This is a genomic window from Psychrobacillus sp. 05T411 (assembly GCF_056396485.1).
Genome location: NZ_JBFTLO010000013.1, coordinates 1 through 115,343 on the forward strand (window position 1 = coordinate 1; position 115,343 = coordinate 115,343).

Here is a 115,343-nt window from a genome sequence, read left to right on the forward strand (position 1 = left end):
ACAGTATTGTTACTGGTGCCAGGCACCAGTAACAATACTGTAACAATTCTTCTGCAATCCCTTAATCAAAAAATCCAGCAACGCCTGCGCTGCTGGATTAGGTTTTATTTATTTTTTCGGCTTTTTTCTTCCTGTTCCCATCTTTTCAATGAAGGAAATGGGTCGTATGCCCATTCGACTCGACCATTGTATTTGTACATGCCGTAATGCAAATGCGGTGGGAACTTCCCAGACGTTCCTTTTTTCCCGTATCCCGAACTTCCGACGTATCCAATTATTGTACCTGGCTCGAGTATATCTCCTTCTTTCAAATCCTTGGTAAATCCAGATAAGTGGGCATAATAATGATAGGTGTTATTTACGTCTCTAATGCCGATTCGCCAGCCACCATAGTCATTCCAGCCCATGACTTCCACTTTGCCAAAGGTAGTGGATTTTACGGGAACGCTATAAGAAGCAAACAAGTCAGTACCTTCATGCATTCGTCTACCGCCCCACCCTCTTGAGTCACCCCATGTACTGCGGTAACTATAATTGTGATTGATGCCAAGCGGAAAGGCACGAGCATCTAAATTTAGTGTTTCAAATTCCTTGTAAATTTCGGCGTTGGTCATTATTTGGTTTACGGTTTCGTCGCGTTGATAATATTCCTTCAATGCTTTTTCAAAACCTTTTTCCATAACCCCGAACTGCATTAAATATTCAGTTAATGCACTCATGACATCCTCATCATTTTCCCGGTCAGCGATTCCGTCTTTATTGCCATCTAATCCACGACCATTAAAAAAAGCAATCGAAGTTAAGTTTGTATCATCGCGCAAAGGATTCAGTACACCTGTCCAATACTCGTCGGAAAACTGAATAGCAACGACACCTTCACGCTTTGGAATATCGTTCCTAACTTCCTGGATATTGCGTTCAAACTGATCGATTGCAGCCAAATAATACCATGGCAACACATCACTCGAATATTTTATATAGTATTCCATTCGCTTTTCTAAAATTTGCTCCCTCGATGGTTCTTCAGCAGCAAAAACAGCCGTGGAAAAAAGAAAGACAAAAACACATGTAGAAAACGTCAGTTTCATCCAGCTAATCAAACAAAATACCTCCTTTTTCTATACAGTGTAGCTTTCCCCGCAGACCCTTTTTCATGAATAAATAACATATGTATTTCTAACAAAAACTCGGTTACATTAAAAAAACGACTGCTATAAAACAGTCGCTTCATCCAATAAATTTACTTCGAACAAGCACCAATAAAACATCTAAAAATCGTAGAAGAAATCAAATCATCTTTCAACAATAAGCTCTCCGGATGCCACTGTATCCCCATAACAAACGAATGATTTTCGCTTTCAAAAGCTTCAATAATACCATCACTTGCAACTCCACTTACCAAAAATCCAGACGGAATATTGCGGACTGCTTGATGATGAAAACTATTCACTTTAAACTTTTCCACTCCGGTTATACTACTTAAAATGGTTCCTTTCGTCACATGCACAAAATGAGAAGCATGCCAATTTGGAGCTTGTTGATCATGCTGCAAAAGTTCCCCCGTCGATTGTGCAAAAATATCCTGATACATATCTCCACCAGCAGCAATACTTAAAATTTGAGCACCTCGACAAATTCCTAAAATCGGCTTATTCTTCTGCAACATTTTTTGAACAAGTTGTATTTCAAACGCATCCCGTTCTGGGACAATACTTCCCAATCGAGGATGTGGCTCCTCCCCAAACAATGTCGGATCAATATCCCCACCGCCTGTTAAAAAAAGCCCGTCAATCATATTCGCAACTTCTTCCACACCAGCCTCTTGCAAATTGGGAAGTACAATGGGCAGTCCATTAAAACGTGTGACTGCATGAATATTAGCTGTAGAAACGGAGAGCACCTCTCCATTTAAATTCGATGATATTCCTATAACTGGATTCAAATAAATCCTCCTAAACGACTTATTCTATACGGTAACACTGGATTCTGTACATTTGCCCATTACGTCAAAGTCAAAACCAAATTCTTTTAGAATAGCTTCTGTATGTTCTCCAACATCCGGAATAGGATTCATAACAGTTCCTATTTCATCAAATGTAGCTGGTGGTAGCAATGCCTTTATGTTGCCAACTGGAGACTTCACTTCCGTCCAACGATTCCGAGCTTGTAGTTGAGGATGGTCCATTAATTCACTTACTGTATTCAGTCTTGCATTTGCTATTTTTGCTTCTTCGAGAAGTGCAATTATTTGAGCGGAATCCATCTTTTCAAGGGCTTTTTCAATAATGGACTTCAACAATTCTTTATTGGCTACTCGATTGGAATTATTGTTAAAACGGCTATCACTGGCTAGCTCGTTATCTTTTAGTACATCTGCACAAAAACGAGACCATTCCCGTTCATTTTGAATGCCAAGAAAAACTTGCTTTTGATCTCCTGCCATAAAAGGTCCATATGGATAGATAGTAGCGTGGCTGGCACCTGTCCTTTTTGGTTCAACCTCACCATACCCAGAATAATATAAAGGATATCCCATCCATTCTGCTAACGCCTCCAACATGGAGACTTCCAAAATGGCACCTTTCCCAGTTTTACTCCGAGCTATAATGGCAGTTAAAATTCCCGTATAGGCATACATCCCTGCAGCAATGTCTGCAATAGATATACCTGACTTAGAAGGTGTGTCTTCTGTTCCGGTTACAGAAACTAAACCTGCTTCACACTGAATTAGTAAATCATACGCTTTCTTATCCATATAAGGTCCAGAAGAACCATAACCCGAAATCCCACAAATGATTAAGTGCGGATACTTTTCTTTTAATTCGACCGCACTAAACCCAAGTCGATCAACCGCCCCAGGAGCCAAGTTTTGTATGAACACATCTGCCTTAGACAACAATTTATCTAAAACCTCTTTTGCTTCAGCTTGTTTTAGATCAAGCGTAATGGACTCCTTTGAACGATTGATCCAAACGAAATGACTGGCCATTCCTTTGACAGTCTTATCGTAATTGCGTGCGAAATCCCCAGTTTCCGGTCTTTCCACTTTAATAACACGTGCTCCTAAATCTGCAAGTTGTCTAGTAGCAAAAGGCGCTGCCACAGCTTGCTCCAGTGATACAACTGTAATCCCCTCTAAAGGTAACATACGATTTCCTCCCTACTCTTATACTCAATTACGCCTCCGAGTAATTGCGTCCAAATTTTGAATTGCTTTAGACAATTAACTCCCTTCAAAATCTGTGACATCCGCTGGAGGCTTAGGCCAATAGGATGTTGGTCACTCAGGCGTTGCCGCAAGACGCGGCGATCTTAGCCAAAGTTCCTCTACCCAGCAGTTTTTTTGTTGAGTCAAGTCAAGTCAAGTTAAATTAAACCAATCCATCTCCACCAAGTAGATGCAACAACTACTGTCGCGATTATTGCGATGATTGTCGCATAAAATCCAGGCTTTAAAAAATCTCTCTGTTCAATCATCCCAGTACTATGAACAAGTAAATTGGACATGGATTCCACTACGAACATAAATCCAAAAACACATGTTAATCCAGTAGCAAAACCAATCGCTAAAGGATCAATGCCAGCATTTTGTGCAACACTTATAATAATTGGCACTAACACGACCACTGCAGTCGACACATTTGAAATCATTTTATGAAATAGCTGAGCCATCAAAATAACAATAAATACAGCTAATAATGGATTTTGGATGAGTTCCATAAACCAAGGAACACTTAAATAATCACTTATTGTATTTGCTGCACCGGAATCAACAAATGTATACCCCATGGATAGAGTCACACTTAATAACAAAATCGTATTGTAATTGATCTTAATAACCGTTTCCCAATCGGCAATGCCTATTTTCGGTAATGTCATCAACACGACTCCGATTAATGCAGGGATGCTTGGATGCATTCCGTGAACTGGTTCCGTTAGCCAAAGTACAACGATAAAAAATAAAATGATCATACAAATGATTTCTTGTTTATTCACTGGGCCAAGTTCTTCTAATTTCACTTGCATCTGTTCTGCAATCTTAGGGAAATATTGTTGCTCTTCAGGCAATGGGAATACTTTCAACAAGAGAATCCATATAGCAGGTATCAAGATAAACCATAATGGAAATGTATAAAAAAACCATTCAAAATAGGTTATACTCACCCCTGCAAAACGATTAAGAATTTCTACGGTTAAAATATTTCCAATTGCAGCAGTCATCACTGCAGATCCACTAATAACCCCACCAAATGCAACGCCGAGCATCATCATCTTTCTGAAGTTACTTCCGGGCTTCGCCTTTACCGTTTGGATAATCATTGTGGAAACCGGTACAACTAAAGCAGTGCGAACTGCTGTTGATGGTATAAAGAAAGATTGTATTTGTTGGATAATAATAATGCTACCTAATAACCCTTTCGCACTACTTCCCCATTTTTTCAAAATTTTATAGGTCATTCGCTTAATGAGAGACGTTTCATTAACAGCGGTTGCAAGCATCATACCGGCAACTATCAAATAAGTAGCGGGTGAAGCAAATCCACTGAAAATGACAGACGAATCTGCAATATTAAAAATAAGCATGAGCAATAGAATGATCAATCCGGTAAGTCCTATAGGGATTGGCTCTAATGACCATAAAATAATTCCAAACGTGATAATACTAGTCATCAGTTTGGCGGAGTGAGAGAAAGTATCAGGCAATAAGAAAAACATGGCTAGAAATCCGACAATAGCAAAAGAAATATGTGCATATGTTTTAAAATCTTTACTTGTAAATATTTTCATGCCATTTTATCAATCCTTTTTTATAGCCTAATTGCACTTTTTACACCGCATGACAAATCCACCCGCCGAAATGATTCGTTTTAAAAAAGTTTGCAATTCTATGGAATCCAGCTTCTTCAAGTAAATCTCGCAGTTTTTCTTCCGAAATAGAAAACTCAGTTAAGGTACCCTTCATTAATTCTTCGACTTTCTCTTCTGGCAGTTTTGTCGTATCAAGCCAATAGTTTTTCCATAAAGTGACGAGTTCTTGAAACTCTGGATCAGTTGGATTACCGAATTTACTAACCAGTACAAATGGAGAACCAGGCTTCAAATGGGATCTTACTTTTTTTAAGAGTGCCAATTTATCATTTATATTAGGTATAAAATGAAGAACGAGAATGCAAGTCGCTGCATCAAACCTTGTCTCAATTGGAACATCTTCTATTGTTCCATGGATCAGTTCAACCCGATTGTCCATTTCCATTTGATTTACTTTCATCTTGGCAATTTCAAGCATATCCTTCGAAGGATCAACCGCTGTAAATTTCCATCCCAGATTGGTAGGTCCAAACGCTTTTAATTCATTTCCACCTCCACCACCAAGTATTAGAAGAGAAGCATTTTCTTCTAAATTGGCACGTAGAAATGTTTGGGAAAGTCGGAGCATTGGGTCGTAGGTAGGTAATGTCCGTCTTACTCCTTTATCATATTCAGTAGCAATATCACGATCGAACTCCATCTTGTTAGTCACCAACCGTACCTCCTATCATTCTATTTTGGCTACTGCATCCCAAATAGCCATATCAATAAACCCATTATCGGTTACAATAGCTTTTTCTTCTGCCCCTAGTTAGTATAAAATAATAGACTTTTGGCCTTTTTGTATACAGGGTAATCTACCATTTGATTATTTACTGTTATAGATGCCACTCCGTTTTCTTCTGCTGTTTCAAATGCCTCTATAATAGCTTTTGCATCTTTAATCTCATTTTCTGTAGGTGAGAAAAGTTGATGGGCCATTTGTATTTGCTTTGGATGAATAAGGAGTTTTCCTTTAAAACCAAGTTGTTTAGCTATTTTCGCTTCATTCTCAAAACCAGCAACATGATGAAAATTCGCATAGACCGTATCTATTGGCGCTTCAATTCCAGCGGCTCTAGAGGCAATAACAATTTGAGAACGGGCAAATAACAATTCCATCCCATTTGCCGAAAGTTCGCAGCCTATATCCAATGAAAAATCAATGGAACCAAATGCCATCCTCGAGACCATTTCATCAGCAGAAGCAATGGAATATGCAAATTGAATTCCTTTTGCCGTTTCAATTAACGGGATTACTTGGAAAGAAGGTGGGAGATCAATAGAAACCTCCCGAATTTTCTGGCAGACAAATTTAATATCATGATCACTTTCCGATTTAGGGACAATTATACCTGCTGCTCCATTTGTTACTGCGCAGATTAAATCTTCTACCCAAAAAGATGTCTCACAATCATTAATCCTTATATAAATCTCTTTTTCTTTACTAAACCTTATTAAAGATTCTTTCACTGTTTCTCTTGCATTATCTTTTTCAGCTAGTGCGACGGCATCCTCTAAATCGATAATGATACAGTCTGCATCCGATGAAATTGCTTTTTTAATCATGTCTCTATTTGTCCCAGGTACGAATAAGTAGGAGCGTGCAAGACTCATTATTTTCCCTCATTTACTAGATTGATTAATGGATACATTAGTTTCTTACACTGTTTCCAATACCGCTTTTCGCTGTTTCTTGTATATTGGCAATAATAGCGTCGGTTACTTCGGTAATAGTAGAATTCCCCCCAATATCAGGAGTTTTAATACCCGCATGGAGTGTACTTTCAATTGCATCTAATATTAGCGTACCCATCTCTGGCTCGCCGAGATGATCCAACATCATTTTTGCCGTCCAAATTTGACCAATTGGATTCGCAATACCTTTTCCATAAATATCAGGTGCAGAGCCGTGGACCGGTTCAAACATGGAAGGATATTTGCCATTTAAATTGACATTCGCTGCAGGAGCTATTCCAATACTCCCCATAATCGCCCCGCCAATATCACTTAAAATATCTCCAAATAGATTACTAGCTACAACAACATCCATCGTCTGAGGCTTTGTAATGAAAAAGGCAGATAATGCATCAATATGGATGTTTTGGACCTGAACATCCGAGAAATTTTGCGCTATTTCAGACAACACTTCATCCCAAAATGGCATGGAGTGGACGATTCCATTCGATTTTGTAGCGCTAGTTAAATGTCCACTTCTTTTTCTAGCTAGTTCAAAGGCATATTCCATCACACGAGAAACACCTTTTTTCGTGAATACAGCATTTTGCACTACTATTTCATCCAACCCATTATGAACCCTTCCACCGCTACTACTATATTCTCCCTCACTATTTTCCCGGACAATCAAAAGATCGAAGTCTTGTGGATTGGATAAAGGAGACACCATGCCTTTTAATAGTTTTGCAGGTCTTACATTGATGACCTGTTCAAATTCTCTACGAATTTTTAATAATAGACCGCCTAAAGAAATATGATCTTTTACTAAAGATGGATCTCCAATCGCTCCTAAAAAGATTGCATCACTTTGACTTAGTAAATCTAAACCATTGTCTGGCATCATTTTTCCATGTTCGACATAATACTGAGAGCTCCATGGATAATGTGTATGGTTGAATGTTAATCCACCGTGAATGTTAGCCACTGTATCTAACACGCGCAGTGCTTCTGGTACAACTTCTTTTCCTATTCCGTCCCCAGGAATGACAGCTAACTCTACTTTTTTCATTGTAAATCTCCTCCCATTTTGTATGTTATATTCAGTTCTTTCCAATCATATTTATTAGGTTTTCTTTTGTTCTTCTAATATGCTTTTCTGTTACTTCTCTTAACTTTATGGCGTCTTTTTCTTTAATATATTGCAACATTAAGCGATGCTCTTCATGTGCCTCCGATAAGTGATTGGCAAGTAAGCTAGGTGTATTTGGCGGAATGCCCTTCCACAATGTTTGAATAAAACCTTTAATTCTTTTCCACGGACAAGCCTCTATAATAATTTGATGGAATTCCTTATTTAATTTCATATAAATAAGCATGTCACTTTCGTTACTTTTTAATAAAAGCATTTTTTCGTATAAGCCTTCTAATTCTTTAATATCCTCTTCCTCTAAAAAAGGAAGGGATTGTACTGCTACTTCTCCTTCTAGCATCTGTCTAAGCTGATAAATTTCTTCAATGTCTTCAATGGAGACCGGAGTAACGATGGCACCTCTTCTTGGTTCAATGCGAACTAGTCCTTCTACTTCAAGCTGCCTCAATGCTTCACGAAGAGGCATTCTGCTCACCCCTAGTTTTTGAGCCCATTCTTCTTGAGTGAGACGATCCCCCATCTGAAACTCACCTTTTAGTATTAAATCTCTTAATTTGGTTGTTACTTTGGATTGTAGAGTTGCTCTATCCTGCTCTGTCAATTTGAAGTTTTCCATGGCGCACCCCTAGCTAGTTGTGGATATACTTTTTTCTCTTATTTCCACATCAAACATTTCTTCAATATGTTTGACAATGGCTGTATGATCTTGACTACCTTTTCCATCTGACCACGCTTGCTTCCATAGTTGAAAGGAAGCACTCGATATAAACATAGGCACTTTTTCTTCTTCTGCCATATTCATAGCAATCTTCAAATCCTTCACCATTAAATCGAGCGTAAATCCTACTTCGAAATTTCTCGTCAACACTTGGTTTGGAAATTTAAAATCACTGGAAAAACTTTTTCCTGTACTGGAATTAATGACATCCAACATTTTAGATGGATCTAATCCTAGTTTTACCCCAAGAGCGATTGCTTCTCCCGTTGCCGCTAAAGTCGTTGCGGAAATCATATTATTTAGTGCTTTGATCGTATGACCAGCCCCTATTTCACCAACATGAATAATATTCTGCCCAATGAAAGCTAAAAGTGGTTTAACTTCTTCAAAATCAGCAACTTCCCCGCCAACCATGATCGACAATGTCCCATCTTCCGCCTTCTTCACCCCTCCGCTAACAGGAGCATCGATCATCCGTAATCCCTTCTCCTGTAACATTTCACTCAGTTCCTTTGTCACAGATGGTATAGAAGTAGTCATATCGATTAATAGACTGTTCGGTCGTAACCCTTTCATCAAACCTTGTTGCCCAGTTAATATTTCCTTAACGATAAAGACATTTGGAAGAACAGTAATGACATACGGAAAGTTGGATGCTAAATCAGCAGGACTTTCTGTTTCCACTGCTCCTAAATCGACTAGTGCTTGTGTAAATGCTCTATTTACATCGAAAACTCCGACTTCGACACCTTGCGTTAATAACCTTTTAGCAATCCTACCGCCCATATTACCTAAACCAATTATTCCTACTCTCATTCATTTTCGTCCCTTTCTATTTCCGAATCATGTGATAAGAATGCTTTATAACCTATATTGAGCAACTCCTTCTTCGTAAACATCTCCTCCGTGAATATCATTAATGACAAACACTGGAAAGTTCTCAATCGTTAATTTCCTAATTGCTTCTGTCCCTAAATCTTCATATGCCACTATTTCAGATGATTTAATCGAACGAGAAATTAATGCGGCAGCGCCTCCGACTGCACCGAAATAGACAGCCTTATGTTTAATCATCGCCCTCTTCACTTCTTCGCTACGATAACCCTTTCCGATCATTCCCTTTAAGCCCGCTTCAAGTAAGGTTGGCGTATATAAATCCATTCTGCCGCTAGTCGTTGGTCCAGCTGATCCTATTACGTTTCCAGGCTTTGCTGGAGTTGGACCTACGTAATAAATAACTTGATTGGAAAGATCAAACGGGAAAGGAATGCCTTCTTTTTCATGTTCAACCATTCGTTTATGAGCGGCATCTCTAGCTGTATAAACAACACCCGACAATAATACGCGGTCGCCTGCTTTTAACAAAATAAGGTCAGCTTCTTGTAATGGTAAATTTATTTTTTTCTGCACAATTTGCCCTCCTTAATTTAAGATAGTAGTTTGATGGCGGCTGGCGTGACAGTTAAGATTAACGGCGACTGGTAATGCGGCGATATGACAAGATTCAACCTCTACCTTCACGTCTAGAGCCGTTGTACTTCCTCCCATCCCTTGCGGACCGATTCCTAATCGATTGATTTCCTTCATTAGTTCCTCTTCTAACTCGGCAACAACTGGGTCATCATGGCGAATACCTATAGGTCGAAACAATGATTTTTTCGCTAAGTAAGCGCAACGCTCAAAGTTCCCGCCAATTCCAACACCTACTACTAACGGAGGACAAGCATTAGGACCGGCTTCTTTTACAATGGATAAAATATATTTTTTCACACCTTCCATCCCGTCTGAAGGTTTTAACATTTTCAAATCACTCATATTTTCTGCACCCCCACCTTTTGCAGTCATATGAATCGTTATACTGTCTCCCTCCACTAAATCGATATGAACGATGGCTGGTGTATTATCTCCTGTATTTTTGCGATTCAAAGGATTGTAAATGATAGAGTTTCGCAAATAACCTTCACCGTATCCCTTTTTGACCCCTTCATTAATCGCATCAACCAAGCTTCCTCCAACAATATGACAGTCCTGCCCTACTTCCACGATAAAGACTGCCGTGCCCGTATCTTGGCACATTGGAACCCCTTCTGTTTTGGCAATATCTGCATTTTCTATTAGCTGCGTAATAACTTCTTTGCCTATTGGTGATTGTTCAGTTTGTAGCGCTAGTTTAAAAGCAGAATAAACATCTTCCCCCAAATTGTAATTCGATTTCTTACACATCTCTGCAACTTGTTCAACGATATGTTCGTAATGGATCTTTTTCATATACCATCCTACTTTCTCCTTTTTTCTAACGCACAATAGCAATTACGCCTCGGCGTAATTGCGTCTAGATTTTGAATCGAGCCCGAGGCCTACAGGATGTAGGTCATGCAGTCGTTGCGACAGGACGTCGCGAACTTAGACTGCCTTCCTTATAACTCCTTTCAAAATCTATGACATCCGCCGGAGGCTTTATCTTCGTTMAGCTGGCGTTTGAACACCCACTGAACAATAAACAAAACCACAGTCATATCACATTATCGGGATAAGAATCTTTTGCTGAATGAAGATAAAATGTACCGAGTGCTTTTGCTATTAGAATTCCTTTTTCATCGGTAATATCACATTCCGTAACGACCGTTTTATTTCCTTGATAAAGGATAGTTGGCGTTGCGATCAAATGAGAACCTTGCCCTTTTCGGATGAAATTCACCTTCAATTCTAATGTGAAAACCTTTTCTCCTTCTGCTAGTGACTTTAAAATAGTAAAGCCAATAGCAACATCCGCTAATGTATAAATGGCACCGCCTTGTGCAACTCCATATGTATTCTCATTTTGGATGCCTAATTTCATTTCGGTTGTACCATCTTCTTTTTGTTTGATACCGAGAAACTTTCCTAACAAATGCATCGGGATATCCGTCGTTTGCTGCTCAGTAGTGGAGGCTTGATAAAGAGACAGCAAATAGATTACTTGAGTCAACTCATTTTGCGATAGGCTTTCTAGTGTGTTTTGTATAACTTGTAGTTGTTCATTTCTATTAGCTTCCATCATTATTTCTCCCTCTTTATCGCGCCTCAACGGAGCTGTAATATCCCAACTTAATGAAGTTTCACCTTATCCTGCTTACTATATGGAAGACTGGTCATTAGATCCTCCGTATTTTCTAGTAGCTCGAGTTCTAATAAGTGGTTAATCATTTCGTTTTTGTTTGGAAATTCTCCAACCATATTTGTAAACTTTTCGATTAGTTCTTCTGCAGTAACAGCGTTTTCTGGATCGCCTTTTGGAAAATCAGATTGTTTATGAATGGTTTCTCCATTTGCGAAAACAACTTCCACTGTAGCTCCCCATTGTTCCGGATAGTTTGCATTGATTTGTGGATCAATACTTACATTTACCTTTTTTAATAGCTGTCGAATTTGACTATCCGATAAATTAGATTCATTAAAATCAGCTAAACCTGCGCTACCTGTTAAAATGGCTAAAGCGGAACAAAATTGTAAACTGAATTTAGCTGCATACTCGGTTGTTGGATCATCATTATCCGTTATATCAATGGCTGCTTTATATGATTTAACCGTAATGGATTCAATTTCATCAAGGGTTGGTTTGCGTTCCTGAAAAATCTCGATTAATAAATCAATGGCATGATGTGTATGGCGGCAGGACGCATGAATTTTAAAGGAATTTTCTAGAATCTTAAATTCTTTTCCCAAACCATCCCTTATTTTGGATGCATCATATTGTTCACTCATTGCTTTAAAAAATCCTCGATTCCCTTCCAAAATTTTCTTCGGACCAGTGAAACCTTTTTGCGCTAAAAGTGCTGCAATCACACCGTTCATTGCAGCTTTTCCAGCATGTAGTTGTTTGGTCATTGCACCATCTACGATAAATTCCCACAGTCCGGCTGCTTGAGTGCCTGCATTCCCTAATGCAAAAACCATTTCTTCTTCTGTTAAATGCAGTAATTTAGCTACAGCAATTGCCGCACCAAATGTTCCGCATGTTGCAGTATTATGCCAATAATAGTAATGGGACGGGGAAACTGCTTCTCCAATTCTAAAACAAACTTCATAGCCAATTACAATTGCTGTTATTAACTCTTTTCCTGATAGCTTTTTCCATTGCGCTACGGCAAGAGCAGCGGGAATGACAACTGTAGCCGCGTGGATTATAGATCCTTTATGGATGTCATCCAGTTCAACAATATGACTTGCTGCACCGTTCAATAGTGCTGCATTTACAACAGATGATTTACCTCCAGTGAATAGACTAGCCTGTTCCAAACCACCCATTTCGTTTACTAGTTCACTAATCATCTGGATCGGTACTTTATCAGAACCCGCGATTGCTGACCCAAAGTAATCCAAAATACATAGCTTTGTAAACTCCACAACTTCTGGAGGCAGTTTTTCATAGCTTAGTTCATGACTGTATTTTGCTAACTCTCTACTTAAGTCCATTTCTCACCACTCCTTTATGAAATAAATGGAAATAGGTCCTTGTACATACAAGGACCTTGTCACCTTAAAAAGATCTAGGAAGTCCTAAAATATGCTGAGCAACATAGCTAACGACAAGATTATTCGTTACAGGAGCAACGATAAATAAGCGCGCTTCTCTAAACTTACGCTCGATATGGTATTCAGAAGCAAATCCATAACCACCAAATGTATCCATCGCCGCATTTGCCGCTTTCCATGTTGCTTCGGAAGCTAAATATTTGGCCATATTTGCTTCTGCACCACATACTTCATTTGCATCAAACATTTTCGCTGCTTTATCTCGCATTAACTTAGCCGCTTCGATTTCCATGTATGAACGAGAAATTGGAAACTGAACGCCTTGGTTTTGCCCAATTGGTCTGCCAAAAACTTCTCGCTCATTGGCATATTTCACTGATTTATCAACGAAATATAAACCATCTCCAACACTTTCAGAAGCGATTAAAATTCGTTCTGCATTCATTCCACTTAACACATAACGGAACCCTTTTCCTTCTTCGCCGATTAAGTTTTCTACTGGGATCTCGACATTTTCAAAGAATACTTCCGTCGTTGCGTGGTTAATCATTGTATCGATTTCTTGAATGGTAATTCGATCCTTTTGATCTTGCATATCTAGAATAAACAAGCTCAATCCATCCGTCTTTTTAGCCACTTGATCTTTGGGTGTTGTTCTTGCCAGTAACAACATTAAGTCTGAGTATTTTGCACGGGACGTCCAAATTTTTTGCCCGTTTACAATGTATTTATCCCCTTTGCGCTCCGCTGTTGTAATAATGCTAGTCGTATCACTTCCAGCAGTTGGCTCAGTCACACCAAAGGCTTGCAGACGTAATTCACCACTTGCAATTTTCGGCAAAAAGCGATTTTTTTGTTCTTCATTTCCATGACGTAAAACTGCTCCCATTGTATACATTTGCGCATGACCCGCACCTGCATTACCACCAGAGCGATTGATTTCTTCCAGAATAATCCCTGCCTCAATCATGCCAAGACCCGCACCACCGTATTGTTCTGGGATTAATACAGATAGCCAACCTTCATCTGTAAGTGCTTTAATAAATTTCTCCGGATATTCTTGTTTTTTATCGATTTCTTTCCAGTAATCTTCCGGGAATTTCTCGCAAAGTGATCGTACACTCTTTCTAATAAGATCTATATCTTCCTTTGTGCTTAATACCATTAAAAACATCCTCCCTGTTTTTCGTTAAATGATTATTTTCCTTGCCAATTTGCTTTTCTTTTTTCATTGAAGGCTAAAATTCCTTCCAGTCTATCTTCCGAATTTGCGCATGTATAATATTGATCCAATTCGATGGACAAAGCAGTATTAATATCCGTTTGAAGACCTGTATTGATCGACTTTTTAATAGCTTTCAATGACAGTGGTGCATTGTTGGCAATTTCTTTTGCAATTTCCAAGGTATTCAGTAACAACTCATCTTTTGCGAATATGCCATTTACAATCCCAGCATCTAATGCGCTTTGTGCATCTATTTGGTTTCCTCTAAATAAAAACTCTTTCGCTAATCCTACCGGAATTGCCCGTGGTAAAAGCTGCGTTCCGCCAACGCCAGGAATAATTCCTAACTTCACTTCCGGTAATCCTACCTTCACATGCTCCGACACATAACGTAAGTCACAGCTCAAAAGCATTTCCATCCCGCCACCAAGTGCAAAACCATTCACTGCAGCAATAACAGGAAAAGGGAAATTTCGAAGTAAGCCGTACGCCTCCTCGAAAATATCATGTTGTTGTTTCCACTGTTTGTTTGTCATCCCTTTTCTTTCTTTTAAATCGGCCCCAACACAGAAGCTTTTTTCACCTGAAGCTGTTAGGATCAATACACTTAAATCTTCTTTTTCTTGTAACTCCTTTAAACATTCCACTAGTTCAATCGCCATTAATGTATTTAAAGAGTTCAACGCTTCTGGTCTATTTAACTCGAGAATATAAACATTTTCCCCACTATACTCTTCGTTCAATAAAATAGTTTGCCATTTTTGCATACCTATTGCCTCCATGGGATTTTATATAATTGGAACTGGATATTTCCGATTAGAAGGTCCCGCTTTTCTTATATAGCTTGGTGTTTCGTGTTCTACAATGCCCTTTAGTGTATTGGAAGCAAGGATCAACTCATCTAAGGATAATCCCGTTTCAATTCCCATATTATGCAACATATGAACGACATCTTCTGTACAGACATTTCCAGTTGCCCCAGGTGCAAAAGGACAGCCTCCAAGTCCGCCAAGCGATGTATCGAAACTAGTGATACCCGCTTGCATGCTAGCGAGTATATTAGAAAGTCCCATTCCTCTTGTATTGTGGAAATGTAGATTAAATTTCTGATTTGGAAAATCGCTCTGTACATATACTAATAACTCGTACACTTGCTGAGGATTTGCCATACCAGTTGTATCCGCTAATGAAATCGTGTTAATATCCATTGCTACAACTTGCTTTAGAATATTATGGATTCTTTCCTTAGGTACTTCTCCTTCAAATGGACAACCGAATGTAGTGGCAATCGATACATTTAATTGCATGTTTTTTTGTTTACAAAATGCTTGGATTGTTTTTAATTCCTCCAGCGATTGTTCCGTGCGCTTATGCACATTTTGCAAATTATGTGATTCACTCGCAGAAAAAACAAAGTTCACTTGTTTTACACCATTTGCATAGGCATTTTCTGCCCCTTTTAAATTTGGGATTAAGGCTATCAATGTCAAATCCTTTTGAGCTTCTGTAATCAATGCATATAAATCACCGCTATTTGCCATTTGCGGTACTAATTTTGGATGAACAAATGATCCGAATTCGATTGTTTTTACATTGGCTTTCGTTAATTGGTCAAATAGCTCCTTCTTTTCTGCGATACTAATAATTTTTTTCTCTAGTTGTAAGCCATCCCGTAATACAACCTCATTGATCTGAACATGTTTAGGGAATTCCATCTAATACCTCCTATTCTTTTCTTTTTGTATTTTGTATCCAAAATAAAAGATTAAATTTTTTTATTTCTTGTCTTCTTTATCCATTTCATCAAACACTTCTTTTGCAGATCTAAAACTATCAATTGCTGCGGGTACTCCACAGTAAATAGCTGTCTGTAAAAATACTTCTTGAATTTCATCTTTGGTTAAGCCGTTATTAATGGCACCTCTTACATGGAGTTTTAATTCATGTGGTCTATTTAAAGCGGTAATCATGGCAAGATTTATCATGCTTCTCGTTTTCTTTGGTAAACCTGGTCTTGCCCATACCTCTCCCCAACAGTACTCAGTTACTAGTTCTTGCATGGGCATATTAAATTCAGTCGCATTTTGAATGGAACTATCTACATATTCTGCTCCAAGTACACTACGTCTTATTTCTAAGCCTTTTTCAAACTTTTCTTTGTTCACGGCAATTCACCTGCTTCTTTTTATTTGGATAACAATTTGTGTTTTTGATTCATTAATATTAACTCGTCTATGGAAGGATACTCATCTAAATGTAAAAGGAATTTTGCCATATTATCTGAGCTTGATTTGCCTAGTTTTTCTTCCACCAGGCTCCCAAACTTTGTTAATAGTTCCTCTTCCAGCATTGGATTTTGGATACTACCTTTTGCATGCTGCACTTTATGTCTTATATGGGATCCATCTTTTAGAATGGCCGTCACTTCAACCTCTTCTTCTTTGATCGCTTCGTCTATCTTTATACTTATTTTCTTTTGCATGTCGATTACTTTTTTATTTTTCACTTTTTCATCTGTGTATTGCTTTTCACTTGCATTGCCCTCTAAAAATGCAATGGCAGCTGTGAAATATACACTAAATTTCCCTTCCAAACCTGTTTGAGGTGTTTCTTTTCCAGTCAATTCGAGTACATAAGGATGAACTTTTAGCTCGATAGATTGAAGGTCTTCAGGTGAAACTAATTTCTGTAAATAAAGACACGCATCAATCGAAGGATGTAGCACAATGCCACAAGCATACGGTTTAAAACTATTCTTCAATAGTTCCCAGTCTTGGCCCCAATTGATATTCACTTTTTCCAAGTCATGCGCTGGTGCCAGTACATTTGCAAACCCCCGCTTAGCTTCCAAAATCTGTTCAGAGCTTGTAAATCCTTTTTTAGCTAGTAATGCAGCAAGCAATCCATTTTGCGCGGCTTTTCCTGGATGGAATGGCTTCGTCATCGTTCCAAATACTTCTCTTAAACCAGAAGATTGCGTTCCTGCAATTCCTAATGCCCATAGGAATTGTTCCCGGTCCAACTTTAGAAGAATTCCCGCTGCAATAGCAGCACCGAATACGCCAGTTGAACTCGTAATATGCCATCCAAGTTGATAATGACTTGGATAAACCGCATTAGCGATTCTTAATTCTGCTTCGCATCCTAAAATAAATGCATGTACGATTTCTTTTCCACTTAAGCCCAAATGCTCCCCTAAAGCAAAAACTACTGGAGCAACTGGACCACTGGGATGATGAATCGTATCTAAGTGAGTGTCATCATAATCAAAAATGTGGGATGATGTTCCATTTATTAATGCCGCCATTAATAAATCAACCTTTTCTTCCCTTCCAAAAATGGAGACTTGTTGTGCAGATTGTAAGTCATTTGTTAATTCGAGCAATATATCAATAGAAGGGTGGGTAGAGGCCCCAACAGCTACACCCATCCAATTTAACAAACTTCTCTTCCCATGAAGTATTACTTCTTGTGGAATTTCTTCATAGGAAGTCGATAAACAATGATCTACTAAAGTTTTCGTCACCATTTTTATTCCACCTTTTTACACTTTCCTATTTGCGGAAAGATTTATTTAATTTCCTGCATTTCTTGCTGCTTCAATTACATCCGCACCTATTTCTTCCTCATATTCTGCATAAATAGGCTCTAACACTTTTCTAAATTCTTCAATTTGCTCCGGTGTTAATTCTACAATCTCCACATTTCCTCTTTCTTTAATCGTTTCAAGCGCTTTTTCATTTAGACTTTTTGCTTCAGCACGTGCCACCTCAGTACCTGCTGCTAGTCCTCCTTCTACAATTGCTTTTGTCGCTTCGTTCATACTGTCCCAAAACTTCGTGTTCGTGAATACGGCATAGTCCACACGTGTATGGTTCATAATTGTCATATATTTTTGAACTTCATCAAACTTTTTAGATTCAATATTACTAAATGTGTTCTCTTGTCCGTCTACTACCCCTTGATCAAGTGCTGTGTATAATTCTCCAAAAGGAATAGACTCAGAACCCGCCCCAAGTGCCGTATACAAAGATTCTAATACTTGACCACCTTGCGTACGGAATTTTAACCCMTTTAAATCTGCTGGGCTACTAATGGCATGTTTACCATTCGTTAAATGTTTTCCACCATTTGGCCACATAGATAATCCAAGAACACCATCTCCTTTAAGACTACCTAATACTTCTTGCCCTTTTTCTCCATCCCAAAATGCAATTGCTTCTTCGTCATCCGCAAAGGCAAATGGAAGTGCAGGAACATTAAATTGTGGATTGTTTCCAACGAATTTGGTTAAGTCCGGTGCGATAAACTGAATATTATTTGCTACTAGATTTTGATATTCATCTTGATCTCCAAAAAGGGAACTGTTTGGATAGATTTCTACTTTAATCTTGCCATCTGATTCTTTTTCAATGTATTCTTTCATAGCTAGTGCACCTTGATGCTTTGGAGTATTTTCCGCTACAACATGGGAAAATTTAATCTTTAAATCTTGAACACCGTCGCTACTTTCCCCAGACACTGCAACTTTTTCATCACTTTGGCAAGCTCCTAGAACAAATATGGATATGATCAATAATAGAAAGATAGATAACTTTTTCACAAAAATCCCCCTTAAATTTTTAATAAAAAAATAATAAATTCGAGTTTTACATCATAACTAGTGAAAAGGCTTTCAAAAAAGCAATTCCATTTTACTTCCACACACCACACTTTCTTATTGACTTTTATGAAGATTAAATAGGAGTTGTCTAACATGTTATGAATCTTGTTTATTGGATACAACTCAAATAACAAATTATCACAACAAAAAAACAATGTAAAGAAAAATTAAAATATTTAGTATATTCTGCATTAAAGTATTGTTTTTTAAATGTTCGTATATTACTATTTAGTTTGTAATCCTGTATCCGAAATACGAAATTGATAAAAGGAGGAATTTTATTGAAAGTTTTAAATTTTATTGAAAGCGCTTTATCTGGTTTTTTATTCCTTGTAGGCATTTGTGTTAGTCTCTATTCAGTCTTTATGAGATACGTCGTTGGGTCCTCTCAAAGTTGGGCAACAGAAGTTTATACGATGCTTCTTGTATGGGCTATTTTCATAGGATTCTCTACAGCTTTAAAAGATGATAAGCATATTGCCATTGAAATTCTTTATGACAAATCAGGTCCAAAGATGAGAAGTTTCTGCCAAATCATTACTTTTATTATTGGGATAGGCTTTAGTATATTTATCTTTTGGACAGGCTTAGAGATGGTTTTAGTAGCGCATGCACAAGCTATTAAAACGATTGATCTTGGTTTCCCTATTTGGATTAACTACTTGATCATGCCAATCGCCGGAGCTTTGTTATTTATTCGTTTCTGTGAGAAAGCATATAGATTTTTCGTGAAAAAAGAAGATGTGACTAGCGGAGGTGATTTAGAATGGCAGCAATAATCGTCATAGGTTTGTTGTTTGTATTAGCCTTTTTAAGAGTCCCTATTGCAATAAGTTTAGTAGTATCTAGTATTACTGGTCTTTTTTTGGTAGACTTCTCGCTTAACACGGTCATCCAAAAAATGTTTACTGGGGTGAATAGTACTACACTAATGGCCATTCCAGGCTTTGTATTCGCTGGTCTCATCATGGCTAAAGGCGGTATTTCCAAATATTTAATCGAGTGTATTAAAACTTGGGTAGGTCATACTAAGGGCGGTCTGTCGGTCGTTGCTGTTCTTACATGTATGATTTTTGCTGCAATCTCTGGATCGAGCCCCGCTACTGCAGCAGCAATCGGAGCTATTATGATCCCGATGATGGTTAAAGCTGGATATGAGAAGAATTACGCAATGGGATTAGTAGCGGCAGCTGGGACACTTGGAATTTTAATTCCTCCTTCTATCCCACTTATTCTTTACAGTTCTGTTTCGGAAGAATCCACAGGAAAATTATTTTCAGCAGGTATTTTGCCAGGAATATTACTTGGCTTGGCACTAATGGTGTATGCAGTGATCGTAGCGCATCGAAAAGGCTATGGTGGATTGGAAAAAGTGCCTGTAAACGAACGGTGGAGACCTACTTTAAAAGCGGTATGGGGATTAATCATGCCTGTCCTTATATTAGGGGCAATTTATAGTGGGATTGTAACCCCAACGGAAGCATCCTTTTTAGCTTGTTTATACTCTATTATTGTATCTATTTTTATTTACCGAGAATTAGATTGGTCTAAATTTAAACAAATTGTAACAGAATCTATTACGACAACATCGATGATCTTTTTAATTATTGCCGCTGCCCTAATACTAGGAATGTTTTTAACAACAGAACAAATTCCACAAGAGTTTGCTACTTGGGTAAGTGATAGCGGGTTTAATAAATGGACGTTTTTAATTATCATTAGTATTTTATTTTTTATCCTTGGAATGTTCTTAGAGCCAACTGCCATCATACTTATTACACTTCCAATTTTATTGCCAATCATTACTGCATTGGATATTAACGTAATCCATTTTGCAATCATCATGGTAGTTAACATGGAGCTTGGTATGATTACACCACCTGTCGGACTCAATTTGTTCGTCGTCAGTGCCATCGCCGAGGAAAAAGTCGATCGAGTAATCAAAGGAGTAATACCATTTTTCGCCATATTCGCGATCGTACTTGTGCTTATTATCATTTTCCCTCAAATTTCCTTAATTCTTACCAAGTAATTGTTACAGGTGCCAGGCACCCGTAACAATTCTGTAACACAAAAAAGCCAAGAACTAGATGGATTTTACATCCATGTTCTTGGCTTTCCACTTTTAAACATTATGCTGCTGCGTTACGCATTTCGTCTAATACTTGGTTTACGCGTTTTTCAGGCATTTTCATGCCGCTTCCACCTGCTTGGAAATGGCGAAGTTTTAAACTAGTGAACCACCTGTTTTACTGTATTTAATAATACCTTCTACACTTCGGTAAGCTAAGGCCCCTACTGTTCCCGTTGGATTATAGCCGCCATTATGCGCAAAGTTTCCTGCTCCTATAACAAATAGATTCTCTGCATCCCAATGTTGCAAATAATTATTTACGACACTGTTATCAGGACTGGATCCCATAATGGTTCCACCAGTATTATGGGTCGTTTGATAGCCGACAATATCATAGTCGGTAATTGGGTTTTTCCCTTCAACCGTTTTTGCACCCATTTCCTTCATAATATTTGCTGTTACTTCTGTTATATATTTGTGCAATGCTTTATCTTGATCCGTAAAATTATAAGTCATTTGGAGAAGTGGTATTCCATAAGCGTCTTTATAATTACTATCTAAAGAAAGGAAATTCTCCTTATGAGGCATTGATGCCCCCTGTGTTCCAACTGACAAAGTACGTGTAAAATTATGAATAGAGTTCTTTTTGAATTCGGCTCCCCATGTAGGAGTATCACGTGGGATTGCATTGGTTTCAATCGGTCTGTACCCTGTTTGAGTAATGGAAATACTGCCCCCATGAATAAAATCTAAATTACTATGGTCGAAATTATCTCCATTAAAATCATCAATCGTCATTCCAAGTGCCCCTGCACCCATAAACGTATTCATCTGTTCTTCAAAATATCCATTTGCTCCTGGAAGAATTTGATAACAATAATTTTTTCCAAGCGTTCCCTTGCCAGTTGCTGGATCATATTGCTCTCCAATTTTAGATACCATAAGAAGTTTAGCATTATTCATCACATAGCTTGTTAACACTACTACTTCTGCGGGTTGGATAAATTCTTCACCTGAAAGTGTATCTAAGTATTTGACGCCAGTTACTTTATTTCCATTTTTCATCACTTCCACGACATTTGCACGGAAACGCATTTCAAAGTTTCCAGTCTTTTCCGCTGTTGGTATTACGGTTATTTCAGGTGAACTCTTTGCACCATATTCACAGCCGAAACGCTCACAAAAACCACAATATTGACAGCTATTTATCGCTGCACCATCGGGGTTTGTATAAGGTTCAGACAAATTTGCGGAAGGCAACATAAAAGGATGATAACCCAACTTTTGTGTTGCGGATTCAAATTTCTTTAATATCGGCGTCTTTTTCATCGGTGGTGTTGGGAATGGTTGTGATCGTTTTCCCCAAAAAGGATTTGTATCCTCACCAGAAATTCCAAGCGTTTGTTCATATTTATAAAAATATGGTTCTAACTCATCATAAGTGACTCCCCAGTCTTGCAGCAAATAATCTTTTGATAATTTATTGGGGCCATATTTTTCATCTGTCATCGTTTTAATTTGAAAATCATAAGGTAGGAATCTCCAAGAATGGCCATTCCAATGCGTTAATGAACCACCAAGTCCTTCACCAAGTAAAAACGAACCCATCTGACGCATTGGTAACGCAGGCATTTTACGATGATTTCGAATAGTGATTGTTTCTTTTGATAGATTTTGCATTAACTCATATCTTACTGCATATCTATATTCGTCATGAACTTTCAAATAATCTTCAGTATTTCGTGCTTCCCCTCTCTCTAACCCAACAACCTTTAATCCTGCTTTTGCACATTCAGCGGCAACGACACCGCCTGTCCATCCTAATCCAACTGTTACAACATCCACTTTTGGTAAAGTAGTAGCCATTTGTAGTACCCCTTTCTTCTTTTACATGCTGCCAAGCGACTTTGGCTCAATTTTTTGAAATTCTTCACTTTCAATTACATTAATATAGGCCATTTGATGACCAGGAAATTCTTTCATTCTCCATCCGTCCATATTATTATTGCCGCTGTACATAGGATCGGAGTAAGCTCCTTCTAATGTTGCGGATCGAAGTAATTTAAAGAAAAAAGCAGCTGTCGTTCCGGACATTTTCACTTCATCCTTGGCAAAAGCAGTTAAGATTTCATCCATTTGACCCGGCTCCAGACTTGCAAATCCACTTTCATATCTTTTATTAGCCTCTTCTTCTAATTTCTCAATTCCCTGCTTAAATACGTCAGCACGGGTTAAACGACTTTGATAACCTTGCGTTGGAGCACCTACCGCAAATGGTCCGTGCATATACTCCCTTGAATTACTGCCATACTGTCCTGCTAACTGACGATCAATAAAATAAGGAACCCCCAACTCTATTGCACCTGAGCCTAAATCATCTTTCGGAAAGATACGTTCTGTTGCGTTGGATAGCACCTCAAAATCTCGATTATTCTTGAAAAACTGAAACCCAGCATTCGCATGCTGCGTATGATCACTCGGGCTTGTCCCTTTTGGTGCTGTCGTTGTGCTCGTACCATTGACGTTATAACCAACCAATCCACCAATTATCCCTCCGCCAATCAAAGCACCAGCAGCAACACCAGATGTTTTTAAAAAGTCTCTTCTTGTTGTTAGATTTCTCTTCTCTTCTGACATACTCATAGTCTCCTTAAAAATATTGATTTTAAAAATTAACCTCTCGCAAAAGTATAGACAAATATAACCAAACTCAATCACCAACCAACAATATTTTTCTTGTTACCGGTGCCAGGCACCAGTAACAATTCTGTAACAAACGTTGAATATCTCTATTTAGTCGTTCATACATTAGTAGAGTGGAAATTTTAGGTTCTCATTGGAGGAATATGGATGGGTTATTACGTAAAAGTGGAAAAAGGGGTTAATATATTTGTGGAAGATATTAACTCAACTTCGAATAAAACTATTTTATTTATCCACGGTTGGCCCGCAAATCATCGAATGTTTGAGTATCAATTTAATCATCTTCCCGCGCTAGGCTACCGTTGTATCGGAATTGATATTCGAGGGTTTGGGAAATCAAGTAAACCTTGGAGTGGATACAATTATGATCGGTTGGCAGACGATATTCGGGTAATTATCGATACACTTGGCCTTGAAGATATAACACTCGCTGGGCACTCCATGGGCGGAGCTATTTCCATTCGATATATGGCTAGATACAGCGGATACAAAGTGTCGAAACTTGTCTTAATCGGCGCTGCTGCTCCAGTCTTCACAAAACGACAAGATTTCCCATATGGAAAAACAGTGGAGGAAGTAAATAATTTAATAGAAGAAACATATGCAGATCGTCCCAAAATGTTAAGCGATTTTGGCGATATTTTCTTTGCACGCTACTTATCAAAGAGTTTTACCGATTGGTTCCATGGACTCGGCTTAGCCGCATCTGGAAATGCTACGGCAAAATGTTTAGTATCCCTGCGAGACGAAGATCTACGCAATGACCTACGACTTATAAAGGTTCCAACGGCCATTTTACATGGCAAACAAGATAAAGTTTGTTCCTTCGATTTTGCCGAATTAATGCACCGAGGTATAAAAGATTCTATATTGATACCATTTGAATACAGTGGACATGGATTGTTTTATTGTGAGATGGAAAAGTTTAATGAAGAGCTTGCGAAGTTTATTGGATGAAAAAAGCTATTTTTCTTCCTTACTGATTTTTTCTTATTAAAAATATTAATTATGAAGCTTAGTAGACTAGTACATTGTTGCAATAAATCCTCAAAAAGCCGTATAACAACGAAGGGAAGTTACCATATCTCCAAAAATGGTATCTTCCCTTCAGTTTTATAGATTTTGAATTCGCAAAGTACCCTTAGAAATCGGGCTCTTCCACATGTGCTAGTTGTTTTGCACGCTCACTAGGGTTTTCACTACCCGTAATAAAACTACCAACAATGAGTATCTCTACTCCAGCTTCTAAAAGTCCTGGAGCAGTCTCTATATTCACACCACCAGCAACAGCAATTCGTATATCCTCTAGTCCTTCCACTAGTTGAAGAAGGGACAAGGTTGCTAACTCTCCATTTTGCTGATTATCTTTTGCAATATGAAGACAAAATAGGCGAGCTCCAAGTAAATATATTTCCTTTACCCGTTCCGCATGCTCTATACCGAGTAAATCTATCATAACCTCACCATTATACCGAGATGCTTCTTCTAAACATTGGATGATCGTGGCATTTGGAGCATAGCCCATGACAGTTGTAACATTTGCACCCGATTCGAAAGCCTGGATACTTTCATACTTCCCAGCATCACATGTTTTCATGTCGGCAACAATGGTTTTTTCAGGAAAACGAGCACGCATTTCTCGAACGGCTACCATACCGTACTCTTTAATAACGCCTGTACCAATTTCGATCCAATTAATAGACCCTTTTGTTTGTTCAACTAAGTAAATGCACTCTTCTATTGTCATTCGATCTAGTGCTAATTGTAGTTTATACATTATACACCCGAATAAGCCATAAATCCGCCATCAACAGGTACCGTGATGCCGGTCACAAACCCAGAGTATGTGTCATCCACTAACCAAAGCATCGTCCCTAGCAAATCTTCCGCTTTTCCAAATCTCTTCATTGGAGTATTTCTTATTATTTTTTCAGACCTTGGAGTATGCGTTCCATCTTCATTCAACAATAGATTACGATTTTGTGTTGTCAAAAAGAAACCTGGAGCAATTGCATTTACACGTAAGCCCGTCTCTGCGAAATGAACAGCCATCCACATGGTGAAATTATTAATAGCTGCTTTAGCCGCACTGTACGCTGGAACTTTAGTCATCGGTGCATACGCACTCATAGAAGAAATATTCAAAATGACAGGAGAGTCACGCTTCAACAATTCACGTCCAAACACTTGGCTCGCCAAAAAAGAACCTGTGAAATTGGTTGCAAACACTTGTGAAAACCCACTTTCTTCTAAATCAAAGAAAGACTTCTCTGCATGTTCAGTTTCATACGTTTCCACTGAAGTAATTGCATCCGAATGGTTTCCACCAGCACCATTAATCAAAATATCCACTCGACCAAACTTTTCTATAATAAAATCACGCGCACCTTCTAACGAAGTTCGATCGAGAACATCAGCAGATAAAGCAATAGCTTCCCCGCCACTTGCATTAATTTCTGTTGCTACGCCTTTCCCTTTTTCTTCTGTACGATTCAATATTGCTACTTTAACACCATGTCGCGCTAATTCTACCGCCATACGAGAGCATAGCACTCCACTTCCCCCGGTAATAACAGCTACTTGCCCCGACAAGTTTTCATGTTTAGGCATCATATTATAGTCCTCCTATTTACTTACTTGATAAGCGTCCCACAATCCGTGTAGATACATAATTCCTAAAGCTCGATCGTATAATCCGTATCCTGGACGACATTTTTCACCCCATAAATGACGACCATGATCTGGACGTACATAACCTTCATATTCAATAGAAGCTAGTTCTTTCACGACATTTGTAATGTCTATAGATCCATCAGAAGTTAAATGAGACGTTTCGATGAAATCACCATTATCAAAAATTTTCACATTACGAATATGAGCAAAAGGAGAATACTGCGCATATTTAGAAGCTAAATCTACCATATCATTCAAAGGATTGGCCCCCAATGACCCCGTACAGAACGTTAAACCATTTGATTTTGAATCTGATATAGACAACAATCGTTTAATACTTGCTTCACCGGTCATGATTCGAGGCAAGCCAAATATTGGCCATGGTGGATCATCCGGATGAATCCCCATTCTAATTCCACACTCTTCAGCTACTGGCAATATCGCTTGTAAGAAATAGCTTAAATTTGCCCATAATCTTTCCTCATCAATTTCCTTATAGGCTTCAAACAATTCTCCAATACGAGCCATTTTTTCTGGTTCCCATCCAGGTAAAGTCAAATCACTTGCTTCAGAAACTGTTTGGACTAACTCTTGTGGGTCTAACCCTTCTACCTTGGCCTTTTCGTAAAATAGTGCAGTCGAACCATCTGGCAATGGATGGTACATATCAGTTCTTGTCCAATCAAATACTGGCATGAAATTATAACAAATTACTTTCACGCCGAATTTTGATAAGTTACGGATAGTTTCTTTATAGTTCTCAATATATTGGTCCCGCTCTGAATTACCTAATTTTATAGATTCATGAATGTTAACACTTTCCACAACATCTCCGTGGAAACCAAAAGACTGAATATATTCAACTTCAGATCGAATTTCTTCAATCTCCCAAACTTCTCCAACTGGTTTAGAATGAAGTGCCCAAACGATTCCTTTTACATTTGGGATCTGTTTTATTTGATCAAGTGTTACTGTGTCATTATTACGACCATACCAACGAAAAGTCATATTCATCATTGTTTACCCCCAGCTAGTTCTACATATTTCTGTGCAAGCTCAATGACTGCTTCGATACCTTCACGACGATATACTTTCGTTAAATCACTTCCAATTCCTACCGCAACTGCTCCTGCATCTATCCATTGCTTAGCATTTTCCAACGAAATCCCGCCTGTTGGCATTACTCTTACATTTGGTAGTGGTCCATTTATTGAGCCTATAAAACTTGGTTCAAATTGATTGGCTGGAAATAGCTTAATAATGTCACATCCGCTTTCCACTGCTTTTATCATTTCGGTAATGGTCATACACCCTGGAAAGTAAGGAACACTATATCGATTACATAATGTAGCAATTTTCTCATCGAAGGATGGACTGACTACAAATCGTGCACCATTCAAAATAGCGTCTCTTGCAGTCTCTGAATCTAGGACAGTACCAGCGCCAATTATTGCGTGTTCGTCTAGTAAAGCTTCAAACACTTTTCTTACTTGTGGTGTTGTATAAGTTACTTCGATAGAACKAATACCTCCAGCGATTGCAGCTTTTGAAATAGCAATTGCCTCTTGATAAGAACTCCCACGGATAACCGCAACTACCTTTTCGTTTACGGATTCATTTATACTTTCATGCTTTGGAAACATATTACTCCTCCTCACTCGAATACAATAATTGCTTTTCGAACTTTATCTGGATTTTCTTCCACAAACTTGAATGCTTCCTGCACATCATTAATAGAAAATCGATGAGTAATTAATCCATCATGACTTAACTTACCTTCGTTTAATAAAGTAACAACTTTTCCAAATTGGTTCGTTTGTAAACGTGAACCAACAATGGTTAATTCTTTTTTCGTAATTGGCAATTGGGGGATGGAAGATGGTCTTTCATCAAAACCAAGCACCACTACTGTTCCAGCAGCAGAGGCAACTTCAACACCAAGTTCAAATGTAGATGGTAAACATACAGCATCGATTACCACATTTGCACCTTCTCCATTCGTTAGCTGTTGTACTCTTTCAACGACAGATTCTTTTCCAGCATTGATAACAAAATTTGCTCCATTTTCCTTAGCAAATTGTAAACGCTCTTCACTTAAATCTGTCATCATTACTGTAGCACCATTAATCTTTGCCATTTTTAAAATGCAAATTCCAATAGGTCCACATCCTTGAATTAATACTGTATCTCCAGCTGAAACTCCCCCACGCCAAACTGCTTGAGCCCCAATCGTATATGGCTCCGCTAAAACAAGCTCGTCCCATTCCAAACCAGCGTTTACCACATGTAATTGGTTTTCAGGTAATACGATAAATTCGCGCATGCCTCCATCCTCATGAACTCCAAAAACGGATAATTTCTCACAAACATTTCGTCTTCCGCTTCGACATGCGTAACAAGTACCACATGATCGGATTGGTTCTACTACTACGCGATCGCCTACCTGAATACTCACTACCTTTTGACCAATCTCTACTACTTCTCCTGCAACTTCATGACCAACGATTCGTGGGTATGTCGCTAGGGGGTTCGTCCCATGATAAATATGCATATCCGAGCCACAAATACCAACTCTCTTTACTTTCACTAATACATCATAAGCTCCGATTATTTCTGGTTGTTCAATATCGATTGTTTGTAATTCTAACGCTTCAGGTATTAATACTGCTTTCATAATCACATCCACCTACTTCAATAGACTTGGTAAAAATAATGTAATTTGTGGTATATAAGCCACTAGCATAAGGATAATTAAGCTAACACCCAAAAACGGAAGTAATTCCTTGGTCGTTTTTCCAATGGATACTTTACCAATTTGGGAAGCAACGAATAAGCAAACTCCTACTGGAGGTGTGATTAACCCAATAACTAAGTTCAATACCATCATGACACCAAACTGAACCGGATCCATTCCCACTTCTATTGCAACTGGCAATAACACTGGGAAAAGTATTACTAATGCCGCAATAGTTTCCATGAATGTCCCTACAAACAGCAACAAAATATTTATTAATAAAATAACGATAATTGGATTATCTGAAATTCCTAAGATTACACTCGCTACTAATTGAGGAATTTGTTCACTAACCATAATCCAACCAAAAAGGTTTGCAAATCCAACTAACAACATAATAGAAGCTGTACTAGTCATCGAATCTAGCATAATCGATGGAATCTTTTTAATTGGCAATTCTTTGTAGATGAAGATTCCTACTACAAATGCATATAAAACGGCAATGATCGAAGCTTCTGTTGGTGTAAAATATCCACCTAAAATACCAAATAAAATGATTACGGTCATAAACAATGCCCAAAAAGCACCAGTGAAACTCTTACCGATCTCTTTTAAACTCTTACGTTCACCTTTTGGATAATTACGTTTTACGGAAATAATATATGTAGGAATCATTAAGCCAAGTCCTAGTAAAATTCCGGGTAAAGCACCAGCTAAAAATAAGTCTCCTATAGAAACAGATGCAAGTGTTCCTACAATAATCATTGGTAAGGAAGGAGGAATGATTGGTCCCACAGTGGAGGAGGATGCCGTTACAGCCGCTGAAAATCCCGCTCCGTAACCTTCTTTTTTCATTGCTGGTATTAAAATAGCACCAATACTAGATACATCTGCCAAAGCAGTACCAGATATTCCGGCAAATCCCATAGACGACCCGACATTTGCTAAACCAAGACCACCTCGAATATGGCCAATAAAGTTATTTGCAAAATGAATAATTCGATCAGTTATACCACCTGCGTTCATTAAGTTACCTGCTAATATAAACCCAGGGATACATAACAAAACGAAGGAGTTTAATCCACCAAACATTTTCTGAGGAATAATTGTAAGTGGAATATCATTTACAAACAAATAAAGTAAAGAAGAAAGTCCTAAACTAAATGCAACCGGTACTCCTAGAAAAATTAGTGCGATAAATGCGATAAATAGCAATAATGCCATCATAAATCTTCACCTCCAAAATCTTGACTATAATCTTGTTCATTTCGTATTAATTGAACAATTTTCACAATAGAATAAACAACTAAAAACACAGACATAATTAAAATTGATGCATGGATAAATGACATTTGGAATGGCATAGTAGCTGAAGTTTGGCTATGACCGATTAATGTAAATCTGTATCCCTCAATAATCATTACAGCACTCAATAAAAGAATTGCAACGTATATTACTATTTCATAATATCGACGGAATGAATTAGACATCTTAGTCAATATTAAATCTACATTGATAAATTCATTTCTTAACAGCGCGAGCGGTGCCCCGAAACAAATTGCATATAAAAAAAAGTATCGTGTTAATTCCTCCGTCCAGATAGCAGTATAAGGTAAGTATCTAGACATAATTTGAATGGTCACAGTTATGATTACCCCTGCAAAACTAAGAACAGTAAGTAAACCTAAAACACGCTCTATTATTTTTCCCATGGTATTATTCTCTCCCTTCTATAGGAAAGGCACGGCTGACGTAATTTGTCAGAAGTGCCTTTTCACATATTACTTTGCGTTTAGTATTTTCTCATACATTTCAAATTGCTCTGGAGATAAAGTAGATTTAATTGCTGGCAACATGATTTCACGGAAAGCTTCTTGATCAACATCCACAAATTCCATACCTTTTTCCTTCAAATCTGCTTCAATACTCTCAATCGTTTCTGTGTATAAGGCATCGCCGAATTTTTGTGCTTCTGCTGCAGCTTCTTGTACAGCTTTTTGTTGATCTTCGTTTAAGGCTTCAAATTGTTTATTACCTACTAATACATAAATCCAAGAATAAACATGTTCTGTACGATTCACAAAATCTTGTACTTCATATAATCCACCGCTTTGAATCAAGTCCACTGGATTTTCTTGACCACCGATTACCCCTTGTTGTAATCCTGTAAATACTTCGTTAAAGTCCATCACTTGGGGCTTAGCTCCAGCCGCTTCCCAAACTTTCAAGAACAATGGTACGTTAGGCACACGCATACTAAATCCTTTTAAATCTGCAGGAGTTTCAATTTTTTCATTTGAAGTTAAGTTACGTGGTGCACGAGTGTGATAGTAAAGAGGTGTTAATTTTACTTTTTCTTTAATTTCCTCTTCAATCTCTTTCCCAATTTCCCCTTCAACTACTGACTTTACATGATCAAGATCATTGAATGCATATGGAACAGCCATTAACGCGGCTTTTGGTGCCCAGTTTTGCATTGTCTCACCGGAAATCACCATGTCAGCAGTTCCCGCTTCAATTGCATTAATCGTATCCGTTTCTCCACCAAGGGAGTTATTCGGGAAAATAGTAATTTTTATTTGACCATCTGTTTTTTCATCTACTAAGCTTGCAAACTCTTCAGCTGTTTTGTGCCAAATATGATTTTCATCTGCTAAGTGACCGAACTTCCACTTGATTACTTCTTCTTTCGAAGCACTTGAACCTCCTGCGTCCGAACTACAAGCCGCTAATAGAAGTGATGCTGCTAAAATACCAGAAAATAATTTCATTTTTTTCATTTGTTCATTCCTCTTTTCATTTTTTTATATAATAAGAATAGCTAAACCCCCATGTTCCTTCGAACGAATTCCCCCTTTCAACTATTCTTTAATTAGTTAGATAGTCATATACACTAGCTGCAATTGTAATTCCCTTTTCACGATTGTTTTCTTCGTTTATTTGTTCGATTTCACCAGGTATATAAACTTTTGTGAATCCTGGAGCTGGTTCGGAATCATGTAATTCATCGATCATTTGATCCATATTAGATAAGAAAGTTTCTAAATCAGTAAAATTTGCCGGATTAATTGCGCAAAAATAATGTCCTAATTTACGTTTTTTATCTAAGTCATCGTACATTTTCCCGATATGAGGTCCAAAAGCTGCACCTGCCAGCAAACCAGAAAATATATCCACTATTAGAGATAGCCCATATCCTTTTGGTCCACCAAAAGGTGTCAAAGAGACAACTTCGGCTGGGTTAGTCACGGCTTTTCCTTCTCCATCTACACCCCAACCTACTGGAATAGATTTTCCTTCTTCTTTATGTTGTAGTATTTTACCAAGTGCAACAGTTGATGTTGCCATGTCTAAGATGAATGGTTTATGTGTTTTAGCAGGAATTCCGTAAGCAATTGGGTTAGTTCCTAAGAATGATGTTTTACCACCAAACGGAACGACAATTTTATCTGTGTGTGTCATTGCTATTCCGATTAAATTAGACTCAGCAGCTTTTTGGACAAAATAACTTAGCGCACCACAATGACTACTGTTCATAGCTGTTACCATGCCAACGCCATTCTCTTTTGCTAATTGAATTGCATGATCCATCGCGATATCTCCAATGACATGCCCTAAACCATCGTCCCCGTCAACAATACCTGTCACTGATCCTGTTTGGTTAAATGTAATATTTGCAGTTGGATTTATGCCTCCTGCTTTTATACGATTTACATAATGCTCAGTTCTTAATACTCCATGTGAGTTCACATTTCTTAAGTCTGCATGCACAAGAATTTCGGCCACTTTTTCTGCGTGTTCCTCGACTAATCCAGTTGCCACTAATTTGTTAATGGCATATTTTTTCGCTTCCTCATGTTTTAACGTGACCGTAGACATCGTATACCTCCTATTCCAAATTGCTATGTTTACTTTTCATCGTTACATTGGATTGTTCCGAATTTAGACTGTCAATAATCGCTGCATCTAAGGCTAAATGTGCAGCTTGATCAAATTGATTACCCAACGGTTGAATCGTATCCGGTTCAGTCGGAACACGATATTTAGTTGCGGCATGTATGAGTAACCCACTATATATGTCCCTTACATCTCTGTTAGTCGTAACAAGAAAGATTTCTGCTCCTATTTTTGAGGCTATGTCTAAAATAGTTAAAGTATTTGGTGTCTTCCCAGAAGCAGAAAGCACAATAAGCACATCCGTTTCCTCAATAGCTGGTGTGATTGTCTCACCAATTACAAATACTGTTTTACCACTATGCATAAGTCTCATCGCTATTGCTTTTGCGATTAGCCCCGACCTGCCTTCTCCACTGAAGAAAAAGCGACAATTACTTTGGAAAGTTTTCACAAGGTGATTGTATTCCTTATCATCAATGTTGGAGCACACCTCATTTATCTCCTTTAGAACAGTTGAAATTGTTTTCATAAAATCACCTTTCAATTACAGATTCGTTATGAATAAAGGCATTTACTTCCTCTAAATAAGGAAGTCCTTCATTATCACCAGACACTGTTGTGACAAGAGCCCCTACACCATTTGCAAACTGCAACATCTTCTCTGGTGAATAATTATGGAGATAACCATATACAAATCCTGCATCAAAACCATCTCCGGCACCTACAGTATCAATTGCTCGAACTTTGAATGCTTTCGCTTCTGTCCATTTACCTTCCTCGTACACCTTGGAGCCCCTTTCTCCATCTTTAATTACTAAGCTATTTATCTGGTATTTTTTCGCAAACTTTTCTAAATCTACATTCGAATCAAAACCAGTAATTAATCTAATTTCATCAAGTCCGGTTAACAGTATATTTACATATGGGAATATCATTTCAAAAGTTTCTCTAGCTTCTTCAATCGTCCACATCTTTAAACGAATGTTAGGATCGAATGAAACAGGAATTCCTTTTGATTTTGCAAGTTTTAGAATCCGTTCAGTAATTGTGAAGTTTGCGTCATTAATAGCTAAGAAAACGCCAGTGATGTGGACCAAGCTTACCCCACTTAAAATATCCTCGTGAATTTCCGTTGGTTTGAGTGTTAAAATGGGCGATTGATATCGATAATAGAAAGTTTTACCTGCTCCGGATTCGCTAATCTCTTTAAAGTTCACGGAAGTTGGATGATTTTCTACAAACTTTACTTCAGATACATCCACGCCTTCTCCTTTTGCGAAATTGTAAATAACACGGCCAAACTCATCATTACCTAGTCTGCTAATCCATTTGACCTTCATCCCTAATCTTGCGCAACCAAGAGCAAAGTTTAGTTCCGCACCACCTAATTTTCGTTCAAAATGAGTAACATAACGAAGTGGTCCGGTTGTAACAGGATTCATGGTAATCATGGCATCCCCTATGGTTAATACTTGAAAGTTAGTTGACATTCCCTATTCTCCTTGCAGTTATAATGACTTCCGCTCAATTAGAGTCGGGGTATAACGTTTAATCTCGTATGTATTTTCTAAACTTTCTTCTTTTAACAGTAAGAGCAGCTTTCTTACTGCTTCTTTCCCCATTTCAAATGTAGGTTGTTTAATGACAGTGATTGGTGGATTCGATATTTCTAAAAACGGTGAATCATCAATCGCGATAACACTTACGTCTTGTGGAACTTGAATATTATTTTCTCCAATGAATTTAAGCAGTTCTATTAAAGACAAATCATTTGTTGCGAAAAATGCTTTTGGGCGAATATGCGAAGACCAAACCTTCTCAAGTTGACTTTTTATCTCCTCTCTTTCCACAGCAATGATCCAATCTATATTTGGTGCAATATTATTTTCCAATAGTGCTTCTTTAAATCCATTTATCCTCTCTACACGAGGGGTCACATTTCTTATGATGGAAGTAGCCACTAAAGCAATGTCTTTCCTATCTTTTTGCAGAATTGATTCGACAGCAAGTTTAGCTGCTTCTTTATTGTCTAAAAGAATTGTTGGATACATAGGTTCATCAATTCTTCTATCAATAAAAACAATCGGAAAATTTGCTGCTTTTAACCGTTTGTATAAATCCACATTTCCATTTGTCGGAAAAATAATTAAACCATCCACTTGCTTAGCAACTAACATATCCATATAGTCCCGCTCTTTATCTGGGTCGTCATCAGCATTACACACAAATAAATGGAAATTATTTATTCCACATTCATCTTCTATTGCGCGAATAATTTCAGTAGAAAAATTATGTAAAATGTTTGCAACGATGACTCCAATTGTTGCAGACTTCTTTTGCTTCAGGCTTTTTGCTGTAAAGTTAGGAATATAGCCTAAATCATTTATCACATCTCGAATTCTCTCTTGGGTAGAATCAGCCATGTACTGGAATCTATTATTGATAAATTGAGATACAGTGCTCTTCGATACGCCAGCTTTCTGTGCAACGTCGGCCATTGTTACTTTATTCATAGCAATCCCCTTCTTCAAAACTTTTCTAAACCGGTTTAGAAAATCGATTTAGTGAAAGTATAATTGAAAGCCTTTTCAAAATCAATCATTATTTTTAGAATATTTTTAGTGTTTTAAATTGCAAGTTCTTTGTGAATTAAAACTTTATTTGTTTGATAAATAAATAAAAAAATCCCCTGCATATAAATAATATGGGGGGATTTTGCATTATTTGTTCCCACTTTTCCTCCAAAATATCAAGGATGATCATAGGCAACCATTCATTCAATTCTCTAAATTGGAAACCAAGATTTCTAGCTTTTTCATTGTTCATTAGCCAAGACTCGGAAATATTGAATGGCGAAGTATTCGTTTCGGTTGGCGTAAAAAAGCTATTTCAGAATAGTCTAAGAGTTGTGTCAGTGCCTGGCACCTGCGAGACTATTATGATAGTATTTAATGTATTAATCTGAATAATAAGTTTTTGCGGAAGAGGGGAACCAATAGATGCAGTTGGAGCAATTAATACATATCCAATACGCGAATAAATATCGCTCATTAACAAAGGCTGCTTCGGAACTTTTTATTTCACAGTCTGCACTTAGTCAATCTATTTCTAAACTAGAAAATGAGATTGGAGTAAGATTATTTACTCGCTCTCGACATGGAGTTGTTCCTACTGCAGAGGCTTCATTTTTTCTAGAGAAAGCACAGAAAATAATAAGGCTTATTGATGAGATGAAAGACAAATCTATGGAAATAAAACAATCAACAAGAAAGTTTACAATCGGTACAGTTGCTGGATTACATTTAAATTTTTTAACTCCTGCTTTACTATCCTTTAAAAAAAAGTTTCCCCAACTTAAGATTGAATATATTGAGGCGAGTTCATTATCTTTAAAAGAATCTATTATTAACAAGGAAATTGATATAAGCTTAATAGTTATTTATGAAAAAACAATGATACCTCATGCCTCTTTACGTATTAAAGCTTTAATGGATATTAACTTTTACGTGCTAGTATCTAAGGATTCTGTACTATCACATAAAAACTATATAACTTATGAGGATCTCAATGCACAGCCAATAATTATGTATAATGGGGAATTCATGAATTGGTTTTTAAAAAATTATACAGATAGAAATGGAACTTTAAATATTCTATTTAAATCCAATAATACAGATACGCTTCGTGAAACTATTTTAAAAGGGACTGCCATTACAATAGAAACAGAAAATGAGCTTTATAGTAATCCTTATGTTATTTCGGGGGAAATTATTGCTATCCCACTGTACGATCCAGGGCTTCCTCATAGCTCCCTTGGATTAGTCTACTCCAATAAAAAACAATGGAATCACGAGGAATCAGAAATCATTCAATCGCTTATTACTTATATTGAGGAGTCGAAATATTATCCTATCTTTCCGTAAAAAAGTACTCGATGTTCAGCAGTAACATCGAGTGCTTTCAAATTATTATTCTCCCCCACCGAATAGCATTGCCTTTCGACGATTTTCATCGATTGTAGAAGAATGAACATACTTAAAGTAAACAACCGCAATTACAATTAATATACCAATCGTTATCATTAATTCCGCAAAGTTTAAACCACCTAGTGGGTTAAATGGTGTATATAGGAACAAATAAAATATAAGGGAAAGAATAGCCAAAACTCCTATCGTTCTACCCTTTTTCACACGATAAGGACGAACTAAATCAGGCTGAGATTTTCTTAGACGAACAAAGGAAATAGTAACAAGGAGCCAAGAAAATACCGCGAAGAAACCTACAACATTAACAAGACTTCCAAAAATTTGTGTACTTGTTCCTAAAAAGGCCCCAAAGCTTGTAATGATAAACAAAAACTTCGTCGCCTCACCAGGCGTTTTAAAATTATCGTGAATTTTGCCAAACTTAGCCGGAATATACTTACCTCTTCCCATGCTTAACAACACTCGACTAGCAGCTATATAAGCGGCATTCCATGATGTAAGCAATCCGATTAAGGAAGCAATTGCAACAAAGAACATTGGTAGCGAAGAAGATGGGTACATAACTACTAGGGAATCTAGTACGACAATTTGAGCAGTTTCACGTAATTGACTATCAGCAGAAAACGAAGTACCAATAATAATAAAAACGTAGAACAAAACACTTGCCCATACAGTTATTATGACGATTTTACCTATTAAAGATGGCTTGATAGATGTTTCCTCCGCTGCCTGCGCAATCGCATTGAAACCTAGTAAAAAGCCCGGTACCATTAAAAGAGTCAGTGAGAGTCCTTCCATCCCAGTAAAAAATGGTTTAGCATTCTCTGCACTTCCTAGTAGGGTTCCGCTCACGACATAAAAAATTGCTGCAAATAATAGGACAGCGACTGTGACAGTTTGGAAGGTTTTGGAGAATTCTATCCCTCTATAATTCATTACTGCAAAGAATAGATTCACAACAATGGAAAGAATTACATAAGATAAATAAACTACCTCTCCCCCCAAAGTATATAGCGGTACAAATTGTGGAACGGGAAAACCTAAAGCTCCTAACATAAGAGGTAACATAATCGTTTCAACAATGATTAAGCCAGCAAATATAACAGTAAGAAACGCCCCAGAGAAATAGGCCCATTTGGAACCAAGACCTTCATATGTGTATACGATATCCCCTCCGGCATAAGGTAGTGCCGAAGACAATTCAGCGTACGTAAATCCAATGAATGTACATAATATTCCTCCAATGATAAATGCAATGACCCCTCCCATACTTCCAGGGATAGTCGACCAAACGCCCCCATAAATTACCCAAGACCAACCTATTACTGCTCCAATCCCTATAGAAAGTAAATCCCATTTAGTTAATGCTTTGTTTAATGTATTACTCGTTTGAATTGATTGCGTAGGTACAGTTACTTTTTGCATGCGTTTGCTCACTCCGCTTCTATTTTTTTAAGAGAGATTTAATTTGAACAATTTATTCGCATTTTCCCAATAATATTTACTCCTTACAGAATCGCGTAGTGGCCAATTCTCCACTTCCTTTACTACTTCCGAAAGAGGTATTCCCATTGTCAACCAGTCAGTAGCGAACAGTATTTTATCTTGAAGCATTCGATCAGCGTAATACATATACATATCCCAGCCTGTATTTTTTTCTGCTACATACTTTGGGCGGAAAGCAGATGTATCAACATACAAGTTTTCATATTTTAATAGCATACCAACCATATCATTCACCCACGGCCAACCACCATGTCCAGCAATGATTTTCAAATTTTTAAAGTCAGTCAAAGGCTGCTCCAAATTGGAAGGATGATCAATGTAAAGAGAGGTATTCTTAAAATAATTAATCGATGTATGAATCCATATAGGCACATCTAGTTCCTCACATAACGCGTAAAGCGGATAGTATCTTCTATCATTAGCAGGCACCCCATGCTCATAGGGTGGAAGTACTACCGCTTTATAACCTTGTTCCGTGAGCGCTTTTCGAACAACTTTTAGACTTTTAACGCCTTTATGTGGATTAAAACCAGCAAACCCGAAAAATCTATTAGGATATTTCGCTAGTATACTAGCCACATAGTCGTGATCAGCTGGCTCCTCTTCTCCATCTCTACCATAATCCATATTATGAATGGCATGATATACAATTCCCGCATCATCTAATTGCTTAATGAAGTTATCCATTGAAAATTGTTTTTCCATTTCCTGCATAACTTCTTGAACAACTAAATTGATAGCCTTTTGCTCCAGTTTTTCAAAAAATTGTTGCTTTGTCCAACCAACCATTTCCGCCCATTGTGGACCAAATACTTTTAAATAACCTTCATTTTCCGGTCCTGGATTTGAAAAACCTTCAATAATAAATTCTGGCAGTGTATTAGAACAATCAACTTTCATTACTCTGTCATCTCCTTATCTTCTCTATTTCCTGTCTTGCTACCTATATAATGTTGTAATATTTCATCTGTGTGTTCTCCTACTTTAGGTGTCCTCACATACTCATCCTTCTCTTTGCAATATCGTCGACCGTTAAATAAAATAGGTAAGTTGGCAACCTGTATTGTACCTAACGATTCATGTTGCAATGTGGATATCATTTTACGTTCTATCAAATGTGGATCCGTCAGTAATTCATTCACCGTTTTCACATCACCGACTAGAATACCTTCTTTTCGAAGAAGGTTTATCGCCTGTTCTGCAGTTTTTTGTAGAGCCCACTCTCCAAATATAGAATTTAACATTTCCAAATGTTGATTTCTTTTTTCATATGCCTCTTCTGTTTCTCCAGCAAACTCTTCCGCAAGATCTGCTCTCCCAATCAAGTGGAAACATGTTTGAAACTGTTTACTACCGAGAGCGCATACCATTAACCATTTATTGTCAATCGTTTTAAATGCATCCCAAGGAGCACCAAATGGATCTGTGTTCCCTTTTGCTTCTAATGTTTTGCCTTTCATACTCGCTTGTATTACTGCATCCTCTAACATGGAAACAGTGCTTTCTACCATGCTTACTTCAATTTGTTGACCTTCACCAGTTCGTGTCCGCTGGAATAAAGCACTAACAATCCCAAGTGCCAAATAAATTCCCGAAATTCCATCTGTAATACCCGGACCTGTCTTCTGAGGCGCTCCCGCTTTCTCTCCAGTCAGGCTCATTAAACCTCCCATCGCCTGCGCTATAGGGTCAATACAAGGAAGTGCTGCATTTGGACCAAAACTACCAAAACCAGATATAGAAGCATAGATTAATGAGGGATTTTCCACCTTTAGTGATTCATAGCCTATATGCATCTTATCCATTGTTCCAGGGAGAAAGTTTTCAACAACTACATCAAAGCTTTTTGCCAACTCTCGAAAAATTTGTTGATTTTCGCTCTTTTTTAGATCTAAAGCAATAGATTTTTTATCTCGATTTAGCATGTAGAAGTAGCCACTTTCCGACTTTTTTAAAGGTGGAAAATACCGAGTCTTATCACCAACTCCTGGTATCTCTACCTTCACAATTTCAGCACCCAAATCCTGGAGTAACAACGTAGAGTATGGACCCGAATAAACCCAAGTTAAATCTAATACTTTTATCCCTTTTAACGGTTTGTTCATTAAAAACTCCTCCAATATACGCAGGCTATGAGTACTTCCGTTCGAATAACGGTGTTTTCGTTAGTTGTTTTTCAAGTGTTCCAGCTTTGCACCATTCAATATTCGGCGTAACCCGTAATTCCTGGTGAAGTGCATGCTTTATCTTTTCTTCAATATAAGGTAGATCACTTGCTAATACACCCAATGCCGATTCAACTTTAAGCATAAGTGGTGGCACAACTCTCGGAGGTGGACTATCCAAAACAATGCGAAACTCACCAGTTAACTCGCTTTGAAATTTTGATAATACATTTTTGATAGCAGACGGATATACATTGACACCTTTGATAATTAGTAAATCATCCGAACGACCAACCACTTTTACTCGATGCCCCGTAAATCCACATCCCGGACATGGATTTGTGAAAACTTGGACCATGTCGCCAGTAGCGTATTTGATACGTGGTAGTCCATTTATCCGTAATTCAGTCATTGTTACTTCCCCTACTACACCGTTTTTCACCTCAATATGCTTTTTCGTTTCAGGGTCGACTAGATCCTCTGTGAACAATGCAAGATCTGGTGCCACACAATGAATTCCATGATAAGTGTCCGAATCACAGGAAAAACCTAACTCTCCTAGATAATCGTAAACCCTACATTTGTAAGCGGTTTCAATTTTCTTTTTAATTTCTGGAATTCCAATCCCAATTTCTCCAACGGTAAATAATGCTTTTAACTGAAGACTACCTATTCCCTCGCCGATTAAATCTGGTGCCCGGTCGATAAGATGCTCAGCTAAAGATGGTGTCATCATCGCACCTTTTGGTTTTGTCATTTGTGCATACTTCATAATCATTTGACTTCCTGCACGCACGTCAACATCTATTGGTAATACTCCATGCTCTCGAACACCGAACAGAATAGAAGAGGTTGCATATATTCCCAGAGAGTGACTAAATAACAATCGATCCCCTTTATAAATACCACCGTACTCTAGCATATTCGTAATATACTTATTCATTGTTTGGACATCTTCGGCAGTATATGTGTAGGTAAACGTTGGTGTACCAGACGTTCCACTAGTTGTTCCAGTGAAGGCGATTTCATCAGGTCTGCATAATAAATGCTCCCCAAATGGATGCCCTTTTTCCTCTAAAGAACGACGCTGGCTTTCTCTTTCCATTTCCTTATTCATGAAAAACGGCAGTTGTTTGAAATCTTCTAACGTTTGAATTTCTTCAGGGCGTATGGAAAGTTCCTTAAAAATTTGACGATAATAGGAGGAGTTTCTTACCGCACGTCTTAATTGTTTTTGCAATAATACTTCTTGATATTCTTTTATTTCCTCGGCAGACATTTTATTAAGTATAGAATTTGCATATGGAACTCTTCTTTGTTGTCGTACTAGTACAGTCATATCAAAATTGTCTCCTTTCACTTGATTAATCTTTCTGAATTATTAATTTTATGATACATCTTTCAAAACACATTGAAAACTTCAAAAAATTAATAGTACTATAAGTAATATTAATGGATTAAGCTGATTTAGTTGGCTTGATATCTCACTCAATGATTATGTATGTAGTATGAAAATGATTATAATATCCTCAATTTATCGGATAAAAAAAGCTATTTCACAGATGGTTGGATTGCTTCTGTGAAATAGCTTTAGTTGTTAGAATAGTTCCTCATTTGTGTGGGTGCCACCAGTAATATACTTCATAGTTTCTACCTTTATATTTGATAATCTAATCAATTGGACCAGCTCTCTTTAATTCTTAACCATATGTTAAGTTATGCCAAGTTATTGGTAAATCTATTAAAGGAGGTGATTTATATGGCTCTTGTTTTACAGGCTTTTACAACTCCGGCTAACACGCAAGTTATTGCAGATACGGCAGCACCGCCAGGATCTCTTCCTACAGCAGCAGTACCAGCACCACCAGCAATGACTTCTCCACTAGTGAATGGAAGTAGTGCTTATATTTGGTCTCCAAATGATGCACCCAATCAAACTGTCACATTTCGGAGTATATTCAGCATTGGAAGTTTACCACTTCTGACTGTTGCTCTACCTATCGCAGTGTATTATGCTTTTGCTGCGAATGAGACTGCTACAGTTACCGCTACTTTGGAAATTGTGAATCTTTTAGGAATTGTAGTAGCAACGATTCCTTTATTCACCGGAGCGTCAACTGATCCACAAAATGTGGACATCTCCCAAGCAGATACTCTTCTTGGCCTTAATTTATTAGGGAACTCTGGACGCATTGTAGTAGATGCAACTGTTTCCGCAGCAGCATCGCCAGGAAGATATCTTGGCCAAATCACAGTACGTGATTTCTTGTTATAAGTTTGACTGAGATATACAAAGAAATTAATTTAGGGAATCCAAATCTACTTAAAGGAGGTGATTTAAATGGTTCTTGTCTTACAAGCTTATACAACTCCAGCTAATACGCAAGTCATTACAGATACAGCAGCAGCACCAGGGACTCTACCAACTCCGGCAGTACCGACACCGCCAGCGATTAATTCTCCATTGATCGATGGAAGTGATGCTTATATTTGGTCACCAAATACTGCATCCAGCCAAACAGTTTTATTTCGAAGCACATTCGACATTGGCACTTTGCCGATTTTGACACTTGCTCTCCCTATCTCTACTTATTTTGCTTATGCAGCAAATGAAGTTGCTTCCGTCACCGCTTCTTTAGAAGTAGTAAATCTATTAGGCATTGTAGTCGCAACTATACCTTTGTTCACGGGTTCAAATTTAGGCAATCCACAAAACGTGGCAACTGCATCAGGAGACGCACTAGTCGCAATTGGCCTACTCGGCAATACCGGTCGTATTGTAGTCGACACAACAGTAACTTCACCTGCAGTCGTTGCTTATTCAACAAACCCAGGCCGATACCTTGGGCAATTAACAGTAAACTCGTTAGCAGTAGGATAAAATTATGTAGTACCATTTTTTTTATGCTAAAAAAGGGGCTGCTCCAAAGTCGCTGATGTCGACTTTGGGGACAGCCCCTATATTACATTTGTGTTACAGGTGCCTGGCACCTGTAACATTATGAAGCTTTTTGAATGTTGGAAGATCCTGATTGTTTCCAGATCAAGTTGACCCATTCTGGATGGTCAATAAAAGGATTGCGATTTCCCTGCCATTGCTGGATAACATTATTTCGCTTTCGTTCCACTTCATCTACCGGATCCTCAAGATGCCATTGTAAAAGCACTGAAAGCTTTCCGTGATAAGGATTTTTTCCATTATTAAGCTTTTCGTTTAGCTCCAAGTCCACACTATCACCTGGTTCATAGCGAGTAGCCATGTAAAAGAGAATTCTGGCAACATCCCCTTTTACTCGATTTGGTGGTTCAAATGAAGTGGCTGTTGTGAAACATCCGTTACAACCATTAACTGGACTCCCACCGTTATCAAAATCTAAATTTCCTCTCAAACCATTTACTTGTACATCTGTAGCTCTTAGATGATGAATATCAGTTCCTGGTCCTTTACTTGTCCCAAAATCTCCGTGTGATTTTGCCCAAGTATGCTCTCGATTCCATTGTCCCGAATTTCCACCATTGCTATTTTTTGAACGTGAAACGCCCGAATAAAATAAAATCACATTGTTCTTATTGTTTGGATCTTCATCCGTCTCCTTTAAAGCATCCCATACTTGAGCGTAAGATAGTTGAGTATGGTCATCGATAATTTCATGAAGCACTGCTTTTAATGCTTGTCCTTCTTTCTCCAATGCATCCCGGTAATATGTATCAAGTGGTGACTCTTCTTCAGAACCCACTGTAACTACAAAGCTTGTAGTAATAGATTTCTCACCGTCAGTTGCAGTAACCCCAACAATATGGCTTCCAACTTCCAGTGTTAACGTTAATGTAGCTCCTTCTATATTCCCTTTTGTTGAAGTAAATGTAAGTTCATCGTTATCAGAATCAGAGAAGTAATCTGTTAATAAAACCGATACAGTTTCCCCTGCAATCACCGTTGTATTGGGAATTGCTTGTTTAATAACTGGAGCATTATTGTCATTAGGAAAAGAAGGAACCTCAGTAATGAGGTTCCCTTCTCCGTCTACGAATTCAATATTTCCTGGTGATGCTCCGTTAATGTAGTCAATCTCAACGTTATCTGGAAGAGCACGAATTTGTTTTACATTAGTACCATCAATAATTATCTTTTCAATAGTAGTTCTTTTGAAATCAATAATCGTACCAGCTGTATTTGGTTTGATTGTTACTGTTTGATTTGCAAATCCAGCACCGTGGAATTCTGCATAATCTCCTGTGAATAAAATGCCATTTGTAATCGTTGTATTTTCACCTAGTGTGAGTGAAATACTTGGCTTAGTAATCATTAATTTGTTTGTTTTAAGGTTTTTGAAGTCATACAATTTCTCAGCTGTGATTGGTGTTACTACTTCACCTTCAGCTTTAAGATCAATTTGCACTAACACTGGGTCATGGTCAGATGCACGACCTTGTGCTTCCGTAAAGTTCGCATTGATATGAATCATATCAGCAACTGTAGTGCTTACTAAATTATTAGATACTAAAATATGGTCAAGTACTTGGTTGTTCCCTTGGAAGAAGTAAGAGAAACGATCTTCAACTGGGACTTTGTCGACCATATTTGTTAATACTCCGCCTTTCAGCGTTTCAAGTGCAGATGTGAATTCGAAATCATTCATGTCACCAGCAACAACAATATTCAAATCTGGATTCTTTGCAAGTCCTTCGTCGATAAAGTCGTTAATTGCTTGAGCTAGACCAAGACGTTCTGGAACTGATCCTAATACTGGTGGTTGAGTTGGTCCCCATAAAGATCCGTCTCCACCTTTTGAATTCAAGTGAGCACCGAATACAACTACTCTTTCACCTTGGAAGTCAAATTCTGCCGCAAGTGGTTTACGTGTATCATTGAACTTGGTTGGATCAATGAAACCTGGGTTCAGCGCTAAGTTACCCGCATCCGTCCAACTGTTCCCTTGAATACCAGTTCCTTTTGTTCCTTCTACTAATGTTACACGTTCTGGGTTAAATAAATAACCTACACGAATATTACCACCTGGTGCACCGCCAACTGTATTATCAATTGGTGTAACATCCGTCCATTGATAATTCGGCCCACCTTTTGCAGTAATCGCTGCAATTAAGCGTTCGTAACTTTCAGATGCATCTGCATTACCAGAATTTGTTTCACCATCATTATCTTGCACTTCTACTAAAGTAATAATGTCTGGTGATTTCATATTTTTAACAAACGTCCCTGCAATTTTCGTTACTTTTGCATCAGGAGTGTTTGCAATGTTATTTGAGAAGTTTTCGATATTATATGATGCTACGGTTAATTTATCATCTGCTTGTGAAATATGAGTAACTTCTTGTTGAATATTTGCTTTTGTTACCGTTGGGAATACTTTATTTGTGTTTACACGGTAACCATTTGTAAAGTTTTCTACAAATCCAATCAAGTCTGCGTCAAACTTGTCGCCAGAATCATAATTTTTGCCCGACACGCCTTCAAGCATAATTTTTTCTGGATTATAATCATCTTCCGCAATATTTAAACCGCCATTTTTATTAAATGTGTTGTTTGTAGTGCTTGGTACAACGATTGGTGAATCATTATCATAGATTGGCCCAACAATTTGAGCATCAGGGAATGATACACGCATATACTCGATTGACTCCCAGAAATCGATTCCATCTTCAATTGGATCAAAAATTGCAAAACTATCATTATCGATAATTTTGTTTGGAGGCATTAAGTCCGTTCCGATGACTAGTGCTGTTGGAACAGTAGCTGTACCTGTATAGGTTACCGTTGTTGCGTTAATAATTGTATCTGTTAATCGTGAAGCTCCACCAACTTCAGCAACCATACCAGATACTTTGACAGAATCACCTACCACCTTACCATGGGATGATTCGTTTACTTTGATGGCATTCGATTTCACGCCATCGAAAGTTGTATTATCTGCTTCTTGCATAATGAAGTTTGAAGCATCAATTACGAACGTAACCACACCTTGAACATCTGTTACATTTAATTTAAGATATTCTGAAACGTGTCCCGCGCCTTGAATGTCGCTGATTGTTGCACCTGCTCCATCAATAATCGTGTACGTAAATGTTGCTATCGGAGTTGAAGTTAAACCATCTTTCACACCAATTACTTTCAATATCATAGATTCAGTAATTGTAATGCTACCATTGTAAATTGGACTACTTGGTGTAGGATTTGTTCCATCTGTTGTATAATGGATGGTTGCACCTGGCGTTTGAGTAGAAAGTGTTACAGATGTTCCTACTGTTACTCCACCTGATTTTGACACTTGAATGTCTTGTACTTTTGTTGCATCTTCAATCACTGTAATTGGAAGTAGTTGCATCGTTGTACCGTATTGACCGACAATCCCAGTAATCTCGTTATACGTTTTTCCTGCAACTAATCCTGAATCTTCTGTTTTGTCATAGATATTAAATGTTCCTTCAGCATCTGTTCCAACATAGTCTCTACCAGCACCAGTAATTGAAACATTTTTAAGTGTCACTAATTTTGATTCATTATCTTCTTCAACACCCACACTTGTTACTTCAAGTGGTGTTGGAAGTGTGGATGCAGTTGGTGAACCTACTAATGTAATATTCGTTAGTTGTTTTAAACCACTGTATTCAGCTACTATTCCTTTAACAGTAACTACATCTCCAACATTCGCAGAAAGGCTTGACGCTGGATAAATCGCAATAGCCCCAGTGTTGTCTTGGATGTGAGCTGTTGCTGTATCTAATAATGCAGTCACTGTCCCCGTTACCATAACTTCTTTACCCATTTTTTCTTGTGAACGAGCTTCAGCAATTGAAATAGTAGTTAGTGGTGCTTGAATTGTGTAAGTAAATGTAGCAATATCACTATTATCTAGGTTTCTAGTAGTGTCATTGTCTACTGCAATCGCCTTAATTGTTGTATCTTCGCTGATCGTAATCGGCTCAGCGTACACAGTGTCAGCAGTAGTTGGTTCTGTTGTTCCATTCACTGTATAGTAAATTGTTGAATTTTGAGTACTTGTTGCTAGTGAAATTTCCGTTCCTGCTGATACAGCAGAAGATGCCGGGTTTGCTGTTACTTCTTTGACCTGAGTTTCAACAACAGGTTCAGAACCCTCATAACTTGTCCAAGTTATGTTGTCAATGGTAACTTGTCTAGAAGAAGGCGATATTATTGAAATCTTAATATTAAATGGTCCCTCAACATTGATATTTTCGATTGTAAACGTTTGAATAGTCGTATTATCTGTATTAACTGCTGGAGAAATTCCTTTTGATTCGCCATTAATAAACACTTCAATTTGTCTACTACCTGCACTTGTAAATGCAGTTTTATAGTCAACTGAAATTGTACCGATACCACTTTGAATTATACTTGACTCAATTTGCTTTCCAGTTTCTTTAAACATTAGACCTTTTCCATCGATTGAATAAGCATCAAGGCCACCACGAGCTCCAGTATAAGACCAAGTTATACCGTTTACTCCAACGAACTCTCCATCTACATATGAATTACCAATATTTGTTGAATTATCAAACGTTTCTACAGTTTCAGTTGCTTCTGCTGCCACTGATGTTGGCAAAACTGGTATGAACAGACTTAACGCTAAAATAACAGATAGAATAGCATTAATTGGCTTTTTCCAATTCCATTTACTCATCTAATCAATTCTCCTTTTTTGTTACGATTCTTTGTTCATTACTATGATTGCGAAACCTTCTACCACAAGTGAAGAAGACTTCGCAAAAATTGTTAAAGTATTACATCAACACTTGCATCTAATTTTTCAAACGTAATATTACCATCACCGCTGTTAGCATTGGATGTTTTATTCTCCAAAAAACAGGAGAACTTAAAATATTCTCCTGTCCTTTTAAGATGTTTTAATTAAAAGTAATATTTTCAGCGCTAGCTCCATCTTCATATTCAATAGTAATTTTTTCACTACCACGAATTTCTTTTACATTTGTTCCACTGATCACTACTTTTTGAACTTCTGTTCCTTTAAAGTCGATAATCGCACCGGCTTTTTTCGGTTTAATAGTAATTGTTTCATCTGCAAAACCGTCACCACTAAACTCTGCGTATTCCCCTGTGAATACAACACCATTATTGATGGTGGATGCGGCATCTAGAGTGATTGATACGCTTGGCTTATGAATCATTAGTTTTCCAGTATGAAAGTTTTTGAAATCATATTTTTTTACTGGAACAATTGGTCCTTCGCCCGCTCCTTTATTTACTGTAGTAATGAATTCCATGTCCCAGTATATATCAGAACTTGAAGGACGATCTTGATGAACCTCCGCAGCTAACACGTTCGTACCTTCAACTAAATGAGCTAAATCTGCTGCATCTAGGTAAAATGATTCATAGCTACTTTCATCTGCAACACTTGACCCCGATAAATCGGATAAATATTTGTCATAACCAATTTCGCCTTCTGGTAGATTATTTCTACCAATTTCTTGTCCGTTCAAATAAAGGATGACACTATCATCAATTCCGAAGTTAATTAAACCAACATCACCAATTTTAGATAGATCTTCGATTTCAAACGTTGTTCTGAAATAGTATGTCGGAATTTTATTACTTGAATTCGGACCATAGTCGATTACTGTGTTAACTGAACCAAACATTGGGCGATTTTCTGATTTTGAATATCCTAGTGGTGCAGCACCGCTTTTCCAGCTACTGTCATCAAAATCAGCTGCTCTCCATGCTGTACCTTGGTTTGATCCATCATCAAGGTATTTCCATGCTTGTGCTTTTTCGAAAATTGTTCGTTCTGCATGCTCAACAATTTGAAGCATTACTTTTTCTGTTTCAAATGTTTTTCCATCATTTGTTACTTCCGCCCAAACTTCTACATTACCTGGCTGAGCACCTGCTTCAACTGTTACCTTACCATCCTGAGCAATAGAAAGTTGACCTTCAGGACTTGTTTTATACGTAATGTCATCGAAAGCAATACCATACTTGGTTCCTTCTACATTTTCTCCTGTTACATTAAGTGAAACTTCTGGATAGAATGTAGACGGTTCTGTTGGCACTACCGTATTTTTTGCTTGGATTGAAACCGATTCGAGTGCTGGAAGTACAACTTCAATTGAAGGATCCTTAACAATTTTATAAGTGTCCGTTACTTCCATTGTATCTACACGATAAGTTGTAAATTCTAAACTTGTTGGTGTAACTTCGATATTTGTAAATGTTGGCGTTTCTAATTGTGATCTGTTTGCTGAATAAAATTCAGGCTCTTTTAAGTCATAATATTTACTACCACTTGAAGAGTTTGAAGTTAAGTACAATGTACCATCAGGGTTAATCACACTACCATCTTCAGCAATCATTTGATTTTCTAATGTTTGAAGATTCTTCATTTGATATGTTCTTACGTAAGAATGATCATGTCCCATTAATACTGCATCAATATCTAATTTATCAATCGTTGGTACAAGATCTTCTCTCCATTTAATAATTCCAGACTCCTGAGAGTGACTTGCCGCACTATAGAAAGAGTGGTGGAAAACGAGAATTTTCCATTTGGCACCTGGATTAGCCGCTACCGTTTCTTCCATAAACTGAGCATGTTCTGATGCATTTTTGTTATTCGAATTCAAATTCATGACAAGTGTATCGCCATATATGAAATAATAATCTCCACCAGAGTTATCTTTGTTTCCTAATGCGGGGTTTTGATTTGGTGTATTGAAATGATACTCATATGTTTCTGTATCATCATGATTACCAATTGTTGTCGCAGTCGGATATTGTTTCAATTGTTCTGGGGCAAAATATCCTGTGTACTCTTCTTCAGAGTCTGCATCATTGACTTGGTCTCCCGCTGATTGTATAAAGCTTGTATTCGGGAATTGTTCAAGTGCTTTATTTAACGTGTTTATCCATCCTTGAGTATCTCTACCTATATTACCTGAAGAGCCAATTTGTGGGTCTCCAGTGAATAGGAAATTATATGATTCTGTTTCTTGAGTTTTAAAGCTGTAAAACTCTGTCCATTTACCATTGCCATCGCCTAAACGATAGACATATTCTGAAGAATCTTCAAGACCAGTAATAGTCGCTTCGTTTGCTTGGTATCCTGAGGATGCTGTTGCTAATGTCGCTGTAACAACAGTTGCAGTAATAGTATCAGCAGTTGTTGTATTACCATCAACTACTTTCGCATATTCAATCACACCCGGTACACCCGTTTTTGGAGAATACCATGAGAAATTTCTTTTTGTTTCGTCAGTTCCTGGAGAGAACGAAATATAAGATGCATCATAGACTGTTGGATCTACAGGTGCTTGATATATCGATTTAAACTCCATATCGAAAAACACATCTGAGCTAGAAGGTCTGTCCTGATGTACTTCAGCAGCAAGTACATTTGTACCTTCTACTATATAAGACATTTGTTCTTCAGTTAAATTGAAGGTTTTATCACTAGTTTCTGGTGAATCATTAAGACCGTACCCCTCAACATAAGCATTGAATGGAATAGCTTCACCTTCTGGAAGATTATATCTAACAATCTCATTTCCATTTAGGTAAATGATTGCACTATCATCAATACCTGCCGTAATTAAACCAGAAGTACTAATTTTTGTTAAATCCTCTACTTCAAATGTCGTTCTGAAGTAAGATGTTGCATGCTTGTTTTGTGCATCGCTACCATAATCAATAATCGTTGTGATATTACCAAATGTTCCATGCTTCTCACTTGCTGGATAGCCCAGCGGTGCTACACCAGCATTCCATGTACTATCATCAAACTCTTTTTCCTTCCATGTTGTACCTTGATCCGTTCCATTATCAAGATACTTCCATGTGCTTGCTCTGTCTAGTAAAGTCAAGTCTGACTGTGCTTCAGTTTCTGCTGCTACCACTGTCCCTGCAAATGTACTTAAGTTTGAAAGTACCATTAGTAATGCAAGAACACTTATAAGGAAACGTCGCAATGATTGATTTTCTTTCAATAGAGATACCACGCTATCAACTCTCCATTCTATTTTTTTGATATAAATTGTTGAAGTCAACGCTAGTATACAAGTATATTGTTATTATCATATTTCCATATTATTAATTTTCTGTAAATTAATGAATCTATGTGATGGTAAATATTCCAAAGCCTTAACACACTGTAAAAGTCTCAGGTGGAATGACTCTTTCCATAGCTGATTCATAAACTCCACTGTACTAAAAATTCAGAAAAGAAAAGCCCCTTGACCAATCTATTCGATCAAAGGGCTGTTTTCCACTTCATAATCGATTCCATTATTAATTGTTAAATTTAATATTTTCAGAGCTAGCTCCATTTACATATTCAATAGTAACAATTTTTTCGCTACCACGAATTTCTTTTACATTTGTTCCACTAATCACTACTTTTTGAACTTCTGTTCCTTTAAAGTCGATAATCGCATCAGCTTTTTTGGGTTTAATAGTAATTGTTTTATCTGCAAAACCAGCACCATGGAATTCTGCGTATTCTCCTGTGAATACAACACCATTATTGATGGTAGATGCGGCATCTAGAGAAACCGATACGCTTGGCTTATTAATAATTAGTTTTCCAGTTTTATAGTTTTTGAAGTTGTACGTTTTTTCTGGAGTGATTGGTTCTACGTTATCTTCATCTCCATCATCCATATTAAACGCTCTATTAACAGGCACATTGTTCGTTGTATCCCATTTCCAAACGTTTACAAAGTCCCATCCTAATGATTCGAATGTCGCTTGTTGTGCAAAATCGGCAGCCACTTTTCCTACAAACGTAGCGGCAATTCCTGATGGTAATCCATCTGGAGTTAACCTCTCATTGTTATAGTAATTGATTGAATTCATGTCGATAATTGGTCTACTACCTGACCAATAACCTCCGATTTTACCAGATTCAGTTCCAGCTACTTCATTGGCTACAACGTTTCCAGTAAAGGTTTGGAGAAGACTACCTTTAGAACCGCCCATATCGCCAACAACAGCACCTATATAACCACCGTCTATTGGTCCAGTAACTGTACCCATTACAAGGTTATTCAAGATGACATTACCAGTTATCGTATCCCTTGCAGTAAGAGGTGAGCCCCAATTCGTGCCTCCAATTAATGCACCTGAAGGGTTCCCATAAACTACAGCATCGATTGTAGAATTTTGTAATGTACCTGCATGAAGCATACCTACAATACCGCCTGTATTGCTTCCGCCAGTTATTTTTCCATCCACATAAATGTTTTCAATTGTACCAGTAGATGTCCCAGCGATGGCACCTGTGCTGCTGCTGCCAGTAATATCTACATTTACTAGCTTAAGGTTTTCTACTTTACCGCCAGTGCCAATATAAGCAAAGAAGCCAGTGCTACCATTTGCACTTTCAATTTTCAAATTACTAATTGTATAGCCATTTCCATCGAATGTGCCTAAAAGTGGAGTTGGAGTGCTGCCTCCGCCAATTGCTGAGATTGTCACATCTTGCATATCAATATTTGACGATAGCTCATATTTACCGTCAATTGGATAGGCTAAAGTGCCAAACCCTTCAGATAATGCTACCAATTCACTTGCTGATCCGATTTCTATCGTTTCCGTGTTCCCACCGTCAAGCGGTGTCACTTTTTCTGTAGCTGGGCTATTCGCTACACCGTTATAGAATCCTGTTCCTGTTGCAACGCTACGTAAATACGAGCCAACATCTTCCGATTTAATCGTATAAGAAGATGATGTTGCTCCTTCAATCGTTGTCCATTTTGTACCATCCGTTGAGCTCTCCCATTTGAAATCAGCGGTAGCACTAGATGGTGTAATTGATGCAGTTAATGTTTGACCTTCTTTTACAATTCCATTTAGTTCAACTTCCGTTATTGTTAACTCGTTGACTTCTTGTGGTACTACTGGAAATGCCCAGTCTTCTAAATTATGTTGACGTGGTGTGTCTGTAATTAGTACGTTGTCATCCCCAGTAACCAAATTTCCTTCTTTATCAAAACCCTTGCTAGTAATTCTAATTCCTTCTGGTGAAATTGAAATATTCGAGAATCCTTTTCCAATTGGTCTTACATCTACATATGCCATTTTCGATGCATCTCTTTCATAGCTTTCGAAATAAGGTCCGCGTCTGTCGTTATTTCCAGAATAGTTCGTGATATAAGTTGTTCCGTTACCATTAGTTTGAGGCTCAATGTTTGCGCCATTTGCATATAGCTGTGAACGAACATAAACATGATCATGTCCACTTAGTACAACATCAATCCCTGCTTCATCAAAAGCGTCCGTCCATGTTGCTACAGGTTCTGCCATACGATATCCGAAAAGCGTCTTGTGCATAACTGCTACAGTCCACTTTGTAGGATTTTGTTTCACAACAGACTTCATCCAGTCTTGCTGAGCTTTTCTTTGAGCAGAGCTGCTTTGATCTTGATAATCCATCATCAAGAAAAGTGTATCGCCATAAACAAAATAGTAGTTACTTGCTTCAAACTGCATTACGTCTAAGCCCGAAACCATTCTTTCCGTACCATCGCCACCGCCGTAGAATGATGCACCGTTTTTAGGTGGGTTGTAGCGACCTAGAAGATTTTGCAAAGTTGGGTCAACCGAGTCCCAGCTGTTATTTGGTGCCCATTTGTTACCTGCTCCGTCGTACTCATGATTTCCTACACCTAGATACAGTGGTACACGCGCGAATTTATCGGCATTTCCCTCAAAAAAAGCATCCCATTGCGTAGTATCGAAAGCATACGAGAGCTGGTCACCCGAACTTAGAATAAATGAAGCATCTGGGAAATCAGTAAATGCTTGTTCAAGTGCTGCACCATTATGGCTAGAGCCAGGAGAAGCATGTACGTCAGTTACCCAGTTAAAGTTAAAAGTATCGATATCGCTGGCAGGTGTTTTAAGGATAGCCGGCGATTCTACATCTGTAACATTCATTGCACCATCACCAACGGAGTAGACATATTCCGTATCAGGCTCAAGTACAGCCGTTTCCGCTTTATGGCTTTGAATCGGCTTAATAGAGTAGTCAGTTCCTTGACCAGTATAATTCGCATTTTTAAGCGCGCTTGAAAGATCTACTGTGTTATTTGTTCCTATAACAACATCTGTAAAGTTCCCGCCATTGCTTTCAAAGTCTGACTTTTTAGCGTAATAAAGTTGCGTTGTTTTCGTTGTTGTCGGTGTTACCCAGTTAAAGCGTGCAATGTACTTACCTTCCTCTTGTTTAAATGAATCATACAAGAAGGATACAGAAGTAGGTTCTTCACCGCCACCTATCGGCTGATTTAGTTCATCCCCTGATTTGGTAATCGTAAATGTATCGATTACTTGGAAAGGATTCTCAGCGCCCGTTGCTTTATAGTACGCTGTATACGTTATTGCGTTACTCGTAACATTTACCTTACTGTATACCCCTGGAGCATGGATAGATCCACCGCCAGTACCCGTCTTATTTTTGCGAAGATCATAATGGAAGTCACTCCAGGAAGTGTCTTCTGTACCGTTTAGACTGTACCCATAATTGTAAACTGATCCTCCGATGACGTAGGTAGGTGCTTCACCGAATTGTACATTTTCAAAACTCTCTTTACCTGTTTCTGTTGAAGTTGTTTTTAAAGTGTTTCTATGATATCCATGTTCATGACCATTTAATACGAGGTCGATACCCGCATCGGTAAGTTTTTTACCTGTCACATTATCGATGTTATAGTGACTATGACCTGGGTTATAAGCTGGAACATGAAAATATGCAATTTTCCACGTCTTAGAAGTTTTTTCGACCTCATCCGCTAAGAATTCCCATTGAATCGCATCGTCATCTTTAGAAGCATAAGAATTAAGAGATATAAATAAAGCATCTCCATATTCATATGAATATACTGTTCCTTCCCCAGCTGGAGTTAGACCTTCTGGTTTATTTAAAGATGTATGGTTCGCCCTTGCTCGATACTGTACTAAATCTCTATCACGGTCATAACCGTCATGATTACCAGGCGTAGACATAATTGGTAGTGTATTTAACAGATTTTGAGATGCATCAAAGAAATACTGCCATTGATCTGAAACATGCGCATCCTCTACCAAGTCACCTGTGTGAATTAGAAAGGCAGCATCTTGTTCATTTTCTTTAATATGATTGTATAATTCTTTTGTATTTTCAAACTGACTTACAGTTTCTCCCTGTGTATCCGGGCTGATCACAAACGAAAAGGGCTTGTTTGCATCAGGATCTGCAGGTGCTGTGAAACTTTCGATAGCGCTATATCCGTCGCTAGCGTTACCAACTTTATAATAATATGTTGTTTCAGGAATAAGATCTTGGATCACTACATTAAAAGTATTAATCGGTGTAAATTGAACCGGCTCATTTCTACTTATAATAATATCTTCTTCCTTTGGTGTAGACTTGTTTGCGCTTTTTATTATTACACCAGTAACTGAATCAGATGTTGTACTAATTACACCAGTAACTGAGTCAGGTGTTGTACCAATTGCATCAGTAACTTGGTCAGGTGTTGTGCTATCTAGATTTGGTGTTGTACTATAAACGATTTCCGATGAGTCCACACTAGGATCCGTAACCCAGTTAAAACTCATCGCTGTTTTACCTGCTTCTGCGCCACCACCAATACTCATTGAAATTTGTGACGGAATATTCGCAGGTGCTGCTGCAAATGTGGTCATAGGCGTTACAAGACTCGAAACAGCAAGAAGCACTGCTAATAGTGCTGAAATTAGTTTTGACGCCACCTTTTTTTCAGTACTCATTTCTATAAAACTCCCTTTTTATTAGGATACACATACTGGTATMTCTTTGAATCGTTCAGTGTTCCTTCATTTTCCCCTTTTAAATGACTGCAGCCGTTTCTCCACTTAAATCCAAACTAGTAGAAGTAAAGCTAGTCAGAGCATAGGTAAACACAAAGCCTTCTATTTAGAAGGCTTTGTGAAAAGAATTAAAGATTTGATTCTCCTGTTACTGTAATTCCGTCAAAGTCAATGTCTTCATCAAGTCCTGATAGATCGAAATTACCTTCAACCGTAATATTCTCAAATGACACTTTTCCTGTTGGATTCCCCGTAAGAATTAAATCACCTTTGATTATTGCGTTCTTTAGACTTGTAACTGCTGAAACGTCTACAGAAATATTGCCTTCAAAAGTTGTTGGATTTTCAGCAGTGCCTGTGAAAGCAGCTGCTGCAACTACTGTTACTGGTGTAACCGGAGTGCCAGTTCCTTCAAATTCATATACCGCAACTGTTCCTGAAACTTCATGAGTCGCTGCAAGTAACGCTTTTCCAGTAGGGCTATCTGAAGCAGGGATAAATTGTAAACCTTCTGGCGAAACATCTCCAGCTGCATCTTTTGAGAAGTCACGGCTTGAAATAAGCGTTACGAATTCAGGCGCGTTCACATCTGTTAAATCATAAACCATAATACCGCTATAACGTTCTAAAGCGATAAATGCATACGTTTTACCATCGATTTTACCAACAACTGCTGTTTCTGGCTCTGGACCTTTATCATCACTACGATTGTCCACTTTAATTTCATCACTATTTATGTTGAAATATTGTGGTGTTTTGTCAGCGATAATTTTTTCGAATTGGCTTCCACTATCAAATACTTGTCTCATCGTTGCTGCATCAAAAATAGAGAAGCTGCGTCCACCATATCCGTAAATTGCTTCATATTCTGTACCAGCATCGTTTAATCCATTTTCAATTGTTGCTTTGTAGTCTTTAATAGTATTAAAATCGAAGCCGCTTAATTCATCTTGTGAATATCCTTCGTAATGTGTTTCTTTTAGTTTGATTGGTAACTTATTTAACGTTCCAGCTGTTTTTACTTCTGCCACTTCGCTATATTGTTCGTCGTCAGCGTAGTCACGTGAATCGCCTTCGTTAGGTGTAATGATGTACGTTTTGCCACCAACAATGAATGTATCAATTGCATCTGGCATATGGAAAGTAAGAATTGGCGCTTTCGAAATACCAATTTTATTCGTTCCGTCTTTATCATTAAATGCATCCATTTCAAACCCATCTACAGAGTGATCCAAAACGCCAAGACCTTTAACATGCAAAATTGTGTTACTTTCTAAATCCACTGTCGCAATCGCATTGTTTTCTTGTAATGTAACATAAGCTGTTTTGCTATCAGCAGAAACTGTTACATATTCAGGCTCTAATTGTTCGAGGTAAGATTTCCCTTTTCCTTGGAACGACATACGAACTTTTTCATCTAACATTCCTTCTGTAAATTGAAGCTCTGTATGATTGAATGAAGAAATATCAATTACTGAAATAGAACCTGCTGGATCGTTCTCAGTATTCGTGTTCTCTGGTTCCCCTTCATTCGCAACGATTGCTTTTATTCCATCTGGAGTGAATGTCACCATGTCAGGTAAATATCCAACTTGTACATGCTTTACGTATTTTCCGTCTTTATCTGTAAATACGATATATCCACGGTCTGTCTTTTCTCCATACGCAGCAATTGCGATTAAATCGGCTGTTGGATGTGAAGCGATACTTGTAATATTTTTCACACCTGTAATTCCGTAATCTTCAATTACAATGCGTTTTGTAGAATCTACTTGTGTAAATTGACCAGATTTCACATCTGCAAATGATAAAATATCAAATCCACCAACAGCACCATTTGTAACAAAAGCTTTGTTAGTAGTTTTATCAAATGCTAAAATTTCTGTTCCTGTTTCACCTTGACCACTATCATAGCGAGCTACTTGAGAAACTATTAATTTTTCAGCATTAGAGTTATAAAGTGGTGGTGTCGTAGTTGCTACCGGTGTTGGTGTTGTTCCAGGATCTACAACGATTTCTGGTTCCGGATCTACAACTTGTCCTTTAACATCTACAATACGACCTTCGATTTCAGTTGGGATTGAACCTAAAGATACTAAGTGCTCTCTAAAGTTTTCCCAGTCGGAAAGACCAAGATCCGTTACACGACCGTCTGCATAAGCTTTGGCCAATACATCATAACCGTCTCCGCCTTTAGCCGTGAATGCATTTGTTGCAATTGTATATGTTTTGTTGTCTACGATTGCTGTGTATTTGTCAGCATCTTGATAAGCAATAGATACAACACGTTGTCCGGCAGGTTTTGAAGAATCATATTCTACTTTTGCTCCAGCTACATGTAAGAATCCACCATTTTCGGTTGGATATTTGCTAAAGCTTAGTTCAAATGCTTCTTTTATTTCTTTACCTGTAATATCCATAGTCGCTAGAGTGTTGCCAAATGGCAGTACTGTGATTACTTCTCCAACAGTGATTGGACCTGCATTAATTGCTGCACGGATTCCTCCACCATTTTGGAATGCCATTATGACTTCTTTATTTGTTGCTTCTTTTGCTTTTTGAAGCATACCATCTGTAATTACGTTCCCAAGAATTGTTTCGTTTTTACGAACACTTTCACCCGTAGTATTGCCCTCATCACCTGTACGTGGGTTCGTTAAGGCAACTGCTGCTGAAACGCCAATTTCTTGACTAGCTATCTCATCGACTTTCGTTTTATACGGAGCTAATAATGCAGCAGCTTCTGCATCTGGCGTTTGTTTGTCAATCTTAATTAGTTCACCTACTTGTCCAACAACTAAACCTCTGTTATTAAATGTAAGGTCAACTACACCTAAATTTGCATTCGCATTACCTGTTTGTACGATGACTGTAGGTGTTCCATCTTTATCAACAACAACTGGCTTAGTAAGTGTTGTATGGGAATGACCACCAACGATTAAATCAATACCTTCTACTTCTTCTGCTAATAGAAGATCATTGTCTACCGCTGGGTTATCATCGTAACCAAGGTGAGATATAGCGATGATTTTATTAACACCTTGTGCTTCAAAGGCTTTTACTGCTTTTTCAGCTTCCGCTTTGTAGTCTTCGAACGTAATAGCTCCCGGGCTTGAAAGTTGAGCAGTTTCTGCTGTTGTTAAACCAAAAATCCCTACTCTTTGTCCTTGTACTTCTTTGATAATTCCTTGATAAATTTGGCCTTTTTCAGGTTTACTTGAAATTAAGTCACTGAATAATCCAGTAAATTTATCATCTTTTGCGAAGTCAACGTTTGCAGATACGAATGGGAAGTTTGCTGCTACAACAAAGTCTTTTAAGGCTTCTAATCCTTCATCAGATGAACCTAAATCGAACTCATGGTTACCAAATGTCATTGCATCGTAGCCCATCAAGTTCATAAATTCGATTTCTGCTTTTCCTTTGAATTCATTGAAGTATAATGTTCCTGTCGTAGCATCCCCTGCATCAAGTAATAATGCATTTGGTTTTGCAGCTCGCACTTCTTTCACTGCTGTTACACGTTCGGCTGCCTTATCAAGGCTTGAGTGTATATCATTCGTGTGCATAACTGAAAGCTTGAAATTGCTAGAACCCGAATTACCACTGTCACTATTACCACCACCATTATTTCCGCCACTTGTAGGAGGAGGAGTTGGTTTTGGAGTAGTCGGATTTGGAATAATTTCAATTCCTGCTTTTTCAGCTACCACAATCACTTCATCTAGTAACTCTTTCAACATTGGCAAAGCGCTAAGAGACGGTACTTTATCTTGTAAAGGAATAATAGATTCTAAAACCTTAGTAGCTTCTTCTTTTTTCCCTGCTGCTAGTAGTTTATCTGCTTCTTGCACTTTCATATAAATTGTTACTGGTACCATTAACTGTTCACGTTTTTGGTTTGCTGGTTCTTTATATAAGTCTAACAATAGGTCACGAGCGGCTTTTCCACTAAAACGATATAGGATTGCAGTACGTGATTTCAACTGAGCAGATAATTTATGATATTGTTTCTCTACCTCTGCCCAATCTTTTTCAGCCTCTGCTTTTTTAATATTCGCCATAATTGGGTTCAAATATTTGTCCGCATAATTATAAGCGTCAATATACGGAACAATACCTTTTGTAATTTTCTCATTGTATAATTCGTTTAAATCTTTTAGCAAAGTATCTTTGTTTTTTGCATTCGTTTGTTCGATTGCTTTCTTTGCTTTCTCATAATTTGCTTTTGCTTTGTTTAATGATGGATATAATTCCTTACTTGTTGCAATTTTTCCATTTTGCGATGGAACTACATAAGCATAAGCCGCATCTTTCATATCTTTTCTGGCTTGATCTACTATTTCTTGTAGGGAACTATTCGCGTAACCTACATTTGTAGATGTTAATAGAGACGTTGCAAGAGCAGCAGCAATTACAGACTTTTTGACCGTATTCTTTTTCATCATTTTCCTCCTATTATGTTGAACAATTTGATCATTCTACTTATTAATTACCAAATAGGTAGACTACTTGGAACAATAAGGTGGCTACTTAAAGATAATCAAAAGAAATATTTAGTACAATCTGAATAATGTAAAGTTTATGTAATATTTTATTAATAATCATTTACAATGTGAAAATCAATAAAAAAATGCTATTCCACATAGATTCTTCTAGTGAAATAGCATGCTCATTTAAATCAATATTCTTTTACTAATCTCAAAAATATTCCACAAAAACTCCATACCCAAAATACACCGTTAAGAGAGACAAAGCAACGAACACTACATCTTCCACTGCTCCTCCAGTTCTCGTTGTAAGTGGAAAACGCACTGTCACTTTTAGTGGATATAACAATTTTATGCCATTTTTCGTCGCCATATCTAATACATAATGGCTGGCCATCCCTACTAAAATTCCTGCAACAATGGATTCATTTGCTACATATGTATTCAAAAGAACTCCAATAAGAAATAAAAACAATAGACTATGCGTAAAGGAGCGATGCCCAAAAATAGTGCTAATAATTTTCGATAATAACGGCAACTTCTTGCCTATTTTACTACCTCCATGGCAAATATCCGGGATTAAGGCACCCACGACTCCTGCTCCAACTAAAAGGATTGTTTCATAATTGGAAGTTTGTGCGAAAGCAAGACTTGCTGTAATACCGCCTATGATGTGTGTCTTTCCTGTCATGCTTTTTTATTCTCCTTTTATTTATAAATTAAATTACTATTTTACACTAATTTACCAAATGAATAAATAGTCTACTAGTAACCATTTATTCTAAAACTTCAAATGCGAAAATGTTTGGTAGCTATTTAAAATGGGTATCATATTAACAATACATTTAGGGAGTGATGGAGATGTCGAATAAAACTAGATGTGCTTTATTAATTGGAGGAATTGCTGCATTAGCATATGCGTACTACACTAAATTAGAAAATAGAGAACAAGCAATGACAACTTTGAAAAATACAAAAACAAAAATGAACTCTTATGCTGATACAAGAAAGCATAAGCCAACTCAAATGACGAAAGCCGGTTTCTCCGATCCTAATGATCCAGATGACAATCGCATGGTAGAAGAAGGGTCCATGACAAGCGTTCAATATTACAATGAAAAAGTGCAGGAACCAGATTCCAAGTCGGCAGCAAAAAATGCCTTTCCAAAATCGCAACAAAAGAAGCTTCCTAAATCGGAAGAATCTTTACCAGAAGCTAATAATCAATCGCCAGCAAAACAACAAAATACCAATCATAATGCGGAAAACTAAAATAAGCGGCTGAAGTTACGAACTTCAGTCGCTTTTTCCAGTTAACTCTATTTTTGTAATAAGGCTAACTTCGCTTTAGATGGAGTTTCATACTTGATTGCATCATTTTTTTGAACAAAACTACCTCCACCTAAACCATAAAGACCATTCTGTTGTCCTTTATAGCTATAAACTCGGTACTCTTCCCCTTTTTTCAAAGTCCGAACAGTTGATAATGAACCATCACTCTCGATTTTCATTAAATAAGTATCTTTTACAATCGTTATTTTCCCAATTTGACCAAGTTTAAGTTCCGTTTTCCCCCACATTACTTTTGGGGCGGGAGTTTGCACCTGTACAGGCATTGTGTAACTCTTTAAAAATTGATCAGCTAACACTTGGTATCCAGCTTCATTGGGATGGATATCTTTCGGATTTTCCAAATAGAAATCACCATTTACGTCAAATGCTGATGCAATTTCAACAAAATGAACACCTTCAGTTTTCGCGATTTCTACCATTTTATTATTCACAAAACTAAAAGCAATTTTCAACTGTTGTTTGATCGTATCGTCCTCAATATGTGGTAACGGAAAATAATAACCAAACAAATAAATATCCGCCTCCGAATTGAGTGCTTTCACTTGTTGAATAGCAGAAGCCAAATTACTAGATACTTTATTCAACAGAACTGTCGCTTTAGCAAGATCTGCATTAATACTTTCATCAGCTGGATTATACATTTCGTCTATAAAATCGTTTGCTCCACTAACAATCGTCACAAGCTCTGCTCCCTTTAAAGCCTGCTGTACTTCTGCACGCTTTAAGGTTTCTAATAAGCCAAGGCTAGTTTCACCGGTCATAGCAAAATCTTTATTAAATGATGCTAACAAATTTTTCTTAGCAAGTTCTTCACTAATAATATCTGTGAAGCCTCTTCCAACCTTTGCACCATATGGCGTATGTCCAGCCGCCAATGAATCCCCTAACGCCACATAATCGATTTTTTTGCTCTCTGCTTGCACCGCAGGAGTCCACAAACTAAAAATAGTAAGTATTGCAACTACTACAAACGATAAAGTTTTCTTCATATTATTTCCTCCTTCATCCACCCTATTTTATGCATAAGTATCCATGTGAATTCCCGAAATAAACTGCATTTTCTTTTAATACTAACTATTCCTTTTAATAGATACAACTTTATTTTGAAATAAAATTATTTAGTGTTTGGATTTGCAAGGAAATTAGAAATCAAAAACTTTCACAGTGTCGCTTCCACTGTGAAAGTTTTTTGGGGTTGCATAGCGATGGAGTCTGGGGATCTTGCGATTTTAATATCCTACCTTGCGATTCACTTTCCGGTCATTCCATTCATTAGTTATTATTCATTTCACTAGTCCCGGTGATCTCAATCCCATTCAATGCCTGAGTTGCCAATCGATCTGCCTCTGTATTCGCTTTTCTTGACACTAATTCGTACTCTGGCTGAATGCCTAAATCTTTCAACTTCTTATCAATGCGATCTGCCCAACTAGATAGATCCTTCTCAATTACCGGCCATTCCTCACTCAAATGGTTAATCACGACTTGTGAATCGCCTGTGAACCGTACTGGAAGATGATGTACTCCTAAAATATCTAGTTCCTGTAAACTCAGATAGAATGCTGCGTATTCCGCTTCATTATTGGACACAAGCTCAGAAGCGAATGAGTTTCTCCGCAATCTGTACGACTTTCCACTTTGCTCGTAATAAATAACACAACCTAAACCAGAACTTCTAGTTGCTCGGTCAAAACCACCATCAAAATAAACGGTAACATTATGAGGTTCAGTTTCAATCCCCTTTAGATAACCCTTCAACTCTTTTAGCGTCCACGAGCTATCAAAACGGTCAATGAATATCATACTCTTCACGCGACCTGTTTTCTCCAAATCCTCCCCAACCAAAACCGCTTGAGCTGCCGACATCTCTTCGGAACGAAAAACTGTTTCTACTCCTTTTTGGGTTCTATATGTCCATTCAATCAAAACATTCATCGCAGCCCACTCCAATCTTTTAAATATATGTACTTATAGATTACCCTATGCTGTTCATTTTTTACACATAAGCAAGAAAAAAACGCAATCCAATCGGACTACGCTTTTTTCTATCTAAACACTAAAACTCACCGATAACTTTCAATGCTTTTAACGCTAGCAAAAGATCAAATTGTTTTTGTGAGTCTTTTAAATCTTCTTGAAGTATTTCACGAATCTTTGCTATACGATAGCGCAGTCCACTAATGGATAATTTCAGTTTTGTTGAGGTTTGTTCAAGGTTTCCTCCATTTATTAAAAACTCATATAAAGTAAGCATATATTCTTTTTGCTGTTCCGTTTGACCATAAATTGCTCCTAATTCCATCTTCGCTATTTTTTTGATGGCGGTTTCTTCTTGGGTATGGACTAAAATGCCCAATATTCCTAACTCTCTAAAATACTTTGTAGGTTGATGATCTGCTGTAAATCTAGCGGCTGTCATCGCTTCTTTCATTAAACTGTTTACATTTTGCAAATCATTATCTGTCGTACTGACACCGACATGGCATTGGATTTTCGGGTGATTTCGCTTGATTCGATTACAAAATTGGATTGGACCATTTTGCAAGGATATATGATCTCCATCTTCCGCTATAAAGCATAATATCCCATTCGCGCGCTGAACTAGCAGTACTTCAAAATCCTTTTCTTGAAAAAATTGAATAACTTCCTCGTAAACACTCGTGAAAATAGATAAGTTTTCCTCTTTCAGGTAGCTATTGTATTTAAACGATATTAAAGCTATATGATATTTACCACTTACATCGATATTGAGCATCTTAAGTTCTCGATAAATCTGTTCCTTTGATTCAAATTCATCTGCTAATATTTTCTCAAAAAGAAGTCCTTTTGTTCTGGCATTGGCTTCCATGATGTTTTTATTGTTCAAAAAGATCATTGCACATATTGATGTTAATCTATCCAAAATCATTCGTTCGCCATCATTTGATTTCGGATTATCGGAATCATAGATAAAAGAACAATAACCCAAAATCTGATTTTGTAAATAGATAGGAGTAACAAGACGACAATGATTGTCCAACTTTAAAAATTCGGTCTTTTTTATCGTCCATTTTTTCAGTTCCCTATGAAAAGAGGTTTGAAGTTGCTTTGCTTCTACTAGATCAATATTTTCATAGTCTGTAATTTGGCATTTATGATTTTCGATAATAATAGGTAGTGGAATATATTTTTTTAATATAACTAAAACATTCGTTAAGCTATTCGATCGAATTAGTTCATCCGTAAGCGCATTTTGAACATCAATCACTCTTTGAAGTTGGTTTCGTTCTTCCTCAAGCTTTTCATATGCTTGGGATTGTTCACTATTGATTTCCATAACTGATTGTTGCTTCCACGTAGAAAAAGACTCCTTTGGGAAAAGGAGCTTGTGATGATTTAGAGCTGTATATTGCTGATTTTCTGAGCTAGACCCAGTACCTAAATTAGTTGACAACCATTGTTTCATATTGTTCCCTCCACTAGTCAGTTTAAGGCAATACAAATGTTTTTAGCTTCGGAGAAAAACTCTAGGCTGTGTTGTCCTCCTTCTCTTCCGATACCACTCTTTTTAAATCCTCCAAACGGGGCACGCAAATCACGAACGAACCAACAGTTAACCCAAATTGTTCCTGCTCGAACACCATGAGCGATTCGATGGGCACGCTTTAAATTCTCTGTCCAAATAACACCGTTCAATCCATATTCTGTATCATTGGCAATAGCTAAAGCTTCTTCTTCCGTGTCAAATGGAATAATCGTTACAATTGGACCGAAAATTTCTTCTTGGCAAATTCTAGCCGTAGGATCTTCATGATAATAAACAGTCGGCTCTAAGTAATAGCCACTCTCCAAATGAGGTGCAAGTACTGGAATACCGCCACCTGTTATAAGTGTTGCTCCTTCTTCCTTAGCAATCTCTAAATAACTTTTTACTTTCTTAAAATGTTCTTCACTTACTAGTGGACCCATTTTAGTTGTTGCGTCTTGCGGATCTCCAACGACAAGAGATTCAGCAGCGTGTTTAAACTTCTCGATAAAAGAATCTAAAATCGTTCGTTGCACTAAAATGCGTGAACCTGCTAAACAAACTTGCCCGGAGTTCAAGAAAGCGGCTTGAATGGATACAGGAATTGCTTTATCCAAATCTGCATCTTCAAAAATGATGTTGGCAGCTTTCCCGCCTAATTCAAAAGAGAACTTTTTCAACGTATTAGCACCATTGCGCATAATAGCCTTTCCAGTTACAGTAGAGCCTGTAAACGAAATGAGATCGACATCTTTGTTTTCTGTAATTGCCGTCCCTACTACACTTCCCTTACCGTGTATAATATTGACAACCCCGTCAGGAATTCCTGCCTCTTTTGCTATTTCTCCTAAAAGGGATACGGACAACGGCGTCATTTCTGCTGGTTTAATCACGGCTGTATTTCCCGCGGCCAAGCATGGACCAAGTTTCCAAGTAGTCAGCATAAATGGTGCATTCCAAGGAGTGATTAATCCTGCAACGCCTACTGGTTCATAGCGGGTGTAGTTGAGATAAGCCTCTTCCATCGGATAAACTTCTCCGCCTTGTTTTTCCATAAAGTCAGCAAAAAACTTTAAATTATGGGCAGCACGTGGAATTTCCCCGGTAATAGCATGACTATATGGTTTTCCAACATCTAGCGCTTCCAGACGAGCAATCTCTTCTTTACGTTCCAGAATAATTTCCGCCATACGACGAATTTTATCGCAACGATCAGCAAGAGTCATCGTTCTCCACGGTCCATGATCAAAGGCATTTCTTGCAGCTTCACTAACCTTATTTACATCTTCCTCTGTAGCTTCCGAAACAACAGCAATCACTTCTTGCGTTGCTGGATTTTTCACTTCAAATGTCTGTTCATCGGAAGAATTTTCATATTTTCCGTTGATAAAATGAAATACTCTTCTAACCTTTACTTCTACAGATGTCATACAGATTCCTCTTTTCTTTTTGAAATGGATTGACCAGCAATTCCCCAGTGCGTAGTCGGAACTTCCGTAATTAGTACACGAATATTTTCTTTTGGAGCACCTATTACAGCTGACACTGTTTCGGTTACTTCATATATTAATTGTTCTTTCTTTTCAGGTTCTCTTCCTTCAGCAATTGTAATTTGAATAAATGGCATTGTTTCTCCTCACTCTCCTGCCCGAAATCCGGCATTTATAGTTCCAATCCCATCAAACGAAGCTTCGAATTGATCTCCTGGGGAAATATGCATTGCTTCTGTAATTGCACCGCTTAATACAACTTGCCCTTTTTTAATAAACTGGTTTCTCTTAGCAATCTTATTTGCCATCCATGCAATAGCTATCGCAGGATTTCCCATGACCGCTGCCAGTGTGCTAGTTGCTACAACTTCCCCATTTTTTCTAAAAACAATTCCTGTTAATCGCAGGTCAATTTCATTTGGTGACATAAATTGATTGCCTAACATATAGCGAGAAGAAGATGAATTATCCGCAATCGCATCATGCAAAGTAAATTTGAAGGCTTCGAAACGGCTATCGATTATTTCAAAAGCTGGAACGATGTAATCCGTAGCATCTATTATTTGTGCCGGAGTAATAAAGCTTCCTTGGACATCCTTCTTAAAAACAAATGCAAGTTCAGGCTCTAACTTCGCATGAATGTAAGGGGTCAGGGTGTGTGATTCTCCTTCATTTAAACTCATATTTTTTAGTAATACACCATAGGAAGGTTCATGCACGCCCATCATTTGTTGCTTCGCTTTACTTGTCAATCCTAATTTCCAGCCAGAAACAGTTGTCTTCTCTTCCTCGCATTTCTTCTGAACAAGCTTTTCTTGAATATCATAAGCCTTGTCTTCATCCATCCCCGGATACTCTTTTGCGAATTGTGGAAGTGTTTTTACTTCTTTTTCAGCTTCAAATAAATTCTGTACAACGCTTTCCAAAGTGATTGTTTCCATCAACTTTCCCTCCCATTTTCAAAAGTAGCTGTAACGGTACCGATATGAGCAAATTCTGCTGTAAAAGTATCACCATCTTGAATTTCCAAAGCAGCTGTAAAGGCACCAGATAAGACAATCTCCCCCGCTAAAAGTTTTACATCATAAGTAGATAAGGCATTGGCAAGCCATACAATTGCGTTAATTGGATTTCCTAGCACTGCGGCTCCCGTTGCCGATTCGACAAATTCTCCGTTTTTCAACACATTCATTCCTAAACTAGTTAAATCTAAACCTTCTAATTTAGTTGGTTTACTTCCAATCACAACTAAGGCAGAAGACCCGTTGTCTGATACGGTATCTTCAAATTTAATCTTCCAGTCTTCAATTCGACTATCAATAATTTCAATTGCCGGAACGATGTAATCGGTAGCTTCTATAACATCAAGAGGGGTAATATTTGGTCCAATCAAATCTTTCTTTAAGACGAATGCAATCTCACATTCTACTTTAGGTTGCAATAAATTTTGAAGAGGAACTTTGTCGCCGTCCATATACATCATCGAGTCAAATAAGTGACCATAATCCGGTTGCTCGACACCGAACATCGTTTGAATAGCTTTACTTGTAGCACCGATTTTTTTTCCTACTATGCGTGCTCCGCCTTCTATTTTTTTCTCCACATATTGCAATTGAATATGATATGCATCTGATAATGTTAGCTCGGGATGGCGCTCGGTTAATGGAGCAATAGGAGCTTTGGAATATTCAGCTTCAATTAATTCGTTGGCTAGTTGAGAAATTAATACCATTTGATCCTTCCTTTCTATGTAGAAAAAAGCCGCTAATAGACTCTTACTAACGGCATTCCACGTTCTATTTCACCAATTGTTTTTGTGCCAATTCCATCGCTACATCCAAAATCCAGTCTTCCTGACCAGCTACCGCATGTCGGCGCCCCAATTCTTCCATGATAGAAACAGGACTAATATCAAATTTCACCGCTGCTTCTCTCACATGTAATAAAAAGCTATTATAAACACCTGCATAACCAGCAGCTAAATTATCACGATCGATAACTAATGGATATTGGAAAACCGGAGCAATGATTTCTTCCGCTGCATCCATTAATACGGTTAAGTCAATTCCCGTTTCAACTTCCATTTTATTAAGCACAGCAACTAGCACTTCCGTCGGCGCATTTCCAGCCCCAGCACCTAGTCCACGCAATGTTCCGTCAATTTGATTTGCACCCGCTTCTAAAGCCGCCACCGTATTACCGATAGCCAGTCCTAAATTGTTATGCGCATGAAAACCTACATTAATAGATAATGATTCTTTGAGTTTTGCTACTCGATCTCTTACACCATCCGGCACAAGTGCACCAGCCGAATCGACAACATAGACGCAGTCCGCCCCATAACTCTCCATGAGTTTTGCCTGCTTAGCTAACACCGATGCTGGTTGCGTATGGCTCATCATCAAAAATCCAACTGTTTCTAAGCCTCTATTTTTAGCCTGTTCAAAATACTGTTGCGTTACATCTGCCTCTGTACAATGGACAGCGACACGTAGCACATCAATACCAATATCTGAAGCATTGTTTATTTCAGGGATTGTTCCAATTCCCGGTACAAAAAGAGATGCTATTTTAGATTGTTTTTTATTTGCAACAGCGCTTTCAATTAATTTCCATTCGTCATGCTTAGAAAACCCTTGTTGAATCGTTGAACCACCAAGACCTGATCCATGACTTACTTCAATAATTGGCATTTTAGCATTCGCCAGTTTACTTACTACTTCCCCTACAAAAGAAGGGGAAAAAGAGTGACTGACTGCATGAGAGCCGTCTCGAAGTGTTGTATCTGTCACAATCGGTTTTTTCATACGATGACCCCTTTCTTTTGCAATAAATGCGCAGCAAATTGCTCTCCTACCCGTTTGGCTGCCGCCGTCATAATATCTAAATTGCCAGCGTAAGTAGGGAAGAAATCTCCCGCTCCTTCCACTTCATTGAGGATAATAACTGTTGGCAAATCTCCCCAAGGCGTATGACGAATATCTATATAAGGTTTCCGCTTTAAACGGTAGCCTGGTACATATTTTTGTACTTCTTTCACAATCTGTTCAATCGATTGAACGACCGCTTCTTCATCCGTCGTTTCTTCTAATACGGCATATACCGTGTTGTTCATCATAATTGGAGGCTCTGCTGAGTTTATAACAGGAATAGCACGTGCATTTTTGGCACCACCAATGTTCTGACAAGCATTTGCAGTCGTAATCGTAAACTCATCTAGGTTTTGTCTCGTCCCTGGTCCAACAGAAACGCTCGAAATGGTTGCGATAATCTCACTATATTTAACAGCTGCTACTCGGTTAACCGCATGCACAAGCGGAGTTGTAGCTTGACCACTACAGGAAATCATATTCACATTCACTTGCTCTATATGTTCCACTAGATTAATAGCAGGGACGACATATGGTCCCACTGCGGCAGGCGTCAAATCGATTGCAATTATATTCGCTTCTTTTAGAAGTGGTGCATGCGCAAGATGTGCTTTTGCGCTAGTCGCATCAAATACAATGCCTATGTCCTTTTCTTTCAAAATGCCGTCGATACCTTCTGCTGTAATCGGGATTTGAAGTTTCTTAGCACGTTTTAAGCCTTCGGAATCAGGGTCTATTCCAGCCATCAAAGCAAGTTCCATCGACCCTTCAGATTTTAATAATTTATACATTAAATCCGTTCCAATATTCCCGGAACCTAGAATAGCAACTTTAATCTTCTCCATTTGGGACCCTCCTCTTAATCAGCTACAGCTTCTAAAGGAACTGGAGCTGTAACCGGTGTTCCATAGTTCCAAAACGAATCTGGGAATACAGCACCAATCCATGTATCTCCATTTCCAGGTACATCTTTCATTTGCCAAGTAATAGGTTTCCAATCTGGATCTAATATAAGATATCCTGCATCTCCAAAAAGTTCTATACGGTTTCCACTTGGCTCATATGCGTACATACAAAATGCCTGGCTTACCCCGTGTTTGTTTGGCGGTATTTCAATAAAATGACCATGATCCTTTAGTAGGTCCGCTACATCGTATAGATTTTGAGGGATGCCGTACCAATAGCAAACGTGATGAAGCTTTCCTTTAACACCTGTCGGTTCCTGCATAAATGCTATTTCATGCACTAAATTAGATACGCTATTCCATGTACCAATTACATGACCATTATCAACGATTTGCTCACGTAGCTTGAATCCTAATACATCGATTAAAAAGTTTGTATCTGCTGCAGGATTGGAAGACATCAAATTGATATGATCTAAACGGCGAACTGGAACCCCATAAAGCGGTCTTTTTTGGCTTCTTGAAAGTAGTTTGGATTGAGCTTCAACTGGACAGTCAAAATAGTCCACTTCCCAAAGAATTTCCATATTATGACCGTCTGGTGTTGTGAATTGATACGCAGGACCATGTCCATGCTGGTCATTCGACCAACCAATGCCCAGGCCACTTGCTTCTAATGCTTTCACACGGCGTTCAAGTGCTTGTGGGGAAGTTGCTCGCCATGCTACATGTCCCAACCCCGGCTCTTCGGATTCCGTTATAATTAGCGAGTATTTATAATTATCCTCGTAAGCTCTCAAATAAGTTTGGTTATGAATAGTTTCCACTACTTGCATCCCTAACATATCTGTAAAAAATGCAATAGTCTCTTTAGGTGTATTTGATAACATTTCTACGTGTGCAATTTGAGCTACGTCAAAAATTGGTTCTTTGTGTAATTGTGTCATTTATAATTCCCCCAGTTTTGTTTTGTAATGCGGCGTATTGCTGTTTCAAAGCAGCATTTGTTTAAACTATACGACTAAATGTAAGCGCTATCAACGACATGAGATGTTGATAAAACTGTAAAATACTATCAACCCGTGTCAGAAAATACAGAATATATATATATATTGATTCTATAAACGCTCTTGCCTTAGATGTAATTCTTGTAAATTCTGATTAGTATCAAGTTTTTTGAGGATTGCTTCTTTTCATCTTTGGATTATGCGCTCCATATATTTGTAAACGGTTACAAAACCTCCTCCAATTTGTTGGTATTTAGTATATACTGATAATAATCAAGATAACTTATAACTTCAATCTACTGTCCCTCTAGAAGAGACACAAATTAAAATATTCATAAAATTCAATCTGGGGTGGTCCAAGTGGGTACAAGTAATGAATATATGCTTAGCTCCGTCAAAAATGCTTTAAGAATTTTACAGTCATTTAAAATGGATAAACCACAAAAGGGAGTGCGCGAACTTGCTGCGGAGCTTGGCATAGGTAAGAGTAGTGTGCAACGAATTTTAGCTACTCTTGCTTCTGAAGGCTTTGTCACTAAAGACATAGAAACAAATAAGTATCAATTAGGTGTGTCCGTTATGGAGTTAAATTCGATTGTTCTAGGTCATCATGACTTGCATAAAGAAGCTTTACCTACTATTAAAAACTTAGTGGAACGATGTAACGAAACTTCGCATCTCGTTGTTTTTAGCAATCAAGAAATTGTTTATTTGTGTAAAGAAGAAGGGAAAAACTCTATTTATATAGAAACGCATCCTGGTCGACATAACTATCCTCATTGTACAAGCTCCGGAAAGATATTACTTGCACATGGGGATCCCTCTATCGTAGAGAGCATGATACAGGAAGGTTTAACCAAAGTGTCAGCTAATACAATTACCGATCCAATGACCCTTCAAAATGAATTGGCTGCAATTCGGAAAAATGGTTACGCTAAGAGTAGCGGCGAATATACAATTAGTGTAAATTCTGTAGCAGCACCAGTTCGTGATTATACTGGAAAAGTAGTGGCGGCTATCAATCTAGTTGGTCCTAGTAGTCGGATGTCTAAACAACGCATGCAACATTTTGCTACTGAATTAATACAGGCAGGGAGAATCATATCAGAGAAACTCGGGTATGGTTACTGATGAAAAAGAAGGGAAAAGCAGCCAACATTGTATTTTTGGCTGCTTTTTTACGTGATTACCGTATTTTTTTTTACACATAGCCCTTTTTTACGAGCTAAAATGAATTACATTCGGTTGTCAGAATAGCCTTGGAATTGCATGGTGACGCTCATCTTAATGATGTGGCGTATTGCTGGTTCAAAGCAGCATACTTACCATTCGTAAATAGTAATGGTTCCCCGTCTTTTACATGTAATTGTTCTGGACGTCCTATAAAAATTGTATGGTCACCAGCAACAATCTCCTGTTCCACGCGACAGACAATTTGTACCAAGGCATCTTCGATTAAAGGAAAGCCATTGGAAACATCAAATTGGAACGATTCATCGCTTGGTATTTGCCCTGCAAACCGTTTGGAAATATTCAGTTGATTATCCGCTAAAATACTAACTCCAAATCGTTTACTTTCCTGTATCAACTTAAGAGTTTGCGCACGTTCCCCGATAGAAATAGCCACTAAAGTTGGATCCAATGAAATGGATATAAAGCCATTTGCAGTCATTCCATGAAAAACTCCTTCTACGTCCGTTGAAATTACGGTTACTCCAGTGGCAAACTTGCCCATAGCATTACGAAATTCTCGACTATCCATTCCTATTTCCTCCTTAAGTAAGTGCAATTTTTTCTTTCCATGTTTCATTTGTCCAACCGTTCAAATCATAATCATTCATGGCCTGATCTACTAAACCTTTAAATGAATCTGCATTGCCACTTCCAATAGAATGGTACATCGCCTCTAATCGAATGTTCTCATGATTTCCGGCATAATTTACTTCGTATAACTCATGGCGACCGCCAAATTCGGAACCGATGGAATCCCATACCATTTTCAGAAGTTTGACCCGCTCTTCCGCTGTAACGCCAGTTCCCTTATAGTATTGGTCTAAATATGGACGAATTTCCGGATTTAAAAAGTCACGAGCACTGGATGGCAGTTGGATTAGGCCTCCTGCAACTACCTGTTCAAAAATATTTTTTATGCGTACCCAAACATTCGGTGCAAGTACACGATATGCGTTTGCTGCCTCTCCACCAGGTACTAGCACACCATTACGTCCAACATCCGGGTTAGTAGCCATAGCTGTAGACAAACTCCAAATCATATTGCGAAGTGCCACAACCTCTCCAATATTCGCTTGAACACCTCGGAACTGATGAGTTCCTGATGATTCTGTAGCTTTCATCAATAGCCCAGTCATAAAATCTAGCTTCACCCCTAAACGGGCACATCCATGAAAACTAAAGCGATTAACAAAATGCGTTTCTGCAACGAAACCATTCGAAACTTCTACATTTTGGTATGCAAGAACATTTTCCCAAGGAATAAATACATTATCCAAAACGATAACTGCATCATTCTCGTCAAAACGACTAGACAATGGATAATCAAATGGTGAACCATTTTTCAGCGCTTGGAGCTCGTATGACTGTCTACTAATCATTTTCACACCAGGTGCACTCATAGGAACGAGGAATATTAATGCATGACTTTGATCTCCATTTCCTAAATCTTTKGGACCATAATTCGCAACAAAATTGTAGTTTGTTAATGCAGCGGCTGTACCTACCATTTTGGCACCACTTACAATAATTCCATCATCTCGCTCTTTGATTGCTCGTACAAAAACATCTTTGTTTTCATGCAAAGATTTTGAACGATCCATCTGGGGATTAATAACCGTATGATTAACAAAAGGCAACTCTTTCGAAGCCTTGCGATACCATGCTTTTGCATTATCTTCAAATCCTACATAGTAATCCGAGTATCCTTCGAGATGTCCGAGAAACGAAGCTTTGTAATCTGGCGTTCTTCCCATAAATCCAAAGTTCATTTTGGACCATTCTACGATAGCATCTCGTGAACCTACCAAATCATCAACGGAGCGTGGAGTTTTAAAAAACTTATGTGTGCGATCTCCATACTCATTTATCGTTGTAAGCACATCCTGTTTTTCCGGATCATGCAAAGCATCGTACATACGCGCATAGGATTGGGCCGAGTTACGGTAAGCCGGATGCTTCGTAACATCTTCAATTCTTTCTCCATTGAGATAGACAACACGGCCGTCATTTAAACTTTCCAGATAAGATTGACCAGTAAGCATGAAAACCACTCCATTTCGTTTTATGATAATGTAGGCCATACATTTGATTAAACTATACGATTTTTTGTAAGCGCTAACAATGACACGGAATGTTGATAAATAAAAAACGAACTATCACCATTTGTCTGAATAGACGGAATATTTAATTCTCTTTATGCTTCTCAATGTATGACAGACTATTGCTTTCCAGCTGATGAGATTCCGCTGTTTCTGAATCTAGGAAAAGTGAGTCTTGATGAAAGGAAATTGCTCATTTATAAATGCAAATCTACTAATACCAAAGCTTTATCCAGCTTTTCGATTGTGTGCATCCAGTAAATGGCTTAGGGCAATCAATCGGTTAGTGAAAGCAATCAGTTCTACCCGGAAAGCAACCAAATCAATCCGAGAGCAACCAGATTGCTAGTGAAAGCAACCAATTCTTATAATATCAAGTTTAATTGGAATGAGATGACAATGATTTCGGCATTTGCTAGGAAAATTGCTTCGAAAAGCTCGCCGAATCGGCTAGACCGATTTGTCACGTTCAGTGGGCGGATTGTCGTGTTCACAGTTGAGATTGTCTCACCTAACCATATTTCGCCAATTCCCAACCTCGATAAGTTAGTGGTTTTCCATTGATTTTCGCAATTTCCTATAAAACAAGAAAAAAGCGCAATCCATATTGGACTACGCTTTCTTCTTTCCCCTGAACGGGGGTACACTCGGAAAATTCGCTATTGTTGCTTTGTTAAACCGTTACTGACCATTTTTATAGTCATCCCGTCAAACTTTCAGTTGCACTTACACAAAAAACTTTTCTTTCACTTGCAGATAATACTCTTTGGATCGAAACCTAAATATATCGGTTCCCGACGAGAGTGCCTTTCGCCAGTAAAGCAAATTTTCCGCCAAGGCTGTGCAATTCATCCTTAGGAGTTCCTTGTAAACGCATCGTTTACCATCCCTTTCCTACGGTAGTTCCGCCTTGTACTATATATATACCCCGATAAAAATAAGTTAAACATCTTTTTTAATTTTTTTTCTTTAAAAAGAAACAAAGTAAAAGGAAAATATCCATTTATGCATATCCTAAAGATTATTTGTTGCAAAAATAGTATATTAGAAATGCAAAAGATATTTTACATAGGATTTATTAAGTATTTTGTATTCCTTTTATACACTTATTTGTTCCCACTTTTAAGTATTTAAAGGAATACAATATCTTAATAATTAGTTTGAAGAAGCTATTTATCCTATTAGATAGAGTGCATTTAATAATCGCAACCTATTTAGTCCAGGTACTGTTGTTTATTCTGCTTTATTGCACTTATATAGAATGGCAATTCTAGGAATTCGAAGAAGAATAGAGCTTGTTTATATACTTCCTTGATTTCTGAGAGGGGAGCATTCTTTTTCTCTAAGCATTGTGCTTTATAGTATAAGAACTTTCCTGTTAAAAAGACATAAGATGTCTCTTTCGATTTTTGTATTCCTTGATTAGCGGTTTCTAGTGCAGCATTGAAATCCTGAAGGTCGTAGAGTACTTTACATTTATTAAATAAAACGGTAATTAGTGTTTCATAAACCTTATGATCAGTGTAGTTTTTATGCATATGTTCTTTTAAAATTTTATTATAATAATATAGACTTTTTTTGCCTTCTCCGTTTTCTGAATATATATTAGCAATAGTATTGTATATTTTTATGTACAAAAAACGGAATTGTATAGTCGTTTGATTTGAAAAGTTCAAAATGTTTTTGAGTTCTAATATGCATTTTTCTGCGCTAATCATTTTTAATTTGTAACGAGCAGTATGTAAGATATGCTCCAAGTATAAATTTAACCAAATATTATCTGTAACTGTTTTATTTTGATTTATAATCGTTATAACTTTTTTATAATGATGTTCTTTTAAGTGAAATTCAATTTCTTTTATTAATCGTTCGCTCTCTAAGACATTTTTATGAAATAACATCTCTATAAAATATTCGATTGGGACTTGTAGCTTTAACGCGATTTTTAATAAAGTATCTATTGCCGGATATACTTCTCCCGCTTCAATTCGACTAATTGTCGACTGTGTACAAATATTATTTGCGAGCTCCTTTTGCGACATACCTAATTCAGCTCTTAATTTACTAATCTCTAAACCTAAGTATTTCATTTCCAAAATATCACCTCATAATATAGAAAAAAGGACGGTTATCACATGAAAAAACTAACTATTATTTTATTAATCGTATTAGCAGTAGCATTATATCCAAACGCTAGCAATGAAAGTGCTAAGTTTATCGATAAACCAATAACTACTTTAGACCTACCACACACTTATTGAATTTAGCGAAATCCAATAAAATTACTTTTCTATTAATTTTATTGGATTTTTCAAATAACACAATGTAAATTATTACCACAACTCTTTACTGAAACTCTTCATAACCAAAGTTTCAATCTAGGAGAGCTCTAAAATTTATCATATACAAGGAGAAAAACCATGCAACTTAAAGCAGATATTGATGAAACTTATCCTTCACAATTACAAGGGCAACAACTATTTGCATCATCAGTAAATGACCAAACAAAGTCACATTCACTGGAGTTGGACCTTGGATATGCAATAGAGCGAAACCAATTGGAATTGTATTATCAGCCTAAAGTCTATGCAAAAACGAAACAAATTATTGGTGCAGAAGCGTTGATAAGATGGAATCATCCTGTACTTGGCATGGTTTCCCCAAACGAATTTATCCCATTAGCAGAAAAGACTGGATTAATAAAAGAGATTGGAAAATGGGTTACCAAAACAGCTTGTATGCAAAATAAAGCATGGCAAGATGCAAAACTGCCCTTAATTCCTATTTCGGTTAATTTATCAGCAACGCACTTTTTAGAAAAAGACTTAATCACCGACATAGTACAAACATTGGAAGAATCGTGTCTAGAAGCCCAATACTTAGAAATAGAAATAACTGAAACTTCCCTTTTGGAATGCGAAGAAATTGTTTTCTCCATTTTAGACGAGTTAAGAAAGTTGGGAATAAAAATTGCTCTTGATGATTTCGGAACAGGCTATTCTTCCCTTTCCTATCTAAATCGATTTAAAGGAAAAATCGATATGCTTAAAATTGATCGTTCATTTATTGATAATTTAAGTAGTTCGCATGAAGATGACGCCAATTTTATCGTCAATATGATTATTCAATTGTCCCATCAGCTGAAGATKAGCGTTATTGCAGAAGGTGTGGAAACAAATGAACAGCTAGTAGTTTTACAAAATTACAATTGCAATACAATCCAAGGGTATTTATTTTCTAGGCCTCTACCAGCATGTGAGTTTTCTAAACTTCTAAAACAAGTCTCTGTATAAGAAGCTGTTCTTGATTGTTTCCTACACAGAGACTTGTTTCCATGTTGTATCCTATTTACACACCGCTCCACTCGTCACCCGCACTATTCAAACCGCAAAGCCTTACTAGGATTCATCCTCGCTGCCTTAAGTGCCGGATATACCCCGAACAGGCTCCCGATTCCAAACGTCGTATACAATGCAAGTTTCACTGCCCACATAGGGAGCACTAAAGCAAATATCTCGATGTTACTATTCCATACCTCCATAAATACATAACCGAGTCCGATTCCGACTGCTCCTCCAATACAACAAAGTAATAGCGTCTCGAAGAAAAATTGTCCCATTATTTCCGAAGTTGTGGCTCCTAGTGCTTTTCGAATGCCGATTTCACGTGTCCGCTCTCGTACGGACATTACCATAACGTTCATAATTCCCGTTCCACTGATTAATAAGGCTGTTACGGTTATTCCAAACAACATCAACTGCAAAATAGAAGTGACCTTCCCTAATGCACCGAGCATCTGATCTTGTTTAACAACACTGAAATCAATTTCCGAATGCTGCGCCTTAATGGCATTAAACACGGCGGCATCCACTTCATCAACTGCTTCTATCTGCGTAGCTTCGACAATTATTTTCGTTAAATTTTTCATATCGGTCGTTGCAAGCGCTGTTTCAATTGGGATGACAACATTATTGTCCGTACTAGAACCTAAAGTAGCGTTTGGCGCAAGCACTCCAATCACTTCATACGACTGCTCGTTGATTGTTACCATCTTACCTACTAAGGACAGTTCTTCAGCTAATGCATTTTCTCCCAGTAGTTTATCCATTAGTTTTTTCCACCAAGACTTGTTTTCTACTTTAATAGTAGAATCTGCTCCACCTTCTGTTGGCACTTCTTGATTGCCAAGCAGTGCATCGTGAATATTATTACCAAGTACAATCACTTTTGCTTCCGCAACTTGCTCTTCCTTTGTGAAAAAACGTCCTTCTGAAAGTTCCGCATGTTGAATACGGCTGTACTGGTCTGTTGTACCTACCAATGCAGACTGGACTGTTTTATCTTCAAATTTCACCAAATTAACCGTCTCCAGTTGTGGTGTCACGGATTTTACCTTGTCCACTTTCGCAATTGCTTGTGCATCTTCATAGGTCAGCGTACTCGGTACACTTGTCAATCCACTCAATAAATCCTTTTGTCCGTTTGCCGTATCCAGTACCCTACCAGGTAACACGAGAATCTGCTCCGCTCCAAGACTGCCCATTTGTTTCATCAAGGTGTCTTTCACACCAATGGCAATTGCGGTAAGCACAATCACTGCAAACATACCAATTACGACACCCATCATTGCGGATAATACCCGATACCGATTCGACCATAACCCAAAACAAGCAAGCTTCAAAGCAGTAAACAGCTTCATACAAGCACCCCGTTTTGCAAGTGTAAAATACGGTCGGCTCGTTCCGCCACTTCGATATCATGCGTAATAACAACAATTGTCGCGCCATTTTTATGTACACGGTCAAACAAATTTAATATGCTTTCCGTCGTTTCCTCATCTAAACTTCCCGTCGGCTCATCCGCAAGTATTAGCCGTGGCTCATTGACGAGCGCCCGAGCAATAGCTACTCGTTGTTTTTCGCCACCTGACAATCGATCCGGTTTTTGATGCTTTTTATCAGAAAGCCCCATCTCCTTCAAAAGTGACAGTACGCGGGACTTCTTTTTCCTCAAACGCTTTTGACCATATGTTAATGGAAGCAACACATTTTGAAAGACGGACATATTTGGGATTAATTGAAAATGCTGAAATACAAAACCAATCTCCTCATTCCTTAGACGTGCACGACTTCCCTTACTCATTTTATGTACTGTTTTACCTGCTAACTCATAATTGCCCGAATCCAACACGTCCAGTGTGCCAAGCAAATTCAAAATCGTGCTTTTTCCCGATCCAGACTTCCCCATGATTGCAACAAACTCGCCTTGCGCCACACTTAAATTCACACCTCGTAAAATCTCGTTCTTCCCACTTCCCACACGATAATATTTGCGAGCATCTCGAAGCTTAATCATACAATACCCTCCATCCCCACTGTAAGTTTCTAAACTTACGCCTTTTATATGCCCTATTCTCTTATACTACAAACATAAATAAAGAAATCCCTCCACATTTATCGGTGTGAAGAGATCTAATTAATCCTAATCAATAAAAATCGTCCCTGTGCAATAAACTTTTCAGAATTGTTTCTCACACACAGGGCAATATACTAGCTAAACGCCAAATAGCACCCACCTGTTCAATAGGTGGGTGCTATTAGTACCTCTTTAATAGTGAATTGTCAGAATATTACCTAACACAGGGAAGGAAATTTGTATCTATTAATTTACTTCCCAATAAATTGTTGTGTCCAGTAATAGCCACTATCAGATAATCCTACCCCGATATGTGTATAAGATGGATTCATGATATTTGCTTTATGTCCAGGTGATTTCATCCATGCGTCCATTACTTCTGTTGCACTACGTTGTCCCATTGCAATATTTTCACCTGCTGATTTATATGCAATGCCAAGAGATTTCATTTGGTCAAATGGTGAGCCGTATGTTGGACTCGTATGAGAAAAATAGTTTTTGTTTTTCATATCTTGCGACTTTGCTTGAGCTGATTGTGTAAGTTTTGTATCTATTTGCAATGCTTTCAGTCCAGCTTTTGCACGTTCGCTATTTACCAAGTCAACTACTTGCTGAATCTCTGAAGAAACTTGTATGTTTTCTTTGTTTGATTCTGTTGAAGGCTGTACTGGAGTAACTGGTTTCTCAGGAGCCGTTGCTTTTTCAGGTGCCACGTTTTTCCATGGTGCATGATGACCGTTTTTCTGAGATTTGTTCATGTTATATTTATATTGATATGGAGAGTTCCATGTATGTGTCTCATATGATTTTGCTTCTGAAGTGGTGTTTGAATTTCCTGTGGTCATAGATGCTTCGGCAGAATGTGTGGAAAATAGCAAACTCCCTGCTGCAAGTACCCCAACTAGTAATGAATAATTTTTTTTCATTATTTCTCCTCCTTCTTGTGCTCCCTCAGTATATACATAGAATACAAGAATTTTTTCAATAAAATATTCCAGTGAACCCAGAAAGAGAGGAAAAACCATTTATAACAACTGTTCTATAACAAAAAAAGTGGATATTTTATCCTCTATGTTTAATTATTTCATCTATAATACCGTTGACAGTTTCGATATCAGTGTATAAAAAGGCACTACTAGATTAAATGAAAACAATTATTTCGTAGCTTAATGACTTTTTAAAAAAACAGCAACCAGAGTATTAATCTAGTCACTGTTTCCTACTCAATTATATTAAACTGTTTTTATATAGAAGAAATAAATACGAATTAGCACCTATTGAAATAAGATCGAAAAATCCACTGTTAATTCAGAACCGTTGTTCACAGTAATTGGAAGAGTAAGAGTTTGCCCTTTCAAATCTTCCAGTGAATCCGCTCCTGCCGGGACTTTAGAACTGATAAAAGCAACTGCTTCTGGAGACGTTGGAGCAAATCCATTCACTTTTGTTAATCCTAGTTCTTTAACAAATGTTTGATAGAATCCTTTACTTAGGAAATCTGCAACTCCTACATCTTTCTTCACTACAATTGTTAAAGAATTAGAAGCACTTGTTGCTGCCGTCATATTTTCAAACTGAGTGGCATTTAATATGGTTACTAAATTAGCAATTTTCTTATCTATCTTTTGTTGAGGAGTTGCTGTTGCATCATCAAGAGCGGCTTTCACCTTAGCCACTTCATCTAACAAGGCCGCAACAAAAGTGTTTGTTGTAGCATTTGGTAGACGATCCAGTAAAGCTTCTACTTCTCCGAATTCTTTTTTCGCTTCCACATTTTTACCGGCTTCTAGTAAATCTGTAATCTCTTTGAGTGACATATGAATAGTTACGGGAACCATCAATTCATCACGCTTTGCATCTGCGGGTTTTTTATACTTTTCTAATAGAAGATCACGCGCCGCTTTACCAGAGAAACGATATAAAATTGCAGTTCTTCCTTTAAGTTGGAATGATAATTTGTGATACGCTGTTTCTACTGCCGCAAAATCATTTCTTGCTTGGGCTGCTTCAATTTCATTCATAATTGGTTCTAAATATTTTGTTGCATAGTTGTATGCGTCAATATACGGAACCAATCCACCCGAAACTTTTTCACTATACAGTTCATCTATTTCTTTCAACTTCTCTTGTTTTGCAGAAGTCGATAGTTGAGAAGAGACTACTGCCTGTCTAGCAGCTTGGTAGTTTTTCTTCGCACTGTTTAAAGGCGGGTAAAGTGCACTACTCGGTGCTAATTTTTCTTCTAGTGACGGATACACATAATGCGTTGTCGCTTTGTCCAGTTCTACCTTCGCCTTATTTACCGCTTGATCCACAGATGAATTCGTCGCTCCTAGTGCAGCTGATGAAAATGATAATACCGATGTTGTTAATAATACTGCTGCTGTCGTTTGCTTGATAAAACGTTTACTCATGTTTCTCCTCCTCTTTTTGGGTGAAAATCTTTGCACAATTACCAGTGTATTCTAGCAAGTTCATATTGCCACTACTCTAGAGGACTTTTACAGTATTACCTCCACTTTACTAGCCAATTCTGTTGAACTCTTCGAAGCTACTGTAAACCTTACAACATCCCAAAATTAGTCATTTCCCTTTTTCGATATACTTCCTCCTATTCTTTTTTAGTAGCATAAATAGGATGAAACATTACAATTTTCCTATTATTTAATTTTATTACCCTACTTATCTATTCTTTAATCCTATTTTTCATTATTTTCTAAAAAATATTTACAACTTAGAAATGCTCGACTTTCAAAAGGGGAACACACTATCAGACACACACCAAAAATGATATGATAGACAAAATAAATCGTATGAAAAGAGGAAGGATCATGCATCAACGAATAAGAAAAAGGGAAAAAACAGAGCATGTGATTTTGGGAGTAGACATTTGGACTAGTGATTTGATTGAAAAACTCAAAAGATCCGGAACGTGGAATATTTCAGTAATCGATTATGAAGCAGAGGCAGACAAGCTTGCTTTAGGGTCAACTATCTTTTATTCTCCTGAACTAGCAAAACAAGAACTGGCTAAATCGAAGAAAATTGTCTTCCATAAATACTTAGATTCGGACTGGAGAGGCTAGCATTACTACCAACCGCTAAAGTCAATTTGCGACTTCCTAATGACATAATAGCCCCCTCTGTCTCATATTATGTATAAAAAGGACGCAGGAGGAGTTTCGTATCGTATGTTCAAATTGTGGTGACGAACAAGTCGTCGGAAACTTTTGTGGAACATGTGGATTTAAATTGGAAGAACCCATTGTTATGATGAAAAAAAGAGCCTCTACTCAGCAGGTAGAACCGAATATCCAGTTAGAGAATATTAAAAAAAGGTCCAAACAGTATCGCATCTATTTTATGCAGCAATTAAAAAAACCTTCCCGTGCGTTTGAACAAGGGGAAAAAGATTTTTCAAACGGCTTACTTAGCATTCTTTTGTTTGCCATCGTGTATTCCGTTTCGTTATTTTTAGTTGTGAACCGTAATTATTTTGGGGAGTCTTTAGGCTTTTTTTCTTTTTTCGTTCAAATTATGTTGCTTATTTTCTTGCTGTTTGGCATTGCAATATTTGCACTGTTTATCGCAAATAACTTTTTTGGTTCTCCTAATTCGTTGAAGACGATTATTAGTTTTTATGGAGGGCAATTGTCTCCTGTTGTGGTGAGTGTCGGGATTTCATTTCTATTAATAGTGATTCAATCATTTACATACGGAAATTTTGTGTTAATCATTAGTTTTATATTTGCCTTGTTTATATTGCCACTATACTTGGTTAGTTTTTTAGCGACTAAAAAAGCGCCTGGCTTGGATTCTTTATATGGTTTTATTCTTTATATTTTGGTGTTTGTGCTATTGTTCTTGATCTTGGTGACTATTTTGGCCGACACGATGCTGGGGACTTATTTGGATCGGATGATTTATTTACTTTGAATACATGCGTAAGTAAAGCTCTGTAGAGATGTAACTTCTCTGCAGAGCTTTTTCATTTATTTTATTAGTTTTTCTCTTAGTTTTTGCAGCAATCGCTCTCGTCTTTTTTTGATGCCTGGTATTGTGATGCCTACGCGCGTTGCCGCTTGTTGAAGCGAGATTCCTTCGACGAAAATCCAGAGCAATAATTCCCGTTCACTCTCGGTTAAATTTTCCATAGCGATTCCCAGATCTTCATGGACAAAACTTGTGACCAGTGACCTTTCCAGTAAAAGCGATAGTTTTTCATCTTCTACCACATCGACGTATTCTTCCTGACGCTTTTCTTTTTTTAGCTCATCCAGCAACGCCCCGTATATGCACCGATATGCGTATGGTGCGAAATCTCCTTTTGCGGCATCGAACTTCACCCATGTTTTCCATAAGGCAATTCTTCCAGCTTGACGATAAAGTTCAAGGTTTTTGTAAATATGCAATTTGCGTATACAGGCCGAAATCATTGGTTCATATTGACTTAATACTTCTTCAAATGTGCTCACTGTGCGTTCCTTTTGACTCGTGCACGATTCGGTTATTCCTAGGTAGGTTTAGGATAATCGGTATCAAGCATTAGTACCAATGAGGAAACGTCCAGTTTGGAGTGTGAAACTGACTGTTTGGCGAAGGAGAGTTTTTGGTTTGTCCCTGTGCAAGACACAATTCTAGTACAATTCAGACTTGTTCCGTACACAGGGACATAACAAAAAAGCGACCGAAGATTTGCTTCAACCGCTTTACTTTTTATCCATTTATCGGAGACATTATATTAGTGTAATATTTCTTACTCGGAATCCTCGATTTTGCTCATTATATTAATGGCTGTGTGTAATCTTTGCTGTTGTTTTAGTAAAACGTTTTTGGAAGCTTTTACTGTCATATGAATTCCATTATCAAACACGATTTGCGAGAACCCATTGCCTAACTCGTTAACATAGAAGTGATGATTAAAAATCCATACACACTCTACATTTTTATAGGATAATGTCGGAAATGCGCCAAACTCATTTGGGTTTATGAGAACCGGTGTTTTGTGATAATAATTCATGAACTCTTTAATCGCTTTCATACGACCTTCTAAAGTTGAAGCGTAGCGTATGCAAGCATTATTAAGTAACTCAGGTACAGACACTTTTGAATAATGAATTCCATGTGTTGTCGTGATTTTCGATTTGTTGCCATTCGTAAAAACAGATTCAAGTGCCAATGCTCGTCGATTAATCATTTTAGAATCATTTTCTTTCAAATAAATATCCTCCTTTTCGCCTCCTCTTCTATATATTATCAAATATATAATTCTATGTATAGTCCGAATTTACAAATAATAAGAATTTTTAAAACTTTTTACTCAAGTCTTTCGATCTACTTTCCTATTTATTTAAAGTTCACTATTCTGAATACATAGTTACACAGGGGCAACAAAGTAGTTTATACTATTTCTATAACTATCAGACTAAAGGGGAATCACTAGAATGAAGAAATTCATCGTATTTTTAGCATTTATCCTTTTTTTATTTTCGAGCTTTAGTAATGCCTCTGCAGCACCATTGTATAAGGATGTTGGAGATGATTATCCTGCAAAAGCGGAATTAGATTTTTTAGCTTCCAAAGGCATCATAACTGGTGACCCCGCACGTACTTTCGGAGTAGACGCAGAGATAACTCGTTTGGAAGCGGCAGAAATGATTGTGAAGTCTCTTAAACTTGATACTTCCAATCAATCAGATTCAAATTTTTCGGATGTTACTGCTGACCATGCAAGCTTCTCTACCATGGCAACCGTCGCAAACAGTGGAATTATGCTAGCTGATGAGAACGGAGCATTTAATCCAGATACCTATTTCACAAGAGGAGAAGCTGCTGTCTTTCTAGTCAGGTCTTTTGATCTGAAAGGCACAACCAAAACGCCATTTGTCGATGTATCACCAACTTATTGGGTTTCAGAAGCTATTAATACACTACAAGCGACCAATATTGCAAAAGGTTATCCAGACAACACGTTTAAACCACTAGCTAACATCACGAAAGTAGATTTTGCCGTTTTTATCGCACGCATTTTAAATCCGGATTTCCAAATAAAAGCACCACCTGCACCACCTGTTCCTGCATCGTGTGAAAAGCCAAGCAAGACAAAAACAATGAAAGTAAATGTCCAAGTTACATCTCTTTGGCACAAGCCTGGTATAGATAGAACGGTCGATCGCCCTTCCATCTCTACTCCAGTAGACATTTCTAAATGGATGAAAACGATGAACCTGAAACAAAAATGGTGGCTTGTAGATAAAACTGACACCCAAGCGTTGTTTGGAGATGAAGTCGTCGTTTTACAAAAAAGCGGAAAATGGTCCAAAATAGCAGTGAAAGATCAGTACGTCCCTTATCAAAAAGAGGGCTATTCTGGTTGGGTTCCAACATCGCATTTATTCGAAACAGCAACAGATACGACTAATTGTTCAATCGCTATTGTAAATGCCAAATCATCCACTTTATATAGTGATGCAAAGAAAAAGAATAAATATATAGACATCAGCTATACTACGATTCTTCCTGTGATCAAAGAAGAAGGGGAATGGCTACATGTGCTTACCCCACAAAACGGTGTGAAATATTTAGCTAAAAAAGATGCAAAAGTATATAAAAATTATGCAGCAGTTCCAAAACCTACGCAAAAAGATATCGTTAATAGTGCAAAAATGTTCCTAGGTCTTCCTTATTTATGGGCAGGTACATCCTCCTTTGGGTTTGACTGTTCTGGTATTATTTACTCGGTGTATAAAAACCATGGGATTCTCATTCCTCGTGACTCGTTTTACCAAGCAACGAAAGGGAAAGCCGTTTCTAAGAGTAATTTACAACCTGGGGATCTCGTGTTCTTTGCTGGCAACGGAGGAAAAGGGAAAGTGTATCATGTCGGATTATATATCGGAGAAGGTAAGATGCTCCATGCACCAAACGCATCCGATAAAGTCAAAATCGAATCTATTTCTGCAGGGGTTTATAAACGAAACTATTCAGGAGCCCGGAGATATTTAGATTAGTAGATTGGGGATAGAAAGTATTCCTATCCCCCCCTTTTTTGTCCCTGTGCAAGACACTATTCCGAATAGTCTCTTGCACAGGGACAAAAAAAGAAACAGCTAGGGAATCATCCCCAGCTGCTTCTTTTTATTACTTATTCTCCTACAATCACTTCAACTACCACTTCTTTTTTACCCTTCTCAACTGTTATGGTTGTATTTCCTAAAGCTTTAGCTGTAACAACACCATTTTTTACGGAAGCTATTTTATTATCTGCTACTTTATATTTTGCAGACTTAGTCACATCTTTTTCTGTTGTTGTTCCATCTACTGCTGTCGTTACTTCTTTAATCGTTAGTTGCGCTTCTGATCCTTTCGTAAGAACCACTTGCGGTTGAACTGCGACTAGTGTTACCTTTGGTGTAGTTGGTATTTCTAGTGCGGTTACAGTCACATTTACCGTTACTTCATTTTTACCGTAAGTAACAGTAATTGTTGTAGTTCCCGCCTGTTTTGCTGTTATTAAACCAGCTTTTACAGAAGCCACTTTACTTGATGCTACTTTATATTTAGCAGATTTGGTTACGTCTTTTTCTGTAATATTCCCATCTGCTGCTGTCGTTATTTCTTTAATCGTTAATTGTGCTTCTTTTCCTGGTTCAAGATCAATTTGTGTTTGATCTGCAGTTAAGATTACACCCGGTACGATAACTACTGGTTCTTTGACAGTCACATTTACAATCACAGTATTATCGCCATGCGTGATGGTGATAGTTGTAGCTCCTTCTGCTATTGCCGTTACTAAACCATTTGTAACTGTTGCTACCGTTTCATCTGCCACAGCGTACGTAGCTTCTGCAGTTACATCTCTATCCGTTGCTTCCCCTTCTTTAGGTGTGGAAGTTTCTGTAACAGCTAGTTGAGCTGTTTCGGCTACTACTAAATCAAGTTCCGTTGGATTTACCGCTAGTGTTACTTCTGATACTTCTTTCTCGAAAATTAAAAATTCTCCTTTATTGCCCGCTGCATCTTGAACGACTACTTTCACAGAATCTGTTTCAGTCGTTACTGGGAATGAAAACGATCCGTCTTGCGCTAAGTCGAAGTCCACTGCCTCGGCAGTTTCTCCATTAACAGTTGCAATATAGGAAGCATTTAGTTTTTCATTTAAATCATATTCTAATCCATATAAATATAATTCTTCATTGTATTCAATATACTTGTCCCTTACTTGTCCAGTTGCTACTCCATCTTTCACAGAGCCTTCAACTTCTGGTTTCGTTGTTTTTACTACAACTGGTCCAACATAGTCACCAATCGCACCCGTAGCAGCAAGTCCAGTAAAGTCGATTGTATATAGACCGTCTGGAATCGTTGTTGCAGGTTCGCCACTCCATGGTTGGTACTCACCATCAACGGTCAACTTCCAAGAGCCTGCTCCCAGCGAAGAACCCGCATGTAAGTAACCGATGTAACCATCACCATATTCTCCACCTTCAGGATTCATGATATCCCAAAGTTCGATATAGTTCGTTGTCACATTCCCAGTCAATGTGAATGTAAGGTCTGCTGAATCTTTCACACCATCTCCGTCAAAGGAAAGGTCAGTTTCTGTAATATTCATATCTCTAATTTCCGTAGCTACTACACCACTAAAATCTGCTGCAAAAGGTAATGAAATATCAGAATCGCCACCATTAATATGGATATATCCTAATATTTCTGCACCATTTGGAGCTGTCGCTTTAGAAGCGGTCAAGGTAACATTTAATAGTTGCTCGCCGTTCAGTGTGAATGTAGGTTGATCCACTGTTACTGTAGCATCACCGTAAGTTTTTATCGTATCAACGGTTACATTATAATTTCCACCGCTACCTTTACTATCTTTTACAAGAATTTGTTTGGTAACAGAAATATTTTCTTTTAAGGATTGTGGGCCGAATGTTACGGTACCTTTCAAGTTTTCTACAAGKGAGCCGCTACTGTCTAACACCGCAGTATCAATTGCATAAGCAAGTATGCTTGGGTGTGCTGCTGCATACGCATTAACACGGCCAGCACCTTGCGCGAATACATCATATTTTGATTTATTAAGCACTTTAGCCGTATTGGAAAGTGCAACTTTTACATCGAATGCATTCCAATCTGGGTTCGCTTGTTTAACAAGAGCCGCAATCCCTGCGATATGTGGTGTTGCCATAGAAGTTCCTGTTTTGCGGTCATATGCTTCTCCGTAAACAGCATCTGGGAAGTCAGCTTTGTACATTGGAATTGTAGACATGATATTCGTCCCGGGAGCGCTTACATCCGGCTTAATATCAAAGTTCGGAGTAGAAGGTCCACGTGAACTTGAATTGTTTACATCGTCTCCAATTGTTTTAGTAGAACCAAAATTACCGAATTGAACCGTCCCCGCTCCATCACTTAAAGCTGCACGAATTGCATCACCATCTGTTTGGGACATATCAAACGTTGGAATAAATGCAAAAGAATCTCCTAGAAATGTACCAGACGCATTCGGTGCATTGGAACCACCAGCAAAGTTATGGATAATCGTTGCCACTGCTCCATTTTCTTTTGCATATGCAATCTTATCGACAAATGCAATATTTCCACGAGAGATTAGCGCAACTTTGCCGTTTACATCTATACCTTCATAATCCTTTGCTTCCCCGTTTCCAGGAACGGCCACTAATTCCAATTCCCCTTGAAGTTGCGTCGCTAAATCTTTTCCAAAAGTTGTCCCCATCAATTGCAGTTGTTTTGTAAGATTATAATCACCAACTGTAACATTTACTTGACCGTTGTACATCGTTTCCGGATTCGTTGTGTTACCAACTGCGATACCTAAACGAGCCGTCGCTGGAGTTCCCATCGTTCCACGGTTAGGACCTGAGTTTCCTGTAGCGATGACAGAGATTGTTCCAGCCATCATTGCGTTATTAATCGCAAAAGAGCCACTATCCGTTTCCGTATTAGCCCCTCCACCTAGTGATAGATTAATAACATCCATTTGTTCAATAACTGCCGTGTCAATTGCTTTTACGATACCAGAAGTAGCTCCACTTCCATATGCACCAAGCACTCGGTAAGCATAGAGATCAACTTTTGGTGCAATCCCTTTAATACCGTATTCGTTCGCACCAATTGCTGCAATCGTACCCGCAACATGTGTGCCGTGAGAAGTATAGAAGGCACTTCCATTCGCATTAAATTCCGGTGTTCCTGCCGGTCGTTCTAAAGGCGAAGTTTCCGATGCGTCGTTTTCCGCACGGGTTCTTGCATAGGTAGATGAGTTCGGGATAAAGTTCTTTCCACCTTTATAAATGCCTGCAAATTCTGGATGATCTGCATCGATTCCAGTATCAAGTACTGCAACTTTGATGCCCTGACCTTCGATTCCTTCATCCCAAAGTCTTTCGATACCTAAGAATGAAATACTTGTATTCATCTTTGTATCTACGATTTTATCTTTGTTAATCGTAGATGGTTTGGTCGGTTTCGTTTTTTGTGGCTCTTCCGACGCATAAACAATTGTGTCAGGTTCTACTAGCGTAACTCCTTGCACAGTTAGTAGTTTTGGAAGATCATCTGCTTTTACAGTAGCTGCGAAACCGTTTAACACAGTATCGAATGAATATCCCTGTTTAATAGCAATCTTCTTTAGATTTAGTTCTTTTTTTACGTTTGCTTGTTGTGATTTCACTTTCGTTCTTACTTGATTCTCTTGGGTTGCTGAGAATCTTTTCCCTTTTAATTCGTTTATTCCTTTTTCAAGGGCAACTGGTTTTTCTGATAAATGTATGATTACGGCAACTTCTTGGTTACCCGCTAGATTTTGTAAGTCTTTGTGAAGTTTCGGTCCACCATCCAATAGGTTTAATTGTTCTGCAATCGCTGCTTTTAATTGTAAGGTGCTTTCGCTCGGAGTATTTTGTTTGAATGGTTGTACATCTGTATTCGCAGATACGGTTAGAGCTGGTATAAACATTGTAAAGACCATCGCTAGTACCATGAATGTACTGAATAATTTAGTGACTAGATTTTTCTTCACTCTATTTCCTCCCTTTTTGGACAATCTACTTTTCTCTATGAATCAAAAAATCTACTACAGCCTCCTTCTTATATTGCTATTTGAAATTTTAGTAAATTCCAAATATTATAATTCTATCATAATATTACTTAGCACTTTTATCTATATCTTTTTTTAATGCAAAAATGGTGTGGTCCCAAAGTGCCAGTACAAAGAGATTTTTAAAATTGAGTTAAAAGAATCTATAAAATTACAATAAATCCCTTAATGAAAAAGAAAGATTGTTTAGAGATTCTAATTCCTACATTTAACAAGGTAATAATCTCTTCCATTTTCTCAATAACCGGATGCTTTTGCTTAATATTAAAATAATGAAACAGATGACTAGTAACATACAAAATAAATAATAGTTACAAAGGACTACCTCACAAAGATGAATAGAGCAGGATATATACGGTGACTTGTCCCAATGCAAGTTGCAATTTGGATATTATTTAAAAGCTATGTTTTACATAAAACTTTAGGAATAAAGGGGGAAAAGAAAAAATCCTACACTCTCTAAATTAAATAGAAAGCGTAGGATTTTTATATTGTGATGTGTGCTATATAACTAGACTCTTATTCTTTCCCCGAAATATATGCCCATTTGTAACTATAATCCCCAGTGAATGGGTGCGCGATAATTCCATGCACATAAGGTTTTTGCAAGGACATGGATCCTGTTTGATACAAATTGACAATTGATGCCTCTTCTTCGACTACAACTTTTTCTGCTTCTGCTAATGCTTGCCAACGTGCGGCTGGATCTAGTGCAAGCTCTCCTTTGGCTTTCTCAAGAAGTGCATCGAATTTTTCATTAGCGAAAGACATATTGTTTTGAGAAGATTCAGATTGGAACAAGTCCAAGAATGTAACCGGATCCTGGAAGTCAGGAGCCCAGCCAGTGCTCTGAATATCATAATCTTGAGCAGCATCTAAATCTAATTTAACATTGAATGGAAGACTCTTTATGTTAAGCGTAAGTCCTTTAAGGTTTGACTCCATTTGTGATTTTAAGTAAGCATCTAAATTTTTGGAAAGCTCGGTATCACCAGTAATATATTCGAATGTCACCTCAGTAAGACCTTCCTCTTTCATGCCTTCTTCCCATAATTTTGCGGCTTCTTCTGCATTAAATGGAAGCATGTCCCCGTTTACTTCACGGAAATCTTGTTTGTTTTCATCAAATGCAAACCCAGTTGGCACAAGGAAGTCTGCCCGAATGGAACCATTTGCCAAAACAACATCCACCATATCTTGCTTATTGAAAGACATAGCAAGTGCTTTTCTCAACTTTACATTGGCAAGTGGCGTCTTTTCTCCATTTCGTTCTTGATTTAATTTCAAATAATAGACGGTCGGTTTCAAAACCTGTTCCACTTCTTTATCATCTGCGTACTGCATGGCAAATTCTCCAGTTAGCGCAACACGATCTTTATCACCATTATTATATAAGTTAACAGATGTACCTGGTTCTTTTATAACGTCAACGTTGATCATATCAAGCTTGACTGTTTCTGCATCCCAATACTCTGGGTTCTTTTCCATTGACCAAGAAAGACCTGTGCCATCCCAGTTTTTCAACATAAAGGGTCCATTAGACAATAAACTTTCTGAGTTTGTAGCGTAGTTGTCTCCTTGTGCAGTAACGTACGCCTCATTTTGTGGATAAAATGTTCCAAATGCCATGAGAGACATAAAATAAGGAACTGGTCGTTCTAGTGTAACAATTAATGTTTTGTCATCCTTCGCTTCTACCCCTAATTCCGTTTTACCCATAGCACCGTTAGCGATTTCTGTTGCATTTTTAATAATACCAGTCATCATATAAGGTCCATAAGTCGATCCAGTATCTGGGTCAACTGCACGCTGCCATGCAAACACAAAATCGTGAGCAGTTACAGGTGTGCCATCTGACCATTTAGCATCACGTAATTTGAATGTATATGTAATACCATCTTCACTAATTTCTGGCTCGCTTTCAGCCATAGCAGGAACCGCTACATTATCTTGATCTAAGCGGAACAATCCTTCTCCTATATTGTTTAGTACATTGAAAGAAACAGCATCATCCGCTAGAACCGAGTCCACGGACGGAATCTCTGCACGTTCGACTAGATTTAACACTTGTTCCTCATCCAGTTTTTCACTTGTTGCGTTTTCTGTACCTTCTGTTTTTTCCGTATCTGTTGTATCTTTAGCGCTGTCGGCGTTGTCCCCCCCGCCACATGCTGATAGAAAAATACCTACGACAAAAACCATTGCTATAAGCCATAATAATTTGTTTTTCTTCATCATACATCCCCCTTTTACTTTCCTGAATTAATTATTTACTTCTCTACTATACATTCTTTTTGCGTCCCTGTGCACCAAACTATTCTGAATTTTTTAGTTTGAAGTCAACAAAAAGAACATCCTCCCTTTCTATTGAGCGAATGTTCTCAGATTATTAACTTCTATTTTATTAGTTGTCAGAATTATTCGTTGAACAGGGGCGACTTACAAAGGCACCTTACACTTCGTAGATAGTCGCTTCTCTTTCCTCTGCCTCTACTCTTGGTCGGTGGTTTAAGCAGTAGCTACAATAGCCTGCATTTGACTTTTCAAATGTAGATGGCAGGTACTTTTTTAAAACTTCTCTATTTAAAAAGGGAGGGGGAGGTTTATTTTCTTCAAAGTAAAATGGATAGGAACTATATGGGTACCACTCTAGCCGTTCCACTATTGGTTGCTTCGTTTCTATGGGGTTGCGATGGATGTAGTTACTGACTTTTAGTAATCCAATTGGAGACTCTACTTCTTTTGCGAAATAGCGTCTTTGATAGATTCTTCCGACATAATTATATCTTTTGGAATACGAGCTACTGTATCTTCTATTAATAAGTGCCATGATTTTGCTAAGTGGCTCTCTTTTAGATTTAATAAGAAGATGATAGTGATTTGTCATGAAACAATAGGCGAGGATTTCAAATGGACTCTTGTCATAAACATAGTGAAATACCCGCATAAGCTCAAGCATATCTCGATGTGACCCAAATATGGGTTGTCGATTATTGCCTCGCATGATGACATGATAGTAGGAATCGGGATTAAAGTTTCTTTTTCTTGTCAATGTTATGCCTCACTTTCCTTTTTGTGTCCCTGTGTAAAAACTATTCTGAATTCTCGTATGCAAAAGTATAGAAAAATAACTTAAACCCCTTCGGTTGGTGAATGTTCTCTGTAATTTACATATACATCAGTTGGTTGTCAGAATTGTTTGCCACACAGTGACATTCCACACTACTTTAGGAACGTCGTATGTACAATTGCTGCTTGTCTCGTCCACTCCAATGCTTCGGTAACCGCTTGATCTGTTGCCAATAAATCACCTTCCAAATCAGATACGGTCCTGGCTAGTCTCAAAATTTTCATTGTAGAACGACTACTGATTTTCGCTTTAAAACAAAAGTTTTGAACGCTAGACAGTTGTGCCTCAGAAAATATTACTTTCCTTTCGAATAATTTCACTGGTACAATTGCGTTTGTGTAATTATATCTATAACGAGTCAGCTGCATCGCTCTTGCAGCTGCTACTTTACACCTTATTTCTTCCGATGTTTCACTCAATGTTTGTGTTAGGATTCCTTGATTTTGCAAACCTAATACAAAGTCAATTCGATCAATAATTGGTCCCGTTATCTTCATTATATATTTTAAGCGCATCTTCTCCGTACATGTGCAATATCTTTCATTGGAACCGTAATATCCGCAAGGACAAGGGTTGGTCGCTCCCATTAAATTGATCGTTGCTGGAAATTGATTGGATCCTTCTACACGATTCACCACGGCAATTCCTGACTCGAGTGGTTGTCGTAATGTGTCAATGACACGACGAGGAAAATGACCAAGCTCGTCCAAAAACAACACACCGCGATGCGCTAGCGATATTTCGCCAGGTTTTGGATAACGTCCGCCACCAATAATAGCCCCTTCCGAAATGGAATGATGGGGACTTCTAATTGGAGGACGCAAACCCAAGTCCCTAGCTTGCATGGCCATTTGATAAATGCTGTACACTTCTAGTTTTTCGTCATTCGTCAGATCAGGCAGTATTGTATGAAACGCATTGGCCAGTAAACTCTTACCACATCCAGGGGGACCAGTCATCAACACATGATACCCTCCAGCTGCCGCCAAAGTAAGCGCACGCTTCGGTTGTTTGTGTCCACGAATGGCAGAAAAACATATATACGGTGTTTCTTCAGGTGCATTTGGGAGTGTTTCTAAAGGAATCAATTCCAGTTCTGCGTCAGAAAGAGGGCGATTCTCTCTTAAGTGCGAAAGTAAATCTTTTATATGGGCTACGCGAACTAGTTCTACATCTGGAATCTCAAGAAAAAGGGATATATCAATAGGTGGGATAAAAATTTTCTTAAAGCCCAACAGCATTGCTTGGTGGATGGTTGGAATAATACTATTGAATGTAGTTAAATGTCCGTCCAAAGTGAGGGCAGCGATAAAACATGTTTTTTCGGGGATTTGTATGGGTTCATTTGACATCGCTTGCAATACCGCCAAAAGCATCGCGGCGTCATACGAAGTACCTTGTTTTTTCACATCAGAGGGCGATAGTAAAATGGTAATTTTCTTCATATTCGTATCGATACCGAKGGATAATAAACAGTTCAATATCCGTTCTTTTGATTCCTTAATCGAAGCATCTGGCAATCCAATAATGATACATTGCTCCTTATCGTCCCAAACTGTCGCCTCTACCCGAATAATTTGTCCTTTCAATCCTTGCATACCAACACTATATACATAATTATGTATCTTTGCTCCCTACTTTCTTTTCATAGTTTTCATATCATCATGCTTTTTTCCACCATACAGTATTATTATTTGGAAGTAAATTGTCATAAATGAACATTAAACATGACAATTTCATTTTCGATACGAAAATGGATTTAAAATTTAATTTTAAGGCTTTTTTCTATTCCAAAACTAAATTCTTCGTTTTTTTGATATGTCCCTGTGTGCGGAACAATTCTGAACTTTCATATGCAAAAAGACAAAAAAAAGAGCACACACAGCTTCGTTTGGTGCATGCTCTTTGCTTTTTACGTGTTCCTTGTATAATTGTCAGAATTATTTTTCACACAKGGACACTTATGGGAAATTATTTAGCCATATCTAGCGCCTTTAGCAATTCGGCAATTTGATCATTCTGCTCGTCTAAAAATAGTTTAAAGTCTTCTGAGTTTTTATAATCACTTTCCCATCCAGCACTTGTCATAGCTGTTTTCCACTCTTCTGTTTCCACCATCTCTTTAATCTTATCGTTCCAGTAACTTAGCGCCTCTTCACTCATTTCTTTCGGTCCAAAAATTCCTCGCCAAATCATAAATTCAGCATCGATACCAAGTTCTTTCATAGTTGGAACGTCTTTCAGTTCTCCGCCCATTCGCTCTGGCGAAGCGACCGCAAGAACTTTTACTTCGCCGGCTTTTACATACTGTGTTACGGATGAGGCATCTGTTGCTAGAACATCAGCATTACCACCTAGTAAAGCCGTCATTGCTTCTCCAGTGCCATCATATGATACATATTTGATCGATTTATGATCGATCCCAGACTTATAGGCCGGCAAAATAGAAACTAAATGATACATGGAACCGGGTCCTGATCCTCCCGCAAAAGTTACAGAAGTCGGATCTTTTTTCAAATCGTCTAGTAAAGACTGGATATCATTATACTTTGAGTCTGATTTAACGACAATAGAGCCATAATCTTTCGTTAATTGGGCAAGAGGTGTAGTATCCTTATGTCCAAAAGGGCTATTCCCTTCTTTTTTCAAATGGTTGATTAAAACGGGAGGTGACCCCGTGAATAATTTATAGTCATTTTTAGCGTCTTGCGTCACATAACTAGCAAGAAAGACAGTTCCGCCACCGCCAGGCTGATTCTCAACCATCATGCTCCCATCCACAAGCTTGGATTCTGTCATTACTTTCGTAAACGTCCTTGCAGTCCGGTCCCATCCCCCGCCTGGTCCAGAAGGTGCTACGACAACAATCGCTTTTTCAGGATACGCATTTTTATTAGCTCCGCTAGCGGTATTGCTCCCCGCTCCACTGCAGCCTGCTAACCCTAAGGCCACAACAGTCCCAAGTAGAATACCTTTCCATTTTGCTGTTTTCATCATTACTACTTCACCCCTTCAGATAGTATGAATCTCCATTTTTTTATAGCAAATCTTGAAAGCGTATACATTATTATTTAAATGAATTCTCCCCGACACAAAAATCAGGGAGAATTCTATTCGTACAAAATTAGTTCACTAGCTCCGCATTTTTACCTAATACAAACTGCGCAGCGGATGTACCGGCTAATTTACCGTAAACAGCACCAGACATCAAACCAGACCCACCTGGATAGTTTTCGTAAAAGATCCCACCAATCATTTCACCAGCCGCAAACAGTCCTTTAATTGGTTGTTCTTCTTTATTTAACACTTCTCCCGATGTATCTACGTGCAATCCACCGAACGAGAATGTGATACCACATGTTACAGGGAATGCATAGAATGGGCCTTGTTCGATTCGGAGTGCCCAGTTCGATTTTGGTGGAGTAATTCCTTTCGTTCCTTTTCCATCTTTCTCCGCTGGTTTGTAATCGCCTGCTTGGACAGCTTTGTTATACTCCTCGATTGTCTCTAGGAATTGGTTTTGATTTACCGGTAATAAATTCGCAAGCTCTTCAAGAGTATCTGCTTGATAGAAAGTCGCTTCTTCCAAATCATATTCTTTTCGCAACATCGGACGTACTTGTGCATCATAAATTTGATAAGCTACATGACCGGGTTGTTTCAATACTTCACGACCATATTTGGCATAGGTATAATTCCGTAGATCTGCTCCTTCATCTACAAAACGTTTTCCTTCGTTATTCAGCATAATACTGTAAGGATACGAATGCTTTTTAAAAATATCGCCCGGTTTCGTAAAATCCCCCACTATCGGTGCATTAGAATCTGTCCCAATCGAATGGCAGCCGGACCATTCCCCAAACTTTTGAGCTCCAACTTCTAAAGCCATAAAAATACCGTCACCTGTATTAAATTCAGTTCCGCGGACAATTGCGGCTTCCCATTCTTTACCGATATGTTCGCTTCTCAATTTCTTATTTGCCTCGAAACTTCCACAAGCTAATATGACACTTGCAGTATTTACCCTTATCTCTTCGCTGTCTTTTTCCACAACAATGCCCGTAATTTGGTCGTTCTCTTTGATTAATTTCACTGCACGTGATTCATACCAGATATCAATGCCTAGCTCTTTGACTCTCGCGAAAAGTTGCTTCATGAGTCCAACGCCTTTATCTTCCGTTTTTATAGGTAGACCACCCCAAAAATGGCGTTTACCATCTTGTATAAAGGATTGATTGTCATAATTTAGTTCAAATTTGATCCCTTGTTCTCGCATCCATGCAATCGTTTCATACGATTTAGAAACTAGCTGATTGGCAAGTCCCACATCACTTTTCCAACCTGTAACTCGCATCAAATCATCGTAGTAATCTTTTTCACCGTATTCGGGCATTACGATCAATTCAGCTTCCTCGTCCGTCAATTCTGGAATGACCTTTCGGATAGCATCTAAATTATGGTAAGCAACACGAATCGCTCCATCTGTAAAAAATGAGTTTCCTCCACGCTTTTCCACTGGACCTCGTTCAAGTACGAGAACATTTGCACCGCCTTCTTTTGCTGCGATTGCCGAACATAATGCTGCATTCCCCGCTCCAACTACAACTACATCGTAACTTTGTGTATGTGACATTCCGATTCCCCCTATATAAGTTATCGTAACTCTTTAAAGTTATAGTAAAGTAAAATGAGGGATAAATATAATATCGTTTTTTTATTTGAATCCATAAAAAAAATTTATTAATAAACACACAAATGATATGATGAAATTAATTGATTGAATATTCTTTCTGAATAATGGAGGAGCAATTATGGATGAAAAAGATTGGCTTATTTTAACCACGCTTTATGAGGAGAGGAATATAACAAAAGCAGCACAACGACTTTATATTTCGCAACCAGCTTTAACATATCGAATACAGCAGATGGAAAAAGAATTCGATGCAAAGATTGTCTCGAGAGGAAAAAAAGGAGTCGAATTCACAGTAAAAGGAGAATTTCTTGTCCAATACGCGCATGACATGATTCACCGACTACGCCAAACAAAAGAACATATTTTAAATATGGACAGCACCGTAAAAGGTACGCTGCGATTAGCTGTGTCTGGCCTATTTGCCCGATACGAACTTCCAACCATATTAAAAGAGTTTTTAGATGTATATCCAGAAGTCGAGGTTAATTTAAAAACAGGATGGAGTTCCGATATTCATCAGATGCTCCAAAAAGAAGAATCTCATCTTGGGATTGTAAGGGGTGACTATAGTTGGAAGGAGAATAAAATATTATTACGGGAAGAAAAGATTTGTATCGCTTCCAGCAAAAAAATAAACTTTGACGATCTACCTTCCCTACCAAGGGTGAACTATCAGACAGACCAATCGTTAAAAAATACAATTGAAAACTGGTGGCAGGAAACGTATACAGTCCCGCCTATGATATCGATGGAAGTAGACCGAATAGATACATGTAAGGAACTTGTACTAAATGGTCTAGGATATGCCATTCTGCCAGAGATTTGTCTGAAGCATGATGAGGAATTGTATATAGCACCTATTATGTTAGATGATAAAAGGTTTTTACAAAGAAATACGTGGATATTTTATCGAGATGTTACCTTGGAATTAGCTCAAGTAAAAGCATTTATTGATTTTTTGGAGGAATCAAGATAGGGAAAATTCTAGCGTCCCTGTGTCAGACTTAATTGCCCCTCATATTGTGGCAGACAGGGAAGCACCGCTATAAACTGAGACACATGATAGCAAGGAAAGTAAGATAGAAGCAGCCAAAATTCTTTTGGCCGCTTCTTGTTAAATGAAATATCAAAATGATCGTGGTAAACCTAATACATGCTGCGCAACAAAACTGACAACTAAGTTGTTGGAAATTGGTGCTATCTTAAATAACCGTGCTTCTCTAAACTTTCTTTCAATATGATACTCCGATGCAAATCCATAGCCGCCATAAGTATCCATAGCGGCATTTGCAGCTTCCCACGATGCTTCAGAGGCTAAATATTTTGACATATTTGCTTCTGCTCCCCCTTTTTGATTGGAGTCAAATAGGGCTGCCGCTTTATCCCGCATAAGCTTTGCTGCTTCAATATTCATGTAGGCTTTGGCAATTGGGAATTGAACTCCTTGATTTTGACCGATTGGGCGATTAAAGATGACTCGTTCATTCGCATATTGGGCAGCTTTATCTACGAAGTAATAGCCGTCTCCAATACTTTCGGAAGCTACTAGAATTCGCTCGGCATTCATGCCACTTAATACATAGCGGAATCCTTTACCTTCTTCACCAATCAAGTTTTCTACCGGTATTTCTACATTTTCAAAAAAGACTTCCGTTGTTGCGTGGTTCACCATCGTATCGATTGTACGAATGGTAATATTATCTTTTTGATCGTTCATATCTAGGATAAATAGACTTAATCCATCGGTCTTTTTGGCAACCTGTTCCTTTGGTGTTGTTCTTGCCAATAGAAGCATTAGATCTGAATATTTAGTACGCGAAATCCAGATTTTCTGTCCATTGACAATATACTTATCACCCTGGCGGACAGCTGTTGTTATAATATTAGTCGTATCACTGCCGGCAGTTGGTTCGGTTACGCCAAATGCTTGCAGTCTTAATTCACCCGATGCGATTTTCGGTAAAAAACGTTGTTTCTGTTCTTCACTTCCATGATTAAGTAGTGCCCCCATCGTGTACATTTGAGCATGACCCGCCGCTCCATTCCCTCCGGAACGATTAATTTCTTCCAAAATGATACTTGCCTCGGCAATGCCAAGTCCAGCACCTCCGTATTCTTCTGGTATCAAAACGGAGAGCCATCCTTCTTCTGTTAACGCTTTAATAAATTCTTTAGGATATTCATTTTTCTCATCAATTTTTCTCCAATAATCTTCCGGGTACTTCTCACATAATGTACGAATACTTTTTCTAATTAGCTCGATTTCCTCGATTGAACTTTTTGCTGTTACCAAATGAACCATTCCTCCGATCAGTTAATTGAAAAGTTATTAGCTTCTGATTGTTTGTTGCTGGAAACCAAATTCTTTTAATATCGCTTCTGTATGTTCACCTAATTCAGGAACCMTGTTCATCACAATATCAAATTCCCTTGATGTTACAGGTGGTATAAGTGCTTTTACTGCTCCTCCTGGAGAATCTATGTCCCTCCAGCGTTGCCTGTATTTTAGTTGGGGATGGTTGTTAACCTCTTTTAAAGTATTTAACTGTGCGTTAGCTATATTAGCTTCTTCCAATTGGATAATAATTTCCTCGGCGCTTGCGTTTTTGAATGTATCTTCTACTATTTCCTTTAAGGCTTCTTTATGTTGGACACGACCACTATTTGTATGAAAACGTGGATCAATTGTTAGAGACGTACTCTTTATGAGTTTTTCACAAAACTGTTTCCATTCTCGTTCATTTTGAATGGCAAAAAATACTTGGGCACCATCCTTTACTTCAAATGAGCCATAAGGGTAAATTGCTGCGTGGCTTGAGCCAGTCCTTTTCGGATCTGAGCCTCCGTATTCAGAGTAAAGAAGTGGATAACCTAGCCATTCACTCAGTGCTTCTAGCATGGAAATTTCGAGTATTGCCCCTTTATTTGTTTCCTTTCTTACATACAATGCAGTTAAAATACCTGTATAGGCATACATTCCTGCTGCAATATCCGCGATTGAAATTCCTGCCCTTGATGGTGTATCTTCTGTACCTGTTATGGACATTAGTCCAGCCTCGCATTGTATGAGTAAATCATAGGCTTTTTTGTCTTTGTAAGGTCCATCTGTGCCGTATCCAGAGATTCCGCAAATGATTAGTTTCGGGTATTTCTTCTTTAATTCCTCTGGATGGAAACCAAGTCGATTTATCGCTCCCGGAGCCAAGTTTTGAATGAACACATCCGCTTCGGAGAGCATCTTATCCAAAACTCTTTTTCCTTCCGCTTCTTTTAGATCAAGTATCAACGATTCCTTCGAACGATTTAACCAAACAAAGGCACTGGACATTCCGTGCACTGTTTCATCATATTGTCTAGCAAAATCCCCACTAGGTCTTTCAACTTTAATAACGCGTGCTCCTAAATCAGCCAATTGCCTAGTTGCATAGGGTGCAGCTACTGCTTGTTCTAAAGAAACGACTGTAATTCCTTTTAGCGGTAACATCGAGCTCCCCCTTTCTATTTTTTATCGAAATTTGAAAATCACCTAAACACCTTGCCAAACTGGCTCTCTCTTCTCATTAAATGCGAGTATTCCTTCTTCTCTATCTTGCGAATTCGCGCATTTATAATATTCTTCTAGTTCGATAGTTAATGCATTATCGATATCTGTTTGAATCCCTTTGTCGATTGATTGTTTCAATGCTTTTAATGAAAGTGGGGCATTTTTTGCGATTAATTTTGCAGCTTTCAATGTTTCCTCCAGTAAACGATCACTTGGAAAAACACCATTAGAAAGACCGAGTTCACGTGACTCTACCGCAGTCATTTGTTTTCCCGAAAATAAGAATTCTTTTGCTATTTTTATCGGGATTGTTCTTGGCAAGAGCTGTGTCCCACCAGCACCTGGGATAATGCCAATCTTCACTTCAGGCAATCCCATCTTTGCATGCTCAGCTACATAACAAAGATCACAGCTTAGCACCATTTCCAATCCTCCGCCTAGTGCAAAACCGTTAACGGCAGCAACCGTTGGAAAAGGAAAATTTCTAATTGCATCATAGGCTTCTTCAAAAATATCATGCTGCAGTTTCCAGTCTTCTTGGGACATCCCTTTCCTTTCTTTTAAATCTCCTCCAACACAAAAGCTCTTTTCACCGGCTCCGGTCAAGATCAATGCTCGAAGGTCTTTTTGTGTCTCCAAATATTGTAGACACTCTATTAACTCAGTTCCCATCTGTGTATTTAATGCATTCATAGAATCAGGACGATTTAGTTGTAATATATATACATTTTCAGTTTTATGTTGATCTAAAAGCTTTATCGTGTTCCAATTTTTCATACGTTTCTCCTCCATTTTTAATTTTTTACCGCACTATAAAAAGTGCAATCTCCGGGAATATCCAAACTAAAGCTAATACAAAAATGATTATTAATCCAAACGGCAATACGCTTTTTATAATGGTTCCCATCGATTCTTTTGGTACTAATGTTTTAATGGCAAACAAATTCATACCAACTGGCGGTGTAATAACCGCAAGTTCCATATTGATCACCATGATGATTCCAAACCAAATTGGATCAAATCCAAGACTCATCGCAATCGGAAAGAAGATTGGTGTTGTGATCAATAGAATGGAAACGACTTCTAAGAAAAAGCCCATCAATAACCAGATGAGACTCATGATTAAAATAACAACCCAAGGGGCTACAGAAAGTTCAGTGATAAAATTAGCCAAATACTGCGGCATTCCTAGAAGAGTTAGTGCAGATCCAAAAACAACTGCCCCAACTACTACAGTAAGCAACATCGCGCTCGTCTTAACTGATTCAATGAAAACTGTGGGAAACAACCGAATAGGAAGCGTCCGGTGTAAGACAGTCGAAACTACAAGAGCGTAAATTACTCCAACTGCAGCTGCTTCCGTAGGGGTAAATATACCAGCATAAATACCGCCTAATATAAATACGGGTAGTAAAAGATCAGGAATCGCTTTCCAATAGATACCCGTATTTTCTTTTTCGGGAATAAAATCTTCTTTAATTTCCTGAGTTGTAAGCTTCAGACTAGGTGCTTTAATAACGGTGTAAATGGATAGCAATATAGCTATCAACAAACCCGGGATAATTCCAGCCATGAATAAACGACCAGGTGATGAGCCACTTAAAGATGCATACAGGATTAAGGGAATACTTGGGGGAATGAGAATACCCAAGGACCCTCCAAGTGCCGAAAGACCATACGTAAGATTTTTTGAATAGTTTTGTTTTAACATTTCAGGTATCGCGATTCGTCCAATTGTTAAAACAGATGTCATACTAGAACCAACAATGGCAGCAAACAAAGTGTAAGCCGCAACACTCGCTACACCCGCTCCCCCTCTCACCTTTCTAAGTAAGTGATGAGCTACAGCAAAAATTCGCTCTCCACTTTTGCCATGGTACATTAGATTCCCCATAACGATATATAAGGGGATAGCAACAAAAACGAATTCTGATAAAGTATTTTTCAATGTAATTGGCACTTGGATCAAATATTGTGTATCAGCTGAAAACAGGATCGTAATTACGCCCGACAAACCGAGTGCGAAACCAATCGGAACACCTAAAAATAGTGCAATAAAAAGGACTGCTAATAAGATCAATATGGCGCTTGTACTAATCAATTAATTTCGCCTCCTTTGTCGCTACTTCATCTGGTTCATTGATGATTTTCAACACAGTTCCAATCCCAGCCACTATTAAAAGTCCACCACCTATACAAATAAATGAATAAGGAATCCATAAAGGGATAGAAAGTAATGTAGGAGAAACGGATCCCCGCTCATAGGAACTGGCTGTAATGTTCCACCCATAAATGAGTAATATACTTGCGTAGGGGATTACTAATAACACATTAATTATTCGTAAAGTCTTATTTGCTTTGCCTTTTAACTTGTCGAGAAAAAAAGTAACTTTAAGATGTTCGTCCTCAATGAGTAAATAACCCATTGAAAAGAAAACGATAAATTGTAAAAGATACGATGATATTTCATTTGTCCAAATCGTTGGAGATCTAAATCCGTACCTGGAAACTACTTCATAAAAAACGATAATTGCCAGCAAACCTATCAAAATAGCTAACAAATAAATAATCATTTTTTGTACGTATTCAATGCCTTTCAATACACCCCTCATTACAAATCACCAACTCTTCTCAGATTTTTCAAAAGGACATAAGCCATCTGATTCAACCTATGTCCTTTTAATCCAGATTATTGTTTGTTTGCTTTCTCTACTAAATCCATTAATGTTTTGCCCAATTCTCCTGATGATTCCACGTATGCTTTATAACGATGAGATGCTGCTTCCTTCCATAAGGCCATTTCCGTTTCAGATGGTGTATATAGCTCTATTCCATGCTCAGTCAATTGTTCTTTGTAGATCAAATCTTTTTCCTTCGCTTCTTTTCTGGAAGCTTCTTGCGCGATTTTGGAAGCTTCGTCTATTGCTTGTTGCACATCTTCCGGCAAGGATTCCCACCAGTTAAGGTTTGTCGCACCTTGGAAGGAAAGACTTAATAAGGTCATATCTGTTCCATATTTCGTTACTTCATATAAGCTTCGTTCTATAACAGAAGACGGTCCCGTAGTGAAGCCATCTATCGCTCCATGCTCAAGTGCTTGATATATTTCTTGTGAACTCATGCTGACAGGTGATGCACCTAGCTCTTCCAACATCAAAGAAGCACCTTGACCAAAGCCCCTCATAATCAGTCCTGAAACATCTTTTGGTACTTTGATTGGTTTATTTCCATAGAGTTCAACTGTCCCATAAGCTGGCCATCCAACTAATTTCATGCCTAATTTCTCAAATTGGGCATCGAATATATCGCCAAACTCCCCGTCTTCAGCTGCCCACATAGACTCCCACGAATTAAAAAGTAAAGGCAAATCCGTAACCTGTAGTGGCTTTGCCTCCCCACCAGCTAGGAAACCGGTTGTAATCTGTCCTATTTGAACACCACCAGTTGCAAGCGCATCTGGTAATTGTGTATCATTATAAAGCTGTCCATTTGGAAATGTGCTCGGGATTAAATGAATAGAAGTATCTTTCGTTTTCTTTTCGATTTCTTCTGCCAACACTTCAAAATACACACCAGCTGCATGCTCTTTTGGCAAGTTATAAGCAATTTTCACTGTTTGTGTTTTTTGACCTTTTGTATCATCCGCTTTAGCTACAGAATCGTTATCCTTTCCGCAGCCAGCTAAAATCGTCAATAAAATTAAACTGATAAATACGAGTTTCTTCATAAACTTTCTACCTCCCCTTTTATGGTAACGCTTTCATTTATTCCCATTGACGAATTACATAACATGCTCTTCCTCTCTTTCACCCATGAAATCTTTTATATTTACAATCCACTCTTTTATAGAATGTAAATTTTCCATTTCTAGTCCTTGTTGAAACAAACTTCCGATTTTATTTTTCTGCTTACCGTCTACATGATGATCTAAAGCAAAAGTCAGGCAATCTGACCACTTAGCTTCATATTCTACTAAATTCATAGGCTTGCCTTTTGAACCAGGTGCATGCGCAACTACCTTTTCAATTACACGACCTTCTTTTGTTTTTACGGACACATACACTGGTAGCTTTTCAATTTCCTCGGGATCTGTGATTTCTCCTTCATATTCTGATAGTTGGACGATAGCGAGTAACTCTTGTATTTTTTCTCTTTGCACCATAGGATCCGTAAATGAATTCAATTGAATTTCTCCATCTTCCAAAGCGGCTAAACAAGTGTACTCTGCACTGAACTTTCCTTGTAGACCGGTTGTTGGCTGATGATGAATAAGTGCTGTCAATCCATTTGGCGGAACCGACACATTTATTTTTTCCACATCGTCTAGGGTTAGATTATTTTCCTTTCTTATCTCCAACACTCCATCTATAAAACGATGGGTCAAATAGCAACAAGGGAATTTTTTTACACTTAATCCATTAACCTCATAGTCATGTTGCCCACCAAATCTTATGTCTTTCAAATGTTCAAAGGAGTTATTACCTGTATAGGCTTGAAAAAAACCTCTCTCTTCAAAAATCTCTTTATTTGACGTTAATCCTTCTTTTGCCAGTAAAACAGACTGTATGGCATGCTGTGCAGCTAGTCCTATATGAAGAGGCTTGGTCATTGTTCCAAAGTTCTTTTGAAGCCCGCCTGCCATGGACGCAGAAATGGCAATAGCATTTTGTAACGTTTCCTTATCAAATCCCATGAGTAAACTACAAGCCGCTGTAGCTCCAATCGTTCCAAGTGTACTAGTAGCATGCCAACCAAGACCATAATGTTGGAAGCCCATCACTTTACCTACAGTGATCATGACTTCTGTTCCTACAACATAAGCAGCCAAGACATCTTTCGTAGATTTCCCCAAATATTCCCCTAATGGGAAAATAGATGCCACTATTGGTGCACTAGGATGTGCCAAAACGGTTGGCGTCACATCATCAAAGTCTAGCGCATGCGTTGCCGTCCCATTTATAAGAGCTGCATATTCCAATGGAACTTGTTCGGATTCTCCCCAAAGTGAAGCCATTGCATTATTTGTGGACTTATTCATATAAGTTCTTTTGACAACTTCCACACTTGGTTCGTTCCATCCCGCCAATGCAACTGCCATTGTATCGATCATTGCAAGTTTAGATATTTCAATGATTTCAGGATTCAAATTTTCGTAAGTAACTGATTTTATATAATCAGCCATTTGTTCCAAAAAATTTTCTGCCACCTTTTAGCCCCCTCATTGATAATTCATCCCAACTATTAGATTCTGAATTGTAAGTATATTTATAACATTGAAAAATCGACTAGTCTAATATATAGTTTGAATAATACTTATAGAAAAAAACTATAGCTAAGAGGAGGTAAGGATGGAACCGAAAATACTTAACTATGTGATAACCTTGGCCGACGAAAAGAACTTTACAAAGGCAGCTCGAAAACTTCACTTGGCACAGCCCTCTTTAAGTTACCAAATAAGTAAACTAGAAAAAGAATTGGGGATACAACTATTTCATAGAGAAAATGAGGTGTCACCTACTTATGCAGGAACGGTGTTCATTTCTCATGCTCTACAAATTATCGATCAATTTCAACAACTAAAATCTGAAATTATAGACGTAGCGGAAATGAAAAAGGGGCAGCTGCTGATTGGAAGTTTAGCAAGCACGGGAGCCTTCCTACTCCCTAAAACGATTTCTGCATTTAAGGATCGTTTTCCAGGTATTGAACTTGTACTAATCGAAGATACAAGTGTCCAATTACAATCAATGATCTCACGTGGTCAGTTAGAAATAGCGCTGATGTCGATGCCAATTTCAAATGTTGGACTCGAGAAAGAAACTATTTTAGAAGAAGATATTTTACTCGCTGTTTCTCCAAATCATTGGTTAGCAAGTCATGAAGAAGTCGATTTGAAGGATTGCAAAGAGGAATCTTTCATATTTATTAAAGAAGGCTACTACTTCCGAAAAAACACCTATGATTTATGTGTACAATCCGGATTCGAACCTAAGATTGTTTTTGATAGTACCAATATTTATACTTGCCAATCCCTTGTTACCGCCGGAGTAGGAATTTCGTTCATCCCCAAAATGGTTGTGAACGAATTTCAACCTACAGACAAACCCATCTATTTGCCCATCAAGGCAGAGAACATTAACCCTAAAAGAGAAATTGTTATGGCATACAAAAATAATCGGTATCTTTCAAAAGCTGCGCGAGCTTTTATTGATACGATGCGGGAGTTGTATATTTAAACAACAGCTCTATTAGCGATGTAGCCTTCCATTTCTAACTTGTTATATGCTGAATAAAAACACGCCCTTGAAAAGTTATAATTTCTCAAGAGCGTTTTTTTATTGTGAATTGTATAGAATCGTTTCTAACTTAAGGATTCTTATGTTTTTGCCACAGCAAAGAAAATTTACTAATCCCGGATAGAATAACCCATATGATTCGTTATGAATTTATTTACCATTCCATCCATACCCTTACTTTGATTGTTTGAAAATAAAAGGAGGAAGCAGGCATTTTGCAGGTTGCTTCTTCCGTTTTGAACTTATACGCAAATATCATTAAAGTACGATATACTTATAAGTACTAGATTTTATATATATACGGTAGTTTTCTATATTTTTCAATTTACCGTTTTTTGGGTAGTTCTCCTTATTTCATCATTATGTTCTCCCAGGTTCGGAGCATGWCTTTGAATAGAAGTAGGAGTCCCCGAAAAATTCACCGGGAACTTCATTTCCCAGATATCTCCCTCTGTCGGGTGTTGAGTATTCTTAAAGAATTCAGTAGCAAGAAGATGCGGGTCCTCAAAAAGAGAATCGGGTGTATTTATTTTCGTGCAAGGAATGTCTGCTTCATTAAGAATCTTCAACCACTCATCCGTGGTTTTTGTAGCAATGATCTCTTCGATAGTTCCATATACGAAATCAATATTTTTGGTTCGTTCTGTTATATCGCTGAAACGTACATCATCCTGTAGATTGCTTCTCCCTGAAACCTGAAAAAAGGACTGCCATTGTTTATCATTATAAATCATTACACCTATATAGCCATCTTCCGTCTTGTATGGTTTCCTATAGGATGAAGTAACCCTAGAATAGTATGTTGGACCGATTGGTGGAGAAAACGTTTTGCCATACATATGCTCCATCATTGTATACGAAACCATCGTCTCGAACATCGGTACTTCGATTTCTTGACCTTCTCCGCTCAATTCACGGCGATAGATTGCAGCTAATATCGAGCTAAGACCCACTAAGCCAGCTGTTTTATCTGCTAGTACAGTTGCCAAATATTGAGGAGCCCCTGCAACTTCTCCTTGAGCCGCTGCAATCCCAGATGCTCCTTGGATGATATCATCATACGCCGGACGCTCTCCATATGGTCCTTCTTTACTAAAGCCATACATACCACAATAGATTAATCGTCTGTTTACTACCTTCAATTCCTGGTAGGACAACCCTAATCTTTCCATCGATTGCGGACGCATTGTATGGACGAAAACATCCGCCTCTTTGACAAGTTCTATAAGAATTTCTCGACCCTCTACACTTTTCAAATCTAATGTGACACTACGCTTATTTCGATTCAAATGAAGAAAAAGACTGCCCATTCCCTTATTCTTTGATGGTCCAAGGTATCGAGTTGTATCCCCTGACGGATTCTCCACTTTAATGACATCTGCTCCCATATCCCCTAACATGAGGGTGCAGTATGGTCCCATCACAACCGAAGTCAAATCTAATACCTTGATACCTTCTAATGGTCCACTCATCCTCTCCATCCCCTTTCCAAAACTATTAATATTCCCAAAAAATCTATATCGATATGTTGAAATTTAACTTGAAATAATAGAAGTTTCAACAGGTAGTTTTAGCATTAGTCCTGTTCGTTTCGTTTTCACAACAAGCTCACCATTTTGGTTATATCCACGGTGTTCAAACCAGACGATACCAGTAGTCGGGCGTGACTTCGACTCACGTTTTCCGACGATTTCAGTTTCTGCACGCAAGGTATCGCCAATCCTTACTGGCGCTGGAAAAACAGTTTCTTCAAATCCGAGATTACCTAGGGTTGTTCCATCCGTTAAATCACCTACGCTAACTCCAACTACAAATGATAAAGTAAAAAGGCTATTAACAATACGCCCGCCATGTTCTGTATTCTTTGCATATTCTTCATCCAAATGAAGTGATTGTGTATTATGAGTCAAAGTAGTGAATAGTAAATTATCCGTTTCCGTCACAGTTCTACCTGGTTTGTGCTTAAATGTCTCCCCAACTACCAACTCTTCAAAATATTTGCCACCCAACATTCGCAAACCTCCCCGTATGCATTATTTTGACCTAACCTTTCGATCTACAGTAGCTAAAACTGCCTTCGCAGTTTTCACGTGAGCATAATCGACGTGCTCACCTTCATACATTATGGCCGTCTCTCCATTTTGTTCTGCAATCTCAAAAGTCTTTATCATACCGCTATAATAAGCGATTTCTTCCTCAGATGGTGAGTACACTTCATTTAAAACCGGTACGTTTGATGGGTGTAACACAAGTTCGCCTTCAAACCCTAATTGTTTATTGAATGCTGCGTTCTTTTTCAACCCTTCTAGATTATGAACATCTTGCCAAAGCCCTCCAATAGGCGAAACACCTGCTGCTCGCGCAGACATAACAACCTTTGACCTTAAATATAGAGTCTCTAGTCCTTCCGATGTCCATTGATATCCTAGTGCCCTTGCAACATCACCATTTTTAGCACTTAAACCCGTTATTCCTATGACTCTATCGCAAGAAGCTATCTCATATGCAAGGTGCATAGATTTAGCGGTTTCAAGAATTGGAATGAACCCAATTGTTCCAATTGGTATGCTCTGTTCCACCTCTAACTTCTCGACCAAGTCGGATAATTTCCTTATTTCTTCTGGTCCTTCAGGTTTTGGAAGAACGATACCAGTTAACCCTTGTATAACAATTGCTTTCAGGTCATCTATGTCAAATTCCTCTATACCTTTGTTGATACGAACAAACACATGCACACCCTTAGAAGAAAGCAAAGGAACGGCATTAGCAACATACTTACGTGCTTCTATTTTCAAACGGATGGGAACACTATCCTCCAAGTCCAAGATAATGCCGTCAGCTTTGTAGAATGGAATCTTGTCAAACCAGTTCTGCTTGATACCCGGAACAAATAATAATGTACGGTAAATCTCCATCATATCTCTCCAATATTTATATTTTGGGATAACCTAATGAATAGGAAATATCATTCGCCGATTCTTTGACCGTTTGGATAAAGAACTCTTCCTGGCTGTCATTATAGTCTCCAATTGGTATAACACAAATGATGCTCCCAATAACTTCTCGACTTGCGTCGAATACAGGAGCCCCTATGCTTAGTGCTCCTTCTTTTCGTTCATTTGCAGTCTTTGCATAGCCCTGTTCCTTTACTTTCTTCATTTCTTTTATTAAGAGCTCTTTTTCACTCTTAGAATCTACTTCCTTCTGCAAAATTTCCTCTATCTCCGCCTCACTTAAATGTGCAAGTATGTTCTTACCACTTGCTGCAACATGTATCGACTGTAAAACCCCAATCTCAAGCACATACTGTAAAGCAGAAGAACTTTTGATGCTATCAACAAATGCAAGCTTTTGATGTTTTGGATAATAAAGACTAAAATAAACAGAATGATGAAGATTTTTTGCAAGCTCTTCCAAATAAGGGCGAGCAACCYTTTTCACATCCACATTTGTTGAAATAATCGATGCCATTCGAATAAACTCTGCACCTATTTTATATTTTCCAGTTACATCTGAATACTCCAGTATACTTTCATCCTTAAGCGTTGAAATCATTCTGTGTGTACTACTGACTGGCATCTCCAAAAACCTTGCCAGTTCGTTGACTCCCCATTCGCTCTGTCCATCGGTAAAAGCACGAAGAAGTAAAAATGTTTTAGAGATAACATTTGATTTCATATGGTAATTTCCTTCCTATCTAAAGCCTTTAAATCTAATTTTATTTCATCATAAATCCTGGAAGCCATAAAGTAATAAACGGCAACATCACTAATAATATAAGTATAAGCATATCCATAAGTACAAACCATGTTACGCCCTTGAATCCTTCTGCTGTTTTAATGCCGGCTGCTCCAGTAGCGACGAAGACATTCATCCCTACAGGTGGAGTAACAAGACCAATTTCAACTGTCTTTGTAACAATAATACCGAACCAGACAGGATTAAATCCCAGAGATACAATAATTGGAAAAGTAAGAGGCAAGGTTAAAATTAATATAGCAATCTGATCCATGAAGAAACCGAGAACCAAATAGATAATGATGATGATAGCAAGAATCCAATATTTAGAGACTTCCATTCCTTCTACTAACGCCACGACTTTCTGAGTCGACTGTGTCATAGTCAGGAAATAACTAAAGATATGTGCCCCTATTATGATAGTCATAATCATTGTCGTTGATTTAATTGTGTCATTCAAAGCAGTACCAAATTTATTAAGATTCATTCGTCCCATAACAAAAACAACTACTAATGTAATAAAAGCACCTAGTGCTCCCGCTTCAGTCGCTGTTACAAATCCACTGTAAATTCCTCCAATGACAGCGATAATAATTACAAGCATTGGCCAAACATTTTTCAATGATGCAAATTTCTCTTTTATTGTTGGATTTATCTCAATTTTAGGTGCAATCTCCGGTTTCAGTTTTACCCAAATAAAGATGACCACTATGTAACCAATTGCTGTAATTATACCTGGAATAACCGCTGCTATAAGTAATGAACCTACGCCAGTTTCTGTTAATATTCCATAGAGGATTAGAATAATACTCGGTGGAATCATAACAGCAAGCGTTCCCGCTATACTGATTACACCCATTGTAAAAGCAGTGTTGTACTTATACTTTTTCATTTCTGGCGCAACTGCTTTTGACATAGCGGCCGCAGAAGCTTGACTCGAACCCGAAACAGCGGCCATCAAAGCACCAGCAAATACCGTAGCAATTCCGAGTCCACCTGGAAGTTTACCAAGCCATTTATATGCTGCTTCAAATAGGTCCTTCATTATTCCACTCACTGTCATGAAAGCCGCCATCAAAATAAACATCGGGATGGCACTCATTAGGAAACTTTTCACACTATCATATGGTGCTGTTTGTAAAATTCCTAAAAATGCATCCCAACCACTGAACATTAGTAGACCGATAGAACCTGAGATTCCCAATGCAAAAGCAATGGGCATACCAAATGCAAGAAACAAAGCAAGACAGATTAGTGGTATAGCAACAGTCATTATAAATCTACCTCCTCTGTCTTTTTATCATTAGAATGAGTATCTTTACCAAGAGCAAGTAAGATGACTAAAAGAATTAGTCGGATTGTTATTAAAAATGAACCTATAGGTATCCAAATATAAGATAACCATAATGGGAAATTGATTAGTCCAGATGCAATAAGATTATTTTGCAATGCACTAATTGTCATGTTGAATCCTTGATAACCAATGAAAAACATCATAGCCGCGGCCAGTAAATAAAATATGATATTCAATACGTCTTGTACACGTTTTGATAACCTTTCGAATATAATGTCAAGTCTAATATGTCCATCTACTTTTTGCACATAGCTCATACTGAGGAATACAAGAATAACCATTAAATACATTTCCGTCACTTCATAAGCACCGGTTATTGATTTATTAAAGAGGTGACGACTAAGTGCATCAAAAGTTGTTAATATCATCATAATCACAAGCGCAATTTGTGAAAGTCTCAAAAAGAACACTTCTAATTTGCCAAACCCTTTTTCGATTATTTCCATTTACTTCACCTTCCCCAATAGAACAGCGGCCTGTAGATTTATTCCCTTTGGCCGCTGATTCTGATACTTAATACGTTACTTCAAACTCTCTCTTAACTCACGATATTTCTTAATTGTCTCATTTGCATTAAATCCTCTTTTTTCTAAATCTGCCGCCCAGCGATCCCATACTGGTTCAAGTGCTTTATCCCATTCCGCTGATTCTTTATCGCTAAGTTCATAGATTTCAACATTGGACGAGAACTGCTTTGCTAATTCCTCATTTTTCTCATCAAGGTACTTCGAAAGATGCT

Annotated in this window: 96 protein-coding genes and 1 pseudogene (1 of these 97 running past the window's edge); 15 read left to right on the forward strand and 82 right to left on the reverse strand. The window is 38.0% G+C overall.

The window, feature by feature from the left end; all coding sequences use genetic code 11:
* Positions 1–104: 104 nt before the first annotated feature.
* From AC1DFT_RS12070 to AC1DFT_RS12160, 19 genes are all read right to left on the reverse strand, one after another.
* Positions 105–1,088, reverse strand: coding sequence for a M23 family metallopeptidase (locus tag AC1DFT_RS12070; RefSeq protein ID WP_478159092.1), 984 nt, complete (start codon positions 1,086–1,088; stop codon positions 105–107).
* A 152-nt stretch (positions 1,089–1,240) separates the two neighbouring features.
* Positions 1,241–1,942: a gamma-glutamyl-gamma-aminobutyrate hydrolase family protein gene (locus AC1DFT_RS12075; RefSeq protein ID WP_478159001.1), complete on the reverse strand. Its 702-nt coding sequence runs from the start codon at positions 1,940–1,942 to the stop codon at positions 1,241–1,243.
* A 24-nt stretch (positions 1,943–1,966) separates the two neighbouring features.
* Positions 1,967–3,148 carry a CaiB/BaiF CoA transferase family protein gene (locus tag AC1DFT_RS12080; RefSeq protein WP_478159002.1) on the reverse strand — a complete coding sequence of 394 codons (1,182 nt, stop codon included), beginning with the start codon at positions 3,146–3,148 and terminating at the stop codon, positions 1,967–1,969.
* A gap of 218 nt (positions 3,149–3,366) precedes the next feature.
* Positions 3,367–4,788 carry an SLC13 family permease gene (locus AC1DFT_RS12085; RefSeq protein ID WP_478159003.1) on the reverse strand — a complete coding sequence of 474 codons (1,422 nt, stop codon included), beginning with the start codon at positions 4,786–4,788 and terminating at the stop codon, positions 3,367–3,369.
* A gap of 40 nt (positions 4,789–4,828) precedes the next feature.
* Positions 4,829–5,521 (reverse strand): methyltransferase, encoded by a 693-nt coding sequence (locus AC1DFT_RS12090; protein ID WP_478159004.1) that lies wholly within the window; start codon positions 5,519–5,521, stop codon positions 4,829–4,831.
* A gap of 95 nt (positions 5,522–5,616) precedes the next feature.
* Positions 5,617–6,465: an HpcH/HpaI aldolase/citrate lyase family protein gene (locus tag AC1DFT_RS12095; RefSeq protein WP_478159005.1), complete on the reverse strand. Its 849-nt coding sequence runs from the start codon at positions 6,463–6,465 to the stop codon at positions 5,617–5,619.
* A gap of 37 nt (positions 6,466–6,502) precedes the next feature.
* The gene (locus tag AC1DFT_RS12100) at positions 6,503–7,594 is read right to left on the reverse strand and encodes a tartrate dehydrogenase (protein WP_478159006.1); all 1,092 of its coding nucleotides are present in this window, start codon (positions 7,592–7,594) and stop codon (positions 6,503–6,505) included.
* Positions 7,595–7,625: 31 nt separating this feature from the next.
* A complete protein-coding gene (locus AC1DFT_RS12105) occupies positions 7,626–8,291 on the reverse strand; it encodes a GntR family transcriptional regulator (protein WP_478159007.1) in 666 nt (221 codons plus the stop codon).
* Positions 8,292–8,300: 9 nt separating this feature from the next.
* Entirely contained in the window at positions 8,301–9,209 is a 909-nt protein-coding gene (locus tag AC1DFT_RS12110) for an NAD(P)-dependent oxidoreductase (RefSeq protein WP_478159008.1), read from the reverse strand.
* A 45-nt stretch (positions 9,210–9,254) separates the two neighbouring features.
* Positions 9,255–9,803: a Fe-S-containing hydro-lyase gene (locus tag AC1DFT_RS12115; protein WP_478159009.1), complete on the reverse strand. Its 549-nt coding sequence runs from the start codon at positions 9,801–9,803 to the stop codon at positions 9,255–9,257.
* Between the two features lie 12 nt (positions 9,804–9,815).
* A complete protein-coding gene (locus AC1DFT_RS12120; RefSeq protein ID WP_478159010.1) occupies positions 9,816–10,661 on the reverse strand; it encodes a fumarate hydratase in 846 nt (281 codons plus the stop codon).
* Positions 10,662–10,905: 244 nt separating this feature from the next.
* The gene (locus AC1DFT_RS12125; protein WP_478159011.1) at positions 10,906–11,430 is read right to left on the reverse strand and encodes a PaaI family thioesterase; all 525 of its coding nucleotides are present in this window, start codon (positions 11,428–11,430) and stop codon (positions 10,906–10,908) included.
* A 50-nt stretch (positions 11,431–11,480) separates the two neighbouring features.
* The gene (locus AC1DFT_RS12130) at positions 11,481–12,848 is read right to left on the reverse strand and encodes an MmgE/PrpD family protein (RefSeq protein WP_478159012.1); all 1,368 of its coding nucleotides are present in this window, start codon (positions 12,846–12,848) and stop codon (positions 11,481–11,483) included.
* A gap of 64 nt (positions 12,849–12,912) precedes the next feature.
* The gene (locus tag AC1DFT_RS12135) at positions 12,913–14,073 is read right to left on the reverse strand and encodes an acyl-CoA dehydrogenase family protein (protein WP_478159013.1); all 1,161 of its coding nucleotides are present in this window, start codon (positions 14,071–14,073) and stop codon (positions 12,913–12,915) included.
* A gap of 32 nt (positions 14,074–14,105) precedes the next feature.
* Entirely contained in the window at positions 14,106–14,900 is a 795-nt protein-coding gene (locus AC1DFT_RS12140; protein ID WP_478159014.1) for an enoyl-CoA hydratase/isomerase family protein, read from the reverse strand.
* 21 nt (positions 14,901–14,921) lie between these two features.
* Entirely contained in the window at positions 14,922–15,848 is a 927-nt protein-coding gene (locus AC1DFT_RS12145; RefSeq protein ID WP_478159015.1) for a hydroxymethylglutaryl-CoA lyase, read from the reverse strand.
* A gap of 60 nt (positions 15,849–15,908) precedes the next feature.
* Positions 15,909–16,298, reverse strand: a complete 390-nt coding sequence (pcaC, locus tag AC1DFT_RS12150; protein WP_478159016.1) for a 4-carboxymuconolactone decarboxylase — start codon at positions 16,296–16,298, stop codon at positions 15,909–15,911.
* A gap of 20 nt (positions 16,299–16,318) precedes the next feature.
* Positions 16,319–17,662, reverse strand: a complete 1,344-nt coding sequence (locus tag AC1DFT_RS12155) for an MmgE/PrpD family protein (protein ID WP_478159017.1) — start codon at positions 17,660–17,662, stop codon at positions 16,319–16,321.
* A 45-nt stretch (positions 17,663–17,707) separates the two neighbouring features.
* A complete protein-coding gene (locus AC1DFT_RS12160; RefSeq protein ID WP_478159018.1) occupies positions 17,708–18,736 on the reverse strand; it encodes a DctP family TRAP transporter solute-binding subunit in 1,029 nt (342 codons plus the stop codon).
* Between the two features lie 341 nt (positions 18,737–19,077).
* On the opposite strand from AC1DFT_RS12160, the gene AC1DFT_RS12165 reads away from it, so the two are divergent.
* Positions 19,078–19,575, forward strand: coding sequence for a TRAP transporter small permease (locus tag AC1DFT_RS12165; protein WP_478159019.1), 498 nt, complete (start codon positions 19,078–19,080; stop codon positions 19,573–19,575).
* Positions 19,563–20,828, forward strand: a complete 1,266-nt coding sequence (locus AC1DFT_RS12170) for a TRAP transporter large permease (RefSeq protein ID WP_478159020.1) — start codon at positions 19,563–19,565, stop codon at positions 20,826–20,828. Before AC1DFT_RS12165 ends, AC1DFT_RS12170 begins: the two co-directional genes overlap by 13 nt.
* A 100-nt stretch (positions 20,829–20,928) precedes the next feature.
* Here the strand turns inward: AC1DFT_RS12170 and AC1DFT_RS12175 are convergent.
* From AC1DFT_RS12175 to AC1DFT_RS12185, 3 genes and pseudogenes are all read right to left on the reverse strand, one after another.
* Positions 20,929–21,024 (reverse strand): annotated as a pseudogene (locus AC1DFT_RS12175) (TlpA family protein disulfide reductase); the annotation flags it as partial.
* Positions 21,024–22,736: a GMC family oxidoreductase gene (locus tag AC1DFT_RS12180; RefSeq protein WP_478159021.1), complete on the reverse strand. Its 1,713-nt coding sequence runs from the start codon at positions 22,734–22,736 to the stop codon at positions 21,024–21,026. The gene AC1DFT_RS12180 and the pseudogene AC1DFT_RS12175, both read right to left, overlap by 1 nt.
* Before the next feature lie 21 nt (positions 22,737–22,757).
* The gene (locus AC1DFT_RS12185) at positions 22,758–23,507 is read right to left on the reverse strand and encodes a gluconate 2-dehydrogenase subunit 3 family protein (RefSeq protein ID WP_478159022.1); all 750 of its coding nucleotides are present in this window, start codon (positions 23,505–23,507) and stop codon (positions 22,758–22,760) included.
* 213 nt (positions 23,508–23,720) lie between these two features.
* Between AC1DFT_RS12185 and AC1DFT_RS12190 the strand changes: the two genes are divergently transcribed.
* Complete coding sequence (locus AC1DFT_RS12190; RefSeq protein ID WP_478159023.1) at positions 23,721–24,530, forward strand: alpha/beta fold hydrolase; 810 nt, start codon at positions 23,721–23,723, stop codon at positions 24,528–24,530.
* Positions 24,531–24,714: 184 nt separating this feature from the next.
* Here the strand turns inward: AC1DFT_RS12190 and hxlA are convergent, their stop codons facing one another.
* From hxlA to AC1DFT_RS12250, 12 genes are all read right to left on the reverse strand, one after another.
* Positions 24,715–25,350, reverse strand: a complete 636-nt coding sequence (hxlA, locus tag AC1DFT_RS12195; protein ID WP_478159024.1) for a 3-hexulose-6-phosphate synthase — start codon at positions 25,348–25,350, stop codon at positions 24,715–24,717.
* Complete coding sequence (locus AC1DFT_RS12200; RefSeq protein WP_478159025.1) at positions 25,350–26,186, reverse strand: SDR family oxidoreductase; 837 nt, start codon at positions 26,184–26,186, stop codon at positions 25,350–25,352. Before AC1DFT_RS12200 ends, hxlA begins: the two co-directional genes overlap by 1 nt.
* A gap of 12 nt (positions 26,187–26,198) precedes the next feature.
* Positions 26,199–27,260, reverse strand: coding sequence for a mannonate dehydratase (gene uxuA, locus AC1DFT_RS12205; protein ID WP_478159093.1), 1,062 nt, complete (start codon positions 27,258–27,260; stop codon positions 26,199–26,201).
* Complete coding sequence (locus tag AC1DFT_RS12210; RefSeq protein WP_478159026.1) at positions 27,260–27,889, reverse strand: bifunctional 2-keto-4-hydroxyglutarate aldolase/2-keto-3-deoxy-6-phosphogluconate aldolase; 630 nt, start codon at positions 27,887–27,889, stop codon at positions 27,260–27,262. The genes uxuA and AC1DFT_RS12210 overlap by 1 nt, the downstream gene beginning before the upstream one ends.
* A gap of 11 nt (positions 27,890–27,900) precedes the next feature.
* The gene (locus tag AC1DFT_RS12215; protein ID WP_478159027.1) at positions 27,901–28,920 is read right to left on the reverse strand and encodes a zinc-binding alcohol dehydrogenase family protein; all 1,020 of its coding nucleotides are present in this window, start codon (positions 28,918–28,920) and stop codon (positions 27,901–27,903) included.
* 12 nt (positions 28,921–28,932) lie between these two features.
* Positions 28,933–30,207 (reverse strand): TRAP transporter large permease, encoded by a 1,275-nt coding sequence (locus AC1DFT_RS12220; RefSeq protein ID WP_478159028.1) that lies wholly within the window; start codon positions 30,205–30,207, stop codon positions 28,933–28,935.
* Positions 30,204–30,692 (reverse strand): TRAP transporter small permease, encoded by a 489-nt coding sequence (locus tag AC1DFT_RS12225; RefSeq protein ID WP_478159029.1) that lies wholly within the window; start codon positions 30,690–30,692, stop codon positions 30,204–30,206. The genes AC1DFT_RS12220 and AC1DFT_RS12225 overlap by 4 nt, the downstream gene beginning before the upstream one ends.
* A gap of 69 nt (positions 30,693–30,761) precedes the next feature.
* Positions 30,762–31,760 (reverse strand): TRAP transporter substrate-binding protein, encoded by a 999-nt coding sequence (locus AC1DFT_RS12230; RefSeq protein WP_478159030.1) that lies wholly within the window; start codon positions 31,758–31,760, stop codon positions 30,762–30,764.
* Between the two features lie 88 nt (positions 31,761–31,848).
* Positions 31,849–32,859 carry an ureidoglycolate dehydrogenase gene (gene allD / locus AC1DFT_RS12235; RefSeq protein ID WP_478159031.1) on the reverse strand — a complete coding sequence of 337 codons (1,011 nt, stop codon included), beginning with the start codon at positions 32,857–32,859 and terminating at the stop codon, positions 31,849–31,851.
* A 10-nt stretch (positions 32,860–32,869) separates the two neighbouring features.
* A complete protein-coding gene (gene hxlB, locus AC1DFT_RS12240) occupies positions 32,870–33,406 on the reverse strand; it encodes a 6-phospho-3-hexuloisomerase (protein ID WP_478159032.1) in 537 nt (178 codons plus the stop codon).
* 4 nt (positions 33,407–33,410) lie between these two features.
* Positions 33,411–34,367 carry a sugar kinase gene (locus AC1DFT_RS12245; RefSeq protein WP_478159033.1) on the reverse strand — a complete coding sequence of 319 codons (957 nt, stop codon included), beginning with the start codon at positions 34,365–34,367 and terminating at the stop codon, positions 33,411–33,413.
* Between the two features lie 18 nt (positions 34,368–34,385).
* Positions 34,386–35,390: a LacI family DNA-binding transcriptional regulator gene (locus AC1DFT_RS12250; protein WP_478159034.1), complete on the reverse strand. Its 1,005-nt coding sequence runs from the start codon at positions 35,388–35,390 to the stop codon at positions 34,386–34,388.
* A gap of 486 nt (positions 35,391–35,876) precedes the next feature.
* Here AC1DFT_RS12250 and AC1DFT_RS12255 point away from each other — a divergent pair, with 486 nt between their 5' ends.
* Positions 35,877–36,800: a LysR family transcriptional regulator gene (locus AC1DFT_RS12255; protein ID WP_478159035.1), complete on the forward strand. Its 924-nt coding sequence runs from the start codon at positions 35,877–35,879 to the stop codon at positions 36,798–36,800.
* 45 nt (positions 36,801–36,845) lie between these two features.
* On the opposite strand, the gene AC1DFT_RS12260 is transcribed toward AC1DFT_RS12255, so the two are convergent.
* The 4 genes from AC1DFT_RS12260 to AC1DFT_RS12275 are packed head-to-tail and all read right to left on the reverse strand — an operon-like array spanning position 36,846 to position 41,873.
* Positions 36,846–38,288, reverse strand: a complete 1,443-nt coding sequence (locus AC1DFT_RS12260; RefSeq protein ID WP_478159036.1) for an APC family permease — start codon at positions 38,286–38,288, stop codon at positions 36,846–36,848.
* 27 nt (positions 38,289–38,315) lie between these two features.
* The gene (locus AC1DFT_RS12265) at positions 38,316–39,269 is read right to left on the reverse strand and encodes an amidohydrolase family protein (protein ID WP_478159037.1); all 954 of its coding nucleotides are present in this window, start codon (positions 39,267–39,269) and stop codon (positions 38,316–38,318) included.
* Positions 39,269–40,474: a CaiB/BaiF CoA transferase family protein gene (locus AC1DFT_RS12270; protein WP_478159038.1), complete on the reverse strand. Its 1,206-nt coding sequence runs from the start codon at positions 40,472–40,474 to the stop codon at positions 39,269–39,271. The genes AC1DFT_RS12265 and AC1DFT_RS12270 overlap by 1 nt, the downstream gene beginning before the upstream one ends.
* A gap of 25 nt (positions 40,475–40,499) precedes the next feature.
* Entirely contained in the window at positions 40,500–41,873 is a 1,374-nt protein-coding gene (locus tag AC1DFT_RS12275; protein ID WP_478159039.1) for a phenylacetate--CoA ligase family protein, read from the reverse strand.
* A 420-nt stretch (positions 41,874–42,293) separates the two neighbouring features.
* Here AC1DFT_RS12275 and AC1DFT_RS12280 point away from each other — a divergent pair, with 420 nt between their 5' ends.
* Both AC1DFT_RS12280 and AC1DFT_RS12285 read left to right on the forward strand, forming a co-directional pair.
* Positions 42,294–42,809 (forward strand): hypothetical protein, encoded by a 516-nt coding sequence (locus tag AC1DFT_RS12280; protein WP_478159040.1) that lies wholly within the window; start codon positions 42,294–42,296, stop codon positions 42,807–42,809.
* 66 nt (positions 42,810–42,875) lie between these two features.
* Positions 42,876–43,415 (forward strand): hypothetical protein, encoded by a 540-nt coding sequence (locus AC1DFT_RS12285; RefSeq protein ID WP_478159041.1) that lies wholly within the window; start codon positions 42,876–42,878, stop codon positions 43,413–43,415.
* 118 nt (positions 43,416–43,533) lie between these two features.
* On the opposite strand, the gene AC1DFT_RS12290 is transcribed toward AC1DFT_RS12285, so the two are convergent.
* From AC1DFT_RS12290 to AC1DFT_RS12310, 5 genes are all read right to left on the reverse strand, one after another.
* A complete protein-coding gene (locus tag AC1DFT_RS12290) occupies positions 43,534–48,195 on the reverse strand; it encodes an endonuclease (RefSeq protein ID WP_478159042.1) in 4,662 nt (1,553 codons plus the stop codon).
* 223 nt (positions 48,196–48,418) lie between these two features.
* A complete protein-coding gene (locus AC1DFT_RS12295) occupies positions 48,419–51,529 on the reverse strand; it encodes a purple acid phosphatase family protein (protein ID WP_478159043.1) in 3,111 nt (1,036 codons plus the stop codon).
* Positions 51,530–51,818: 289 nt separating this feature from the next.
* Positions 51,819–56,300: a metallophosphoesterase gene (locus tag AC1DFT_RS12300; RefSeq protein WP_478159044.1), complete on the reverse strand. Its 4,482-nt coding sequence runs from the start codon at positions 56,298–56,300 to the stop codon at positions 51,819–51,821.
* Positions 56,301–56,488: 188 nt separating this feature from the next.
* Positions 56,489–60,805, reverse strand: a complete 4,317-nt coding sequence (locus AC1DFT_RS12305) for a choice-of-anchor I family protein (RefSeq protein WP_478159045.1) — start codon at positions 60,803–60,805, stop codon at positions 56,489–56,491.
* A gap of 256 nt (positions 60,806–61,061) precedes the next feature.
* On the reverse strand, positions 61,062–61,541 hold the full coding sequence (locus AC1DFT_RS12310; protein ID WP_478159046.1) for a metal-dependent hydrolase: 480 nt from the start codon (positions 61,539–61,541) through the stop codon (positions 61,062–61,064).
* A 170-nt stretch (positions 61,542–61,711) separates the two neighbouring features.
* On the opposite strand from AC1DFT_RS12310, the gene AC1DFT_RS12315 reads away from it, so the two are divergent.
* Positions 61,712–62,122, forward strand: a complete 411-nt coding sequence (locus tag AC1DFT_RS12315) for a hypothetical protein (RefSeq protein WP_478159047.1) — start codon at positions 61,712–61,714, stop codon at positions 62,120–62,122.
* A gap of 47 nt (positions 62,123–62,169) precedes the next feature.
* Here the strand turns inward: AC1DFT_RS12315 and AC1DFT_RS12320 are convergent, their stop codons facing one another.
* The 10 genes from AC1DFT_RS12320 to AC1DFT_RS12365 all read right to left on the reverse strand — a co-directional run bounded on the left by AC1DFT_RS12320 (position 62,170) and on the right by AC1DFT_RS12365 (position 71,920).
* Positions 62,170–63,192: an SGNH/GDSL hydrolase family protein gene (locus AC1DFT_RS12320; RefSeq protein WP_478159048.1), complete on the reverse strand. Its 1,023-nt coding sequence runs from the start codon at positions 63,190–63,192 to the stop codon at positions 62,170–62,172.
* Between the two features lie 283 nt (positions 63,193–63,475).
* Positions 63,476–64,138 carry a ribonuclease H family protein gene (locus AC1DFT_RS12325; RefSeq protein ID WP_478159049.1) on the reverse strand — a complete coding sequence of 221 codons (663 nt, stop codon included), beginning with the start codon at positions 64,136–64,138 and terminating at the stop codon, positions 63,476–63,478.
* Between the two features lie 121 nt (positions 64,139–64,259).
* Positions 64,260–65,648, reverse strand: a complete 1,389-nt coding sequence (locus AC1DFT_RS12330) for a PucR family transcriptional regulator (RefSeq protein ID WP_478159050.1) — start codon at positions 65,646–65,648, stop codon at positions 64,260–64,262.
* Positions 65,649–65,665: 17 nt separating this feature from the next.
* A complete protein-coding gene (locus AC1DFT_RS12335) occupies positions 65,666–67,138 on the reverse strand; it encodes an aldehyde dehydrogenase (protein WP_478159051.1) in 1,473 nt (490 codons plus the stop codon).
* Positions 67,135–67,335 (reverse strand): 4-oxalocrotonate tautomerase, encoded by a 201-nt coding sequence (locus AC1DFT_RS12340; protein ID WP_478159052.1) that lies wholly within the window; start codon positions 67,333–67,335, stop codon positions 67,135–67,137. The genes AC1DFT_RS12335 and AC1DFT_RS12340 overlap by 4 nt, the downstream gene beginning before the upstream one ends.
* Before the next feature lie 9 nt (positions 67,336–67,344).
* A complete protein-coding gene (locus tag AC1DFT_RS12345) occupies positions 67,345–68,139 on the reverse strand; it encodes a 2-keto-4-pentenoate hydratase (protein ID WP_478159053.1) in 795 nt (264 codons plus the stop codon).
* Positions 68,139–68,930: a 2-keto-4-pentenoate hydratase gene (locus AC1DFT_RS12350; RefSeq protein WP_478159054.1), complete on the reverse strand. Its 792-nt coding sequence runs from the start codon at positions 68,928–68,930 to the stop codon at positions 68,139–68,141. Before AC1DFT_RS12350 ends, AC1DFT_RS12345 begins: the two co-directional genes overlap by 1 nt.
* A gap of 64 nt (positions 68,931–68,994) precedes the next feature.
* Positions 68,995–70,005 (reverse strand): 4-hydroxy-2-oxovalerate aldolase, encoded by a 1,011-nt coding sequence (gene dmpG, locus AC1DFT_RS12355; RefSeq protein WP_478159055.1) that lies wholly within the window; start codon positions 70,003–70,005, stop codon positions 68,995–68,997.
* Positions 70,002–70,913 (reverse strand): acetaldehyde dehydrogenase (acetylating), encoded by a 912-nt coding sequence (locus tag AC1DFT_RS12360; RefSeq protein WP_478159056.1) that lies wholly within the window; start codon positions 70,911–70,913, stop codon positions 70,002–70,004. Before AC1DFT_RS12360 ends, dmpG begins: the two co-directional genes overlap by 4 nt.
* Before the next feature lie 14 nt (positions 70,914–70,927).
* Positions 70,928–71,920: a catechol 2,3-dioxygenase gene (locus tag AC1DFT_RS12365; protein ID WP_478159057.1), complete on the reverse strand. Its 993-nt coding sequence runs from the start codon at positions 71,918–71,920 to the stop codon at positions 70,928–70,930.
* 420 nt (positions 71,921–72,340) lie between these two features.
* On the opposite strand from AC1DFT_RS12365, the gene AC1DFT_RS12370 reads away from it, so the two are divergent.
* A complete protein-coding gene (locus tag AC1DFT_RS12370; RefSeq protein ID WP_478159058.1) occupies positions 72,341–73,111 on the forward strand; it encodes an IclR family transcriptional regulator in 771 nt (256 codons plus the stop codon).
* Between the two features lie 148 nt (positions 73,112–73,259).
* Here AC1DFT_RS12370 and AC1DFT_RS12375 read toward each other — a convergent pair whose 3' ends face one another.
* The 3 genes from AC1DFT_RS12375 to AC1DFT_RS12385 form a co-directional block, all read right to left on the reverse strand.
* Complete coding sequence (locus AC1DFT_RS12375; protein WP_478159059.1) at positions 73,260–73,742, reverse strand: flavin reductase family protein; 483 nt, start codon at positions 73,740–73,742, stop codon at positions 73,260–73,262.
* 13 nt (positions 73,743–73,755) lie between these two features.
* Positions 73,756–75,255 (reverse strand): 4-hydroxyphenylacetate 3-hydroxylase family protein, encoded by a 1,500-nt coding sequence (locus tag AC1DFT_RS12380; RefSeq protein WP_478159060.1) that lies wholly within the window; start codon positions 75,253–75,255, stop codon positions 73,756–73,758.
* 1,271 nt (positions 75,256–76,526) lie between these two features.
* Positions 76,527–77,402, reverse strand: a complete 876-nt coding sequence (locus tag AC1DFT_RS12385; protein WP_478159094.1) for a helix-turn-helix domain-containing protein — start codon at positions 77,400–77,402, stop codon at positions 76,527–76,529.
* A gap of 45 nt (positions 77,403–77,447) precedes the next feature.
* Between AC1DFT_RS12385 and AC1DFT_RS12390 the strand changes: the two genes are divergently transcribed.
* Positions 77,448–77,573, forward strand: a complete 126-nt coding sequence (locus AC1DFT_RS12390; RefSeq protein ID WP_282242777.1) for a hypothetical protein — start codon at positions 77,448–77,450, stop codon at positions 77,571–77,573.
* Positions 77,574–77,732: 159 nt separating this feature from the next.
* Positions 77,733–78,605 (forward strand): putative bifunctional diguanylate cyclase/phosphodiesterase, encoded by an 873-nt coding sequence (locus AC1DFT_RS12395; RefSeq protein WP_478159061.1) that lies wholly within the window; start codon positions 77,733–77,735, stop codon positions 78,603–78,605.
* A gap of 83 nt (positions 78,606–78,688) precedes the next feature.
* On the opposite strand, the gene AC1DFT_RS12400 is transcribed toward AC1DFT_RS12395, so the two are convergent.
* From AC1DFT_RS12400 to AC1DFT_RS12415, 4 genes are all read right to left on the reverse strand, one after another.
* Positions 78,689–80,011 carry an ABC transporter permease gene (locus tag AC1DFT_RS12400; RefSeq protein WP_478159062.1) on the reverse strand — a complete coding sequence of 441 codons (1,323 nt, stop codon included), beginning with the start codon at positions 80,009–80,011 and terminating at the stop codon, positions 78,689–78,691.
* Entirely contained in the window at positions 80,008–80,667 is a 660-nt protein-coding gene (locus AC1DFT_RS12405; protein ID WP_478159063.1) for an ABC transporter ATP-binding protein, read from the reverse strand. Before AC1DFT_RS12405 ends, AC1DFT_RS12400 begins: the two co-directional genes overlap by 4 nt.
* 311 nt (positions 80,668–80,978) lie before the next feature.
* Positions 80,979–81,653: a CAP domain-containing protein gene (locus AC1DFT_RS12410; RefSeq protein WP_478159064.1), complete on the reverse strand. Its 675-nt coding sequence runs from the start codon at positions 81,651–81,653 to the stop codon at positions 80,979–80,981.
* 348 nt (positions 81,654–82,001) lie between these two features.
* Positions 82,002–83,141 (reverse strand): hypothetical protein, encoded by a 1,140-nt coding sequence (locus tag AC1DFT_RS12415; protein ID WP_478159065.1) that lies wholly within the window; start codon positions 83,139–83,141, stop codon positions 82,002–82,004.
* A gap of 417 nt (positions 83,142–83,558) precedes the next feature.
* Here AC1DFT_RS12415 and AC1DFT_RS12420 point away from each other — a divergent pair, with 417 nt between their 5' ends.
* The gene (locus AC1DFT_RS12420; RefSeq protein ID WP_478159066.1) at positions 83,559–83,813 is read left to right on the forward strand and encodes a hypothetical protein; all 255 of its coding nucleotides are present in this window, start codon (positions 83,559–83,561) and stop codon (positions 83,811–83,813) included.
* A gap of 184 nt (positions 83,814–83,997) precedes the next feature.
* Positions 83,998–84,663 carry a hypothetical protein gene (locus AC1DFT_RS12425; RefSeq protein WP_478159067.1) on the forward strand — a complete coding sequence of 222 codons (666 nt, stop codon included), beginning with the start codon at positions 83,998–84,000 and terminating at the stop codon, positions 84,661–84,663.
* 56 nt (positions 84,664–84,719) lie between these two features.
* On the opposite strand, the gene AC1DFT_RS12430 is transcribed toward AC1DFT_RS12425, so the two are convergent.
* Entirely contained in the window at positions 84,720–85,202 is a 483-nt protein-coding gene (locus tag AC1DFT_RS12430) for a sigma-70 family RNA polymerase sigma factor (protein WP_478159068.1), read from the reverse strand.
* A 281-nt stretch (positions 85,203–85,483) separates the two neighbouring features.
* The gene (locus AC1DFT_RS12435) at positions 85,484–85,945 is read right to left on the reverse strand and encodes a competence protein ComK (RefSeq protein WP_478159069.1); all 462 of its coding nucleotides are present in this window, start codon (positions 85,943–85,945) and stop codon (positions 85,484–85,486) included.
* Between the two features lie 226 nt (positions 85,946–86,171).
* Here AC1DFT_RS12435 and AC1DFT_RS12440 point away from each other — a divergent pair, with 226 nt between their 5' ends.
* Positions 86,172–87,737 carry an NlpC/P60 family protein gene (locus AC1DFT_RS12440; protein WP_478159070.1) on the forward strand — a complete coding sequence of 522 codons (1,566 nt, stop codon included), beginning with the start codon at positions 86,172–86,174 and terminating at the stop codon, positions 87,735–87,737.
* Between the two features lie 134 nt (positions 87,738–87,871).
* On the opposite strand, the gene AC1DFT_RS12445 is transcribed toward AC1DFT_RS12440, so the two are convergent.
* The 6 genes from AC1DFT_RS12445 to tcuA all read right to left on the reverse strand — a co-directional run bounded on the left by AC1DFT_RS12445 (position 87,872) and on the right by tcuA (position 99,612).
* Positions 87,872–91,771, reverse strand: coding sequence for a S8 family serine peptidase (locus AC1DFT_RS12445; RefSeq protein ID WP_478159071.1), 3,900 nt, complete (start codon positions 91,769–91,771; stop codon positions 87,872–87,874).
* 597 nt (positions 91,772–92,368) lie between these two features.
* A complete protein-coding gene (locus AC1DFT_RS12450) occupies positions 92,369–94,084 on the reverse strand; it encodes a peptide ABC transporter substrate-binding protein (RefSeq protein ID WP_478159072.1) in 1,716 nt (571 codons plus the stop codon).
* 217 nt (positions 94,085–94,301) lie between these two features.
* The gene (locus tag AC1DFT_RS12455; RefSeq protein ID WP_478159073.1) at positions 94,302–94,901 is read right to left on the reverse strand and encodes a transposase; all 600 of its coding nucleotides are present in this window, start codon (positions 94,899–94,901) and stop codon (positions 94,302–94,304) included.
* A 170-nt stretch (positions 94,902–95,071) separates the two neighbouring features.
* Complete coding sequence (locus AC1DFT_RS12460; RefSeq protein WP_478159095.1) at positions 95,072–96,604, reverse strand: YifB family Mg chelatase-like AAA ATPase; 1,533 nt, start codon at positions 96,602–96,604, stop codon at positions 95,072–95,074.
* A gap of 346 nt (positions 96,605–96,950) precedes the next feature.
* Positions 96,951–97,973: a Bug family tripartite tricarboxylate transporter substrate binding protein gene (locus tag AC1DFT_RS12465; RefSeq protein ID WP_478159096.1), complete on the reverse strand. Its 1,023-nt coding sequence runs from the start codon at positions 97,971–97,973 to the stop codon at positions 96,951–96,953.
* 130 nt (positions 97,974–98,103) lie between these two features.
* Positions 98,104–99,612, reverse strand: coding sequence for an FAD-dependent tricarballylate dehydrogenase TcuA (tcuA, locus tag AC1DFT_RS12470; protein ID WP_478159074.1), 1,509 nt, complete (start codon positions 99,610–99,612; stop codon positions 98,104–98,106).
* Between the two features lie 178 nt (positions 99,613–99,790).
* Here tcuA and AC1DFT_RS12475 point away from each other — a divergent pair, with 178 nt between their 5' ends.
* Complete coding sequence (locus AC1DFT_RS12475; protein WP_478159075.1) at positions 99,791–100,648, forward strand: LysR family transcriptional regulator; 858 nt, start codon at positions 99,791–99,793, stop codon at positions 100,646–100,648.
* A 150-nt stretch (positions 100,649–100,798) separates the two neighbouring features.
* Here the strand turns inward: AC1DFT_RS12475 and AC1DFT_RS12480 are convergent, their stop codons facing one another.
* From AC1DFT_RS12480 to AC1DFT_RS12510, 7 genes are all read right to left on the reverse strand, one after another.
* Positions 100,799–101,965, reverse strand: a complete 1,167-nt coding sequence (locus AC1DFT_RS12480) for an acyl-CoA dehydrogenase family protein (RefSeq protein ID WP_478159076.1) — start codon at positions 101,963–101,965, stop codon at positions 100,799–100,801.
* Positions 101,966–102,001: 36 nt separating this feature from the next.
* On the reverse strand, positions 102,002–103,156 hold the full coding sequence (locus AC1DFT_RS12485) for a CaiB/BaiF CoA transferase family protein (protein ID WP_478159077.1): 1,155 nt from the start codon (positions 103,154–103,156) through the stop codon (positions 102,002–102,004).
* 42 nt (positions 103,157–103,198) lie between these two features.
* Positions 103,199–103,993: an enoyl-CoA hydratase/isomerase family protein gene (locus AC1DFT_RS12490; RefSeq protein WP_478159078.1), complete on the reverse strand. Its 795-nt coding sequence runs from the start codon at positions 103,991–103,993 to the stop codon at positions 103,199–103,201.
* 25 nt (positions 103,994–104,018) lie between these two features.
* Positions 104,019–105,317 (reverse strand): TRAP transporter large permease, encoded by a 1,299-nt coding sequence (locus AC1DFT_RS12495; protein ID WP_478159079.1) that lies wholly within the window; start codon positions 105,315–105,317, stop codon positions 104,019–104,021.
* Positions 105,310–105,816 carry a TRAP transporter small permease subunit gene (locus AC1DFT_RS12500; RefSeq protein WP_478159080.1) on the reverse strand — a complete coding sequence of 169 codons (507 nt, stop codon included), beginning with the start codon at positions 105,814–105,816 and terminating at the stop codon, positions 105,310–105,312. The genes AC1DFT_RS12495 and AC1DFT_RS12500 overlap by 8 nt, the downstream gene beginning before the upstream one ends.
* 89 nt (positions 105,817–105,905) lie before the next feature.
* Complete coding sequence (locus AC1DFT_RS12505) at positions 105,906–106,943, reverse strand: TRAP transporter substrate-binding protein (RefSeq protein WP_478159081.1); 1,038 nt, start codon at positions 106,941–106,943, stop codon at positions 105,906–105,908.
* Between the two features lie 54 nt (positions 106,944–106,997).
* Positions 106,998–108,422 (reverse strand): MmgE/PrpD family protein, encoded by a 1,425-nt coding sequence (locus tag AC1DFT_RS12510; RefSeq protein WP_478159082.1) that lies wholly within the window; start codon positions 108,420–108,422, stop codon positions 106,998–107,000.
* 142 nt (positions 108,423–108,564) lie between these two features.
* Here AC1DFT_RS12510 and AC1DFT_RS12515 point away from each other — a divergent pair, with 142 nt between their 5' ends.
* Positions 108,565–109,452: a LysR family transcriptional regulator gene (locus AC1DFT_RS12515; protein ID WP_478159083.1), complete on the forward strand. Its 888-nt coding sequence runs from the start codon at positions 108,565–108,567 to the stop codon at positions 109,450–109,452.
* 380 nt (positions 109,453–109,832) lie between these two features.
* Here the strand turns inward: AC1DFT_RS12515 and AC1DFT_RS12520 are convergent, their stop codons facing one another.
* From AC1DFT_RS12520 to AC1DFT_RS12550, 7 genes are all read right to left on the reverse strand, one after another.
* The gene (locus AC1DFT_RS12520; protein WP_478159084.1) at positions 109,833–110,984 is read right to left on the reverse strand and encodes a CaiB/BaiF CoA transferase family protein; all 1,152 of its coding nucleotides are present in this window, start codon (positions 110,982–110,984) and stop codon (positions 109,833–109,835) included.
* Between the two features lie 63 nt (positions 110,985–111,047).
* Positions 111,048–111,524, reverse strand: coding sequence for a MaoC family dehydratase (locus tag AC1DFT_RS12525; protein ID WP_478159085.1), 477 nt, complete (start codon positions 111,522–111,524; stop codon positions 111,048–111,050).
* A 21-nt stretch (positions 111,525–111,545) separates the two neighbouring features.
* Entirely contained in the window at positions 111,546–112,427 is an 882-nt protein-coding gene (locus tag AC1DFT_RS12530) for an HpcH/HpaI aldolase/citrate lyase family protein (RefSeq protein WP_478159086.1), read from the reverse strand.
* Positions 112,428–112,443: 16 nt separating this feature from the next.
* On the reverse strand, positions 112,444–113,190 hold the full coding sequence (locus AC1DFT_RS12535; protein WP_478159087.1) for an IclR family transcriptional regulator: 747 nt from the start codon (positions 113,188–113,190) through the stop codon (positions 112,444–112,446).
* A 40-nt stretch (positions 113,191–113,230) separates the two neighbouring features.
* Entirely contained in the window at positions 113,231–114,523 is a 1,293-nt protein-coding gene (locus tag AC1DFT_RS12540; protein ID WP_478159088.1) for a TRAP transporter large permease, read from the reverse strand.
* Positions 114,523–115,050, reverse strand: coding sequence for a TRAP transporter small permease (locus AC1DFT_RS12545; protein WP_478159089.1), 528 nt, complete (start codon positions 115,048–115,050; stop codon positions 114,523–114,525). Before AC1DFT_RS12545 ends, AC1DFT_RS12540 begins: the two co-directional genes overlap by 1 nt.
* Positions 115,051–115,125: 75 nt before the next feature.
* Positions 115,126–115,343, reverse strand: the 3' end of a protein-coding gene (locus AC1DFT_RS12550; protein ID WP_478159090.1) for a TRAP transporter substrate-binding protein. 814 nt of this gene lie beyond the right edge of the window; the window shows 218 of its 1,032 coding nt (coding positions 815–1,032); its start codon lies off the right edge, out of view — the gene reads right to left on this strand; the stop codon is at positions 115,126–115,128.

Excerpts from the sequence above, each read along its gene's own strand:
- AC1DFT_RS12410 (WP_478159064.1), bottom strand. The coding sequence starts at position 81,653 with ATGAAAAAAAATTATTCATTACTAGTTGGGGTACTTGCAGCAGGGAGT.
- AC1DFT_RS12080 (WP_478159002.1), bottom strand. The coding sequence starts at position 3,148 with ATGTTACCTTTAGAGGGGATTACAGTTGTATCACTGGAGCAAGCTGTG.
- AC1DFT_RS12330 (WP_478159050.1), bottom strand. The coding sequence starts at position 65,648 with ATGAAACAATGGTTGTCAACTAATTTAGGTACTGGGTCTAGCTCAGAA.
- AC1DFT_RS12220 (WP_478159028.1), bottom strand. The coding sequence starts at position 30,207 with ATGATGGCATTATTGCTATTTATCGCATTTATCGCACTAATTTTTCTA.
- AC1DFT_RS12290 (WP_478159042.1), bottom strand. The coding sequence starts at position 48,195 with ATGAGTAAATGGAATTGGAAAAAGCCAATTAATGCTATTCTATCTGTT.
- tcuA (WP_478159074.1), bottom strand. The coding sequence starts at position 99,612 with ATGTCACATACACAAAGTTACGATGTAGTTGTAGTTGGAGCGGGGAAT.
- AC1DFT_RS12130 (WP_478159012.1), bottom strand. The coding sequence starts at position 12,848 with ATGGACTTAAGTAGAGAGTTAGCAAAATACAGTCATGAACTAAGCTAT.
- AC1DFT_RS12125 (WP_478159011.1), bottom strand. The coding sequence starts at position 11,430 with ATGGAAGCTAATAGAAATGAACAACTACAAGTTATACAAAACACACTA.
- AC1DFT_RS12100 (WP_478159006.1), bottom strand. The coding sequence starts at position 7,594 with ATGAAAAAAGTAGAGTTAGCTGTCATTCCTGGGGACGGAATAGGAAAA.
- AC1DFT_RS12270 (WP_478159038.1), bottom strand. The coding sequence starts at position 40,474 with ATGAACAAACCGTTAAAAGGGATAAAAGTATTAGATTTAACTTGGGTT.
- AC1DFT_RS12425 (WP_478159067.1), top strand. The coding sequence starts at position 83,998 with ATGATGAAAAAAAGAGCCTCTACTCAGCAGGTAGAACCGAATATCCAG.
- AC1DFT_RS12190 (WP_478159023.1), top strand. The coding sequence starts at position 23,721 with ATGGGTTATTACGTAAAAGTGGAAAAAGGGGTTAATATATTTGTGGAA.
- AC1DFT_RS12405 (WP_478159063.1), bottom strand. The coding sequence starts at position 80,667 with ATGATTAAGCTTCGAGATGCTCGCAAATATTATCGTGTGGGAAGTGGG.
- AC1DFT_RS12525 (WP_478159085.1), bottom strand. The coding sequence starts at position 111,524 with ATGTTGGGTGGCAAATATTTTGAAGAGTTGGTAGTTGGGGAGACATTT.
- AC1DFT_RS12085 (WP_478159003.1), bottom strand. The coding sequence starts at position 4,788 with ATGAAAATATTTACAAGTAAAGATTTTAAAACATATGCACATATTTCT.
- AC1DFT_RS12515 (WP_478159083.1), top strand. The coding sequence starts at position 108,565 with ATGGAACCGAAAATACTTAACTATGTGATAACCTTGGCCGACGAAAAG.
- AC1DFT_RS12280 (WP_478159040.1), top strand. The coding sequence starts at position 42,294 with ATGGCTCTTGTTTTACAGGCTTTTACAACTCCGGCTAACACGCAAGTT.
- AC1DFT_RS12155 (WP_478159017.1), bottom strand. The coding sequence starts at position 17,662 with ATGGTGACGAAAACTTTAGTAGATCATTGTTTATCGACTTCCTATGAA.
- AC1DFT_RS12400 (WP_478159062.1), bottom strand. The coding sequence starts at position 80,011 with ATGAAGCTGTTTACTGCTTTGAAGCTTGCTTGTTTTGGGTTATGGTCG.
- AC1DFT_RS12260 (WP_478159036.1), bottom strand. The coding sequence starts at position 38,288 with ATGCAAAAAGTAACTGTACCTACGCAATCAATTCAAACGAGTAATACA.
- AC1DFT_RS12530 (WP_478159086.1), bottom strand. The coding sequence starts at position 112,427 with ATGGAGATTTACCGTACATTATTATTTGTTCCGGGTATCAAGCAGAAC.
- AC1DFT_RS12255 (WP_478159035.1), top strand. The coding sequence starts at position 35,877 with ATGCAGTTGGAGCAATTAATACATATCCAATACGCGAATAAATATCGC.
- AC1DFT_RS12335 (WP_478159051.1), bottom strand. The coding sequence starts at position 67,138 with ATGACATCTGTAGAAGTAAAGGTTAGAAGAGTATTTCATTTTATCAAC.
- AC1DFT_RS12145 (WP_478159015.1), bottom strand. The coding sequence starts at position 15,848 with ATGGAATTCCCTAAACATGTTCAGATCAATGAGGTTGTATTACGGGAT.
- AC1DFT_RS12450 (WP_478159072.1), bottom strand. The coding sequence starts at position 94,084 with ATGAAGAAAAACAAATTATTATGGCTTATAGCAATGGTTTTTGTCGTA.
- AC1DFT_RS12230 (WP_478159030.1), bottom strand. The coding sequence starts at position 31,760 with ATGAAAAAAATGAAATTATTTTCTGGTATTTTAGCAGCATCACTTCTA.
- AC1DFT_RS12350 (WP_478159054.1), bottom strand. The coding sequence starts at position 68,930 with ATGGTATTAATTTCTCAACTAGCCAACGAATTAATTGAAGCTGAATAT.
- AC1DFT_RS12465 (WP_478159096.1), bottom strand. The coding sequence starts at position 97,973 with ATGAAAACAGCAAAATGGAAAGGTATTCTACTTGGGACTGTTGTGGCC.
- AC1DFT_RS12140 (WP_478159014.1), bottom strand. The coding sequence starts at position 14,900 with ATGCAAAAATGGCAAACTATTTTATTGAACGAAGAGTATAGTGGGGAA.
- AC1DFT_RS12135 (WP_478159013.1), bottom strand. The coding sequence starts at position 14,073 with ATGGTATTAAGCACAAAGGAAGATATAGATCTTATTAGAAAGAGTGTA.
- AC1DFT_RS12225 (WP_478159029.1), bottom strand. The coding sequence starts at position 30,692 with ATGGGAAAAATAATAGAGCGTGTTTTAGGTTTACTTACTGTTCTTAGT.
- AC1DFT_RS12490 (WP_478159078.1), bottom strand. The coding sequence starts at position 103,993 with ATGAAAAATTGGAACACGATAAAGCTTTTAGATCAACATAAAACTGAA.
- AC1DFT_RS12300 (WP_478159044.1), bottom strand. The coding sequence starts at position 56,300 with ATGAGTACTGAAAAAAAGGTGGCGTCAAAACTAATTTCAGCACTATTA.
- AC1DFT_RS12170 (WP_478159020.1), top strand. The coding sequence starts at position 19,563 with ATGGCAGCAATAATCGTCATAGGTTTGTTGTTTGTATTAGCCTTTTTA.
- AC1DFT_RS12365 (WP_478159057.1), bottom strand. The coding sequence starts at position 71,920 with ATGACACAATTACACAAAGAACCAATTTTTGACGTAGCTCAAATTGCA.
- allD (WP_478159031.1), bottom strand. The coding sequence starts at position 32,859 with ATGTCTACGGTCACGTTAAAACATGAGGAAGCGAAAAAATATGCCATT.
- AC1DFT_RS12110 (WP_478159008.1), bottom strand. The coding sequence starts at position 9,209 with ATGAGAGTAGGAATAATTGGTTTAGGTAATATGGGCGGTAGGATTGCT.
- AC1DFT_RS12310 (WP_478159046.1), bottom strand. The coding sequence starts at position 61,541 with ATGACAGGAAAGACACACATCATAGGCGGTATTACAGCAAGTCTTGCT.
- AC1DFT_RS12545 (WP_478159089.1), bottom strand. The coding sequence starts at position 115,050 with ATGGAAATAATCGAAAAAGGGTTTGGCAAATTAGAAGTGTTCTTTTTG.
- AC1DFT_RS12185 (WP_478159022.1), bottom strand. The coding sequence starts at position 23,507 with ATGTCAGAAGAGAAGAGAAATCTAACAACAAGAAGAGACTTTTTAAAA.
- AC1DFT_RS12325 (WP_478159049.1), bottom strand. The coding sequence starts at position 64,138 with ATGAATGTTTTGATTGAATGGACATATAGAACCCAAAAAGGAGTAGAA.
- AC1DFT_RS12215 (WP_478159027.1), bottom strand. The coding sequence starts at position 28,920 with ATGAAAGCAGTATTAATACCTGAAGCGTTAGAATTACAAACAATCGAT.
- AC1DFT_RS12390 (WP_282242777.1), top strand. The coding sequence starts at position 77,448 with ATGAAAAAACTAACTATTATTTTATTAATCGTATTAGCAGTAGCATTA.
- AC1DFT_RS12120 (WP_478159010.1), bottom strand. The coding sequence starts at position 10,661 with ATGAAAAAGATCCATTACGAACATATCGTTGAACAAGTTGCAGAGATG.
- AC1DFT_RS12275 (WP_478159039.1), bottom strand. The coding sequence starts at position 41,873 with ATGACTGTACTAGTACGACAACAAAGAAGAGTTCCATATGCAAATTCT.
- AC1DFT_RS12420 (WP_478159066.1), top strand. The coding sequence starts at position 83,559 with ATGCATCAACGAATAAGAAAAAGGGAAAAAACAGAGCATGTGATTTTG.
- hxlA (WP_478159024.1), bottom strand. The coding sequence starts at position 25,350 with ATGTATAAACTACAATTAGCACTAGATCGAATGACAATAGAAGAGTGC.
- AC1DFT_RS12250 (WP_478159034.1), bottom strand. The coding sequence starts at position 35,390 with ATGAATAAAGTAACAATGGCCGACGTTGCACAGAAAGCTGGCGTATCG.
- AC1DFT_RS12345 (WP_478159053.1), bottom strand. The coding sequence starts at position 68,139 with ATGGAAACAATCACTTTGGAAAGCGTTGTACAGAATTTATTTGAAGCT.
- AC1DFT_RS12375 (WP_478159059.1), bottom strand. The coding sequence starts at position 73,742 with ATGGATAGTCGAGAATTTCGTAATGCTATGGGCAAGTTTGCCACTGGA.
- AC1DFT_RS12475 (WP_478159075.1), top strand. The coding sequence starts at position 99,791 with ATGGATGAAAAAGATTGGCTTATTTTAACCACGCTTTATGAGGAGAGG.
- AC1DFT_RS12360 (WP_478159056.1), bottom strand. The coding sequence starts at position 70,913 with ATGGAGAAGATTAAAGTTGCTATTCTAGGTTCCGGGAATATTGGAACG.
- AC1DFT_RS12415 (WP_478159065.1), bottom strand. The coding sequence starts at position 83,141 with ATGAGTAAACGTTTTATCAAGCAAACGACAGCAGCAGTATTATTAACA.
- AC1DFT_RS12285 (WP_478159041.1), top strand. The coding sequence starts at position 42,876 with ATGGTTCTTGTCTTACAAGCTTATACAACTCCAGCTAATACGCAAGTC.
- AC1DFT_RS12305 (WP_478159045.1), bottom strand. The coding sequence starts at position 60,805 with ATGAAAAAGAATACGGTCAAAAAGTCTGTAATTGCTGCTGCTCTTGCA.
- AC1DFT_RS12105 (WP_478159007.1), bottom strand. The coding sequence starts at position 8,291 with ATGGAAAACTTCAAATTGACAGAGCAGGATAGAGCAACTCTACAATCC.
- AC1DFT_RS12385 (WP_478159094.1), bottom strand. The coding sequence starts at position 77,402 with ATGAAATACTTAGGTTTAGAGATTAGTAAATTAAGAGCTGAATTAGGT.
- AC1DFT_RS12320 (WP_478159048.1), bottom strand. The coding sequence starts at position 63,192 with ATGAAGAAAACTTTATCGTTTGTAGTAGTTGCAATACTTACTATTTTT.
- hxlB (WP_478159032.1), bottom strand. The coding sequence starts at position 33,406 with ATGAAAACAATTTCAACTGTTCTAAAGGAGATAAATGAGGTGTGCTCC.
- AC1DFT_RS12070 (WP_478159092.1), bottom strand. The coding sequence starts at position 1,088 with ATGAAACTGACGTTTTCTACATGTGTTTTTGTCTTTCTTTTTTCCACG.
- AC1DFT_RS12180 (WP_478159021.1), bottom strand. The coding sequence starts at position 22,736 with ATGGCTACTACTTTACCAAAAGTGGATGTTGTAACAGTTGGATTAGGA.
- AC1DFT_RS12245 (WP_478159033.1), bottom strand. The coding sequence starts at position 34,367 with ATGTCAACTAACTTTCAAGTATTAACCATAGGGGATGCCATGATTACC.
- AC1DFT_RS12540 (WP_478159088.1), bottom strand. The coding sequence starts at position 114,523 with ATGACTGTTGCTATACCACTAATCTGTCTTGCTTTGTTTCTTGCATTT.
- AC1DFT_RS12265 (WP_478159037.1), bottom strand. The coding sequence starts at position 39,269 with ATGAAAGTTGATTGTTCTAATACACTGCCAGAATTTATTATTGAAGGT.
- uxuA (WP_478159093.1), bottom strand. The coding sequence starts at position 27,260 with ATGAATATGACTTTTCGTTGGTATGGTCGTAATAATGACACAGTAACA.
- AC1DFT_RS12200 (WP_478159025.1), bottom strand. The coding sequence starts at position 26,186 with ATGATGCCTAAACATGAAAACTTGTCGGGGCAAGTAGCTGTTATTACC.
- dmpG (WP_478159055.1), bottom strand. The coding sequence starts at position 70,005 with ATGAAAAAACCGATTGTGACAGATACAACACTTCGAGACGGCTCTCAT.
- AC1DFT_RS12505 (WP_478159081.1), bottom strand. The coding sequence starts at position 106,943 with ATGAAGAAACTCGTATTTATCAGTTTAATTTTATTGACGATTTTAGCT.
- AC1DFT_RS12440 (WP_478159070.1), top strand. The coding sequence starts at position 86,172 with ATGAAGAAATTCATCGTATTTTTAGCATTTATCCTTTTTTTATTTTCG.
- AC1DFT_RS12095 (WP_478159005.1), bottom strand. The coding sequence starts at position 6,465 with ATGAGTCTTGCACGCTCCTACTTATTCGTACCTGGGACAAATAGAGAC.
- AC1DFT_RS12315 (WP_478159047.1), top strand. The coding sequence starts at position 61,712 with ATGTCGAATAAAACTAGATGTGCTTTATTAATTGGAGGAATTGCTGCA.
- AC1DFT_RS12340 (WP_478159052.1), bottom strand. The coding sequence starts at position 67,335 with ATGCCATTTATTCAAATTACAATTGCTGAAGGAAGAGAACCTGAAAAG.